Origin of the sequence: Ochrobactrum chromiisoli (assembly GCF_026241335.1) — a bacterium.
Classification (GTDB): Bacteria; Pseudomonadota; Alphaproteobacteria; order Rhizobiales; family Rhizobiaceae; genus Brucella; species Brucella chromiisoli.
In genome coordinates, this window is sequence record NZ_JAPHAV010000001.1 from 746,898 (window position 1) to 860,189 (window position 113,292).

The window sequence follows — 113,292 nt, forward strand, 5'->3', positions numbered from 1 at the left end:
ATAAGGTGTAGCGCCAGCAAGTGCCTCTTCAGTGCGGCCCTCGCTTGCAGCCTTTTGCAGCCAATCGGTTGCTTCGCGCGCTTGCGCGATGGCAGCAGAAAGGCGCGAACCTGTTTCGCCCAGCTCTCGACGGTTCGAGACTTTCGCCTTCTCGGCATCGTCCTGCAACTCGGCAAAGAATCCTTTGATATGTTCACCGTTGCCCAGTGGCAGCTTGCGCAGCACGAGATCAATGGCTTGAATGCCGTTGGTGCCTTCATAGATCGGCGTAATGCGTGCATCGCGCAGCAATTGCGCGGCACCTGTTTCCTCAATAAAGCCCATGCCGCCATGGATCTGAATACCAAGTGATGCGACATCCACGCCTGCATCGGTGGCAAAGCTTTTGGCCATCGGTGTGAGAAGTCCAGCGCGATCCGACCAGAATTGCGCTTCTTCCCCTTCCGTTGCATGGCTCATATCAATAGCATGGGCACACGAATAGGTAATTGCGCGTGCAACCTGTGTCAGTGCTTTCATGGTGAGCAGCATACGCTGCACGTCAGGATGCTCGATGATCGGGCTCATACCAGACTTCGGATCGGCACCAAGGGCGCGCCCCTGTTTGCGGTCTTTGGCATAATGAAGGGCTTGCTGATAGGCCGCTTCTGCAACGCCCACGCCCTGAATTCCAACCAGCAAACGGGCATTGTTCATCATGGTGAACATACAGGCGAGGCCGCGATTTTCTTCGCCGATCAGATAACCGACAGCACCCGTTTCCTCGCCTTTCACAAATCCATCGCCATAGATCATGGTACAGGTGGGGGAAGCGTGAATGCCCATCTTGTGTTCAAGGCCCGAGCAGAAAAGATCATTGCGGCGGCCCAGCGAGCCATCCGCATTGACGAGAAATTTCGGCACAAGAAATAATGAAATCCCCTTGGTTCCGGCGGGAGCATCGGGCAGGCGCGCCAGCACGAGATGCACGATATTATCCGTCAGGTCATGTTCGCCATAGGTGATGAAGATCTTCTGTCCAAAGATGCGGTATGAGCCATCGTCACGGCGTTCAGCACGTGCGCGCAATGCCCCGAGGTCGGAGCCTGCTTGCGGCTCGGTCAGATTCATCGTGCCCATCCATTCGCCGGTGATGAGCTTTTCAAGATAAATGTCTTTCAGCTCTTTCGAGGCGTGCTTTTCTAGCGCTTCAACCGCACCCATGGTGAGCGTGGGCGCGATGGCAAAAGCCAGCGAGCCGGAATTCCACATTTCGCTGACTGCCACCGACATCATGGTCGGCAAGCCCTGACCACCATATTCAGGCGTGCCGGTGAGCGAGTTCCAGCCGCCTGCAATCCAATCGGCATAAAGCTCTTTCCAGCCCGGCGCGGTGGTAACAACGCCATCCTTAACGCGCGCACCGTGCTTGTCGCCTGTGATGCGGAGTGGCTCAACGCGTTCAGCAGCAAACTTTCCTGCCTCTTCGAGAATAGCTTCGGCCAAATCGGCGGAAAACTCTGGAAAATGATTACCTTCTAACGCTTTTTCCAGTCCTGCGACCTTCATCAGCATATGGAAAATTTCAGAAACAGGCGCGCGATACATCTTTCCTCCTAAATCGCATCCCGAAAGTGTGAACCGGTTTTCGGACAAGATGCGCGTCAAAAATAAACAATCAGAGCATGATCGAACGCGTTCCTGCTCTGAACCTTTTCCTCAAAAGGCTCCGAATTACCCGTTCAATTGGTGCAATCCGTTCAGCCCGTCGGCTGTCAATGACTAAGAGCTACCGGCTTATTACGTAAACGTCAATATTTACACAACGAAGTTTTTGGCTGTTTGGTCCTGGCTTTACGTTTTACCAGGCTGCGCGCTGAGCCACCGCAAGCACGTCGCCATATGATTGAAGTTTGGACCAGTTTTTCGATAACGCCGCATCTTCTTCTGCGCTCGTTCCAGATAGTGCTTAAACTGTCCGATTGCATTTTCACCGCGCATCAAGGCTGGAATTGATCGCGATCGAAATTGTTCACCAAAATTGTCGCGACTGAACGGTTGAAACAAAAAAAGGCCGGGAATTACCCGACCTTCGAAGTGCCTCAACAATCAGTGCCAGTACATCCGTGGTCAAAGATTGGAGACAAATTTTAAAGCGCTACCACGCAAACAGAGTTTCGAAAAACTCCGTTCGAATGATTATTAGAGCGCCTGCAGGTTTTCTGCTGCATTCTTGCCCGAACGACGGTCTGCGACCACGTCGAAGCTGACCTTCTGGCCTTCGTTCAGTGAATGCATGCCCGAACGCTCAACAGCCGAAATGTGTACAAACACATCAACGCCGCCGTCATCAGGCTGAATGAAGCCGAAGCCCTTAGTTGAATTGAAGAATTTTACTGTTCCGTTTGCCATATTGAATTCCTTTCAAATCGCACGGTTGAAGTATGATGAGCATAAGCCCATCGCCGAATTTCACGAGTTTGAAAGAAGTACCGGGGGGCGAAATCGCGCCGCAACATTCGAAAACAAAATCGATGTCACATATATATGCGGCATTAAAAGCTTTTACAAGGTGCTTTTCTCAATTTAATAAAAATACTATCGGAACTATAAATTGTTGCGATCAGAATATTGTTGAACAAAATATTGCCGGTTTATTGTTTGATGTCTTATTTATGAAAGACTAAAGCGATGATGCAGGGCGATAATCAAAACAATCTTGAATCTAACAAACGTTTCTCCGGCTTTATCCAGAATATGGGAATGTTCGCCGATGCTGATATAAGTCGCTTCTCCCACATTTTCAAACAGCAATCTGGAAGTTGCGACTGATCGGGCTCGCTAAAGCATTTCCTGTTTTCATTGAAACATGGGAAATGCTCTATCTGTTTGTTTTCACGCATGATCGCGCGCTAATCCGCTTCGCACTTATGCTAAAAATGCGCTGGTTATCGACCTGCAACGGCGCTTATATCTTATGAAAGCAGACATATAGCCTGAATTACTTGCCTGAGCGCTCCCGTTCCACAGCCCGCCAGCCGATGTCGGAGCGGTAAAATCCTTGCGGCCAGTCGATCTGTTTTACAGCGTCATAAGCTTTACTTTGCGCCTCCGCAACGGTTTCAGCAATTGCCGTAATGTTGAGTACACGGCCGCCATTGGCGATAATCTGGCCGTCTTTTTCTGCCGTACCAGCGTGGAAAACCTTGAGGCCTTCAACATCGGTGAGTGTTTCAAGACCACGGATTAGGCTGCCTTTTTGCGGCGAGGCTGGATAGCCTTCCGCGGCCAGAACGATGGTCAGCGCCGGATCATTTTTCCAGTCGAGCGTGACTTCATCGAGCTTGCCATCGACGGCTGCATTGATGATGTCCAGAAGATCGCTTTCAAGGCGCATCATCAGCACCTGACATTCAGGGTCGCCGAAACGGGTATTGTATTCGATAAGCTTTGGGCCATCCTTACCAATCATCAGCCCCGCAAAAAGGATGCCCGAGAACGGCGCACCAATTTCAGCCATGCCGCGCATCGTGGGTTCAATCAATTCCCGCATGGTGCGTTCGACAATTTCCGGCGTCATAACCGGGGCAGGTGCATAAGCCCCCATGCCGCCGGTATTGACGCCCGTATCACCATCGCCGACGCGCTTGTGATCCTGCGCGGAACCAAGCGGCAATGCAGTTTTACCGTCGCAAATGCAGAAGAAACTTGCTTCTTCTCCATCGAGGAATTCTTCGACCACCACTTCGGCACCTGCCGCGCCAAATGCACCCTCAAAGCACATATCGACCGCATCCAGCGCCTCATCAAGCGTCATGGCGACAATGACGCCTTTTCCGGCGGCAAGTCCATCGGCCTTGACCACGATAGGGGCGCCCATTTCACGGATATAGGCTTTGGCTTTCGGCGCATTGTTGAAGCGGCCATAAGCGCCGGTCGGAATATCAAAGCGCGCGCAGAGATCCTTGGTAAAGCCTTTGGAACCTTCAAGCTGCGCTGCATCTTTTGACGGACCAAAGACGCGGATATTTTCAGTGCGAAGATCGTCGGCAAGACCTGCAACAAGCGGTGCTTCCGGGCCAACGACAACCAGATCAATGGCCTTATCCTTGGCAAAAGCAATGACTGCCTTGTGATCAGTCACGTCGAGTGTCACGCATTCTGCAAATTCGGCGATGCCGGGATTGCCGGGCGCACAATAGAGCTTTGTCAGCTTTTTGGAAGCCGCCAGTTTCCATGCCAATGCGTGCTCGCGGCCACCGGAACCGATCAACAGAACTTTCATGCCTTGCTCCCTGCGCGTGAGATAAGTAAGTGTTTATTGATACGGGTCTGTATTGCCCATCGCGCGCGCGGGCAAGGGCAGTGCCGCAATTTTTGAGTAAAAAGCGGACAGAGCCGTGGCAGTTTCTAGAAAGCAGGCAATCATGCAGCAGTCAAAACCCACCAGCGGACCGAGTTCGGATGTCCAGTCGCGTGAAAACCGCGGGCGTGTCAAAGATGCGCCATCGGGCCATTGGGTTTATCGCGTGCTTCCGTCTTCGCTTTGGCCTTATGCGCAGCTTGCACGCTGGGACCGCCCGATTGGCTGGCAGCTTCTGCGTTGGCCATGTTGGTGGTCGGCGGCGTTGGTTGCCGGAGCGGCGGCAAAAGCCGGCGACGATGCTTGGATGATAGTGCCTTCTATATGGCATCTTTTTCTGTTCTTGGTCGGATCTGTCGCCATGCGTGGTGCTGGCTGTACTTACAATGATCTTGCTGATCAGGACATTGACGACAAGGTGGATCGCACCCGCTCGCGTCCTCTGCCGTCAGGTCAGGTAACACGCAGGCAGGCCAAGTTATTTATGGTGATTCAGGCTCTGGTCGGGCTTGTGGTCGTGCTGCAGTTCAATTTGTTTACGATTTTACTCGGCTTTTCTTCGCTTCTGATTGTTGCAGCTTATCCGTTCATGAAACGCTTTACAAACTGGCCGCAGCTGGTGCTGGGGCTGGCATTTTCGTGGGGCGCTCTGATGGGGTGGGCTGCGGTACAAGGCTCGCTCGCACTGCCGCCAGTGCTGCTTTACATTGGCGCAATCCTGTGGACGATCGGTTACGACACGATCTATGCGCATCAGGATAAGGAAGACGATGCACTGGTGGGCGTTGGCTCTACTGCGCGCCTGTTTGGCAAACATACAAAGACGGCACTTATGGTGCTCTATGGTGGCGCAATCGGTTTTTTTGCAGCAGCTTTTGCGGTCGCTCAGGTTCCGATGCCGGCACTCGCGGGTCTGCTTGCCGCGGGCGCGCATTTATATCGGCAGATCATAGTGCTCGATATCGACAACCCAGATCAGTGCAAAAAGCTGTTTCTCTCAAACAACACAGTTGGCTGGTTGATTTTCCTCGGCCTTGTGCTTGGGAGCCTGTGGGTGGCGGTGAAGCCGCTGGTTTAAAACGAAAAAGGCCACCGCTTCGGTGGCCTTTTTCGTGAGATATTTACGGATAAAGCCTGTCTTTGTTCCAGTCATCCCCCGGTGCAGATCGTGTAAACAAAACGCGGTCATGCAGGCGGAATGGCCGGTCATGCCAGAATTCGATGGACTGCGGACGAATACGAAAGCCGGACCAATGTTTCGGACGCGGGATCTCGCCAATGGCAAAACGCGCTGTGTATTCGGCAACTGCCTTTTCGAGCGCGAAGCGGCTTTCGAGCGGACGCGACTGCTTTGATGCCCATGCGCCGATACGGCTGCCACGCGGCCGTGATGCATAATAGGCATCGGCTTCCGCGTCACTGACCTTTTCAACGGGGCCGCGCACCCGCACCTGACGGCGCAACGACTTCCAGTGAAAGCACATCGCGGCTTTTTCAGCAGAGAGAATTTCCTGCCCCTTGGCGCTTTCGTAATTGGTGTAGAAGACAAACCCTTGCTCATCGAAATCCTTGAGCAGAACCATGCGCACATTTGGCAGGCCGTCCGGGTCTACGGTGGCGAGTGCAACGGCGTTGGGGTCGTTCAGTTCGGTTTTGGTGGCGTCATTGAGCCACGCGCCAAAAAGCCGGAACGGTTCGGAGCTGAGGGTGAAATCGTCGCTTGTGTCTGTCATTTTCCGGCCATTTCAGGTGTTTTTAAAATCTCGGAAGCGAACTTCTTCCATAATGCGCATTTTGTCCATGGCTTTGAACCGTTAAAGATATTCTTGGTAAGATTTTGGGCGTTGTCCTTCTATATCGATTTGTTTACCTTGATCGCAAACCGCTTGTTAACTCAACATCCCCCATATTCATCACATCTTTAGGATGTATTTAAGGGAAGACCTTTGGCCGCTCGATCCGTCCGCCGAAAACTACGTGACGATTCTGCTTTTTCTGGCATGGGAATCATTCGCCATGCGGCTCTCGCTATGGTTGTTTTGTCTTTGGCAGGCTGTGCAATGGGTGGCTTCAGCATCGAAAAAGCCGTTCCCGATTCTTCAACGATCACGGGGTCTATAAAAACACCGCACAAAGATGAAACGGATACTGGCAAACTCTCCGACCAGTCGACAATCAAGGGGATTGTTTCGGCCCTTAATTTTTCACAATGGGGCAAAAAGCCTGTGCCTTGGGTAAATCACGATACCGGCAGTCAGGGCATGATTACGACGGTTGGCGAAACCAAGGTGAATGACACGTTGTGTCGTCAATTTGAAACCTCTCGCGAGGCTTTCGATGGAGTCTCTATTTATCGCGGAGAGACCTGTATGGAGCGCGGGGGCCAGTGGACCCTGACATCTTTTGCACCATTATAAGCTTTTTGAGAATCGGTACGCTATAGCTCTGGAACTTTTCCGACTTCGTGCGCATATTAAGTGCAACGAGTCTAACGGCTGAATATTCAGTCACTTTTCCTGAATGAGGATTATATATGCGCGATCCCTATAGCGTGTTGGGCGTCGCCAAAACGGCGAAGCCCGAAGAAATAAAATCGGCCTTCCGCAAGCTGGCCAAGAAATACCATCCTGATCAGAATCAGGATGACCCGAAGGCGCAGGAGCGCTTTGCGGAAATTAATCAGGCTTATGAAATTGTCGGCGACAAGGACAAGCGCGGCCAGTTTGACCGTGGCGAAATTGATGCGGAAGGCAAGCAGGCCTTTCAGGGCTTTAGCGGTCAGGGCGGATTTGGTGCGGGCGGCGATCCGTTCGCCGGTTTCCGCCAGCGCGGTGGTGCTGGCAATTTTGATTTCCGTGGTGCCGGCGGTGGAGCGCAGGGTGGCTTCGGCGGTGCAGAAGATATCTTGAACGATCTGTTCGGCGGTGGTTTTGGTGCCGGTCGCGGTGGTGCGCGCCAGCGCGGGCCAGTTAAGGGCAGTGATCTTTCGGCATCCATCCAGATTTCGCTGTCGCAGGCTGTGGGTGCGGAAAAGGTCGAGGCTGTCTTCCCCAATGGCAAACACCTCAAGATCAAGCTGCCGCAATATGTCGAAGACGGACAGACTATCCGGCTCAAAGGGCAAGGCGAGCCCATTATGGGTGGCACCCCCGGCGACGCTCTGGTGACGATTCACTTCAAGCCCAGTTCGCGCTTCAGGCTTGAAGGCCGTGATGTGCATGTAGACCTGCCGGTGGATCTTGCGGATGCCGCCCTTGGTGGCAAGGCGGAAGTGGAAACGCTAAGCGGTCGTATTGCCGTTAAAGTGCCTGCATGGTCGAGTTCCGATAAGGTTCTGCGTCTCAAAGGCAAAGGCCTGCCGTTAAAAGCTGGCGGTCATGGCGATCTTTACGTTCACGTCCGCATCATGCTGCCGGAAGGCGGCGATGCTGCGCTGGAAGAGTTTCTCAAGAAACGTAAGGGCGACTAAAGAACTGTGCCCTCGCTCAACTGTAACCGGATCGCTGCACTGGGCGGCGATCCGTCGCTTGCATTTTATAATACCCGGCTTTTTATGCGCAATTGCTTGAAGCCTGTGCAATGCTGTGCGATAGGGCATCTAGTTGATTATATTCTATGAGGACCCTTAATGACCGCAAAGTCAGGTTTGTTGCAGGGCAAGCGCGGATTGATTCTGGGCGTAGCCAACAACCGTTCCATCGCCTGGGGGATTGCCAAGGCTGCTCGTGAAGCTGGTGCTGAACTCGCATTCACCTATCAGGGTGATGCGCTGAAGAAGCGCGTCGAGCCGCTGGCCGAAGAACTGGACGCTTTTATTGCGGGTCATTGCGATGTCGCTGACGGTGCAAGCATTGATGCTGTTTTTGAAGCGCTGGAACAGAAGTGGGGCAAGATCGATTTCGTTGTTCACGCGATTGGTTTTTCCGATAAGGATGAACTGACTGGTCGTTACGTCGACACGTCAGAGGCCAATTTCCAGAACACCATGTTGATTTCGGTTTATTCGCTGACTGCGATTTCGCGGCGTGCGGAAAAGCTGATGGCCGATGGCGGTTCGATTTTGACACTGACCTATTATGGCGCAGAAAAAGTTATGCCGAACTACAACGTCATGGGCGTTGCAAAGGCAGCTCTTGAAGCAAGTGTCAAATATCTGGCTGTTGATCTTGGACCGCAGAACATTCGCGTCAACGCGATTTCGGCAGGCCCGATCAAGACGCTGGCTGCATCCGGCATTGGTGACTTCCGCTACATTCTCAAGTGGAATGAATATAACGCGCCGCTGCGCCGCACGGTTACGATTGATGAAGTGGGCGATGTTGGCCTCTACTTCCTCTCCGATCTGTCACGTTCGGTTACGGGTGAAGTTCATCACGCCGACAGCGGCTATCATGTGATTGGCATGAAGGCGGTCGATGCGCCGGACATCTCGGTCGTCAAGGACTGAGGCTGAAAATACAAAATCCCGAAAAGTCGACCGACTTTTCGGGATTTTCTTTGTCTTGCCGGTCGCGGTAAGGTTATGCAGAATAAGCTTATGGGTAATTGAGGTAAGGCTTTGGCTCGGGAGATCATCTACTTTTCGCGGCACGGTGAAACCGACTGGAATGTCTCGCAGCGCATTCAGGGGCAGCTTGATATCGACATCAATGCCCATGGTCGCTCGCAGGCCGATCGGAACGGCGATATGCTGAAATCACTGATCGGTGATGGCGCTGGTTATGATTTCGTTGCAAGCCCATTGCGCCGAACCCGCGAGACCATGGAGCGCATTCGTTCGCGCATGGACCTCGACCCTTATGATTTCCGGACCGATCCGCAGCTTATGGAAGTCAATTTCGGAGACTGGCAGGGCTTCATGATAGAAGACATTGCCAAAGAGCGCGAAGATCTCGTGCAGGCACGCGCGCGCGACAAGTGGAATTTTATCCCGCCCGGTGAAGCCGCTGAAAGCTATATGCGGCTGTCGCAGCGCATTGGTCGCTGGGTTGAAGCGGTTGAATGGCCAACCGTCTGCGTGACGCATGGCGGTTGCATGCGCACACTGTTTTATCTTTATGGCGATATGGATGGTCACGCCGCTGCCAATCTCTCAATTCCGCAGGACAAAATCCTGAAGTTTGAAAGTGGTAAGCTGGCGTGGATATAAAGACTGGCCTTTTCAGGCCAGTCCGGTACGTGATTCGCTGGATTTTTCTTTTCGCTGAATACCCGCCTGTGCCAATGTGCGGTCAAGCAATTGTTCGTAGATCGGTTTCCCGCCAATCCACTGCGCGATCAGATTGGCCGTAAGACAGGTCGCAATCAACGGCATGGTCATGCCATAAGCGCCGGTCAGTTCAAGGGTCAGTGCAACGCCGACGACAGGCGCGCGCACCGATGCAGTGAACAGACCGCCCATGGCGGCGATGGCAAAGGCCAGCGGCACTGTGCCGCCCTGCGGAATTACAAGATCGATCACACCGGCGAATGCCAGCCCGACACAGGTGGCAAGGGTGAGCATAGGCGCAAAAATTCCGCCCGGCACACCGCTTGAATAGCTGCCAACCATGGTAAAATAGCGAATAAACGCCAATGCCAGCAAAAGCATCAGCCCGGTCTTCTGATGCGCAAGCTCCATGATGATGTGTTCACCGCCTGTTACCGAATAGGGCAGGAGAACAAACAATGCCCCCACACTCAGCCCGATGAGCGCCGGATAAAGATAGGGTACGCGTTTGTGCATTGCGGCTGCAAACTCCACAGCCCACATGATGCCGCCATTCAGCGCCACGCCGACAACGGCCAAGATGCAGCCAAGCGCGACGAAAGCCGGCAGCAACTCCAGCGATGCCTGAACATCCGGCATTGACATGTCTGGTGCCGTGCCGCCGATGATCTGTGTCATGACGGTTGCAAGCAAAGCGGCTGCGATGATGCCCATATAGGTGCGGAATGTGTAGGGAAACTGCTTGTGTGTTTCCTCGACAATGAAAAGGATAGCGGCCAGCGGCGCATTGAAAGCGCAGGCAAGACCGGCTGCGGCACCGGCCGCCAGAATGCCACGTTTTTCTGTCTCGCTGACTTTGAAAAAGTCGGTAATCGCCGCACCAAGCGACGCACCGATATGGATGGTTGGTCCTTCGCGACCAAGCACCAGCCCCGATGAAATCGAGGTAACACCCATCAGAAATTTGACCGGCAAAACGCGCCGCCAGCGCACGTCACGCAGCCCCTCCATCGCGCCTTCTATTTCCTGCACGCCGCTGCCACCTGCTTCAGGTGCGAAACGCCGTGTTATGAAGGCAGCAAAAACCGTGCAGCACATCGTTATCAATGCGGCAATGATCACGAGTGGAGCGCCACTGAAATATACACTGACTTTCTGTGGCCATGTCATCAATGTGTCGATGATCAGATGAAAGTAAGATCCGACCGTGCCAGTGAGTATGCCGGTGATGGCAGCAAAGAAAACATATCGCGCTTGCGCGGATCGATTGCCTGGCCTGTCGAGTGACTTTATCGGATCATCCATCAAAAACCGCTCCGTAACGCAATATTCGGGCCGATCAGAATGATTTTTCCCACGCTGCCCCTGTTTGTCGAAACAACCAGACTCGCCTTTGAATGTCTAGCTTGCGGCGACAAGCCTTGCGAACAATTTGCCATTTGGCATGAGTATGTTATATTTTTGCCATAAGGAGATTGCGCGATGGAGCTTCATCCAATCAGCATAACGCCTGCGAGTGGGTTTACGGCGACAATAACCGACGAAGAAGCGAGCGCATTGGCCCGCACAACGGTCAATTTGTTCAAGGCTTGGAAGCTCTCGGATAGCGAAGCCTGCACGCTTTTGGGCGATATGTCGCCGCGCACTTGGGCACGCTGGAAAGAAGGCAGCATAGGTCGCATCGACCGGGATTTGCGGATGCGTATGGCGCATTTGATGGGTATTCATAAGGGCTTGCGCTATCTGTTCCGCGATACTGCGCGCGGTTATGCATGGATCAGAAAATCCAACGCCGCTTTCGGTGGTTTATCGGCGCTTGACTTGATGCTGCGCGGTGAAATTTCTGATTTGGCAACCCTTCGCGAGTGGCTGAATGCGGAGCGTGGCGCATGGTAAGCGGACTGGCTCGGAGACGCCATGTTCACTGGCCGCAAACTTTTCGCATCATCCGCTCCATTCATCCGCCCATTGATTTGTTTGAAGATATCGCTGACCCCCGTGACTGGGAGGCACTTGCCTCCGTTGAGGCAAAAACCAATCCGCGTATTCGTTTTGAGATTGGCGATCTCGGTAAAGTTCCGGCTGACCGGCGCGTTTCGGGTCAGGGTGCAACCTATGTGATGGCACCCTTTGTGCATTGCTCGACAGACCGTCCGGGGCGTTTTAGTGATGGCAGCTACGGAATTTATTATGCTGCTGATCGTGAAGAGGTGGCGGTCGCTGAGACCATTCATCATCATGAAAAATTCATGCGCGCCACCAATGAAGAACCCGGATGGACATCGGATTTTCGGGTGCTGATTGGCAGTGTCGAGCGGGAACTGGACGATGTGAGCAACGTGCCGGGCGTGCTCGATCCTGTTGATTATACGGCTTCACATGTCGAGGGGAGGGAACTGCGCGCACTTGGAAGTCATGGGCTTTTATGGCCAAGCGTGCGGATGCGTGGTGGCCAATGTATCGGCATTTTCTGGCCGAATGTTATAACAATTCCGGTTCAGGGGCGGCATTACAGCTATCACTGGGATGGAACCCGTGTCGATTTTGTTCGCCAATACGACACGGGAAAAGTGCTTGCCGTAAACTGACGTTTACGGGGCTTCCTGAATATCTGTGATGAAGCGCGTATCGTCCGCTTCATCGTAGAGGATGATAACCTTCATGCCTTTGGAAATAACGGAATAATCGAACTCGCCGGGCAATTTATAGATTTTGCCGTCATCGAGCGTGATTGTTTCCTGATCCTTGTTGATGCCGGTGATCTTGCCCTCAACGTCATCCGCCATGGCGACGGTTGAAAAGACCGAGGCAATGATGAAGATCAGTCCCACTAGGTAATGCATGGGTGTCATCCTCCTTAACTGTGTGCCTGCCAGCCGGTGACTGATTCGACACGATTTGCGTTTGCGCGATGGGGAGTTCGCAATGTGTTTCCTGAGGGCAATTTAGCCCATGGAATGTGTCAAAAAGAATGCCTTATAGAGATGATCCGAAGGAAATTTTGCGATCTCGACAGAGGTATTGCGAGCTATAATTTGACGGTGACGGAAAAGGCCAATAAAACCGCCCCATATCTTGCCGGAAAAGGCGCTCCGTAGTCAGGCTCAGCTCATGTCTCATAACAGTTTCGGTCATCTGTTTCGCGTAACAACCTGGGGCGAGAGCCATGGTATCGCACTGGGTTGCGTGGTGGATGGTTGCCCTCCCGGCATTACCTTTACCGAAGCCGAAATTCAGTCCTATCTCGACAAGCGCAAGCCCGGACAGTCAAAATATACGACCCAGCGCCGCGAGCCCGATCAGGTGCGCGTGCTGTCGGGCGTGCTTTTGGGCGATGACGGCGTCACCATGACCACGACCGGTACGCCGATTTCGATGATGATCGAAAACACCGATCAGCGTTCCAAGGATTATGGCGATATTGCTAAACAGTATCGTCCGGGCCACGCCGACTATGCCTATGACGTGAAATATGGCATTCGCGATTATCGCGGTGGTGGCCGTTCTTCGGCACGAGAAACCGCAGCCCGCGTTGCAGCCGGTGCCATTGCGCGCAAAGTCGTTCCGGGCTTGCAGGTGCGTGGTGCTCTGGTCTCGATGGGTGTCCATGACATTGACCGCTCCCGCTGGGACTGGAACGAAGTCGATAACAACCCATTCTTCACGCCTGATGCGGGCTCGGTTGACGTATTCGCAGACTATCTGGATGGCATCCGTAAGAACGGCTCTTCGATCGGCGCGATCATCGAAATCGTCGCAGAAGGCGTTCCAGCGGGTATCGGCGCGCCGATTTACGGCAAACTCGATCAGGATATTGCGAGCTATCTCATGTCGATCAATGCCGTGAAGGGCGTTGAAATTGGCAATGGTTTTGAGGCGGCACGTCTCACCGGCGAAGACAATGCCGACGAAATGCGTATTGGCAATGATGGGCAGCCGGTTTTCCTGTCCAACCATGCCGGTGGTGTACTGGGTGGCATCGCAACGGGTGCGCCTGTCGTTTCGCGCTTCGCAGTCAAACCAACATCGTCGATTCTCACACCGCGCAAGTCCATTGATGCTGAGGGCAAGGAAGTGGACGTTATGACCAAGGGCCGTCATGATCCGTGCGTGGGTATTCGTGCTGTGCCGATTGGCGAAGCGATGGTCGCCTGTGCGATTGCCGATCATTATCTGCGCCATCGTGGACAGACAGGACGCGTATAACATATTGAAAGTTCAGTTTCAGAAACTGAGGGCCGGTTTTCGACTGAAGCTGTGGTACAACCATTGAGGCTGAAATGAGCTATAATCAGAAACAGGTCGTTGATGCGCTGCGCGCTTTCGAGCGTGGTGAAATCGTTGTGGTCATGGATGATGACGGACGTGAGAACGAGGGCGATCTGATCGTCGCTGCCGTTCACTGTACGCCGGAAAAAATGGCGTTCATCGTGCGCTATACGTCGGGGATCGTCTGCACGCCCATGACGCGCGATGAAGCAAAGCGCCTCAATCTGGCGCCAATGGTTGCAGAAAACGAATCCGCCCACACGACCGCTTTCACAGTCACAGTCGATTATCGTCACGGCACCACCACCGGCATTTCTGCCGAAGATCGCACGCTCACTGTGCGCAATCTGGCAAATCCGAATGCCGGTGCTTCCGACTTCGTGCGTCCTGGCCATATTTTCCCGCTGATTGCGCGCGAGGGCGGTGTGTTGATGCGCTCCGGTCATACCGAAGCAGCTGTTGATCTCTGCAAGCTTGCAAACCTGCCGCCAATTGGCGTGATCTGCGAGCTGATCAATGATAATGGCACGGTCATGCGCGGCCCTGACGTGAAGGCTTTTGCCGAACAGCATAATCTGCATCGCGTGACGGTTGCGGACCTTATCGCCTATCGCCAGCGCAAAGAAACGTTGGTGAAGCGTATCGGCGATGCAGCGATCAAAACCTGTGCTGGTCCGGCGCATGCTTATACTTATGAGCTGCCATGGGAGCCGATGCAGCATGTCGCGGTTGTGTTTGGTGATATTCGTGATGGCGAAGAGGTGCCGGTGCGTCTGCACCGCGAAGACGTGCTCAATGACGTGTTTGGCAGCAGCGGTAACAATCTTGATGAGATCATGAAGCGCATGGGCAAGGAAGGCCGCGGCGTTCTGGTCTACCTGCGCGAAGGTTCGGTCGGTGTGCGTGCCGATCACCGCGATGCGCGTGCGCGCGAAGCTTTGCTTGGCGAACACGAGGCGCATGCCGAAGCGGTAGCGCGCGAAGAAGAGTGGCGTCAGATTGGTCTCGGCGCGCAGATTCTCAAGGATCTCGGCATTACATCAATTGTGCTGCTGGCATCGCGTGAGCGTCACTATGTCGGTCTCGAAGGTTTTGGTATCAACATCGCACGAACAGAGATTATCTGACACAGATATGTCGATGAAAGATGCTACAGGGGCGCTATGACAACTCGGCTTTACTGGCATCCGATCTATCTTGAGCATCTTGTGCCGCCCGGACATCCCGAGCGGCCAGACCGTATTCGTGCACTGATGAGCGAGCTGGAGGGCGAAGAATTTTATCGCCTTGATCGTGTGGAAGCGCCAAAAGCACATGAAGATGCCATTCTGCTCGCGCATCCCGAAAGCTATCTGCAAGCCATAAAGTCGCAAATTCCTGAGCCGCTCATTGATGGTGAAGCGGCGGCGCCGATCCATCGTATTGAAGGCGATACCTATGCAAGTCCTCAAAGCTGGGATGCCGCTTTAACTGCAATTGGTGCGGCCACCGCTGCTGTCGATGACGTATTCTTAGGCGACGCCGATAACGTGTTTGTCGCCTCGCGCCCGCCGGGCCATCATGCGGAAACAGCCACCGCGATGGGCTTTTGCCTGTTCAACAATGTGGCAATTGCGGCGCGTCATGCACAGCGTAGACATGGCGCGGAACGGATCGCGATTGTTGACTGGGACGTACATCACGGCAACGGCACGCAGGACATTTTCAAAGACGATCCAAGCGTTTTGTTCTGCTCCACGCATCAATTTCCGCTTTTTCCTGGCACAGGCCGGAAAGATGAAGTGGGTGTGGGCAACATCGTGAATGCGCCACTTTCGCCCAATACCGGCAGTCGCGAGTTTTGCGAGGCATTTAATAGTCGTGTATTGCCTGCTTTGGACAACTTCCGGCCAGATTTGATCCTTATTTCAGCTGGCTTCGACGCGCATTTCCGCGATCCCCTTGCCGAGATCAATCTTGATGAGGCGGATTTCGATTGGGCGACGGGCAAGCTCATGGAACGTGCAGAAAAGTTCTGCAATCACCGACTGGTGAGTGTGCTTGAAGGTGGATATGATCTTGAGGGCTTGTCGCAGTCCGCGTCTTCTCATATTACGCGGCTGTTGAAAGGATAAACCATGGTAATCGAACCGTCCAACACCGACATTGCAGTTATGAGCTTTGAGGATGCCTTGAAGCAGCTAGAGAAGATCGTCGATGCTCTGGAGCGGGGCGATGTGCCGCTGGAAGAGTCTATCCGCATCTACGAGCGCGGTGAGGCGCTGAAAAAGCATTGCGACACGCTGCTCAAATCTGCGGAAGACAAGGTTGAGAAAATTCGCATTGGTCGCGATGGCCAGCCGGCAGGCACCGAGCCGCTCGACGCGGAATAAGATCAACTGCACTTTATCAAAAAAATAGCGGCTCGTTTGAGCCGCTATCTGTTTGTGTCACTACGATCTGACTGGAGGTCTCACGATTGCAGTGACCCCTGTTTTCAAGCCAGTAGGCTTAGAACGAACGCTGGAAGCGAACCATACCCTGAACGGCATCTTTGCCCTTCAGAACGGCGTGATTGTCGTTCCACTTGGTGTACGAGATTTCAGGCGTTACAGTGAAGCCCGGCACGAGCGTGTAGGCGACATTCATAGTACCCGCAAAACGACCAGCTTCTTCGTAAGCCGCCTGAATGTTGAAGGCTGCTTTCTTGTTGATCTTGTACTTTGCGCCACCCCAGACAGCCCAATCGCCGCCCCAAGTGCCGTAGAAGCTGTCGATCTGACGAACGCCTGCAATATAGTGGTCGTCGTTCGACTTGTAAGCGCCCTGTGTCCAGATAGAGAACTGGTCGGTGACGTTGACGTCGAGGCGAACCTTGCCCATCCACTTTTCATTGAGCGCGTCGTAAGCTGCAACACCAGCGATTGAACCCCAATCCTGAGCGAGCTTCAGACCACCAACCACATGTGGCGTGTAGTCGTCGATGGTGACGGAACCATTGGAATCGCCATTGCCGCCCTGTTCAAGCGCAACGATGGCCGAAAAGCCGTTGCCGCCCTTGAAAGTGTAACTGATTGCGTTGGTGCGCGTGCCGCCTGCCAGAATAACGTCGTCGTTGATGACATCGCCAAGATAGCCGGTGAAGGTTACGAATGCCGATTCATCCAGACCCACACGGAGGCCGCCGAGCTGGATGTAGCCGTAACGCAGAGTGCCGGTTGAACCTGCATCAGCGCCATTCTGGTACTGGAAGCGCGTTTCAGCATAGGTCTTCAGTGTTCCCAGTTCGGTTTCCGAAGCGGTCGAGAAGCGGAGCGAGAAACGGCTCAGAATGTCGTAGGTGTCGCGGTCACGACCTGCAATATTCTTGGCATATACGTTGTCGCCGCCCTTGATGTCCATACGCACATAGCCATGGATGCGAAGGCATGTTTCTGTGCCCGGAATGTAGAAGTAGCCCGCGCCGTAAGCGTCGCAAACGCGAACATATTCTACGGCTTCTGGCTCTGGTGCAACAATCGCATCAGCAGCCTGGGCAACGGAAGCGAAAGAAAATACTGCAGCCGAAGCGCAGAGAAAATGCTTAACCCTCATAAGAGTCTCCGTAAGTGAGGTGTGACGGAGCTGCTTATAGAGAGCGTTAAAAAACAAACAATATCAATTAGATGTCAGATCAATGAAGTTTTAATGACGAAGCAACACCTCAATAGAAAAATATAAGTTCTAGGGATATTTTTTAGCTGTTGTATTTGAGTAACAGCTTTATTGACAGCATTTCAGGACGTCTATTTTAAGCGGATCAGATCGGTGCTCTAATTCTTTGTTTTAACGTGCATCTTTGTCCGAAAACCGTTTCACACTTTTCGGGATGCGCTCGAACGTATTTTCGCTTTTTCTAAAAAAATAGTTTCTTGAGGTGATGCGCATAAGGGGCCAGAACCCCACTGAGCAGATACGGGCCAAGCCCCCAGACGAGTGTCCAGCCCGCAGCGCCTACAACATTTGCGGCAATAAAATGCAGTGGCTTCATCTTCATTGAACCTGCAACAACGCCATTAAGCTGTCTTAGCAGCACAACGAAACGGGCGGTCGCGACCACATAGATGCCCTTAGTGTCGAAAAGTTTCTCGAATTGATCAAGCCTCTCAGGCGTTAGCTTCACCAGATATCCATAGCGCAATATCAATGCACGCCCACCATAGCGGCCGATCAGATAGCCGGTGCAATCTCCTAAAACTGCACCAATGAAGACGGCCAGCAAAACATGTTCGATATCCAGCGTGCCATGCAACGCCAGAAGCGAGCAGGCTATCAGGGCACTTTCGCCGGGAAGCGGTGCGCCAAAAGATTCAAAATAGACAATCACGAAGATGGCGAAAGCACCATAGGCGGCAATGTAATGATCGATGTACCCCATAAGGTGCAGGTGCTTTCGTGGATAACGTCATAAAAAGGCTCCGGCACAAACCGGAGCCTTTGCACTATAGCGTGTTTTTTAGCCGATGGAACGCTTGCCGGTAATCTTATGGTAGGCCAACAAAACGATGACAGAGCCGATAATGGCAATGATCAGGCTCATTGGATCGAAGGCACCTGTGACGCCGCGGCCAAACAGAAATGAAGAAATGACACCGCCAACGATGGCCCCGACAATGCCTAATGCAATGTCGAAGAACATACCCTGACCGCTTTTGTTGACGATTTTACTGCCGATGAAGCCGGCAATCAGTCCAAGAATAATCCAGCTTATAACAGACATCTAATATCTCCGATTGCGAAAATAATAATATGCATCAAGAAATTAGAAAATTTTCACAATAGTTTCGATTTGACAAGGTATAATCCTTGTCAAAAGCAAAAACTTATTTCACCTTAACTTAATCGCACGTGATAAAGTCACGGCGTCCAACAGGGAGTATCGCGTGATGGGAAGCTATGATGACAATTCCAACAACTCGCCGATCCCCGGCGGCAGCCTTGCCAAGCCGGTTCTGATTGCATTGGGTGCATTGCTTGTCGGCAAAATGCTCAAAGGGCACAGTGATGAGCCGGAGCAGCCTGCACCTATCCCGGATCAGTCGGCGCAGCAGGCAGATCATGGCGGCGGCTTGCTCGGCGGTATTCTGGGTGGGCTCGGTGGTCTGCTTGGCGGGACGCTTGCCAGTGGCGGAGCAGCCTCGGCACCCGCAGCACCCGGCCCATTGGGTGGCGGCTTAGGTGGTCTGCTTGATCAGCTCAAACAGGCAGGTCTTGGTGACAAGGTGGATTCCTGGGTCGGGCAGGGCAGCAATCATCAGATTGAGCCGGGACAGCTTGGCGATGCGCTTGGCCAGAAGACTTTGAGCGAAATTGCAGCCCATGCCGGTATTGATCAGCAGGAGTTGCTTAATCAGCTCTCTCAGGTGCTGCCGGGATTGGTCGATAAGCTCACTACAAATGGGCAAGTGCCAGACACGAACGAATTGTCGCGCCTGTTGCACAATCGCTGATATAGCCCTATCTTTTTTAAGGTCACGCAACGGCAAACGGCTTGCCGGTGCGCTTTTATTGGTGGCAGCCTGATGAGTTTCTTCCCCTGTCCTGATCCGGTGCTTGGAGACAAGACAACCGTGGATGCAATCGAAACGCTGGTAATCCCACGCACAAGCGATATTGGCGGGCTGGAAGTTCGCCGTGCTTTGCCGACTGTGCGCAGGCGTCTGGTTGGGCCATTTATTTTCTTTGATCGTATGGGACCGGCTGTTTTAAAGGACGGTGACGCGCTGGATGTGCGCCCGCATCCGCATATTGGTCTTTCAACAGTCACGTATCTTTTCGACGGCCATATCCGCCATCGTGATAGCCTTGGCACGGAAATGGTGATCCGTCCGGGTGATGTGAATTTGATGACCGCTGGTCGCGGCATCGTGCATTCTGAGCGCTCGCCGGAAGAAGAGCGGGATGGACCGCTGTCGATCTCCGGTGTGCAGACATGGCTGGCATTGCCGGAGCAATTTGAAGAGAGCGATCCGCATTTTTATCATACCAATTCGCCTGAATTGCCGCTGATGGAAGACCCCGAGTTTAACGGGCGCCTCATCATTGGCTCGATGCACGGCGTTTCATCTCCCGTTATCCAGCATGCTGAAACATTGTATGCAGATATTGACGTGTTGCCCGGCGGACGCTTTCACATTCCGCCAACAACCGAAGAACGCGCGATCTATACGCTGCGCGGCAATGTTGGCATTGGGGGCGAGGTGTTCCCGCCTGATCGGCTGCTGGCGTTTCGTCCGGGCGATGATATTGTTGTACAGGCTGGCCCTGAAGGCGCGCATTTTATGTTGTTCGGTGGTGCAACGCTTGGTTCAAAACGCTATGTCTGGTGGAATTTTGTCTCGTCTTCGAGAGAACGCATTGAGCAGGCCAAGGAAGAATGGCGTAGCGGTCGCTTTGATATTGTGCCGGGCGATGAAGAAGAGTTCATACCTTTGCCGGAATGATGGAGCATTTCCAGCAAAAGTGTGAAGCGGTTTTGCGTTGCATAATGCGATAAAAACAAAAAGCTATCGTATAGGACAACATGTCTCGCCGGGCCCCGGTAAGCTTGATCTGTGCTGACTGCTGCTATACCGACAAATAAAAATCGAACCAGAACAGGTTGTTTTCATGTCCCGACCCATCACCCCATTGCTCGATAAGGCGCCGACCCCGGAAGCCCTTCGCGCATTGCCGGAACAGGATTTGCCAAAGCTTGCGGAAGAATTGCGCGCCGAGCTGGTCGATGCTGTTTCGACCACCGGCGGGCATCTTGGGGCGGGGCTTGGTGTGGTGGAACTCACCATCGCGCTGCATCACGTTTTTGACACGCCGCATGATCGTATCATCTGGGATGTGGGGCATCAGGCCTATCCGCACAAAATTCTGACAGGACGTCGCGACCGCATTCGAACTCTCAGACAGGAAGGCGGCCTCTCTGGTTTTACCAAGCGAACCGAGAGCGAATATGACCCCTTTGGCGCAGCCCATTCCTCGACCTCCATTTCGGCGGGTCTTGGTATGGCTGTGGCAAGCGATCTTTCGGGCGAAAAGCGCAATGTGATTGCAGTGATCGGCGATGGCTCCATGTCGGCTGGTATGGCCTATGAAGCGATGAACAATGCCGGTGCGCTTGATGCGCGCCTGATCGTGATCCTCAACGACAATGATATGTCGATTGCACCACCAACGGGTGCCATGAGCGCTTATCTGGCGCGTCTTGTTTCCGGCAAGACCTATCGCAGCGTGCGTGATGCTGCCAAACAGGTTGCCAAGAAACTGCCGAAGTTTTTGCAGGACAAGGCACGCAAATCGGAAGAATTTACGCGCGCTTTTTTCACTGGTGGCACGCTGTTTGAAGAGTTGGGCTTTTATTATGTCGGCCCGATTGACGGTCACAACCTAGACCATCTGCTGCCCGTTCTCAAAAATGTGCGTGACACGCAGGAAGGTCCGGTGCTGATCCATGTGGTAACGCAGAAGGGTAAGGGCTATGCGCCCGCTGAGGCCGCTGCCGACAAATATCACGGCGTCAACAAGTTTGACGTGATCACTGGCAAGCAGGCAAAGCCGCCAGCAAATGCACCAAGCTATACCAAGATTTTCGCCACCAGCCTGATTGAAGAAGCCCGCCATGACGACAAGATCGTTGCAGTGACGGCTGCGATGCCAACCGGCACCGGCCTTGATCTTTTTGGTGAAGCTTTTCCGAAACGCATTTTCGATGTCGGCATTGCCGAGCAACATGCGGTGACCTTTGCCGCAGGCCTTGCAACGGAAGGCTATAAGCCGTTCTGTGCGATCTACTCGACTTTCCTTCAGCGGGGCTATGATCAGGTCGTGCACGACGTGTCGATCCAGAATCTGCCTGTGCGTTTTCCCATCGACCGTGCCGGTCTGGTGGGGGCCGATGGCCCAACGCATGCCGGTTCGTTCGATACCGGTTTCCTCGCGGCCCTTCCGGGCTTTGTGGTTATGGCTGCATCCGACGAAGCCGAACTACGCCATATGGTGCGCACGGCTGCGGACTATGATGAAGGCCCGATTTCCTTCCGCTATCCGCGTGGCGATGGTGTCGGCGTGGAACTGCCGGAACGTGGTTCGGTGCTTGAAATCGGTAAGGGCCGTATCGTGCGCGAAGGTACCAAAGTGGCACTTCTCTCCTTCGGTACGCGTTTGCAGGAATGCCTGAGCGCTGCTGACGAGCTTGCTGCGGCAGGTCTTTCGACAACGGTTGCCGATGCACGTTTTGCCAAGCCGCTTGATCAGGATCTCATTCGTCGCCTTGCGCGTGAGCATGAAGTGCTGGTGACGATTGAAGAAGGTGCGGCTGGTGGTTTTGCCGCCCATGTGCTGCAATTCCTCGCCACCGACGGGCTGCTTGATCGCGGCCTGAAAGTGCGTGTGCTGACCCTGCCAGACACTTATCAGGATCATGCCAAGCCGGAAGTCATGTATGCCAATGCCGGTCTTGACCGTGCCGGTATTGTCCATAGCGTCTTTGCAGCTTTGGGCCGCGAAGAAGTGACAGCATCCTTCCGTGCCTGATTTCACGCAAGATAAAAGCGTGCGGCTCGATCAGTTGCTGGTCGAGCTTGCCTTGTTTGCAACGCGTTCGCGTGCGCGCGATGCAATTTTGCGCGGCACAGTGAAGGTTGACGGCAAGCCCGTCACCAAGCCGGGGCAGACGGTTGCGCGCACCGTCAAAATCATTGTCGATGATCCGGCAAGCAGCTATGTTTCGCGCGGTGCGTTGAAGCTTATAGCAGCCCTTGATTATTTTGGCCTTGATGTGAAGGGGCGCACCGCGCTTGATATAGGCGCGTCAACTGGCGGCTTCACGCAGGTTTTGCTGGAGCGCGGCGCGACCCATGTGCTTGCCATAGATGTCGGTCATGATCAGTTGCATGAAAGCCTGCGCAATGACCCACGCGTGACAAACAGCGAGGGGGTTAATGCCCGCGCGCTTGAGATTTCCCATCTTGATGGACGCGACGTCGATTGTGTGGTGTCGGACGTCAGTTTCATTTCATTGAAACTCGCATTGCCTCCGGCATTGGCGCAGGCACAAAAAGATGCTATCTGCGCGCTTCTCGTAAAGCCGCAGTTTGAAGCCGGGCGTGAGGCTATCGGCAAAGGCGGCATTCTGCGTGATCCGAAAGACGGCGAACGCATTGCGGAAGAATTGAAATCATGGCTTGAAACGCAGCCCGGCTGGCGCGCTCTTGGCCTCTGTCCGTCGCCTATTGAAGGTGGCGATGGCAATCGTGAATATCTCTTGGCAGGAAAGAAAGACCAATGACGACCCAGGTAACAATCCGCTCGATGGGTGCGGGCGGCGATGGCGTTGCCAATCTTTCAGATGGCCAGCTTTTTGTCCCTTTCACGCTGCCGGGCGAAGTGGCCAATGTTGCGCGTGACAAAAACCGCGCCACGGTAATCGCGTTGCTTGAAACGTCTGCTGAACGCCAAGACCCTGCCTGCCAGCATTTTGAAGATTGCGGTGGCTGCGCTTTGCAACACTGGCAGGACGAGCCTTACCGCGCATGGAAGCGCGAACTTGTGGTCTCAGCCTTGAAGGGCCGTGGCCTTGATGTGCAAGTGGATGCGCTGGTTACTTGCAAGCCGCAATCGCGCCGCCGAGCGACTTTCGCTGCACGCAAGACGGAAAAAGGCGTGCTGCTCGGTTTTAACCGTCACCAGAGCCACGAAATCATCGATATTGTCGAATGCGCGGTTACCGTGCCGGAAATTATTGCGCGCCTTGATGATCTGCGCGAAGTGGGCGCACTGATTGCTCCGGGCTCAAAGCCGTTCAAACTGGCCGCGACTGTTACGGCCTCCGGGCTTGATCTTGCAGCAAGTGGCTGTGGCACGCTCAGCGACGAGCAGCGCCGTGCGCTCACCGCCCTTATGATGAAAAAGGACTTTGCACGCCTTTCGCATGAAGGCGAAATCATCGTCGAGCCCAAAAAGCCGGTCATTCATTTTGGCAAAGTGCCGGTTCCGGTGCCGCCGGGTTGCTTCTTGCAGGCAACGGTTGATGCCGAAGAGGCGATGGTGTCGCTGGTGCAGGCACATCTTGGCAAAGCGAAACGCGTGGCAGATCTCTTCTGCGGTGTTGGTACATTTGCGCTGCGCATTGCCGAAAAGAGTGCCGTGCACGCCGTTGAAAACGATGCGCCAGCACTCGCGGCGCTTGATCGCGGCGTGCGCCACGTGCAGGGCTTGAAGCCCGTAACCGTTGAACGCCGCGATCTGTTCCGCCGCCCGCTGATGCCGAAGGAATTGCTGCCTTACAATGCGGTGGTTTTCGATCCGCCGCGTGCGGGTGCAGAAGAACAGGCGCTTGAGCTGGCAAAGTCGAAGGTGGAAAAGGTTGTCGCGATTTCGTGCAACCCTGTAACACTTGCGCGCGATCTCGCCATTCTGGTGAAAGGCGGTTATCGCATCACGCGTGTCACGCCGATTGACCAGTTTCTGTGGTCGCCCCATGTTGAAGCGGTGGCGACACTGGTGAAGAAATAAACACTGCCGCGGCCTCACATTCGGAGTCACGGTGTCTATAATTGTTACTGACTGGTCGTTGTTTTTCCGGATCAGCTGATCTCGCAATATTGCGGTAAAATTCGACATTGCTAAAAGATAAGGGCCTGAATGAGTGATATTCGCCATTCAGGTTTTTCATTTCATGGCCGTGCATGGGACGTTTCTGTGCGTCGCATTGCCATGTTCATATCGCGTTTTGTGCAGATTTTTGCCGACAGGCTGCAAGACGTATCACCGGCGCGGTTCTTTCCTCCCCTTTGTGAACAGCGCCCTGCGATAGACGATTATAAAATGACTGAACACACTTCATTGCCGGATCTGAACGGCGTTTTTCCTGCTCGTGAAATTAAAATAAAAAAGCACGGGCTAGCGCACCGCTTGCTGTACCCGTTTCTTAGCATCGTCTTCGCCTTTGCGAGTATTGGCGTTGCTTTTGCATGGTTTCCGGGCCTCTACAAAGATCACCTGATTATGAACGATCCGGTCATTTTAGAGGACGCCAACATTATGGATGGTCAGTGCCGGTCAAAAAAAATGACTGTTAACTGCAAAGCTGGCATTGTCTATGACTATGAAGGCGAACGTCGCGTCAAAAAAGTTGAATTCTCATTTGTGAGCTTTTCGAGTGGTGATTACGAAACGGATGTTGTGATGCAGCGTTCCGATCCGGAAAATGTCACGCTGACACTCGCCATTGACGAATTCTGGAACCGTCTGGCTTTTGATCTTGGCCTGTTTGCGATCATGCTCGCGATGGCCATTCTGTTTCTGGTTCGCTTCATCCGTATCACGGGCAGCGCATCGGCGATGAAATCGGCTGCTGCATTGCGCTTTGCCTGGGCGAAAATTACTGCCAGCAAGAAGCACTTGGGCGCAACGAATATCACTTATAATCCGCTTGATCCGGTGCATAAGAAAAAGAACATCGTTTCGCGGTTCTCGAAAAAAGAAGCACCGTTTATGCGTTATGTGGAAGCCGAAGATGAGACCTATGGCATTGTTGCCATACATCCGCAGGCATCCCTGCCGGTTCTGCTGGATGAGAAGTTTGAGTGTCTTGAACTGAGTAGCGATGAGCGTGAATCTGCATTAAAGGCAGTGAATGCATAGGTTGCACGCTGATAAAAAGGGCGGATTGCTCCGCCCTTTTTCATTATGCGTCTCGTGCAGAGCGGCGATTACATCTTTTCGATGATCTTTGGATCGCCTTCATGTGCACGGCCATTGGCAGCCAGGATTGCAGGCACGATGTCCTCAGCCTGATCAATCACCAGCGGTTTCACCTGATGGGCTGTGTGCAGAAAGCCCTCATTCGTCATATGTTCAAGCAAAGTGAGCATCGGCTGCCAGAAATTGTTGATATTGGCAAAAACCATCGGCTTGCGATGCTTGCCAAGCTGCGCCCATGTCATCATTTCCACGATTTCTTCAACCGTGCCGATGCCGCCGGGGAGGGTGACAAACGCGTCTGACTTCTGAAACATCAGATGCTTGCGCTCGTGCATATCGCCAACAACGATCAGCTCGGTCAGCTCCTGTGCCTTTTCAAGGCTCGCTTCCTTGTCGAGCAGGAAGGTCGGAATGATGCCGGTGACTTCGCCGCCAGCCTTCATCACGCCTTCAGCAACCGCGCCCATAATGCCGCGCGTTCCGCCGCCATAAACAAGGCGTATGCCGTTGTCCGCAAGCGAGCGCCCAAGCGTCAGGCCCGCTTCACGATAGATGGGATTCAGGCCCGTTGAAGAGCCGCAATAAACACAAATGGATCGAATCTGAGACATGATTTCTTGTGCGCCTTTGGCGTTTGAGCGTCAAGCTGTGGCTGGACTTTTAACACGATAGCTATACTTCTGGAGAGGTGAAATTTTGACAAGGAGTCGGATGGCATGAAGAAATGGGCTTTGTTGGCGGGGTTTTCGCTCGCGGCATCGGGGGCTATGGCTGGAGAGATTACCATCCCTTTGTCTGATGATGTTGAAGTAACGGAAAACTCCGTTCTTTATAAATGCGGCGATCAAAGCATTTCGGCCACCTATTATAATGCAGGTGAAAACTCTCTTGTGCAGCTCGAAATGGAAGATAATTCAGTTATTGCTGCCAATGTTCTCGCAGGTTCGGGTGCCAAATATGCGGGCGGGGTTTATATCTGGTGGACCAAAGGCGAAACCGCGGATCTCTATAACCTTATGGATGATCCTGATCAGGAAAAACCAATAAGCTGTACAGAAGAATAATATCTGCGGTGGAAAGCACGGTTCGGCTCCACTTCTTGTGAGGCGTTAAAAAAAGCGGTAAACCCTTTAGTTAACTTACTCATATGGGTTTCATGCCGAAATGCAAAATTATAGATATGGAATTATCGGTATTCTTCTCGTCCTTATTCTGGGCGGGGGCGCGTATTATTGGAACTCGCTGAAGGAGCAAGGCGCTGTACCGGGTTCGGATATTGCCGCAAAGGCGCCCGAAACCGGCAGCGCGCAAAAACCTGCGGAAGAGCAGGCCCCTGTTGCTACAGCCGAACCTGAGAAACCGGCGGCAGTTCAGCCACAACAGCTTTCCGAGCCGACAGCGCAAGTTGCAACGCCGGAAACGCCCAACGAGGCAAAAGTACCGGTTTTTGACATCCTGCGTGTCGAATCTGACGGTTCCGTTGTGATTGCAGGACAGGCGGCAGCCAATGCCGATGTTGAAATCCTTTCTGGCTCCAGAGTTGTTGGAACGGCAAAGGCCGGGCCAAATGGCGATTTTGCGATCGTTCTCGATCAGCCGCTCAAACCCGGTGATCATCAGCTTGTGCTGCGCGCTGGCGGATCAGGTGGCACCGTTGCAACCTCTGCACAGACGGCGATCGTTTCTGTACCTGATAACAGCAATGGTCAGGTTCTGGCCCTTGTCGAAGAACCGGGGCAGGCAAGCCGTTTGATCACGAAGCCGGAAGCGCCTGTCGAGCAAAGCGCGTCATCGACGGATGCAGGTGCAGCGCCCTCACAGTCGGTGCCGCAGGCGAAAGCTGACCCCGATGCGCCGCTTGGCATTGAAGCCGTCGAAATTGAAGGCAACAAGGTGTTTGTTGCAGGCAGCGCCAAAGGCTCGCCAGAGGGCAGCCGCGTTGTCGTGAATGCCAATGAGATTCTTCTGGGCTCCAGCTCGATTTCGCCAGAGGGCCGCTTTCTGGTTGAAAGCCAGAAGCCGCTTGCCGTGGGTGATTACATTATCCGCGCCGATCTGCTCAATGCGAACGGGCGGGTGATCGCGACGGCCCGCGTGCCGTTCCGCCGTGAGGCTGGCCAGAATGTTTCGGCTGTTGCACCGGGAACGAGCGGTCAGAATGATGCTGCGCAAAATGCGGCCAGTGGCGCGCCTTTACAAAAGGTGGAAGGCTCGGTGATCATCCGTAAGGGGGATAACCTTTGGACCATTTCCAAACGCACTTACGGCTATGGCACGCGTTATACCACGATTTATCTCGCCAATCGCGACCAGATCCGTAATCCCGACCTGATTTTACCGGGACAGGTTTTTGTCATGCCGCAGCAGCCGCTTGCTGATGATGAGGTGAAGCGCCGCCTGAAGAATTCTTCCGACTGACCGAGAACGGCAAAATCTGTTTTTAAATGCAGCACCCTTTAGAAAAGGGTGCTGCATTACATTGCTTTTTTGAGTATAATCGTATATCGTCGATCTACGATGAAGATTTCCCTAGAAACGATGACCGATGTTTTTCCGGGCGTGGATGACGATCTTGCAGCGCGCATTTATGCAGCGCTCGGTCATCCGGTGCGCATTCACATTCTGCGACAGCTTATTCTTGAGGATGCCTGCTGCTGCAAGGACATTGTCGGTCGGCTTGACCTTGCGCAGTCCACCGTGTCGCAGCATCTCAAAGTTCTCGTACAGGCTGGTCTTGTTAACTACCGGCCTGACCGCCAGACCTCCCGCTACAGCGTCAACTGGCAGCAACTGACCCTTATTCGTTCGCACCTTGCAGCTTTTCGAAATGGCTGCTGCGAAAAAACCGTCTGATTTGAAAGATACACCATGAGTTCCCCTAAAACGGTTTCCGCCGATTCCGGCGAAACGCTCAAGACATTGCGAAATCTCTGGCCCTATATGTGGCCAAACGAGCGGCCGGATCTGCGTATGCGCGTGGTTTGGGCAACGTTCTTTCTGGTGATTTCCAAGATCGTGCTGATCCTCGTTCCCTATTTTTTCAAATGGGTGACGAATGCGCTGAACGGTCAGCTTGATGCACCGGACTATATTCCAGTTGTCCTCATTGGCGCGGTTATGCTGGTTCTGGCCTATAATGCAGCCAAGATCATACAGGCGGGTCTCAATCAGCTACGCGATGCGCTGTTTGCCAGTGTCGGGCAATATGCTGTGCGCCAGCTTGCCTATAAGACCTTTGTGCATATGCACCAGCTTTCGTTGCGCTTCCACTTGGAGCGGCGCACGGGCGGACTTTCGCGCGTTATTGAGCGCGGCACCAAGGGTATTGAAACGATTGTTCGTTTCACAATCCTCAACACGCTGCCGACTATTCTCGAATTTGCACTGACAGCGGTGATTTTCGCCTACGCCTACGGCTTTTCCTATCTGCTGGTCGTGGCCCTGACTGTGGTTGCCTATACGTGGTTCACGATTAAGGCGAGTGACTGGCGCATCAATATTCGCCGCGAAATGAATAATTCCGATACCGATGCCAACACAAAGGCCATCGATTCGCTGCTCAACTTCGAAACCGTTAAATATTTTGGCAATGAGACCATGGAAGCCAAGCGCTTCGATGCGTCCATGGCGCGTTATGAAGATGCGGCGACAAAGACCTGGACGTCACTTGGCTGGCTGAACTTTGGTCAGGCTGTGATCTTTGGTGTTGGTATGGCGATTGTTATGGTCATGTCGGCACGCGAGGTGCAGGCTGGCACGCAGTCGCTGGGTGACTTTGTCTTCATCAACGCAATGCTGATGCAGCTCTCCATTCCACTTAATTTCATTGGTTTCATCTATCGCGAAATCCGTCAGGGCCTCACTGATATCGAGCAGATGTTTGACCTTCTCGATGTGCAGCAGGAAGTGCAGGATAAGCCGACCGCTGCGCCACTCCACGTCGATAAGGGTGCAATCCGGTTCAACGATGTGCATTTTGCCTATGATGCCAACCGCCCGATCCTGAAAGGCGTGAGCTTTGAAGTGCCTGCGGGCAAAACGGTGGCGATTGTCGGCCCATCCGGCGCGGGCAAATCGACGATCTCGCGTCTGCTGTTCCGCTTCTATGACGTGCAGTCGGGTTCTGTCACGATTGACGGGCAAGACGTACGCGACGTGACGCAGGAAAGCCTTCGTAAAGTGATCGGCATGGTCCCGCAGGATACGGTGCTGTTCAACGATACGATTGCCTACAACATTCGTTATGGCCGTACCGATGCAAGCGATCAGGAAGTGGAAAAGGCGGCTGAAATGGCGCAGATTTCCCAGTTCATCAAACATCTGCCGGAAGGCTATCAGGCGATGGTCGGCGAGCGCGGGCTGAAGCTTTCGGGCGGTGAAAAGCAACGCGTAGCCATTGCCCGCACGATCCTGAAAGCGCCCCCGATCCTGATCCTTGATGAGGCGACATCGGCGCTTGATACCGCGACAGAACAGGAAATCCAGTCGGCACTTGATATTGTCAGCCGGGGCCGCACGACGCTGGTGATCGCACACCGCCTTTCCACTGTGATCAGTGCCGACGAAATCATCGTGCTCAAAGATGGCCTGATTGCCGAACGCGGCACGCATCGCGATCTGCTTTTGCAGGATGGTCTCTATGCGTCGATGTGGAGCCGTCAGCGCGAGGCGGATGAAGCAGAAGAACGCCTGCGTCAGGTTCGTGAAAACGATGATATGGGCGTTGTCACACGCGGCGCGCCTGCTGCTGAGTGAGTTGCATTTCGCTTTGCAGAGATCGAAATTTAAGGCATTGTCAGTCCCGGCGGGGGCTGACAATGCAAAAGATTTTTTGGAAAAAGACACTCTGGTGGATATGGAAGGTCTATGAGTTTTTCTGCGTTACGATTGTAACTATCCTCAGCTTGCGCATTTTGTTTTTGCTTTCTGTCTATTTGACCGACAGTTTTATCTTGCCCAATGGCATGATTGTGAAACGTGAATTTTACGGTTCAATACGACAGAGTCAGAGTAACCTCTATGCATCTGACGGTAAAACGCGTCTTGCAACTCGAATTTCAAGCATGTGCTTTAATGACCGCTATATTAAGGTTCGTAGCTCTGGTGGTCTCAAATTGATCGATGGGGAAATGAATAGACTTATTCCGCTTTCTGACCATGAAGCCCGGAGGAAGGTTGACCCCTCGGGACCATTGAACGATGACTGCAATGGTTATTACAAAGACTGGGTGTCTCCAAATTTTCTATATGTGACGAACAGAGATCGCCGGGTGCCACGTTGTGATCGACGCAATTTCGATAATCCCAATTTGAAAAATCTTGCATGGTTTGAAAAGCGCCGTTGTCGTTCACGCTGATGAAATGCAACTTTCCAGCCTGATAAAAACAAATTTTTGAATAAGTTATCCCCTTAGGATCTATCGCCTTTAACCTCTCAGGAATTGTAATTTGAGAGGGCTCATGAATACATATTTATCGAAGATCGATAAGAGCAGACAGCGGTTGAATGAATTAAGCCGTCGGGAAGCTTTCAGTCACTACATCAAACATGGCAGTGTTCCTCGTGTTTGGAACGAAATTATGGATGCTTCACACACCGAAGAAAAGTTTCTTCGGTATCTGACGCGTTATCATCAAGCAGTGTCACACAAAGCGAATGTTGGTGCTGAGGAGCAGAGCACCACACATTATATTTGGCGTACAAAGCGTGATGGCCGCGTGCGAAGCGAACATGCTGCCAATGACGGCAAATTATTCTCATGGAATGAACGGCCTGTGACTGGCCATCCCGGTGAAGAGTATAATTGCGATGTATCGCTGAGCCATATGTCGAAGGGGCAACAGAGTATGCAACGCATAATTTTTCATCGAGTCTTGCAGCATCTTATGGTCGCTGGAGTAATTCGGATTTCGTGAAGCATTATTATTATGGGAATGGCCGCCCGGTAACTTTGTTGGAAATAGGCCATTTGCGAGAGATTGCGGAACATTATGCTTATCACGATGGAAAAGAAGGTGTATTTCGTCGGTTGTCAGGGCAGATTGCAAGCAAAGCTCGAGAACGCGGGGTGGGGGCACTCTGGTATAATTTTTGAATGAAATTATGACTTTAAACCTATTCAATTCTCACATGGAGCAGCCGGCGTATATGGTTATTTTAACGGGGACGTTGAAACGCAAGGTGCCATGTTGCTAATTAGTGGCGAAAGTCAATTCTACTTTACAGATAGGTTCAAGGATCCTTTGACACCCCAAACTGGTTCGAAGAGGACCTGGAGGTGGGTGGAACGCCATACGAAATTATGGGTGAGTGGACAGCAAATTTCGTTGCACACGTTTTTACAGACGAGTCGAGAAGCCAGTATTTGCACAAGGAAGGCAAATGATCAGATTTTCGCTGTGGCTGGTGTGGAGCGTGTATAAAATCGCCTGTGTTTTTGTGATCTCGGCTGTGATCCTCTTTGCGCTCTTTATCATTTTCGCGCGCTATACGAATTACTGGCCATAAGGCGTGATAGGATCACGCGGCCTGACAGCCGTGAATAATTTTCGAAATCAATTTGGATTTTGGGCAGGATGAGGTAAAAACGGCCAAACTTAAAGGAAAAGCGATGAGCCTGTCTGATACAATTCGAAACACTTTCGTGCCGATCCATCGTGAAGGCTACCCGTTTATCGCGGCGTTTTTCGTGGTTTCGCTCATTCTGGGCTGGCTGTGGAATCCGTTGTTCTGGATCGGCCTCGTTCTCACCATCTGGTGTATCTATTTCTACCGCGATCCTGAACGTGTAACGCCGATTGCCGATGATCTTGTGATTAGTCCGGCTGATGGCAAGGTTTCTTTTGTCGGCCCGGCTGTGCCACCCGCAGAACTGGAACTCGGTGCAGAGCCGCTGATGCGTATTTCGGTTTTTATGAATGTGTTTTCCGTTCACATCAACCGTGCACCAGTGCGTGGTAAGATCGAGAAGATTTTCCACCGTCCGGGCAAGTTCCTCAATGCTGAACTCGACAAGGCCAGCACCGATAATGAGCGTAATTCCGTTCTTATCGACAGCGCAAACGGTAAAGTCGGCGTTGTGCAGATCGCAGGTCTGGTTGCACGCCGCATCGTTTGTTGGTCGCGCGAAAGCGATAATCTTAGCGTGGGCGAACGCTTCGGCCTAATCCGTTTTGGCTCGCGCGTTGATGTCTATCTGCCAGCCGGTGCATCTGTTCGTGTGGCTATTGGCCAGACGGCTGTGGCGGGTGAAACCGTTCTTGCGGAATTTGGCAGTGAACGCGCAGAACCTGTGGTGCGGATCGCCTGAGCTGATGGAAACACCATTCCCACCCTTTGAGCCAAATGGCCGCGTGGATTCTTCGCGCGGCCCCAAACTTTCGCAGATCCCGCTGCGTATTGTTGTTCCGAATGTCATCACGGTTCTTGCCATCTGCGCAGGTTTGACGGGTATTCGTCTGGCGTTTGAGCACCGCTTTGAACTTGCCGTGATGATGGTGCTGATTGCGGCATTCCTCGATGGTGTGGATGGCCGTGTTGCACGCATGATGAAAGGCTCGTCTAAGTTCGGCGAGCAGATGGATTCGCTCGCAGATATTGTGAATTTCGGCGTTGCCCCGGCACTTGTTCTCTATGTTTATGTGCTTGATCAGGCGCGCTCTTTCGGCTGGATCGCAGCACTTCTTTATGCGATTGCCTGCTGCCTGCGTCTGGCCCGCTTCAATGTGATGCTGGAGGACCCGAACCGTCCGCCATGGCAGAGCAATTACTTCATCGGTGTGCCTGCGCCTGCGGGTGCTATGCTGGTGTTGCTGCCTGTTTATCTCGGCTTTCTCGGGCTTACGCCAAGCAAGGGGCTGGCTTTTGCCGTTGCGATTTTCACTGTGGCGATTGCCTTCCTGCTGGTCAGCCGATTGCCGGTCTATAATGGCAAATCGGCGGGAAGCCTCATTCGCCGCGATTTCGTTATGCCGTTGATCTTGCTCGTGGTTATCTATGTGGCCTTTCTTATGAGTTTCACATGGCACACGCTGACACTGACGGCATTGGCCTATCTGGCTTTCCTGCCATTCAGCCTCGTTGCGTGGAACAAACGCGAAGCTGCCGACCGCCGTACAGTGCTAGAAAATGAGCCGTCAGCGGAAAGCTGACGGCAAGCTTTGTGCAATGAAATGAACGCGCTCCTGAACCGATGATCTCGGCAGGAGCGCGATTTCATATCCAAGTTTCCTATAGGTGTTTTCAATCGCTTCGAAGGTTTGGGTGGCTTCGGCAAAACTCTGTTTTCGTTCGTTATCTTGTGCGAAAATTTCTTCCCATGGTGGGGCCAAAAACACCGTTCTGTTATATCGAATCATCAGCGCTGCCCGGCGCATGTGTTGCGGAATTGGCAATCCGCAAAGCGTGAGATAGCCAAGAACATCCGGTATACCCCGGTCAAAGAATACCGGCCCTTTTTTCTCGCGCGCGCGATCGTAAGAGCGCATTTCCCATGAAAGCATCAGCTCTGCAAAAAGCACACGGTCAGCCCAAGGCAACGCTTTTCCTCCAATCCTAACCTGATGCTGAATAACCGCGCGGCCAGCTTCGACACTACGGGAAAAACCCTTTTGTTCGAGCGCGTCGATGAGCGTGCTTTTGCCCGAACCTGGGCCGCCGCTTATGATGATAAATTGCTGATAGGCGTGTGTCATCGATCCTCCAGTAACGTTGGGAAAACAGGCGGTCGCATGATTGGTTGAGAAAGTTCGCTCTAAAAACAGGGCCGAAAGATGCGGCTGGAGCGGAAAAGAAAAAAAGAATAATTCCGGCCTTGGTTTTGTGCAAGGCCGGAAACGGTAAATCAGGAAGGCATATGATAATCGAGGAAGCGGTCCTGACGCACATCAAAAAGCTTGCCGCTCACATCCAGCTTCGGATCGGCAAGCTTGACGATTTTCTCGGCCACTGATTGCGGGGTCGGCAGCGTTTCGGGATCTTCTCCCGGCATAGCCTTGGCGCGCATGGCGGTACGGGTTGCACCCGGATTGACCGAATTGATGTTCAGCTTCATCTGCTTGGTTTCTTCGGCCCAACTGCGCCCCATCACCTCGACAGCGGCTTTTGAAGCGGCATAAGGCGCCCAGAAAGCACGGCAGGTGTGGGCAACGCCTGACGAAAGCAGAATGGCGCGTCCTGCATCCGATGCGCGCAGCAGCGGGTCTGTTGTGCGGATCAGGCGCCATACGCTTGTGACATTTACATTCATAACCTGATCGAAAACTTTGGATTCTATATGGCCGATGGGGGAAATCGTGCCGAGAATACCTGCATTGGCGACCAGAATGTCGAGTTTGCCCCAACGCTCATGAATGGAGCCGCCAAGACGATCAATGGCTTCCATATCAGTAATGTCGAGTGGCACCAGCGTTGTGCTGCCGCCGACCTTGCGAATATCATCGTCGAGTTCTTCAAGCCCGCCAACCGTGCGCGCAACCGCAATCACATGTGCGCCACGCTTTGCAAGTTCAAGCGAAAGAAAATAGCCAATACCGCGCGACGCGCCCGTTACCAAAGCCAGTCGGCCAGTAAGGTCGATACTCATTTTACCCCCAGTTTAATGCTAACATATGAAACAGGCGGCCCTTTTAGCCGCCTGCGTGAAGACAATTGATCAGCCGTTTGAGGCGAGCAGTGACAGCGTGTGAACGTTGTCTTCGCCTTCCTGATCAAGGAGACGGGTCGGATATTCACCCGTGAAATAGTGATCTGTAAAGGCAGGGGCCTTTGGATCACGTGCTTCACCACCAACTGCTTTGTACAGTCCGTCAATCGACAGAAACGCCAGCGAATCCGCACCGATATAACGGCACATCGCCTCCAGACTGTCATACTGGTTCGCCAGCAGCTTTTCGCGGTCGGGCGTATCAATCCCGTAGAAATCCGGGTGGAAAATCATCGGGCTTGCGACGCGAATATGCACTTCCTTGGCACCGGCATCGCGGATCATCTGCACGATCTTGACGGAGGTTGTGCCGCGCACGATGGAATCATCCACCAGCACAACGCGCTTGCCTTCAATCATCGCGCGATTGGCCGAATGCTTGAGCTTCACACCAAGGGCACGGATACTCTGCGTTGGTTCGATGAACGTGCGGCCGACATAATGATTGCGAATAATACCATATTCAAACGGAATACCACTGGCCTGCGCAAAGCCAAGCGCCGCAGGCGTTCCGCCATCTGGTACAGGCACCACAACATCGGCTTCGATTGGCGCTTCCTTGGCCAGATTCATGCCCATGTTCTTGCGCGCAACATAAACGCTGCGACCGCCGACAACTGAGTCCGGGCGCGCGAAATAGACATATTCAAACAGGCAGAGGCGTTCTGGTTGCGGGTTTTCCGGCTTGATACAATCGGTGGTGATGGAGCCATCTTTCTGAATTTCACAGATGATGACTTCGCCATTTTCAACGTCGCGGATATATTTCGCGCCGATAATATCAAGCGCACAGGTTTCCGAGCAGAAGATCGGCTTGCCGTCGAGTTCACCCATCACCAGCGGGCGGATACCAATAGAATCACGCGCTGCAATCAGCTTGGTGCGGGTCAATGCCAGCATCGCATAACCACCCTCAACCTGACGGATCGCATCGACAAAGCGATCACTCGACGAGGCTTGACGTGAGCGTGCAATCATGTGCAGCACGACCTCGGTGTCCGATGTTGCCTGAAAGATAGCGCCTGAAGCAATCAGCTGCTTGCGCAGAGTAATGCCATTGGTGAAATTGCCGTTATGGGCAATTGCGATGCCGCCAACTTCCAGCTCTGCGAAAAGCGGCTGCACATTGCGCAGGATCGTTTCGCCGGTCGTGGAATAACGCACATGGCCAATGGCGCGGTCGCCGGGCAGGCGGTTGAGCGTCGAAGCATCCGTGAAGTGGTCGCCCACCAGACCCATATGCCGTTCCGAATGGAAGCGGCGGTTGTGATAGGAAACGATACCGGCAGCTTCCTGTCCGCGATGCTGCAAAGCATGCAGACCAAGAGCCGTTAGCGCTGCGGCGTCCTCATGGCCAAGAATGCCAAATACACCGCACTCTTCATGCAACGTATCATCGTCCAGCATAAAGGAGTTTTCGTCATGCGATTGTTGGAACATTGTCCGCAAGGCCTTTCGATTGCGGTTACTAAAAGCAACATTTACAGGAAAGAGCGCTATTTTAAAAGCGGTCCCTTACATGCTGTGCGTTTCAGCCGCTGATATAATGTAAGACTTTGACTAAAAACAGATGAAACCGACAGCTTTATGCTGCCGGTTTCAAAAAATGGTGTTCAGGATCAGTTTGCAGCCGGTGTGTCGTCCGGTACCGGCTGTTCGGCAGGGGCGCCTGCGGGAGCCTGCGTTTCCTGACCCGGCTTGAACTGCTTGATAGCCGATTCAGGATCTGCCGGAAGCAAATCAATCAGTTGTTGGCCAAAGGAATCGAGCATTGGCTTGGATTTCGCATTATTGACCCATGCTGGCTGGTTTGTCGGAACCAGCCAGTTGAAGAACAGCATTGCAACAACAACGAGCAATACGCCGCGCGCAGCACCGAACAAAAAGCCTAAGGTGCGGTCGAGCGCACCGATGCGGCTGTCGATGATGAAATCGGCAATCTTCATGGTGATCAGCGAGACAACAATCAGAACAACAAGGAAAACTGCGCCAGCGGCTGCAATCTTCGCGATTGTTTCGTTGTTGATGTAAGGCTGCAGGTAAGGCAGCACCGGCTGATAAAAGAGATATGCGGCTGCGGCGGCTGCGGCCCATGAAACCAGCGACAGGACTTCGCGAGAAAAACCGCGTACCATCGCCAGAACGGCGGAAACCAGCGTTATCCCGAGTAAAATTCCATCAAGCAAGGTAATCGGCATTCTGGCCTGTCCTTAATTTATACGCACCGGCTTTGCCGCGTGCGGGGCAGTCAAATTTGCAATAGTTTAACAGCGGAAAGTTGACGAAATCTTCCCATGCTAAAGCTCATTAATTTCAACGATCTACAGCTTGATAGCCTCAGATCAAGTTTTTTTACTCGGTCCCGATGCGGCAATGCGCACCACAAGGTCCGAAAGTGCTGTTGTTTCCATAAGGCCGAAGTTGCGATCTTTCCAGAGTTCGCTGCTTCCACCAGGAACAACGGCTTGTCTGAAGCCAAGCTTTTCGGCTTCTTTCAGTCTCTGTACTGCATGTGAAACCGCACGAACAGCACCTGAAAGGCTGATTTCGCCGAAATGAACACAATCTGCAGGGAGCGCAATGCCTGCAATTGATGAAACAAGCGCTGCAGCCACCGCAATATCGGCTGCCGGTTCGCTGATACGATAGCCGCCTGCCACATTGAGATAAACATCATGCTGACCAAAGCGCACGCCGCAATGTGATTCGAGTACAGCCAGAATCATTGCAAGACGGCTTCCGTCCCAGCCCACAACGGCGCGCCGCGGTGTGCCGAGCGAGGAGGGGGAAACGAGCGCTTGTATTTCGACCAGCACCGGGCGCGTGCCTTCCATGCCTGCAAAAACCGCAGCACCCGGCGATTTTTCGTTGCGCTCGCCAAGAAACAGTTCAGACGGATTGGTCACTTCACGCAAACCACCGTCTGACATTTCAAAGACGCCGATTTCGTCGGTCGGCCCGAAACGGTTTTTGACGGTCCGCAAAATGCGATACTGATGCCCACCTTCGCCTTCAAAATAAAGAACACCATCGACCATATGTTCAACCACGCGCGGACCGGCAATCTGCCCTTCCTTGGTGACGTGGCCGACGAGAACAACGGCAGCACCTGTCTGCTTGGCATAGCGGATCATCGCTTGCGCGGAGGAACGCACTTGTGTCACCGTACCGGGCGCGGAATCTGCCATATCGGTCCAGAGTGTCTGGATCGAATCGATGATCACGAGGTCGGGCCGCTTGCCATCGGAAACAGTTGCAAGAATGTCTTCGACATTGGTTTCGGCAGCCAGTTCAACCGAAGAACTGGCAACGCCCAATCGTTGCGCACGCAGACGAATCTGCGCAACCGCTTCTTCGCCTGACACATAGACGATGCGGTGCCCGCGATTGGCAAGGGCTGCTGCTGCCTGAGTCAGGAGCGTGGATTTACCAATACCGGGATCACCGCCAATCAGGATGGCAGATCCGCGCACAAAGCCACCGCCGGTGACGCGATCAAGCTCGCTGATACCGGAAATGATGCGCGGGGCATCTTCAATTTCACCAGATAGCGAGGTGAGGGCAACCGCACGGCCTTTGCGCTTTGAAAGCATGGAGCCGGGGCCGGAACCAATGCCGCTATTGGTGCCTTCTTCGACGAGCGTATTCCACTCGCCGCAAGAGTCGCACTTACCCGCCCAGCGCGTATGAACCGCGCCACAATTCTGGCAGATGAACTGAACGCGTGCCTTGGCCATCAGGCACGCTCTTTTTTGATGAGAATACTATTCATATTGTTCCGGGATATAAGACCCCTCGGCCAGATCTGCAAATCGCGTAAACTCAGCCTGGAAGGCAAGCTTGACCGTGCCCGTTGGTCCGTGACGCTGCTTTGCGACGATAACGTCGGCAGTGCCGCGCACTTTTTCAAAATGTTGTTTCCACTCTTCATATTTCGGGTCAAACTCATCGCGGGGTTCGAGGTTTTTGACATAATATTCTTCGCGGAACACGAAAAGCACCACGTCCGCATCCTGCTCGATCGAGCCCGATTCACGAAGATCGGAGAGCTGTGGGCGTTTGTCGTCGCGGCTTTCCACCTGACGCGAAAGCTGTGAGAGCGCAATGATCGGAACATTGAGTTCCTTGCCAAGCGCTTTGAGGCCGGTGGTGATTTCGGTAATTTCCTGCACGCGGTTTTGCGCGGAAGCCTTGGATGAGCCAGTCATCAGCTGCACATAGTCGATCACCAGAACATCAAGGCCACGCTGGCGCTTGAGACGTCGCGCGCGGGCTGCAAGCTGCGCAATCGAAATACCACCGGTCTGATCGATATAAAGCGGAATCTTCTGCATGTGCTGCGAACAGGCGACCAGCTTTTCAAAATCTGATTCGGTAATATCGCCGCGGCGGATTTTCGAGGATGAAACTTCCGTTTGCTCGGAAATAATACGCGTTGCAAGCTGTTCCGCAGACATTTCGAGCGAGAAGAAACCGACAACGCCGCCGTTCTTGGCCTTCATTGTGCCATCGGCCTGCTGTTCGGCCTCATAGGCATTGGCGATGTTGAACGCGATATTGGTTGCAAGCGAGGTCTTCCCCATACCCGGACGACCCGCCAGAATGATCAAGTCGGAAGGCTGCAAACCGCCCATCTTGTTATCAAGTGTGTGAATGCCTGTAGACACCCCCGATAGATGACCATCGCGCATGAAAGCGGCATTGGCCATATCGACGGCGGTGGTGACCGCATCTTTAAAGGCCTGAAAACCGCCGTCATATCGACCGGTTTCTGCCAGTTCGAACAACCGGCGTTCGGCATCTTCGATCTGCTCTTGCGGCGCATTATCGACCGGCGCATCATAAGCAACGTTCACCATGTCTTCGCCAATGCCAATCAAAGCGCGGCGCGTCGCAAGATCATAGATCGCGCGGCCATAGTCTTCGGCATTGATGATGGTGACGGCTTCGGTCGCAAGGCGCGCCACATATTGGAATACGGTCAAATCACCGATCTTGCCTTCATTTGGCAGGAAGGTCTTCATCGTGACCGGATTGGCCATTTTGCCAACGCGAATGAGATCGGTCGAAATCTCATAGATGCGACGATGCAAAGGCTCAAAAAAATGGGTCGGCTTCAGAAAGTCGGAAACACGGTAAAACGCATCATTGTTGATCAGAATAGCACCCAACAGTGCCTGTTCTGCTTCAATGTTGTGAGGAGCTTCCCGATAAAGCGCGTCTTTTTGATCGCGCGCATCGTCAAGTTTGCGTACCGCCGCTTCCGCCATGTTCGTCTATCCTGTCTCTGATCTTCCCAGCTAGGCCTGAAGTGAAGCCAAACGCAACGCAGCCTCAAGGTGATTCCTGCTGGAAGTGACAAGCTATACCATGATTCACAGGCTTCCACAGTTCGCTGTTCAATCTTTTGCACGGAGGCTTGACGAGCGTTGTGATCCATAATGGCGGCTGCTACGAAACAAAAAAACAAACCTCAGAGGGATTCTTTGCATGCGTTATCGTCTTTTATCTGCATGGCTGTCAGCCATCGCTTTTTTTTCACTTTTGTCGCTTCCTGTGGCCGCAGCGGAGCCGATCAAGGTTAAGGTTTTTATCGCGGCAATGTTCGAGATTGGCAAAAATAGCGGTGATCGCGCTGGCGAATTTCAGAACTGGTATGAACGCTATTGGAAAGATGCAAAACCCATCAAGGTAAAAGGCGCTTTCAAGCCGGTCTATTGCAATGACGATGGTGTGTGTGGGGCGGTCCTTGGCATGGGAAAAGTCAACTCGTCTGCCAGCATGCAGGCGATTCTGCTCGATCCGGCCTTTGATTTCTCAAAAAGCTATTACGTTTTGTCTGGGGTTGCAGGCACTCCGCCTTCGCGTGGGACGATCGGGGATGTGAGTTGGGCGACATGGCTTGTTGATTATGATCTTGGGCACCGTTGGGCGCCGGAAGAAGGCAAATCGGGTGAACCGGTGTTTATGCCACGCAAAGGCTATGAAGATTATCGCGTTTTCAAGCTCAATCCCGATCTGGTCGCCGCTGCCATGCGTCTTGGCAAAGACGTGAAGCTCGAAGATTCCAAAGAAGCTCAAGCTTACCGCATGCGTTACCCCAATAAAGCCGCACAGTCAGCGCCATCTTTGAAGGAAGGTACCCATATGACGGGTGATACGTTCTTCCACGGTCCGGGCCTGTCTGATGAAGCACAGTATATTGCTAAGCTTTACGGTGCGGATGACTATCTGATCACTGAAATGGAAGCAGCGGCGATTGCGCTTGTTATCAAGCGTCAGTTCGGAACAGACCGCATTCTCAGTTTGCGCGGCGCGGTCAATTTTGATCAGGGCAATCCGAACGAAACAACACTCCAGCACCTTGATCCGGCACCCGGTGAAACCGCAGGTGGTTTCGCTGAAACAGTCAGGAACATCTATCTTGTCGGTGCGCCGGTCGTCGATGACATCACAACCAACTGGGACAAGTGGGAAGCCGGTGTTCCGCAAGAAAAGTAAGGTGAGGTGGTCTGTGTGAGCGATTCACGCAGACCATTTTTCCAGCTTGTCTTTTTATGCTTTCACGCGCTTTTTTGGCATTTGCGTTTCGCTGTTGGCGCCTTTGGGCGCGCTATCGAGCCTTTTTAAGCGCTTTTCCTCTGCCTCAATGTAATTGCGTGTGAGCGGAACAGCTTCCTGCTTGTGCGCAATTTGAATGTGGAACACCATCATATTCTGCCAACGGAACGCACTTTCAGAAGCAGCAAGATAAAACTCCCACATACGGCAGAAGCGCTCGTCATACAGCGCCTTGGCTTCCTCGCGGCGAGCCATAAAAGCATAGCGCCATTCTTTGAGCGTTTCCGCATAATGAAGCCGTAGGATTTCAATGTCAGTCACATAAAGTCCTGCCTTTTCGATATGCGGGAGGACTTCTGAAAGGGCAGGGATATAGCCACCGGGGAAAATATATTTGCGGATGAATGGATTGGTTGCACCGGGACCATCTGCGCGGCCTATAGCGTGGAGCAGAAAAACACCATCCGGTTTCAACAGCCGCGCGGCATGCTGGAAATATTCCGCAAAGTGACCAACACCCACGTGTTCAAACATGCCAACTGATACCAGCCGGTCAAACTGATCATCAATGTTGCGATAGTCGGTAAGCTGAAACTTTGCGCGGTCCGTGAGATCTTCCTCGGCGGCGCGTCTATTGGCAATAGCGTGCTGTTCTTCTGAAAGCGTGACACCGGTCACATTGGCTTTGAGATAACGGGCGAGATAAAGCCCCATACCACCCCAGCCACAACCAATATCCAATATCTTATCGCCTTCATTGGCGAGAAGTTTCGCTGCAATATGGCGTTTCTTCGCGAGTTGGGCTTCAGCCAGTGTCGCAGTTGGCGTTTCGAAATAGGCGCAGGAATATTGCTTGTCCGGATCAAGAAAGAGATCGTAAAGCGCGCCTGAAAGATCATAATGGCTTTTGATATTGCTGGATGAGCGCGCAATGGTATTCATTTGCTGGAAGCGACGCAACAGCACCCGAATTTTGCCGACGGCTTTCATCCATGGCTCGGTCGCAGCCGTAGGACCTGTGTTTTCGAAGACGATCTTGAGCAGATTATAGATGTCGCCATCAATAAAATCGATTTCGCCATCCATGAAACATTCGGCTAGTTTTAACTCTGGATCAAACGCCACCGCGCGTTCGGCACGACGCGTATTAAAACGCATGTGAACCGGTTCCCCGGTCTTGTCCCCATATTGAAAAACATTCCCATCAGAATCGGTGACCGACAGATCACCCACTTTGATCATATGCACTAAAACTGTTCGCAGCATTGCATGCATAGGCCCCATCTCCCTCCTCAGAGCGCCTTGCGTCCACAGGACGCGCAAGAGACGCTCTAATCTTCAGGTTCGCATCGTGTTTTCCAAAATCGATTCCGATTTTGGGTCGATGCATGATTGGAGCAAGTGCAAACATTCGTACGGTTGCATGGCAGAGCGGCGTGTTCCCTGAATTATGCGCCGCGCTGTCATCAGATTTTCAGGCAATTCCCCTTCGGTCAATTGGCCTCTGGCTTATAGCCTGAGCAAGCACGAACGTTTCCGTCAGCACCCTCTCCAATCACAATCTAATATGAAGAATAGGCAAATTTTCTGATCTGAAAAGAGAAAATGCCCGACAGAGACCGCCGGGCATGATCATATAAAGTTTACCATTGTGGGAATGCCTGCAATAAAAGCAGGCACGCACAACTCAATCGATGGCTAAATTAAGCCTGATCTTCTGCTTCTTCGTCTTCGTCGAAGAATTCTTCAGCAAGAGGAGCTTCTTCGATGCCGTAGATGGCTTCGATCGAAGTCAGGTCTTCACCCTTTGCCTGACGTTCAGCTTCTTCAGTTGAACGAGCGATATTTACGGAAACCGTAACTTCGACTTCAGGATGCAGCGAGATGACGATTTCATGCACGCCAATGGCCTTGATTGGATGCTTCAGTTCAACCTGGTTGCGGTGCAGGTTGAAGCCATTTGCAGTGATGATGTCAGCGATGTCACGGGTCGAAACCGAGCCGTAGAGCTGACCGGTTTCACCAGCCGAACGAACAACGATGAAGGATTCGCCATCAAGCTTGGTTGCAACGGCTTCAGCTTCTGTCTTGCGCTCAAGGTTCTGAGCTTCGAGCTGTGCGCGCTGGCCTTCGAACTTCTTGAGGTTGGCTTCGTTGGCACGAAGAGCCTTGCCCTGTGGCAGAAGGAAGTTACGGGCAAAGCCGTCCTTAACCTTGACAGTGTCGCCCATCTGACCGAGGCGAGCGATGCGTTCCAGAAGAATAACGTCCATTTGAGTTTCCTTTCGAGATTTAAATTTGGATTTATTGGTTGTCTGTGTTCGGAATTTTCGAAATTGGTGCGCCGCGCGATGTATCGAAAAGGCCGAAAACCATGAAGACGACAAGCAGGAATGCGAAGAGTATGATCGCGACATAGATGAGCCAGAGCGCGACCGGGCGCCATGGCTTGCCACGCGTGCGCTGATGGAAGGTCGCAAGACCTGCAATCATGAAACCGAAGCTCAGTGCACCCGCAACCACCGTCGCAATGAGACCGGCAGGGCCCGGCAAGAATGCAACAGCAAGTGCGACCGCAAAAACCAAAAGCGCTGGGCGTGGCATCCGCATGGTTGCGGGCCAGTCATCACGCGGACGGCGCAGCCGGCCCGAAAGGGCGGTCAGCCGCAGAGCCAGATAAAGATTGCCGACGAGAATAGCCAGGCACGCTGCAGGCTGAACTGCTGGCAGTGCCACCATCAAAAGCGCACTGACATTCTGGCGCATCTCGTCGCTTGGCGTGAATTGTGGGTCAGCGGCTGCGAGGCTGTCGATCAAGGTGTTGGCGAATTCTCGTGCCAAATCTGGTCCGAAGCCCAGAATAAAACCGATGATGATGAAGCTTGCAGCAACCATCAGCGCGAGACGGAAAACGATGTCCGACAGCGGATACCAGACCATCAAATCCTTCGGGCCGCCGAGTTCGGAGGCAGGGCGGGCAAGACCTGAAAGATAAGCAGCGATCGCCGCTGGCGCATAGCTTGTCAGAGCCATAAGCAGCGCTGCTAAAGGTGCTGCAACGACACCAACAGCAAGGGTGGCGCAAGCAGCAGCGATAATCCCCGCGCTCGAACCCCAGCCCAGTGCAGCAACAAAAATCGGTAGCGGTGTCAGGAAATAGAGAACCACCGCCATACCCGACTGGGCGATGACGCCAGACGACATCAGTGCCGAGGCAAGCCCCGCCAATATGCCGACTCCAATGATGGTTCCATTGAACTTCATAAATTCGCTGTCCTGCTCCGGCTTTCCCGGTTTTGCAGTTAGAGGCGGCGTTTCCACGCGATAGCCCCAACTTGGGATTTTCGTACTCCGGTTACGCCCATCGTATCCGGGAAGAATCGGGAGGCGAAGAATCGCCTCCCCAAAAGTCTTACTTCACTCAGACCTTACTTAACAACGTATGGAAGCAGGCCGAGGAAACGAGCGCGCTTGATCGCCTTGGCGAGTTCACGCTGCTTCTTCTGGCTGACAGCCGTAATACGCGAAGGAACGATTTTGCCGCGTTCCGAAATATAACGCTGCAGGAGCTTGATGTCCTTGTAGTCGATCTTCGGTGCATTTGGACCTGTAAAAGGGCAGGTCTTGCGACGACGATGGAAGGGACGACGGGTTGGGATCTGATTGATATCAACCATGATTATGCTCCTTCGCCAGCTTCATTGTCACGTGGACGACGTGGGCCACGATCACCGCGATCACCACGGTCGAAACCGCCTTCACGTGGACGGCGTGGGCCGCGGTCATCACCATCGCGGTCACGACGTTCGTCGCGGCGCGAAAGCATAGCCGACTGGCCTTCTTCGTGTTCTTCAACGCGGATGGTCATGAAACGAAGAACGTCTTCGTTGATACGCATCTGGCGTTCCATTTCAGCAACGGCTGCTGCCGGTGCATCAATGTTTACGAGCGTGTAATACGCCTTGCGATTCTTTTTGATGCGGTAGGTGAGGGGACGAAGACCCCAGTTTTCAACCTTACCGACCTTGCCGCCATTAGCTTCGAGGACACCCTTGTACTGTTCGACGAGAGCGTCGACCTGCTGCTGGGAAATGTCCTGGCGGGCAAGAAGCACATGTTCATAAAGAGCCATTGGCTTTGCCTTTCTTCTGTTTCATTTCGCTGACACTAACGGCTAAGCCTCTGCGACTTCTCTTTTGCCGGAAAACCGGAGAAGAAAGGACGCTTGGGTAAAGACAATCGAGAGCGGAGACACGGGAGGCAGAAGCGCTTACGACTTCCACGGACAATTCAACAAAGTGTTGAAGAACTGCACGCTCCTCCGTTCAGCCCCCAGCTAATGCCAGCAACGAACGGGCGCTCAATACGTGCTTTTCCCCTGCTTTGCAAGCGTTGGGGGGCGTAAAAAACCACAAATACTTGACTTTTCGCCCTGTGATGGGGCACATCGCGCAAAATTGTTGTATTAAAGTGAGGCATTCATGGCGGTAGCATTCACCTTTCCGGGGCAGGGTAGCCAGGCAGTTGGCATGGGCAAAGCTTTGGCCGAGCAGTTCGCTGAAGCGCGCGCTGTTTTCGAGGAAGTGGACGCGGCTCTGGGTGAAAAGCTTTCCGCCACGATGTTCGAAGGCCCGGAAGATGTGCTCACTCTGACCGCCAATGCGCAGCCGGCCTTGATGGCGGTTTCCATTGCGACGCTGCGCGTCATGGAAGCGCAGGGCTTTTCGTTGAAAGACAAGGTTGCCTATGTTGCCGGCCATTCGCTTGGCGAATATTCAGCCCTTTGTGCTGCCGGTACTTTTTCGCTCGCCGATACCGCGCGTCTGTTGCGCATTCGTGGCAATGCGATGCAGAAGGCTGTTCCGGTTGGTGAAGGCGCAATGGCCGCCATTATCGGTCTTGAGCACAGCGATGTTGAATCCATCTGCGCGGAAGCCAAAGCTTCTGGCCCGGTCCAGATCGCAAATGACAATGGCGGCGGTCAGCTTGTGATTTCAGGCGCCAAGGCTGCTGTAGAACTTGCAGCTTCGCTTGCTTCTCAAAAGGGCGCCAAGCGCGCCATCATGCTGCCTGTCTCTGCACCGTTCCATTCGACACTGATGGCTCCTGCTGCCGATGCCATGCGCGAAGCGCTGGCACAAGTTGAAAAGCACAATCCGGTTGTACCGCTCATTGCCAATCTGCGCGCGGCACCTGTGACGGATGCCAATGAGATTGCCGATTTGCTGGTTGAACAGGTCACAGGCCAGGTGCGCTGGCGCGAAACTGTCGAATGGTTTGCAGGCAATGGCGTCACGACGCTTTATGAAGTAGGTTCAGGCAAAGTCCTGACGGGTCTTGCGCGCCGCATTTCCAAAGATGTGAGCGGCGTAACCGTTGGTTCGGCTGAAGAAATAGCTGCGGCGCTCGCTGCATTGAATAGCTAAAGGATCTGAGATGTTTGATCTGACTGGCCGCAAGGCTCTTGTAACCGGTGCGACCGGGGGCTTAGGTGAGGCGATTGCCCGTGCACTTCATGCACAGGGCGCAATCGTCGGCCTGCATGGCACACGCGAAGAAAAGCTCAAAGAACTGGCTGCCGATCTCGGCGAGCGCACTTTCATTTTTCCTGCCAACCTTTCCGACCGCGAAGCCGTCAAGGCACTTGGTCAGAAGGCTGAGGAAGAAATGGGCGGCATCGACATTCTCGTCAACAATGCCGGCATCACCCGTGATGGCCTTTTTGTGCGTATGAGCGACGAAGACTGGGATGCGGTGCTCAATGTCAATCTGACGTCTGTGTTCAATCTGACGCGCGAATTGACCCATCCGATGATGCGCCGCCGCAATGGCCGTATCATCAATATTACGTCGATTGTCGGTGTGACTGGCAATCCGGGTCAGGCAAATTATTGCGCGTCCAAGGCTGGTTTGATCGGCTTTTCGAAGTCGCTGGCGCAGGAAATCGCAAGCCGTAATGTCACGGTGAACTGCATTGCTCCGGGCTTCATCGAATCGGCGATGACCGACAAGCTGAACGAGAAGCAGAAGGAAGCAATCATGGGCAGTATCCCCATGAAGCGTATGGGCGTTGGTGGTGATATTGCTGCTGCGGTTGTTTATCTGGCAAGCGACGAAGCCGCATACGTGACTGGTCAGACGCTGCATATCAATGGCGGCATGGCTATGATTTGATGGTCTTTTACAGGCTGTTCAATCAATATTTTACGGTATAAAAAGTCTTAAAGTCGGATGGTGAAAACCAAAATGCGCTTTGCCTCGCTCAAGAAGCATGGTAATGCGCCCGACGAGAGTTCCGGTGTTTCGATAGAGAGATGCCGTAATCCTGTTCCGCAAGGAATATCCACAGGATGTCTGTCAAAGGAAGTGTACTCTAAACTTGGCAGGCATCTTATAACTTGATTACAATCATGCATGCCGCTAACCAAGGCAGAGCAAGTAAACAAACAGGTCGAGGTTCCGACATGAGCGATACCGCAGAGCGCGTCAAGAAAATCGTTGTTGAGCATCTGGGTGTAGATGCCGACAAGGTCACCGAAGGTGCAAGCTTCATCGATGATCTTGGTGCAGACAGCCTCGACACCGTCGAGCTGGTCATGGCTTTCGAAGAAGAATTCGGCGTTGAAATTCCTGATGACGCAGCAGAAACGATCCTCACGGTCGGCGACGCTGTAAAGTTCATCGATAAGGCTTCTGCCTAATCTGAGCTTAAGGGCTGGGATTCTTCCGAATCCCGGCCCTGCTTGTCTTCTGGTCAGGCGTTTAAGCCCTGTGCCCGGAAAAAGCGAAGAGCGATTGCTGGAAATGGCCCGATGCGGTCGTTTCATATGCAGTTCGATATTTAAGTGAGCATCGTCCGTATGAGGCATTTTCGCCTGCGGGATGGCTCCAATGAAATTTATCAAATTTAAGGGGTGGATATGAGGCGTGTCGTCATCACCGGTCTTGGTTTGGTGTCGCCGCTGGCAAGCGGTGTCGAAGAGACCTGGAAACGTCTTGTTGCCGGTGAAAGCGGTGCTCGCCGCATCACAGAGTTTGAAGTTGATGACCTGGCCTGCCAGATCGCCTGCCGTATTCCGGTTGGCGATGGCACCAATGGCACCTTCAATCCCGACCTCCATATGGAACAAAAGGAACAGCGCAAGGTTGATCCGTTCATCGTTTATGCGGTCGGCGCTGCCGATCAGGCATTGGACGATGCAAACTGGCATCCGGAAAGCGACGAAGATCAGATTCGCACCGGCGTTCTGATCGGTTCCGGTATTGGTGGTATTGAGGGCATTGTTGAAGCTGGCTATACGCTGCGCGACAAAGGCCCTCGCCGTATTTCGCCTTTCTTCATTCCCGGTCGTCTGATCAATCTGGCTTCCGGCCATGTTTCCATCAAACACGGACTGCGCGGCCCCAACCATTCCGTGGTAACGGCGTGCGCAACCGGAACTCATGCCATTGGCGATGCAGCGCGTCTGATCGCTTTTGGCGATGCAGATGTGATGGTTGCCGGTGGTACGGAATCGCCGGTTAGCCGCATTTCGCTGGCAGGTTTTGCCGCATGCAAGGCGCTGTCCACCAAGCGCAATGACGATCCGACCGCAGCTTCGCGTCCTTATGACAGTGACCGCGATGGTTTCGTCATGGGTGAGGGTGCAGGCGTTGTGGTTCTCGAAGAGCTGGACCATGCTCTTGCACGCGGTGCAAAGATTTACGCCGAAGTGGTTGGCTATGGCCTTTCGGGTGACGCTTATCACATCACGGCTCCAACCGAGAGCGGCGAAGGTGCAGAGCGCTGCATGGTTGCGGCACTGAAGCGTGCAGATATTGCTCCTGATCAGGTTGATTACATCAATGCACATGGCACGTCGACCATGGCCGATACAATCGAACTGGGTGCCGTTGAACGCGTCGTCGGTGATGCGGCTTCGAAGATTTCCATGTCTTCGACAAAATCCGCAATCGGCCATCTGCTTGGTGCTGCTGGCGCTGCAGAAGCGATCTTCTCAACGCTGGCAATTCGCGACAACATTGCGCCACCAACGCTTAATCTGGACAATCCGGCGGTCGAAACCAAAATTGATCTGGTTCCGCACAAAGCGCGCGAACGCAAAATCGATGTGGCTTTGTCGAATTCGTTCGGCTTTGGTGGCACAAACGCTTCGTTGGTTCTGCGCCGTTACTCTTGAGTAGATTACTAAGAAATGACGATTTATTCAAAAACGCGGGGATTTCTCCGCGTTTTTGCCAAAATATAACCCGATGCGATGTTTAAACCTGCTAATTGCGTTAGTGTGATCTGACAGAATTTGTTTGATTTGTATGCCGTTTCATATGAGGTTCAGGACGAGGTGATGGAGTGAGTTCAGAAGAAAAGCCCGGAGCCGGTCCTGCTGAGCAGCAGCCACAGGCTACCGCAACACCTGAACAGGCCGCGGCATCCAAGCCTTTCGTGCCAAAGTCGGCTTCAGAGGCTCTTCGCCCGGAACCGGGTACGCCGCCGCCGCGTAAGCGGTCGCGTCATGCGCGTAGCCAGATCGTCGTCTTCATGAATTTCATGTTGTCGCTGCTGGTGCTTCTTCTGCTTGGCGCCTCGGCGCTGTTCTATTTTGGCAAGCTTCAGTTTGACGCTGCTGGTCCTCTGACCGCGGAAACCACCTTCCTCGTGAAGCGTGGTGCCGGTGTGTCGGAAGTTTCCAACAGCCTCGAAAACCGCGAAATCGTCAGTGATGCCCGTATTTTCCGTTATGGTATGCGCGCTTACGGTCATGAAAATGATCTGAAAGCTGGCGAATATGCCATCCCAGCCGGTGCGACGATGCGCGATGTGATGAATATTCTCATCAGTGGCAAGTCGATCATGTATCCGCTGACAATCCCGGAAGGCCTGACGGTCAAGCAGGTCTTCGATCGTATTTCGGCAGATCCAATATTGGTTGGCGACATGCCAAAAGAAATGCCGCCGGAAGGCGGGCTTTTTACCGATACGCTTAATTTCACACGCGGTACAACGCGCGAAGAAATCATCAACCGCATGATTGCATCGCAGCAGAAGCTGATTGATGAAACGTGGGAGAAGCGTCGCCCTGATCTGCCGATCAAGGACAAGAATGAGTTCGTGACGCTTGCTTCGATTGTTGAAAAAGAAACGGGCATTGCTTCGGAGCGCCCGCATGTGGCTTCGGTCTTTGTCAATCGTTTGAACAAGGGTATGCGCATCCAGTCCGATCCGACGATCATCTATGGATTGTTTGGCGGTGCAGGTAAGCCATCCGATCGCCCGATCTTCAAGTCGGACCTCGAAAAGCCAACGCCATATAATACTTATATTATCAATGGACTTCCGCCGACACCCATTGCCAATCCGGGTCGTGCAGCGCTTGAAGCTGTGGCCAATCCGCTGGATACGGAAGACCTCTATTTCGTGGCGGATGGGACAGGCGGTCATGTCTTTTCCAAGACCTTGGCCGAACATAACGCCAATGTGCGCAAATGGCGTGCGGTTGAACAGGAAAAGAACCAGCTACAGCAGCAAAACACCGCCCAGTAATGGGCGGTTTTATTTCGCATTGAGGGAAAGAGCATATGGCGCTTCAGAGTATGACGGGGTTTGCGCGCCACGCGATGCAATATGGCGCAGCGGATAATGAAGCGCGCATCGTTTGGGAAGTTCGCTCGGTCAATGGCAAGGGACTGGATCTGCGGCTGCGTCTGCCACAGGGGCTGGAAATCGCTGAACACGCCGTGCGCTCGCTTCTGGCGCGCTATTTTTCACGCGGCAACTTTCAGGCCAGTCTCGCGGTTGAACGCGCAGAAGCGCAGGCAGGCTTCACCATCAATAAAGCGATGCTTGATGAGGTGCTGAAACTTGGTGCGGAACTACAGGCCCGCCATGGACTTCAGCCTGCAAGCGTTGATGGCATTCTGTCACTGCGCGGAGTTATCGATCAGGCACAGGTCAGCGATGACGAAAATGCCCGTGCAGGCCTTGAGGCCGCGGTCGTTGCGGCTTTTGAGGGGGCGCTGAAAGCGATTGCCGAAGCGCGCACGCATGAGGGACAGTCGCTTTTCACTATTTTATCCGGGCATGTCGATACGATTGAACGACTGACGCAGGAAGCACGCAATGATCCATCCCGCAGCATAGAAGCCATTCGTACAAAGCTGAACAATCAAGTGGCTTTGCTGATGGAAACCGGACGCGATTTTGATGACGCGCGGCTTTATCAGGAAGCGGCTTTTCTGGCGACAAAGGCAGATATTCAGGAAGAGCTGGACCGGCTTGAAACCCATGTGGCGTCTGCGCGCAAGCTACTTGCTGACGGTGGCCCAATCGGGCGCAAGCTTGACTTTCTTTCACAGGAATTTAATCGCGAAGCCAATACGCTTTGCTCAAAATCGAATGCAGCATCGATCACGGCAATCGGCCTTGAGCTGAAAGCGGTTGTCGATCAGTTTCGCGAACAGGTACAGAATCTGGAGTAACGGAAAATGGCCATCTCTTCGGTCGAATATGGCATTGCACGCAGAGGCTTGATGGTGGTGATTTCGTCGCCATCGGGCGCGGGAAAATCCACAATCGCGCGGCAGCTGCTCAGTGATCCGGATATGAAACTGTCGCTGTCGATCTCCGTCACCACACGTGAGCGTCGCCAGAGCGAAATCAACGGCGTCCATTATCATTTCATCACCAAGCGTGAATTTGAACGGCTGCGTGATAATGACGAGTTGATCGAATGGGCGGAAGTGCACGGCAATTTCTACGGAACATTGCGCCAGACCGCTGAGGAAGCGCTTGCGGACGGCCAGGACATGCTGTTTGACATCGACTGGCAGGGGGCCGAGCAATTGCAGGCCAAAATGCCTGCCGATGTGGTGTCGATCTTCATTCTGCCGCCCACGATGCGCGAATTGCAGAACCGTCTTAACCGCCGGGCGGAAGATGCCGCTGATGTGATCGAAACCCGTTTGCAGAATGCGCGTTTTGAAATCCAGAAATGGGTGAAATACGACTATATCGTCATCAATGAAGACCTTGAGCGCTCCTATTCCGGCATCAAAGGGATTATCGTTGCCGAGCGTCTGCGCCGCGATCGCCGTCCGGGCCTTTTTGATTTTGTCGAAGGGCTTTTGGAGGAAAACCCGGAAATCTGAAAGCAGGCAGAGAGCGGCACCGGAAGGCATACGGGTGAATGCTATTCGGGCTCGCACGACCAATACGCTCAATCGCGCACAGGGCGGCAATCCTGATCGACCTATAGGATTGCCGCCATAACACCTATGGGACGGGCGGAACGACATTGCAAAAACCGCTCTGTGGCTCGCATCCGACAATCAGGATTGGTGAGCAGAACGGTGATCACGGTTACCGATGGGCTGAGTGCTTGATCGCAATAAAAATTGCACGGAATGATAATTTCAATCAAGCAGAATGAGGATCGCATCCACCACGGCCAGCGTGAAAAGCAGGGCGATCATGCTCGCCGCCGCAATCACCATCATGCGCTTCTGGCGTGAGTGCTTCTCAGGCTGTTTTCCGCTCCAGTCATATGGCGTTTCAGGCATCGTCTCCTCCGTCACACAATCCTGAATGAGTTTGCACTTTATACGCTTTGGATTGCAATATGATGGCCTTTATCAAATTGCTGTTTCGCTGGCACGCCTGATTGCGTTGAGAATACGGCTCCGTATCATGCCGCTGACAGGCCGGATCAGATACCAGTAAGGTGTGAAACGCCGGTGGCTGGCGCGGTCCGGGCAAAAAATACGCGTCTCGGTGACAAGGCGCGTTTTGCCGTCTTGTTCGGTTGCGGTGAAGGCCAGTGCAAGCTTTGCAACGCCGGGTACCTTGAAAGCCAGATAATCGTCAGCGCTTTGCATCTGATAGAGGCCGAAATCCGTTTTCCAGAATTGCCCCACGAGTCCGTAAACCAGTGCTTCGCCGGGCCGATGTTCGAGCAGTGTAAATTCATGCAGGCCAAAAGGTGGCGCAACAGCCTTTTCGCGCCCACGCAATTGTGCAAGCGCGCGCATAGGCATTTCACGCAATGCAATCATGCTGCGGAAAAACGCGTCTGTTTCGGGCCGGTAGCTCATGGCTGCCCGCAAGACGACTTCCGGTGAAGCGCTGACATCACAACCATGCACTTCGCTGAAACCATAATCTGGCAGATATTTGTTGATCAGTTGCATGAGCAGGATTTAAACCGCCGTGCCGCCGACCGTCACCTGATCCATGCGAAGGTGCGGCTGACCAACGCCGACCGGAACCCATTGTCCGCCCTTACCGCAATTGCCGGAGCCGGTATCAAGTTTCATGTCATTGCCAATCATCGAAATACGCTGCATCGCATCCGGGCCATTGCCGATCAGCATTGCGCCCTTGATCGGCGCGCCTATCTTGCCGTCTTCGATCATATAGGCTTCCGTGCAGCCGAACACGAACTTCCCGGAGGTGATGTCGACTTGTCCGCCACCAAAAGAGACGGCATAAATCCCCTTCTTCATGGAAGCGATGATCTCTTCCGGTGATTTGTCACCCGACAGCATATAGGTGTTGGTCATGCGCGGCATAGGGGCGTGTGCATAGGATTCACGCCGCCCGTTGCCGGTAGCACTCATCCCCATCAGGCGCGCGTTTTGACGGTCCTGCATATAATTGACGAGCTTACCATCTTCGATCAGCACCGTGCGATTGGTCGGTGTTCCTTCGTCATCAATGGTCAGCGAGCCGCGACGCTCGGAAATCGTGCCATCATCAACGACCGTGACGCCCTTCGATGCAACCTGCTGACCGAGCAGACCTGCAAAGGCAGATGTTTTCTTGCGGTTGAAGTCGCCTTCAAGTCCGTGACCGACCGCTTCATGCAGCATGACGCCCGGCCAGCCGTTGCCAAGCACAATGTCGTAAGTGCCAGCGGGCGCGGGGATGGCTTCCAGATTGACGAGCGCCTGACGCAGTGCTTCATCGGCAACGCCTTGCCAGCTTTCGGTGGTGATGAAATCGCCAAAGCCTTTGCGTCCGCCGAGTGTGTGCGAGCCGGATTCCTGACGGTCACCATTGCCGGCCACAACCGAAACACTCAGGCGCACCATCGGGCGAATATCGCGCACGAAATGGCCATCGGCACGTAGAATTTCCACCTGCTGCCATGATCCGGCGATGGAAACAGAAACCTGCCGCACTTTGGGGTCTTTGGCGCGTAAATAAGCGTCTATCTTTTGCAAAAGCTGAACCTTTGCATCAAAGGTTGGCGAGCCGATCGGGTTTTCGTCGGTATAAAGATGGCGGTTGGTGCCTGCGGGGGCGGCGGCATAGGCGCCGCTGTGGCCCGTTAAAGTGGCTGAAACGGCCTCGGAAGCGCGCTTGAGCGCTGCAAGTGACAAGTCTCCGGCATGGGCATAGCCAATGGCTTCGCCGGAAACTGCGCGCAGACCAAACCCCTGATCCTGATTGAAAGAGCCAGTTTTGAGGCGTCCATTGTCGAAAACAAGTGCTTCCGCCTCCCGATATTCCATGAACAGCTCGCCATCGTCACTGCCCTTCAGGCTTTGCGAAACAAGGCGTTCTATATCGTCGCGGTTGGCATCGAAACTATCGATCAGGCTCTTCATAAAATAAATCCTGCGGCATGTGTTTGCCACAGGATGTAAGCGTTAAATCGGTCGAGAACAACCTTGAGCTTATGGCAAAGCGTCGAAGCCTTCGCCAAATCCCTTTAAATCTACAGGAATGCCCACACCTTCTTCAGGCGTTTGGAAGACGATGAAGGTTGCAGACTTGCCGTTGCGAAACGTCTTGAGCAGCTCATCTTCAAGGATGACCTCTGCATAGCAGCCATCTTCAAAGCAGCGCACAAAATAAGCGCGACCGATATCCTTGCCATCGACATTGAGGCCAAGGCCGTTTGGCAGCAGCACGCCGAGTGGGGCGAGAACGCGCAGGATGCGCGCTTTGTTGTCGGCTGTCTTCAGAACCACAACCGATAGACCAAGTTCTGGGCGTTTAGCCGCAACCACGTTTTGGATAAGCGCGCATTGTTCGGTCTTGGCACCCGCTGGCGTATCGCAGAGAATTGCCCACGCACCATGCTGCGACTTGAGCGTGCCACTCTGCTGCGGTGTTGCTGGCGATTGCGGCTGTGCTGCCGGTGCCTGCGTTGGCGCTGGAAGCTGCGCGGGCTTTTCCTGCGCTAGGGATGGCGTTGTTGCGACTGCCACAGCAAGAGCAGCACCCGTTGCAAGGGTGGCAAAACGAGGGAAAATCGAGCAGCGGGCGGATGGACGGAAAAACATGAAATCTCCAGATCGAATCACCGTGACGTTACCGTGCGAAGCAGGCCGTGAAAAGCTATTGTCGCCTCCGGGCCATAATCGCAAAGGCAATGCCGGTTTTGCACCCAGATGCGTCCCAAGATGCGTTTGGGCAGTTATATCCATTTTCGATCGGCACGGTAACGGAAACCTCTTGCTAAATCATGGCTTCATTATGGGTTTCTGTGGGTTTTCCCAAGTTTTCGTCATGCAAAGAACCTCAAGCAAGCGCGCAGGATGCGGGGCTCTGACGCAGGGCTGCGCGCAAAAATGCCGCACAGGAACATATTCGCCTCGCTTGCGGTGTGCGGTAAGGTGTGGTTTGAACGCTGACGGGGGATACGGCCGTCTTAACGTCCGGCGTCCAAGCCTGCAAGGGCGAAAAGGGAGAGAGTTCTGGTGGATAAATTTGTTGCCACAACGAGGGGCGCCGTCGTTGGTGCTATCGCATTGCTGTGGACAAGCGGTGCCGCTCTGGCGGATCAGCCGCGTCCGTGGGAAATGACATTTCAAGCTGCTGCTACGGGCATTGCCGAGCAGATTCATTGGTTCGAGCGTTATACGCTCTGGTTTATCGTACCCATCACACTGCTTGTGCTGGTTTTGCTGTTCTGGTGCGCTTTCAAGTTTCGCGCGAACGCAAATCCTGAACCATCCAAGACCAGCCACAATACGGCAATTGAGGTCATCTGGACGGTGGGTCCGGTGATTGTACTGCTTTTTCTGGCGGTGCCATCATTCCAGCTCCTGACGGCGCAATATTCGCCCGAAGATCCTTCGCTGACCGTCAAGGCGACGGGGTATCAGTGGTACTGGGGCTATGAGTATCAGACCGAGACGCCGGTCAGTTTTGATTCTCTTATCCTAAAGGATGGAGAGCGGGCTGCGGCTGGCAAAGAAAACCGCGCTATCTATCCGCGTCTTCTGACTGTTGACAATGAAGTTGTCGTGCCGGTTGGAACGACAGTCCGTCTTCTGGTCACCGCCGCCGATGTTATCCATTCATGGACAATTCCGGCTTTTGGCGTGAAGATGGATGCTATTCCGGGTCGCATCAATGAGGCTTGGTTCAAGGCTGACAAAGAAGGCCTTTATTACGGCCAGTGTTCGGAACTATGTGGCAAGGATCACGCTTACATGCCGATTGCCGTGCGTGTTGTCTCGGACGAGCAATATAACACATGGCTCACGGCCGCAGCATCGGACCTTCAGGGTGCGAACAAGGCGCTTCAGGCTGAGCTTGAAGGCGATACAAATGATAAAGTAGCTGCGGCGGGTCTTTAAGACTTCGATACGCAAGACTGTTGAAAAACGGGAGCGAATTCCATGGCTGGCACAGCAGCTCACGAGCATGGAGCCCACGACGACCATAAGCCAAAGGGCTGGGTACGCTGGGTTTACTCGACCAATCATAAAGACATCGGTACTCTTTACCTGATTTTTGCAATCACGGCGGGCATTATTGGCGGCGCATTGTCGATCGCCATGCGTGCCGAGTTGCAGGAGCCGGGCATTCAGATTTTCCATGGCCTTGCGGCGATGGTTTATGGCGTTGAGGGCGATGCTGCTCTGGATGCCGGCAAGCACATGTTCAATGTGTTCACCTCGATGCATGCGCTGATCATGATCTTCTTCATGGTCATGCCTGCATTGATCGGTGGTTATGCCAACTGGATGATCCCGCTGATGATCGGCGCGCCGGATATGGCGTTCCCACGCATGAACAACATTTCCTTCTGGCTGCTGCCACCTGCATTGCTGCTGCTGTTGATCTCGCTGTTTATGCCTGCTTCACCCGGTACATGGGGTGTTGGCGGTGGCTGGACGCTTTATCCGCCGCTTTCAACCAGTGGCCAGCCGGGACCGGCGATCGATTTCGCCATTCTGGCGCTCCATATCGCGGGCGTGTCTTCGATCCTTGGTGCGATCAACTTCATTACCACCATTCTGAATATGCGTGCTCCGGGCATGACGCTGCACAAGATGCCGCTCTTTGCATGGTCTGTCCTCGTGACTGCGTTCCTGCTTCTGTTGTCGCTGCCGGTTCTTGCAGGCGGTATTACGATGCTGCTGACAGACCGCAATTTTGGTACGACCTTCTTCTCACCGGAAGGTGGCGGTGATCCAATTCTCTACCAGCATCTGTTCTGGTTCTTCGGTCACCCGGAAGTTTACATTCTGATCCTGCCGGGATTTGGCATCGTCAGCCACATCATTTCGACCTTCTCGCGCAAGCCGATTTTCGGTTATCTCGGCATGGCCTATGCGATGGTTGCGATTGGTGTGGTCGGCTTCGTGGTCTGGGCGCATCACATGTATACGGTCGGGTTGTCACTCGATACGCAGCGTTACTTCATGTTCGCAACGATGGTGATTGCGGTGCCAACGGGCATCAAGATTTTCTCATGGATCGCGACGATGTGGGGTGGCTCTATAACCTTCCGCGCGCCGATGCTCTGGGCTGTTGGCTTCATCTTCCTGTTTACCATTGGTGGTGTGACGGGTGTGCAGCTTGCCAATGCCGGTCTCGACCGGGCTTTGCATGACACATATTATGTGGTTGCACATTTCCATTACGTGCTGTCGCTGGGTGCTGTGTTCGCAATCTTTGCAGGCTGGTATTACTGGTTCCCGAAGATGAGCGGCTACATGTACGATGAGTTCACTGCGAAGCTGCACTTCTGGGTGACGTTTGTCGGCGTTAATCTGGTGTTTTTCCCGCAGCACTTCCTCGGTCTTGCTGGTATGCCGCGTCGCTATATCGACTATCCGGATGCCTATGCGGGCTGGAACATGGTGTCGTCTTACGGCTCCTACATTTCCGGTTTTGCCGTGCTGATCTTCCTCTACAATGTGTTTGAAGCATTTGCGAAGAAGCGAGAAGCAGGTGCAAACCCATGGGGTCCGGGTGCGACAACGCTTGAATGGCAGCTTTCATCGCCGCCACCATACCATCAGTGGGAACAGTTGCCGCGTATCAAGTAACGTTTAGGACGGGGGCGAATCTGTGAAATGGGTTCGCCCTTTTGTAAAACTATGATATGTGCGAGCGGCATTCAGCTATGTCAGCCCTTGGCTGGCGTTGCGGTTCGGAAAATCCGATAGGGGTGAATGCATTTCCGGGAGGTAGGGTTTGTTGGAATACCGGTGGGCGTTCAGGGCAGGACGCGGCATCGGTCGGTTGAATTCGAGGTTGTAAAGTCAATGTCTCTGGTGGAAAAAAACACGGTTTCCGACGAAGCATTCGCACTCTCTGAGGCGACGGCGCGGGATTATCTTATCCTGCTGAAGCCGCGTGTAATGTCGCTGGTGGTATTTACCGGCCTTGTCGGTCTGGTGCTCGCACCCGGCCATATGAATCCTGTCTTGGCTGCTATCAGCATTCTTTGCATTGCGGTTGGCGCAGGTGCGTCGGGCGCGCTCAATATGTGGTATGATGCCGATATTGATGCCGTGATGAAACGCACGCGCAAACGTCCGGTTCCAGCTGGCATCATCCAGCCCAATCAGGTGCTGGCCTTTGGCCTCACACTATCAGCCTTCTCAGTGGTCACTCTTGGCCTGATGGTCAATTGGCTGGCGGGAGCGCTCCTCGCTTTCACGATTTTCTTTTATGCCGTTGTTTATACCATGTGGCTCAAGCGCTCGACGCCACAGAATATTGTGATCGGCGGTGCCGCTGGGGCCTTCCCGCCAATGATTGGTTGGGCTGCTGCAACGGGTGAAATCACTTGGGACAGCACCGTTCTGTTCTTGATCATCTTTTTGTGGACCCCGCCGCATTTCTGGGCACTGTCGCTCTTCACATCAAATGATTACGAAGCGGCCCGTGTTCCGATGATGCCCAATGTGAAGGGCGAATTGTCGACCCGCAGGCAGGCTCTGTTCTATGCTGTTCTGATGGCGCCGGTTGGTGTGCTGCCATGGATCATGGGCTTTGCGGGCATTTTCTATGGCGTTATTTCTGTTCTGCTCGGACTGGCATTCGTCTATTATGCATGGCGCATGTGGGCGGCTGAAACCGAAACGCAGATGTTGCTTGCAGCGCGTAAGCTTTTCCGCTTTTCGCTGATTTATCTGTCCGTGATTTTTGCGGTGCTGTTGTTTGAAGCTTTGGCGGTCAAGCTTCTGACTGGATTTGGGTTCCTGTGAGGAGCGGGCTGAATTGGAGAGTGTTGTGATTGATAAGCCAGCGCAAGAGCCGGTGAAGGAAGAGCTGGAACTGATTGTGCCGACTGAGCCGCAGAAAAAGGCACAGCGTAATCGTTCTATCGGGCTTGCAATCGCACTTCTGCTTTTTGTGGTGCTTGTCTATATCGGTACGGTCGCAAAACTCGGTGCAAACATGTTTATGCGGCCAATGTAATGACGGCCATTCATGGGATGGGATGATTTAACAACGAACTGACCAGACGTTTTCGGGAGGAGAAGATGGAAGATCAGCAGAACATCGACGAGAAGCAAAAAAAGCTCAACCGTTCCAACCGCACGGTTGCAATCGCTTGTGTTGCCTTTTTCGCCTGCATGGTCGGTGCAGCTTACGCTTCCGTTCCATTGTATCGTCTGTTCTGTCAGGTGACAGGTTACGGTGGTACCACCCAGCGCGTCGAACAATATTCCGACACCATACTCGATAAAACCATGAAGGTCCGCTTTGATGCCAATACGTCAAACGGTCTGCCTTGGGATTTCAAGCCGGTCGAGCGTGAAGTCAGCTTGCGCATTGGGGAAACCTTGATGATCAAGTATGAGGCGCAGAATCTTTTTGATCAGACGACTTACGGTCGTGCGAGCTTCAATGTCGCACCAGCCCGGGCAGGCGCTTATTTCAATAAGGTTGAATGCTTCTGCTTTACCGACACGACCTTGCAGCCCGATGAGAGCATGGAAATGCCGGTGGTGTTCTTCATCGATCCGGAGATCATCAATGATCCTGATCTGAAAGATGTGAAAACAATTACGCTTTCCTATACGTTCTTTCCGATCGAGAAGCCTGCGCCCGTGGCAAATGCGAAGGGCGTCATCGGAAACAGCGGTGGAAGCTGATTGAATACGTGCGGCACATAATGCCGCAAAGACAAACAAGCCGCACAGCTTTATGGTGTGCCGGGAAGGGAACTGCCTGATGCTGCCTTAGGCGCAAGGGCTGAAATGCATGAGAGAGGGCCCTGAGGGGTTGCATGGGGAGAGACATGGCGAACGCTCACGAAAAAAATCACGATTACCACATTATAGCGCCAAGCCCATGGCCATTTCTGAGCTCAGTTGGCGCATTTGTGCTGGCAATCGGCGGTATCGCATGGATGCGCTATATCAATGCGGGTGATCTGCCATTTTTTGGCATCAATCTGGCAACGCCATGGATATTTTTCATTGGCCTCGCGATTGTTCTTTACTGCATGTATGCATGGTGGGCTGATGCGATCAGGGAAGGCCATGAGGGGCATCATACCCGCGTTGTGGCCCTGCATCTGCGCTACGGCATGATCATGTTCATCGCCTCGGAAGTCATGTTCTTTGCTGCATGGTTCTGGGCATTTTTCGATGCAAGCCTGTTTCCGAATGAAGTGCATCAGGTCGCGCGCGCCGAATTCACCGGCGGCCAGTGGCCACCAAAGGGAATTGAGGTTCTCGATCCGCTGCATCTTCCGCTCTACAACACGGTTATCCTTCTGCTTTCAGGCACGACACTGACCTGGGCGCATCATGCGCTGCTGCACAAGGATCGCTCGGGCATGATTATCGGTTTGACGCTGACAGTGGCGCTCGGTGTGCTGTTTTCGTTTGTCCAGTATTACGAATATGTTCATGCACCTTTCGAGTTCAAAGACTCGATTTATGGCGCGACCTTCTTCATGGCGACTGGCTTCCACGGCTTCCACGTCATCATCGGAACGATCTTCCTGCTGGTTATTCTGTTCCGCGCGATGAGCGGTGATTTCACGCCGGAGCGGCATTTCGGTTTTGAAGCGGCTGCATGGTATTGGCACTTCGTGGATGTCGTCTGGCTGTTCCTGTTCTTCACCATCTATGTCTGGGGTGGCTGGGGTGCACCCATGCACGGCGGATAATCCGTGTGCTGATTGAATTGCAGGCGGCCTTGGAAACATGGCCGCCTTTTCCTTTTTTCCACTTTTTGTGGGGTTAACATGTCCGACCATAATCCTTACCCACCCGTCGATCCCATAAAGAGCGGCATTCTTGGTCACTGTCCGCGCTGTGATGAGGGCAAGCTGTTTAACGGGTTTTTGGCGGTTGCGCCGCGCTGTCAGGCATGTGGCCTGGATTATTCTTTTGCGGATTCAGGCGACGGTCCGGCCGCCTTTGTGATCCTTATCATCGGCGTTATTGTGGTGGGTCTGGCTCTGTGGCTGGACGTGAATTACGCGCCACCGCTCTGGGTGCATTTCATTTTGTGGGTGCCTCTGGCAATTATTCTCAGCCTTGTTGCCATGCGCGCTATCAAGGGTATTCTGATCAATATGCAATATCGCAACAAGGCGTCTCAGGGGCGTCTGGATGATGGTCAATGAACCAGATACAAAAGTCGCGCAGGTTTCCGTGGGCTACGCTGATTGCGTCTTTAATCGCATTTTTGATTCTGGTTGCATTGGGAACGTGGCAGGTTGAGCGGCTGCACTGGAAGGAAGCATTGCTTGCGTCCACAGAGCAGCGTGTTCATGAGGCTCCAATCCCTCTGGCTGAAATGGAAAAAATCTATCGCGATGAGGGATCGGTCGAATATCGTCCGGTTACGGTTTCCGGCACTTTCATGCATCAGGGTGAGCGTCATTTTCTGGCGACCTATGACGGCCAGTCTGGCTTTAATGTCTATACGCCGCTGATGCTTGAGGATGACCGTTTTGTGCTGGTCAATCGTGGTTTTGTGCCATACGACAGGAAAGATCCTGAAACGCGGCTCGACGGTCAATTGGATGGACCTGTGACGATCACCGGCCTTGCCCGTGATCCGCTCACGTCGAAACCGGGTTATTTCGTTCCAGACAATGACATTGCAAAGAACATCTTTTATTGGAAGGACTGGGCGGCGATGGCCGAAAGCGCGGATATTCCTTCGCTTGATGATGCCGTGCCGTTCTTTATTGATGCGGACAAGACGCCGAATTTTGGTGGTTTGCCAATCGGCGGCATTACCATCATCGACTTTCCCAACAATCACCTGCAATATGCGTTGACCTGGTATGGGCTTGCATTGGCACTGCTGGGGGTTGTCGGAACGTGGTTCTGGCGATATCGGAAGGGTGTCAGGTCTTGACAAAGACCGTGTTACAGCCCAACTCCGGCCTATGTGATTATCAAGCGAGCATGCTTCATGACCGATAAACGTCCCCCTCTGGAAATTCGCCTCTGCGGCCCGCGCGGCTTTTGCGCAGGTGTTGACCGGGCAATCCAGATCGTCGTGCTGGCCTTGAAGAAATATGGCGCGCCAGTTTATGTGCGCCATGAGATCGTACATAACCGCTATGTTGTTGAAGGCTTGCAATCGCGCGGCGCGATCTTTGTCGAGGAACTAGACGAGATACCGGCAGAGCATCGCGATCAACCGGTGGTTTTTTCCGCTCATGGTGTGCCGAAATCTGTGCCTGCGGATGCTGAAGCCAAGAACTTGTTTTATCTTGATGCGACCTGTCCCTTGGTTTCCAAGGTTCATAAACAGGCGATGCGTCATCAGCGTCTTGGCCGTCATGTGATCTTGATCGGTCATTCCGGGCATCCTGAAGTCATCGGTACGATGGGGCAATTGCCGGAAGGCACTGTCACGCTGATTGAGACAGTGGAAGACGCACGCACAATCGAGTTTGCCGATTCTGATAATCTGGGTTTTGTAACCCAGACAACGCTTTCGGTGGACGATACGGCGGGCATTATCGTTGAGTTGCAGCGGCGGTTTCCAAATCTGACAGCGCCAGCCGCGGAATCGATCTGCTATGCCACCACCAACCGTCAGGATGCGGTGCGTGCGGCCGCACCTGGCTGCGATCTGTTTCTGATCGTGGGCGCCCCCAACTCGTCCAATTCCAAGCGCCTTGTTGAGGTGGCGGAAAAGGCCGGTGCAGGCATGTCGATGCTGGTGCAGCGCGCATCGGATATTCAATGGGATCAGATTGGTGATATTTCGGTGGTGGGACTTTCTGCCGGTGCATCCGCACCTGAAATTATCGTCGATGAAATTATGGATGCTTTCAAGGACCGCTTCACCGTCAAAATTGAACTCGCCGAGACCACGATTGAAACCGAAAATTTCCTCGTCAATCGTGAAATACGCGACGTGGAACTGACTGTGCGGGATATGGCCTTCGTCAACGGCGAAAACCGCGTCGTGGGAATACCAAAGTTCATGCAAGGGAAATAAGCGGCATGGCCGTCTATACAGATATAAACGAAATCGAGCTTGGCGCTTTTCTAGAACAATATGATATCGGTGCGCTGACATCCTATAAGGGCATTGCGGAAGGGGTGGAGAACACCAATTATCTTCTGCATACCACGACAGGCTCTTTCATTCTCACACTTTACGAAAAGCGCGTGAACCGTGATGAGCTTCCGTTTTTCCTGAATTTGATGGAGCATCTTTCAAGGCGCGGTCTGGAATGCCCGCAGCCTGTTGTCCGTCGTGATGGTGTGACGATTGGTGAGCTTGCAGGGCGTCCGGCAGCCATCGTCACCTTCCTTGAAGGCATGTGGATGCGTAAACCCACGGCTGCACATTGTGAAGAGGTTGGTCGCGGACTGGCTGAAATGCATCTGGCGGGGGAAGATTTTCCCATGCGCCGACGCAACGGCCTGACGCTGCAGGACTGGCGTCCGTTGTGGGATCTGTCAAAAGCCCGTGCTGACAGCGTGGAAGAGGGGCTGGTGGCCGAAGCTGAAGGTGATCTCGATTATCTGGAAAAGAACTGGCCACAAGGGCTTCCGCAAGGCGTTATCCATGCAGATCTGTTCCCGGATAATGTGTTCTTTCTTGGCGACAGGCTTTCGGGCTTCATCGATTTCTATTTCGCCTGTACCGATATTCTCGCTTACGATGTGGCCGTTTGTCTGAATGCCTGGTGCTTTGAGAAGGATTTCTCCTTCAATCTCACCAAGGGTGCTGCTTTGCTGCGCGGCTATAACGCAGTTCGTCCACTTTCGACGGCTGAAATCGATGCGCTGCCGGTGTTGGCGCGCGGTGCTGCCGTGCGTTTCATGCTGACCCGTCTTTATGACTGGCTGAATGTGCCCGATGGCAGCTTCGTGATGAAAAAAGATCCGATGGAATACGTGCGCCGTATGCGCTTCCATCGCCAGGTTACATCAGCAACGGAATATGGTCTTGAACTGTCGGGAGCTGCCGCGTGAAGCATATTGAAGCTTTCACCGATGGCGCGTGTTCCGGCAATCCCGGTCCCGGGGGCTGGGGTGCGATTGTGCGTTGGAATGACCATGTGAAAGAATTAAAGGGCGGCGAAGCTGATACCACTAACAATCGCATGGAGCTTATGGCCGCAATTTCAGCGCTATCCGCACTGAAAGAACCCTGTGAAGTCGATCTTTATACCGATAGCGTTTATGTTCGTGATGGTATTTCCGGCTGGATTGAGGGCTGGAAGCGCAATGGCTGGAAGACAGCCGCCAAGAAGCCGGTCAAGAATGCTGAGCTTTGGCATGCGCTGGATGAAGCGCGCAAGCCGCACAAAGTGACGTGGCATTGGGTCAAAGGCCATGCCGGACACCCGGAGAATGAACGTGCCGATGAGCTTGCCCGTGCAGGCATGGAGCCGTTCAAATATAACGGCCATAAGTCTCTTCAGGTCAAATAAGAACGTCATGGAGCCGGACGTGAAAAAGCCGCGCTGAATTTCAGCGCGGCTTTTTGGTTTTGTGCAGATTACTTACCCTGCTGCATTTCGGATGGGTCTTTGAGACGACCAGTCAGCGAGAAGGCGAGCAGCGAAGACGCGAGCATCACCGCACCGACGATAAACATCGGCATTTCGTAAAGACCGGTCCAATCCTTGACGAGTCCCGTGATGTAAGGTGCTGCAAAGCCTGCAATATTGCCGATGGTGTTGATCAATGCGATACCTGCTGCTGCTGCCGGACCGCTCAGGAAGCGCGATGGAATGGCCCAGAAGTTCGGCAATGCGGAGAAGATCGCACAGGCTGTGATGGTGATCATCAGGATCGTGGTTGCAGGCGAGGGCATGAAAAGGGCGGCTGGAATAGCAAAAGCGCCAACCAGTGCCGGAATGCCGATATGCCATGGACGCACACCGCGCTTTGCTGCATCGCGGCTCCAGAAATAGAGAGCGATGGCGGCTGGCAGATAAGGAATTGCAGTGATCAAGCCCTTATCGAACACGTCAAACTTCGTGTTGAACTCCTGCTCGAACCCGTTGATGATCGATGGCAGGAAGAAAGCCAGTGCATAAAGACCATACACAAGGCCGAAATACACAATCGACAGAAGCCATACGCGCTTGTCGAACAGTGCCAGACCACTCATACGGCCATGGGCGCTTTCCTTGACTTTTTCTTCCTGAGCCAGTGCGCCATTCAGCCAGTCGCGTTCTTCCTTGTTCAGCCACTTGGCGTCATTTGGCGTATCCGGCAGGTAGAAAAAGGTGACAATACCAATGATGATTGCCGGAACAGCAACACCGAAGAACATGATGCGCCAGCCTTCAAGGCCGAAAGCGCCATGCATATCGATCAGCATTGCAGCGATTGGCGCACCGATAACAATTGTCAGTGGCTGCGCGATGTAGAACAGCGCAAGAATCTTGTTGCGGTGACGCGAAGGTACCCACATCGACAGGAACAGAATGGCGCCCGGGAAGAAGCCAGCTTCCGCAACACCCAGCAGGAAGCGCAGGATGTAAAGCTCTGTAGAGCTTGAAACCCATGTGAACAGAAGCGCCACAATGCCCCATGTCACCATGATGCGGGCGAGCCATTTGCGCGCGCCAAACTTGTGCAACGCAAGATTGCTTGGAACTTCAAGGATGATATAGCCAACAAAGAAGATACCGGCGGCGAAGCCGAACTGTGCTGCTGTCAGCGCAAGATCGGTTGTCATTCCGTTTGGACCAGCAAACGAAATTGCGGTCCGATCCAGGAAGTTGATGAAGAACATCAGCGCGATGAACGGGACCAGCCGGATCGAAATTTTCGATATGGCCGACTTTTCAGCGGGCGTCATTTCGTGAGATTTTTGCTGCATGGCAGTTCCTCCCTGCTTGCATATTTAACGTAAGCGGAAGAAACAGTATGAAGGCAAATCAAATGAATTGCCTATTCATGCGGCACTTGCGCTTTTAAATAGGCGGATAGCTAATGAATGCGACATGCCGCCGCAAGCGATTTATTCGCGCCAAACTGTGATATTACCTCACAGGTATACTCATACTCGAATGGAGTCTTACATGCGTCCATTGCCATCTTTGAATGCGCTTAAAGCCTTTGAAGCTGTTGCACGCCATCGTTCGATGACGCGTGCTGCCGAAGAGCTCTGCGTGACGCATGGTGCAGTCAGCCGTCAGATCCGTGCACTCGAAGATACGCTTGGTGTTCTTCTTGTCACGCGCACGGCGCGCGTAAGCGATCCGACACCTGAGGGTGTACGGTTAGCGGAAGCGCTCGCCAGCGCATTTTCAATCATTGAAGCGAGCATTGAGCGGGTAAAACCGGGACCTCTGACGCTTTCCTGTTCATCGTCGATTATGATGGAGTGGATCATTCCGCGCATAGGCCGCTTTCATGAGCGCTATCCGCATATCGAACTGCAATTTAACATGAATTATGATCGCATCGATTTCATGCGTGACAAGATTGGTATTGCGATCCGTTCAAGCATCATCGAGCCGCCGGCGGATGCTGTAATTCGCGATATGGGACGCGAGGAGATCGGTTTGGTTTGCGCGCCGTCTTATCTGCAGCATTGCCCGTTAAGCGGCCCAACTGATCTGGTGAATGCGACAGTGCTTGCAACACAGACACGTCTTGAGGCATTCGAGGACTGGCAGAAGGCAGCAAACGTAGATTTCCAGATGCCGGAGTTTAAATCGACATTCCATCATTTCTACCTGCTGATACAGGCCGTCTTGTGTGGATTGGGTGTGGCGGTGGTGCCGCGCATGCTGGTGGCGGAACACATTGCATCGGGCCGTCTTGTTGCGCCATTTGGATTTTGTCCGGGGCCGCGCCGCATGCTGCTATGGATCGCGCCACACAGGGCAGGGCAGCCGGATACGCTGGCGCTTGAAAAATGGCTGACCCGCGAAATGCGCGCCCTGCCTGAAAAGCAGGGCGCGTGATTGGCTTATCTTAAAGCTGTTCGATCAGCGTCGCCGCACTTGAAGTTACAGCCTGTCCAGCCTGTTCTTCGATGTTTAGCGTCTTGACGACGCCGTCTTCAACGATAGCGGAATAACGCTTCGAGCGAATACCAAGACCGCCCGCAGTTGCATCCAGTTCGAGGCCAATGGCCTTTGTAAACAGGGCTGAGCCGTCAGCAAGATACAGGATCTTGCCTTCGCCGCCGGTGCTCTGTGCCCAAGCGCCCATTACGAATGGATCATTGACGGAAACAACAACGATCTGATCTACGCCCTTGGCAAGGATCACGTCACGGTTTTCAAGATAGCCCGGCAGGTGGTTGAGGCTGCAAGTGGGGGTGAATGCACCGGGCACTGCAAAAAGAACGACCTTTTTGCCTGCAAAGACTTCGTCCGTCGTCACTTCCTTCACACCATCCGCAGTCTTTACCTTGAAGGTAGCTGCTGGCAGCTTGTCACCAACTTTGATCGTCATTGTTTTCTCCTGAAAGTGAGCGTTTGCCGTCGGTGCTCACCTGTGTGAATGGCTGTTTTTCAATTTTCCGTATGCAAAGCATCGCAACGCCACTTAAGCCGATAAAGGCGCGTTGGACAATTTCAAATTGCTGATGGTTGAAGTTAGTCGAGCCGGACCTGTCCTGAGACTGCTTTGCCGTTCTGCACCAGTGTATAATCGATCATGGCACCTTCGCTGGCTTTTCCCTGCAATGTTGCAATGAAACGCTTTTGGTCAGAGGCCTCATCGGGTGTTGTTTCAGACAAGTTGAACTGCTCGCTGCCGACAAAAAGCTCTGCGGGTGCTTGGCTATCCGGCACTGAAATATCGAAAATGGCTTTGTTCTCTTCGCGCCTTGCGGCGGCGACACCAAATTCTGGCGTGGCAGGGGATGGCAATCGGTCAAAGGCCGTTTCAACAATCGTGCTCGCAGCGATGGCTTGCGGTGATTGTTCTGCCGCTTTTGTGGAAAGCGGGAAGTCAAACTCTGCCTGCACAGGAATGCAGATGTTATGGCAGACGCCAAGAAAGACATTTCCCTTGAGCTGCTTTTCACCGGGTTTTACGGTGAATGTCAGCGGTAAAGATACAGGATTCTTATAGCCGATACCGCCTTCATCACCAGCGCCAAAGCTCACAGGTGCAGGGAATTCGATGCGCGCGTGCGCATCGCCGTCAACATTGAGCTGCGGCGGCACACCGGCATCGCCCGGATTGCGCCAATAGGTTTTCCAGCCCGGATTAAGATCAATCTGCAAAGCCCCGCGCAGCCCATCTGCTGTGTTGGTTTCGTCGAGGATAACCCGAACCCTGCCGCCCGGCGTTTCCGTCCATGCGGACGTAGCACTGTGCGCTGGTGCGCCTGCGGCCAGAACGACGGCGATGATCAGAAAACGACATAATTTCATATGGTGAGATTGATAGAAAATCGTGTCGTTATCAAGGCTTAAGATGTTGTTCGCAAGAATTGATGTCCGAAATTCAGATTTTGAATATCAGGTTTTTGAAAACAGACAATATGATGAGAACGCCCAGGGCCATATGCAACAGGAGGGCAATATTGGAGATGGATCGAAGTTTATTGTAATCAGCAAATTTTGCATTGATCTCAGCATCCGGCACCGGATTACGCCAAAGATAGAGCGCAAAGCCATAATTGCCGCGTGTCATTGTGACGATATAATAGAGGTCAGATACGTCGCCAATAATCTGCGTCATCGCTGGACTTTGTCTGATGAAGTCGATCAGTCGAGAGAGTTTTATTTGTGCATAAATGGCATAAAGAACGAAGACTATTACCGAGCTTATTATGATGTATGCCAACATGCCAGAATTCTTCTTAATTTCCAGATTGGGCAAATCCGGTTGAAATCGACCCAAGAGGGCTTTTGATAAACTTTGTACGAAATTCGTTGTCATTTCGTATAGTCTTGCTACCTTCTCAGCTATGAACATTCTCAGGAAGCCAAATCAGGAGCAGGGTTTCTTGAATGGGCAATTCCTGCTCGCCATGCCCGGAATGAGCGACGAGCGCTTTGCGCGCTCGGTTGTTTATATCTGTGCGCATTCGGAAGAGGGGGCTATGGGATTGATTATCAATCAGCTTCAGCCCGTTGGTTTTCCTGATCTTCTTCGACAGATTGGTGTGATTGACGATGATGATCTGATCGTGCTGCCTGAGCGCGCGCAAAATATGATCGTCCGCAATGGTGGCCCTGTGGATCAAACACGTGGCTTCGTTTTGCACACCGATGATTTTATGGTGGATTCGACAATGCCGGTCGCCGAAGATGTGTGTCTTACAGCAACCGTTGACATTTTGCGTGCCATTTATGGCGGCAAAGGTCCCGCACAGGCTTTGATGACGCTTGGCTATTCGGGTTGGGCACCGGGGCAACTTGATGCAGAATTTGCGGGGAATGGCTGGCTGGCATGCCCTGCGCCAATGGACATGCTTTTTGACAGCGATATTACCGGCAAATACGACCGGCTGATGACCCATATGGGCATCGACATGACACGGCTCGTTTCCGAAGCCGGTCACGCCTGAACATTCTCCGTACAGATTACGCCGCTGTTGCTTCCTGCTGATCTTTGATCATGCGCGTTGCATCTTCGCGGCTGGATGGTTCTCCGAACATGAAGCTTTGCACATATTCACACCCCATCTGGCGCAGTTGCAACGCGTCACTCTCGCTGTCGACGCCTTCGGTTACGACTGCAAGTCCGAGATCATGCGCCATGCTGACGATAGAGCGCAGCAGCGTGGTCTTTTGCGGCTGATCACCTTTGACGAATGAACGGTCGATCTTGATGATGTCGAACGGGAAGCGGGTGAGATAGGCAAGCGATGAATAGCCGGTGCCAAAATCATCAAGCGAAAGACCGACGCCCATCGTCTTGAGGCGTGCAAGCACATGAGCGGACTGTTCCGGGTTTTCCATCAGCACGGATTCGGTCAGTTCCAGCTTGAGACTGCCCGGTGTGAGGTGAATGCGCGAGAGGACCGAACGCATATCATTGATCAGGTCTTGCCGGATAAGCTGGGTGCTCGACAGGTTCACGGAGACGAACAGATCGAGTTTTGGAAACTGTTCCTGCCAGGCAAACAGATCTTCCGCAGCGCGTTCAATTGCAAACAGGCCAAGCTGCACGATAAGGCCTGAATTTTCGGCAATCGGAATGAATTCCGATGGAGAGATGGAACCGCGGCGCGGGTGTTCCCAGCGCATCAGCGCTTCAAAACCTGCAATTGTACCTTCGTCCAGCCGCACGATTGGCTGGTAGACGATATTGATTTCATCGCGTTCAAGCGCACGGCGCAAATCGGATTCCAGTTGCAGCTTGTCGCTACCGATTGCACGGAATGCCGGGCGGAATGGCTCAATACGGTCGCCGCCAAAACGCTTGGCCTGATGCATCGCCAGTTCGGCGTCTTTTACAAAATCTTCTGCGGAAGCAGCCGTTTTGGTCCATGTGATCAGGCCGACTGAGGCTGTGAGCACGATTTCGCGTTTTGCATAGGCAATGGGTGAGCGCACGGCCTGACGCAATGCTTCTGCAAAGGCAGCAATATGGCCCGGATCGCTTTCAGAGGCCAAAAGCAGACCAAACTGATCGGAAGAAAGACGTGAAAGTGTGTCCTGTGGCTTCATAATGCGCGACAGGCGGCGCGAGATCGTAAGCAGAATCGTGTCGCCGGCCGACATACCGAGGCTGTCATTGACCTGCTTGAAACGGTCTATGTCGATGATGAAGACGGTCGGGTGCAGGTTGCTCTCGCCGCGTGCCATGTTCATCACATTGCTGAGACGATCAAGGAAGAGTTCGCGATTGGGCAGTCCCGTCAGATTGTCATGCACGGCATCATGCAAAAGGCGTTCTTCGGCCTTTTTCTGTTCAGTTACATTGATGAGCGTACCGACACAGCGAACGATTTCGCCGTCTGAACCGATGACGGGGCGTGCGCGCAGCGCATACCAGTGATAGTGGCCGTCATTGGCGCGCAGTCGGAAAATCTGGCCGATGCGGCCGCGCCGGTTTTCAAGAATGGCATCAAGCGTGGAACGGAACCGATCACGATCATCAGCGTGCATGGCTGGCAACCAGTTGCGCACTGGGCCTTGCAGAGAGCTGGCCGTGTTTCCGAGATAGTTGGCAATATCGGGCGTGGTGACAACGCGGTCGCGCGGCACGTCCCAGTCCCAGACGATGTCGCCCGCACCGATGACGGCCAGTGCCTGACGCTCCATATCAGAGAGCAGCCCCTGATGAAGCGCACCACCGGAAAAGGCGTGTTGCATGACGGTAAAGCCAATAAGCAGCACAATCAGCACCAGACCGCCACCAAGCGCGGGCTGAATAATATCATTGTCGAGCTGGCCGGATACCGTCATCCACGCGCCAAGCAGCCATATCAGTATGAGCAGCCATGCCGGAATGAGCATCACCGCTCGATCATAGCCTTTGACCGCAAGATAACCGATGATACAGATGCCCGAGGCCACAGTGAGCGCCAAAGATATGCGTGCAATGCCAGAAGCCACCGGCGGATCGAAGACCGCAACCCCTGCCAGCGCGATCAGGCCAAGCACCCATGTCACAGCGCCATAGCTGAAATGGTCGTGCCATCGGTTAAGATTGAGATAGGTAAACAGGAAGATCACCAAAGAGGCGGCAAGGGCGACTTCCGTACCCGCTCGCCAGACCTGCTCGTTTCCGGGCGAGATCTCCATCAGCTTGTTCCAGAAGCCGAAATCCACGCAGATATAGGCAAGTACAGCCCATGCAAGGGCAGCTGTTGCAGGAAACAGCGATGTTCCTTTGACAACAAACAGGATTGTGAGAAACAGAGCCAGAAGACCGGAAATTCCAAGCAGAATGCCGCGGTAAAGCGTGTAGGAATTAACCGCATCCTTGTAAGCTTCCGGCTCCCACAGATAGAGCTGGGGCAGATTATGGGACGACAATTCGGCAACAAAGGTTACAACAGTGCCGGGATTGAGTGTGATGCGGAAAACATCAGCATCGGCACTGGGTTGCCGGTCAAGCGCAAAGCCTTCGCTGGGCGTAATCGACGCAATACGTGGCGAACCAAGATCCGGCCAGATGACACCCGAACCAACCAGTCGGAAATGCGGCGCAACAATCAGCCGGTCGATCTGTTCATCGGTTGGATTGGCAATCGAAAATGCCGCCCAGTCGCCTGACGCATTGGAATTGGGGTCGGCCTGCACCTCGATGCGGCGAACAATGCCATCAGCACCCGGTGCGGTTGAAACCTGCACGCTCTCACCCTGATTGCGCAGCAGTTCCACAGCGCGCGAAAGGTCAAGGGCGGTATCTTCCTTGGAAATCTTGATCGGTTCAACCGCAAAAGCATGAACCGCAGAACAGGTTACAATGACGATCAGCGCTGCAAAACGTGTGAGAGCTGAAAAAAACCTGTCTGTAAAACCATTCACGAGCGTTCAACCTTGCCATTGATCATGCGTAAATCGCTTTCTATCAGAGCAAATAACAGGTGATCCTGCCAGAAGCCGTTTATCTTGAGATAGGAGCGCAACAGTCCTTCTCTCTGAAATCCGGCTTTTTCGAGAAGCCGTATCGAACGAACATTATGGGGAATACAGGCAGCTTCAATCCGGTGCAACCTTAGTTCCCCGAATGCGAAGGGGATAACCAAAGATAGCGCTTCGGCCATATAGCCTTTACCCGCTGATGAAACGCCGCTCCAATACCCGATCATGCCGCTTTGCCCAACGCCGCGCCGGATATTGCCAAGGGTTATACCGCCAAGCAGCTGGTTGTCTTTGTTATGAAAAATAAAAAATGGAAAGCCGGTGCCATCTGACATTTCTTCCTGGACTCGCCGCAACCGATAGCGAAATGCACCTTTCGTGAGATCATCATCAGCCCAGGTCGGCTCCCATGGCGTGAGAAAAGCACGGCTCTGCTCACGCACACTGGCCCAACTGGCAAAATCGCTCATCAACGGCTCGCGCAGATAAATCCGCGGCCCACGAAGAATTGACGGATTGCTGCGCCGGAATGGCAGGCCGATCATGCGGGTTCCTGTGTTTATAAAGCAGCTGGTGAACAGGGCAAAAGGGCTTTCCGTAGAATGAGTTCACAAAACCCTGCTGCCTTATCGCTTAAACTGCAATCTTTCGCGTATGTGCGCTGGTCGAAAGCGCATCGGTGAGTCCTTCAAAGCTCATCAGACGCCCAACCGGACCAACGCCTGCAATCGTCGGCTTGTTATCAAGGAACAGGCGTCCTGCAAGATCGCTCAGCCGCTCAGGCGTGATGAGCGACAAACGATCCATCAGCTCGCTGTTTGGCACGGGACGGCCATAGAGCAAAAACTGACGAGCGATCTGACCGGCACGGCTCGCCGCACTTTCCTGCGACATCAAAAGGCTTGCGCTGTATTGCGCGCGTGCGCGGTTCACTTCTTCAATGCTTATGGAATCGGCTGCTTTGTGCAGCTCATCAATGATAACCGGAAGCAGTTCAACCAGTTCATCACGGCCCGTCGCGGCATGAATGCCGAACAGGCCTGTGTCGGAGAAGCCCCAATGAAAAGCATAAACAGAATAGCACAGGCCACGCTTTTCGCGCACTTCCTGAAACAGACGTGAGGACATTCCACCGCCAAGGATCATGGAAAGGAGCTGGGAGGCATAAAAATCGCGCACATGATAGGCGCGGCCTTCAAAGCCGATCAAAACCTGCGCATCCATCAATTCGCGATTTTCGCGGAAATCGCCGCCAACATAAGTCGCAAGGTCAAGCGTTGGCGCAGTGTTATGCGCACGAAAACCACCAAGGCGCTTTTCAACTTCTTTTACAAACGCATCATGGTCGACGCCGCCTGCAGCCGTTACCACCATGCGGTCTGCGCTGTATTGCTCATCGATATATTGGCGCAAGTTGTCGGATGTGAATGACATGACCGTTTCCGGTTCGCCCAAAATAGCGCGCCCGATCGGCTGGTGGCGATAAGCGGTTTCAGAAAAGCGGTCGAAGACGATGTCATCAGGTGTATCATGTGCCGCGCCGATCTCCTGCAGGATCACCTGCTTCTCGCGCTCAAGTTCCGCCTCATCAAATTTGGAAGCGGTCAAAATGTCAGCGAGAATATCGATGGCCAAAGGCATGTCTTTGCGAAGAACACGCGCGTAATAGGATGTGGTCTCCACGCTTGTCGCGGCATTGATTTCGCCGCCGACATTTTCAATGTCTGAGGCGATCTGCCAGGCAGAACGCTTTTCTGTGCCTTTGAAGGCCATATGCTCAAGCAAATGGGCGATGCCATGCCGATCCGGAGCTTCGTTTCTTGCGCCCGCCTTAACCCAGATACCCAGTGCAACACTTTCGATATGCGGCATGTTATCCGTTACAATGGTCAGACCATTGGAAAGACGCGTTACTTCAACACCCATTAGCAAAATGCTCCCTAATTCCCGTTCTTATTCTCTTCAAAGAGCCTTCACACTTATGCTCGAGAATGACGGCGAACATATTCTTCCACGATTTTCAAGTCGTTGTGAAGAACTGTGAAGCTTTCTTTTCGATCCATAAGGTCTGAAAGCCACCCAGGCAGTGCTGGTGTAATACCGCTTGCAGCCTTTACAGCATCGGGGAATTTGGCCGGATGCGCGGTGGCCAATACCACCATTGGTGCAGTGCCGGACACTTTTTCGCGAGCGACCTTAACGGCAATCGCCGAATGCGGATCAAGCAGATAGCCATCGTCGTTGAGAACGGACTTGATGATTTTTGCGGTTTCCTCGACGGTTGAACGCCCTGCAGAAAATGCGCCGCGAATTGCGGCAAGTGGCTTTTCAGAGATCGTGAAGCCACCTGATTGCTTCAGACTTTCCATCAGGCCGCGAACAGCACTTGCATCACGATCATGTGCTTCGAACAGCAAACGCTCAAAATTAGACGAAACTTGGATGTCCATTGATGGCGATGTCGTCTGTTCGACGCCGCGCATTTCATATGCGCCGTTTTCCAGCGTACGCGCAAGAATGTCATTATCATTGGTGGCAATGATGAGCTGATCAATGGGCAAACCCATTTTCTTTGCAACAAAGCCTGCGAAAATATCGCCGAAATTGCCGGTTGGCACGGTAAACGAAACGGCACGATCCGGCGCGCCAAGACTCAGTGCTGCGGTGAAGTAATAGACAATCTGGGGCATGATGCGTGCCCAGTTGATTGAATTCACCCCGGAAAGCGAAATGGCATCGCGAAATTGCAAATCATTGAACATGCCCTTGACCAAATTTTGGCAGTCATCGAAGTTGCCTTCGATGGAAAGGGCATGAACATTGGAAAACCCGGAACTCGTCATCTGGCGCTGCTGCACCGGGGATACGCGGCCATTGGGGAAGAGAATGAATATATCGGTGTTGTCACGGCCGCCAAATGCTTCAATGGCGGCACCGCCGGTATCGCCGGAAGTCGCTCCCACGATTGTCGCACGTTCGCCGCGCTGTGCCAGAACATAATCCATCATACGGGCCAGCAGCTGCATGGCGACGTCTTTGAAAGCCAGCGTCGGACCGTGAAACAGTTCAAGAATGAATTCGTTCGACCCTGTCTGAACCAGCGGGCAGACTGCGTCATGACGGAAAGAACCATAGGCCTCGCGCACCATGCGTTCAAAATCGGCCTGCGGAATTTCACCATTGATGAAGGGAGTGAGCACGGCCAGCGCGATATCCACATAGGATTTTCCACGCAGATCACGAATTTGATCGGGCGTGAATTGCTGATAGTTCTGCGGAAGATAGAGACCACCATCACGGGCAAGTCCGGCGAGCAAAGCATCGCTGAACCCCAGAACAGGTGCTTCGCCGCGTGTGCTGATATATTTCATCTTAAGGGCCTTCATTTCGGATCGAGGCGGATTTTAACCGTTGAATGCAATAGAGCCTCCCTAAAAAAGCCGCAAGAATTAAAGTATCCTTTGAAGGGTGGGGTTGCTCTTGACGATAAAAAACGGGAAAACACCCTCACACTGTGCATTGCATAGTGGTATAGAACAGGTCGATCAGTGCAGGGAAGCCCGGTTTATGCAGAAACCAATACAGAATCGTTCATCGTTGTTACCAGTCTTTGCAACGATTTTGCTCGCAGCACTTGCAGGCTGCACAACGAGCGGCACGCAGAAAACAGCCGACGGATCGCTTACCGAAGCTGGTCAGCCGCGCATCAAGGAATCGGAGCTGCGCGCTTTTTGCCCCACCGTTTCGCTGCGTGAAGGCACGGCCTATTTCAATACCTATGAAAAGGGTGGCGACAAGGATGCAAGCCGCGTCATCTATCAGGCAGCTTTGACTGACACCACGCGCGCCTGCCAATATGCTGACGGAACCATCAATCTTGATGTTGCCGCTGCCGGCAAGGTCGTCCCCGGCCCGAAATACAAGAGCGGCAATATCACTATGCCGATTCGTGTTGCCGTGGTTGAGGGTGGCAAGGTTATCTATTCCAAGCTGCACAAGCAGACTGTGAATGTTTCGAGTGGCGGTGCGACGCAATTCGTCTTCAACGACAAGGCGATTTCGATCCCAACGGCAAGCGCACAAAGCGTGCAGATTTTTGTCGGCTTCGATGAAGGGCCTTACAATACGAAGTAAGCCGGATTGGAATTTAATAGATTGAATTTTGACAAACGGCTTATGATTTTACCATAAGCCGTTTGTATTATAGAAGCAGCTTTTAGACGTTGTTCTATTCTTAAGCATGTTTCACTTTTCTTTTTGTATTTTCGGCGTTTAGTCGATTTATTAATTTTGATGAACGGTAATACAATCATTCTGTATTGCTTCCGGCGTCAGGTAATATGAGCTGGAACTATGAAAGTGCATTACAGAACGATGGTAATATTTTACGGCTTGTTCATTTTTTAAGTTTGGTAAGGCGGTTTTAATGAGGTTTCCGCGCAGTTCATTTCTTTCGCCGGTCCCATTCGTTATCTGCATCATGTTGCTGCTTGGTGCTTTTGCGGGCAAGTGGGCAGGTGAGAGGTTCAGCCTGCTTGATGAAGAAGGCGACATGAACACCTATATGACGGTGCTTATGACGCAGGCGAACCGCATTGTCGGTTCTGCCCGTGATGTGCTGGATAAAATGAACCGTTCAACCAACCCGATATGTGGCGCTGATGATAAGCAGTATATGCGCGAGCTTCTTTTCTCCGGTTATCATATCAAGGATATTGGTCGGCTTGAAAATGAAAAACTGCAATGTTCGACACTTCTGAATGAACTCAAGGATTCACGTCCGAGAAGCAAGGAGGATGTTCTTCTCAAGGATCACACATACATTTATCGTGACGAGCAGCTGATTACACCGGGTAGCCACGGACCCATTATAGGCCGAGATAAAGCAAATGTGGTGCTAAGCGCTGTTGCCTTTGATGCGCTCCATATTCCTCAATATCATTTTGCTGTTTTCATGGTGAACGAGGACCGGACACAATTCGCCCGGTTATTTAGCAATCCAATTGATTTTCCGGGAGATGTCGTAAGCGGTCTCTTTCCCGTCAGTGGGGGACGGGTTTTCGAGATAACGGATGGTATCCTGCAGCAGAAATCCTGCGACGAAACGACGGGCATCTGTATTTTTATTGCAACGTCTCCAGGCTGGAGCGGCAATTCTGGTGGGCTGTTGAAGCTGGTCTTTATCAGCCTTGGAATGCTTGTGGGAGGCGGGCTGGCAATTGGCTGGAGCAATTACCGCAACCGTGATCGTTCGTTGATGTCACTTTTGAGAAAAGCGCTTGCAGCAAAACAGTTAACCCTTGTTTATCAGCCGGTCGTGAATATTAGCAGCCGCAAAATCGTTGGTTTTGAAGCGCTGATCCGCTGGGAAATAACCAAGGATGATTTTGTTCCGCCTGACCTGTTCATCGCTAAAGCAGAAGCTCATGGTATTGCGGATAAAGTCACGCTTTACGTTCTTGACCGCGTTATCCTTGAAATGGGAGGATTGCTTAAAAAGCAACGCGCGCTGCATATTAATATCAATATTACGGCCAGCGATCTGCAGAGCGTTGAATTTATGAAGGCCATTGATGAGCGCTTGACCACAGCCGACATCAGGCCGGAACAGATCGGGCTGGAGCTAACAGAGCGCACACCGGTCGATTTTGCAAAGGCCAGCGAGGGCATCAAATTGCTGCGCGAAAGAGGCCATAAGGTCTATATTGACGATTTTGGAACGGGCTATTCCAGCCTTGCATATCTGGATGAGTTGAAGGTCGACGCCATCAAGATCGACAAGGCTTTTACGCGCACGGTCGGCAATGAGGTTGATACGGTTTCTATCGTTCCGCAGATCATTTCGATGGCGCATCAGCATGGCTTGGGCATCGTGGTCGAAGGTGTCGAAACGGAGTCTCAGGCCGAATATTTCCGCGGCATTTGCTCTGAACTTTTTGGACAAGGCTGGTTCTTTGGAAAACCTGTCGACGCAGCTGCGGTGCAGGTGCTTGTCGGGAATGTTTCCTCTGTGAAGAAACGTGGCCGACCCAAGTCTGCATCCGGTTCGTAATTTTAGCGGATCCCACAGGAGACCGTTGCCTTAGAGCGCGCCTTTTTGATTTGAGCCAATCAGATCAGCGCTTTTGTCAATGTGCCATTACGAAACAAAAATTAACTATAGAAGTAATATTCTGGGCTTTTGTTAAATTCGACTGCTTCTGTGAAATGAATCGCAAGATGTTTGGTGTAAAACAGTAACGAATGAGACAGCTCTGCCTTAGAATGGGCAGCGGCCGCTTCTTATGAAAAACTGTAACGAAACATTAGGGGCAGGGCGGCAATGAACGTTCTGAGCTTAGACCCATGAAACCGAAATATGAACGTGTTCTTGAGCCGACAGATACTTGGGCAATTTTCGACGCTGCGACCGACGAGCCTGCCTCTATTGGTGACAGGCTGATGATTGGTCTAAGTGAAAGCGAGTCGAAGGAATTGCTTGCCGCGCTCAATGCCGCAGCGAAAAACAAAAGCAAGCGTAGCGCTGCTTAATCAACTTTGCGCGCCCAACATGGCGCGCAACGAAATTTTCCGGGATGTGTCTGAATAAGATCAGGCGTCAGTCCAGATCGACAAAGCATCGATCACGCTTGCTAAATCCTTGTGGCGATGGATGACGGTTTCGGCGCCTGCATCTGTCAATTTGTCAGCGTGCCCCGGATAGGTATGCGCACCGCCGGTGAAGCCGATGACGCGCATTCCCGCCGCGCGTGCTGCATGAATGCCGTGCGCTGAATCTTCAATTACAATTATATCAGCCGGATCGGCACCAAAATGCTTGGCGGCATGAAGGAAGACATCGGGTGCAGGCTTTGGCTTTTTCGAGCCAATTTCCCGCGCCGAGAAAATATTTGGCGCAAAAAGATCGTAAAGCTCGACCCGCTTGAGCATAAGCTCAAGGCGTTTACTGGTCGAATTTGAGCAGATGCATTTTGGCAGATCAAGCGCAGAAACAACCTCGACAATGTCATCAATCGCCTGAACTTCGTTTTTCAGACGCTCATCCAGCAGCTTTTCTGCCTTGTCGAGAAGGGAAGCGGAAATGGGAATGCCTGCCTCGCGCTCAACCGTCAGAAGAATGTCCTGCCAGGTGAGGCCAGCGAAGCGTTCGCCAACTTCTGTAGCCTCAATCGGGTAGCCTGCTTCTGTCAGAAGTGCTGCGTCGACTTCCGCTGCGATGATTTCGGAATCCACCAATACACCGTCACAATCAAAAATAATCAGGGCCGGAGCTGCCATGTCAAAAGCCTTTACTTGGGAGATGATGGGGTAAGATCACCCACAAAACATTGTCGATGAGCTACATCTTTATGCTCACCAGGTCAAACTTCGGCGTATCGGCTGCCGGAATTTTAGGGAACGATGTCGGTGTGAAGCCGTTTCTTTCTTCAGTGAAGGAGAAATTGATGCGAAAATCCGTTGTGCTGTTCATTCTCGCAATTGCAGTTGTGTTGGCGTTCGTTCTTGCAACGCCATATTATTACAGCGCTACACCGGAAAATCGCGGAGTGGAGCCCGTCACCGATACTTCTCAGTAACTTAAACCTCGCCTGAAATTTCCCGTCTGCGCCGGTCGAGTTCTTCGCTATAGCGGCGCAGCGTATGTGCTTCGCTCAAAAGCCCGAGAACTTTACGCTCCTGCGCATTGTTAATAACTGCGAGCGCTTCGGCCTCCGCCCTGTCAAAGCGCACCACAGCTTCTTTCGCGTTCATCTGCGGCAGCAGGAATTCATCCTGATAGCGAAGCAGATCAATGATGCCCTTCTGGGTGTCTGTGCTGTCAAAACTTTCCGAATAAGCCTCAGGCACAGGTATCATTCCGACATAACGGCCTTCGCCATCCACTGCAATGACGCGCTGCGTTGAGCCAAGCGGGAAGTCGTTGCGGAAGGTTTCAATATCTGTGTCGATGGAAACGGTACGAACATCATGGCGCATCATGCGAAGGACTGTGAGGTTGCGCACCCAGCCAATATCATGCGCAGAGCGGATTGCTTCGCCGCGCAGGTGGAAACGCCACGTTGCAAACGAGTAACCGAAGGTCTTTCTGACCATGAGCGATGAAGAAACGACAGCCCCCAGGACAAGCATCGCTATTGGAAAATCCCCGGTAAGTTCCAACGCCAGAAATGTCATCGTCAATGGACCGCCGATGATTGCGACCGCCATTGAGCTCATGCCGATGACCGCATAAACTTCCGGTTCAAGGGTGAGTGGCAGGACGTAGCCCGTGAGCGCAGCAAAAAGCTTACCGGTCAATGCGCCGAGAAAGAGCGAGGCGAAAAACAGACCGCCGCGAAAGCCTGAGCCAATGGAGACGGCGGATGCCAGAGATTTGGCGAAAATCAGAAGCAGCAGCACCGGAATTGTCAGATTTGCATTGAGATCGAGATGCAATGCACCGTGACCTGAAGCCAGAACCTGAGGGGCGACGAAAGCGATCATGCCGATAATCGCGCCACCAAATGCCGGAGCCAGCACCGTGGGAACAACGCTTTTGCGGGCAACCCGTTCGACTGTCGTCACGCCGCGCATGATCAAAATGGCAATACCTGCCGCAATTAAACCCAGCACAAGTGCTGGCACATAATCTCGTGCAGCAATGCCATCAAGCTGACCGACGTGAATAACCAGGGGTGCTCCGCCGATGGCTTGCGTGACCAGCATGCCGACAATTGCTGCGACCACCACAGGCGCCAGTGTCGCGATGGAATAAACACCGATAATCAGCTCGAAAGCGTAAAATGCGCCTGTAAGTGGCGCGTTGAAAGCACTTGCAATGGCTGCTGCGGCTCCGCAACCCACAAGGGTGCGCAGGTCGGCCCGGCGCAGCTTGAGCGCGCGGCCAATGCGCGATGCAAATCCGCTTGAAAGCTGCGTATAGGCTGCTTCAAGCCCAACTGAAGCACCAAAGCCGTTGGAAACAAGGTTTTGCCCGACAAGAATAAAACTGTCTGTCAGCGACAAACGCCCGCCATGCAACGCATTGGCTTCGATAGGGTCGACAATCGGCTTTTTTCGCCAGCGTGCCAGCACCCAGATCAGGACGCCCATCAAAATACCGCCTGCAAGCGGGGCGAAGTAGGCTGTCCACTCAAGCTGCGAGGCGGAGCTTAGTCGTTCGCCGTCAGCAAGCCCGAAGAGCGCCTGATGCATCCTCTGGGAAATGCCCGCAATGGCTGCAACTGCCAGCGCGGAGATGATACCAACCAGCGCGCCTGCGATCACAAGCCCTATTTCGCTGCCGCGCACAACTGCGCGCATGCGAAAGGGTACGAAAAGAATACGTAAATATCGGTTGTGACGCAGTTCATTAATATTCATGAAGACACATGGAACAGTTACGCAAATCAGTTTTAATCCCAGGCGCAATTATAGGGGGAAACGAATAATCAAGCCTTATTGAATGAGCCATTTTTCCTGACTGCACTGCAATTGGTTGACGGCTTTAATATGGCTGGAACAAAACTGTCAAAGACAGATGGTTGTGCGAAGCCCAGCAAATGCGGGCCTTTGCAGAGAAGTTAAGAAAAGATTTACAATTTCAATCACTTGGCGTTAACCCCATATTTACCCTGTTCAGTAACCATAGGGACAAGTTTTTCGCGTTCACAAGTAATTGAGTATCCCATGTCCCTAGTACGTCTTGCACATGAGTTGCCTGTAGAGGCCCCACGTACCGCTTGGCTCGACTCTATCATTAAGGGTGATTGCGTTTCCGCTCTGGAGCGCCTTCCGGATCACTCGGTGGACGTCATTTTCGCCGATCCTCCCTACAATCTTCAGCTTGGCGGTGATCTTCATCGCCCGGATCAGTCGATGGTCAGTGCCGTTGACGATCATTGGGACCAGTTTGAAAGCTTTCAGGCTTATGATGCTTTCACGCGTGCATGGTTGATGGCTTGCCGCCGCGTGCTAAAGCCAAATGGCACAATCTGGGTTATCGGCTCCTATCACAATATTTTCCGCGTTGGCACGCAGCTTCAGGATATTGGTTTCTGGCTGCTCAATGATGTCATCTGGCGCAAGACCAATCCGATGCCGAACTTCCGTGGCCGCCGCTTTCAGAACGCGCATGAAACGCTGATCTGGGCATCGCGAGATTCGAAAGGGAAGGGCTACACCTTCAATTATGACGCCATGAAAGCGGCGAATGACGATGTGCAGATGCGCTCTGACTGGCTGTTCCCGATTTGCACAGGCTCGGAGCGTCTGAAAGACGAAAACGGTGATAAGGTGCATCCGACGCAAAAACCGGAAGCACTGCTTGCACGCATTCTGATGTCTTCGAGCAAGCCGGGCGATGTGATCCTTGACCCGTTCTTTGGTTCGGGCACTACCGGTGCTGTTGCCAAGCGCCTTGGTCGCCATTTCGTCGGTATTGAGCGCGAGCAGGACTATATCGATGCTGCAACGGCACGGATTAATGCGGTTGAGCCACTGGGCAAGGCTGAGCTGAAAGTGATGACTGGCAAGCGTGCTGAACCACGCGTCGCTTTTACGTCGATCATGGAAGCAGGTCTTTTGCGTCCGGGCACCGTGCTTTCCGATGCACGCCGCCGTCACGCTGCGATCATCCGTGCGGACGGAACACTCACCGCCAATGGCGAAGCTGGCTCCATTCACCGCATCGGTGCCAAAGTGCAGGGTTTTGATGCCTGTAATGGCTGGACTTTCTGGCATTATGAAGAAGCAGGCGTGCTGAAACCTATTGATGATCTGCGCAAAATTATCCGCGATCAGATGGCGGCAGCAGGCGCATAACTGAAATCAGAGTTTACTATCGGACGACCTCCAACAAAGTCTGATAAAAAGACACCCGAAGCAATTTGCTTCGGGTGTCTTTTTGTTATCAGAAGGAGAGACCATAGCCTCTGAGATCATCGGCAAGCTTGGGTGCGCTGGTAAAATGTACGGCCTGCCATCCGGCGGCTTTGGCGCCTTCAACATTGGCCGGACTATCATCGATGAAAAGCGTTGCCACCGGATCAAGATTAAAGCTTGTAACGTGGTGTTCGTAAATTTCGCGGTTTGGTTTCAATGTGCGGATGTCGCCTGAAACTGTGATGCCACGGCTTTCGTTGAGAAACGGAAAGCGCCCCTGTGCTTCGCGCAGCGTGTCGGAAGCGAAGTTCGTCAGCATCGTCACATCATGGCCCTGAGCAATCAGCCCGCGCAGGATCGCAACACTGTCGTCATAAGAGTGCGGAACCATAAGGTTCCAGTTCCGACGAAACATCCGTATATTGTCGGTATGCTCAGGATGCTCTTCAATGAGAAGTGCTTCGGCGTCCTGCCAGCTTCGACCACGATCCTGTTCAATATTCCATTCACCGGTGCAGATATTGTCCAGAAACCAGCGACGCTCCGTTGGATCAGGAATCGCTTCGAGATAAGCGAGTTCCGGATCATAATGCAGCAGCACTTTGCCAATATCGAAAACAACGTGTTTAACCTGAGTGGTCAACGGTTTTTCCTCCCCCGTTTAAATGCCGTCGGAATTGCAGCACTGATCGCTTTTTTCATGACGGTTGGCAGTGCTTCGTCTTCAAGGTCTGAAGGAGCAGACCACCAGCCGTCCGTATCATTGCGTTTGAGTATATCGCTGACCGCATAGACGGAAAGGCGCAGCTCAAAATGTGTGAAAACATGGGTAATGCTGCCCGAGGACACCCAATCAGCTTCAAACGGTGCGGCATTGATCGTGACATCGCCATCAATGCGTGCGGTCCAATCACTGCCGGGGACTTCGGTCATCCCGGCAAGCAGGCTTTGGCCCTTGCGTTTGCGCAGCAAAATGGAGCCATCTCCCGCAATGGCAATGAATGCAGCTCCCACACGGATTGGTTTTTGAGCTTTTGGTGCTTTGACCGGAAATGTTTCAGGGTCGTGGGCCGCCAAGGCCTCGCAACCATCATTAACCGGGCAAATTGCGCAAGCTGGGCGACGTGGGGTGCAGATTGTTGCGCCCAAATCCATCACGGCCTGCGCGAAATCCCCGGGCCTGTCGTCTGGTGTCAGTTCTCCCATCAGCGCACGAATTTGGGTTTTTGCCGCGGGCAACGGCGTGTCGATGGCAAAGAGTCGAGAGACAACGCGCTCAACATTGCCATCAACCACGGCTGCCTGCTCTCCAAAGGCGATAGCCGCAATTGCTGCTGATGTGTATTCGCCTATACCTGGAAGTTCTTTCAATCCGGCTGCGGTCGACGGAAATTTCCCATTATATTTTGTTGCGATAATATCTGCGCATTTTTTGAGATTGCGTGCGCGCGAATAGTAACCCAGGCCCGCCCATGCGCGAAGAATATCGTCTTCGCTGGCATTGGCCATTGCCATAATATCCGGCCAACGCTCCACAAATTTCGTGAAATAAGATTTCACTGCTTCAACGGTTGTTTGTTGCAGCATGATTTCGGACAGCCAGACACGGTAAGGATCTGCTGTCATGCCCCGTGCGTTCTGCACTGGTGTTACGCGCCATGGCAGAATACGGTGATGGCGATCATACCAGTTGAGAATTGCCTTGGTACGGTCAGATTTGAGTGTTTTTAGCATAAATCCTGTTTGATCGTGTCTTAAAGTTAGCTCTGTGATTTATGATTAACGTTGAATTTGGGGAATTGATATAAAATTGAAGTGCATAGGATGCGGTGCTTTATAATCAACACGCCCATAGTGGTACAGGGCAGATGAATGTCAAAGAAAGATAACGCGTGAGCAGTTCAGTCCCGGTCTACGTCATTAATCTTGCGCGCTCTTCACAGCGCTGGGATGACGTGAAGCAAAGTGCCGATCAGTTTGGAATTGAACTGCGCCGGGTAGAGGCCGTAGAAGGCAAGCAGTTGAAAGCTGATGAACTCGGTAATTTTGATGAAGCTGGTTTCCGCCGCCGCCACGGAAAAATTGCTCTGCCGGCAGAAATCGGTTGTTATTTTAGCCATATCAAGGCTTTGGAAACAATTGCCGCAGCCCCGGAAGCCTACGCAGTCATTGCCGAAGACGATGTTCTTTTTACGCCGGATTTTTTACCTTTCATCTCCAGCGTATCAAAATTGCAAGGCTGGGATGTGATTAAACTCGTCAATCATCGCACAGCTGCCTATCGCCGTTTCAATCAGGTTGAAGGTGGTAATTCGATTGGGCGCTGCTTGCACGGCCCGTTGGGCAGTTCTGCCGCTTATCTTGTAACGCGAAACGGAGCAATTAAATTGCTGGAAGCGATTAAACCAATGTCGCTGCCATATGATGTTGCCCTGGAGCGCGGCTGGGCAGGAGATTATGAGTTCTTTTTAACGGAGCAGCCTTTGGTTGCGCTTCGTCAAGTGGGGCTGTCAACGATTGCGGACGGCCGGAATACTTACGCCAAAGCGCGCTTGCCGGCCTATAAAAGGCTGAGCACACTCCTCTTTAGAACAACTGACTATATCAGGCGAATCGCCTACGCTTTGCGCATTAAGCGATTGGGAGTAGTGGATAGTTGAAGTTTTTTAAAAAGTCATTTCTGGTGAGGCGAAGAGTGGATGGCTGGGTTTTAGCGCTTGCGTCTGCGGCAATGCCGGTCCGTCTGGGCCTTGGGCCAATTCTCCTTTTTGTTTTTTCATGTCTGGGCATTTATCTGGCTGCCGCCCGCCATAATACGACGCGGTTATTTGCGAAAAAATTCTATATTTTCATTCTTCTATACGCGGCTTGGTCGCTCGGACTTATTCTTTATAGGGGTGAGCCTTTTTCTGGCAATCGGCAGATTGGATACACGCTGCTTATAACCGTTTTTGCCTTTGCAGGCGCGGGCATGGTGCTGGTCAGAAACCCTTTGCGATCCTACGTGCTTGGTTCACGCGCCGGTATTATTCTGGCGGTGTTGGCGGTTATTTACCTTGTTCTGACCAAAGGCGGACGGATTGGCGTCGGAGGCAATGAAGCCGTATTTGCTTTTGTTGCAGGTGTTGCGGCGATTTCTGCCGCCATTCCGATTTCGCGGGCGCCACGCTATCTGCCAAATGGACCGCATTGGCTGGTACTTGGGCTTGCAGCGGTCCTCACATCGGAAACGCGCGCTGTCATTGTTGTTTTGCCGATATGCGCATTGGTCGAAATCGTGCTTTTCTTAAGAAAATACAGTCTCAGGCAGCAAGGTGCGGTCTATGTTGCACTGGCTGCGGCACTCGCAGCACTTATTGTTGTCGGGCCGGTTGGAGACACGCTTTCCAAGCGTTTTGCCGGAATGGTCGAATATTACGACAGCGGTGACAGCTCAAAATGGGAAGACAAACTCTCCGCCGATATTCGTGAAGTCATGTGGAAAAGTGCAGCCACAATAATCGGGCAACATCCGATAGCAGGCGTCGGCTCTTATTCCAAAATGGATATTGTCAGGCAGCAGGCTGGCGAACAAGCCCCGCTGCTTGCCGGCTTCCGTCATGTGCATAACACCGTGCTTGATGAGCTGCTGAATGACGGCATTGTTGGCCTGTTTTTTATGTTTTCAGCCTTTATCGCGATTTTTGTCTTTCTCTGGAAAACCGCGGACAGCTGGGCGATGCGGCGCGCGCTCATTTATTTCAGTTTCGTGTGCGCGAGTTATGGGATGTTGCATAATCCATTGTTGCATGAGGTTACGATCTCATCGGTCATGTTCTTCATTGCAGCTCTGAATGCGGCTGCGTCTCGCCGTGTCATGGCACTCCGCCGGGCAGGCCTCACAGATTATATTTGCGGGAAATGAAAACCATGAAAGCGATTGTGACGGGGGCGGCTGGCTTCATCGGCTATCATACCGCAGCGCGGCTTCTTAATGAAGGCTGGCAAGTTATTGGTATCGATAATCTCAATGATTATTATCAGGTCGATCTCAAGGAAACCCGTCTTACCAAGCTGCGTGCGCTTAGTGGCTTCCGCTTTGCGCAAGCTGATATTTCCGATGCAGAAGCTTTCAATGCTGCTATCGGAGCTGATCGTGATGTCGATGCGATCGTGCATCTCGCAGCACAGGCTGGTGTGCGTTATTCCATTGAAAACCCTGCTGCTTATGTTTCCGCCAATGTCATGGGACAGGTGACAGTATTTGAAGCAGCCCTCAAGCTCGATAAGCGTCCGCCGATTGTTTATGCCAGTTCGTCCTCGGTCTATGGCGCGAATGAAAAAATCCCATTTTCAGAAAGTGATGCTGTCGATCACCCGGTTTCGGTCTATGCAGCAACCAAGCGTTCGGGTGAGCTTCTGGCCTTTTCCTATAAGCATGTACATGGACTTGCCTCGACGGGCTTACGCTTTTTTACGGTTTATGGTCCATTTGGGCGCCCGGACATGGCGCCATGGCTGTTTACATCGGCGATCCTTAAAGGCGAACCGATCCGTGTTTTTAACAACGGCGAAATGCAGCGCGACTTCACTTTCGTCGATGATATCGTCAGTGGTGTATTGGGCGCTGTAAAGCGGATCATCACGCAACCTGAACAAACCGCACCGGTCTATAATCTCGGCAATAACCGGCCTGTTATGCTTAGCAATTTCATTGCAGCGATTGAAAAAGCATGCGGCAGAGAAGCGATCCGCAAGTTTGAACCAATGCCTGCAGCCGACGTTCCGCGCACCTATGCAGATATTACGCTTGCGGCGCGGGATCTTGGTTTCAACCCGCAAACCACGCTCGAGGAAGGCATTCCTCTGTTTGTCGATTGGTTTCGCGGCTATAATGGATTGCGATGAGAGAACCGAAATCAAAACGGGGCTTTCGCCCATTGGCTGATATGACGTCTGGTCTGATGGACCCGATGTTGCAGAAGCGTGCGGGGATTAATCTTTCACTGCTGCAATCCTGGGAAGATATTGTTGGGCCTGCAATCGGTGCTTCCTCCCGGCCTTTGCGAATTCTCTGGCCGCGCCGTCTGCATGATGACGATCCGTTTAGTCCTGCAACGCTGGTTATTGCTTGCGAAGGCTTTTCTGCGTTGCAGATCCAGCATGAGACAGGCGAAATCATCAGCCGCGTAAATGGTTTCCTTGGCTTCTCAGCCGTTGGCCGCATCAAGATCGAGCAGAAGCCGCCTGCGCTTGATTTCAGGCGCAAGCCAAGGCTGCTGGTGCCTCTGGCACCTTCGGAAGAGCGCCGTATCGACAAGGCAACAGACGGGATTGAAGACGATGCCCTGCGCGCAGCATTGGCGCGTCTAGGCAAGAATATCCTCGCCGAAAAGCGCGCTACAAAGAAATGAGCGCCCTGCCATAAAATTGATGCATGGCTGGCGCTGAATTTCATTTGATTGCAACGGGGCTGGTGATTAATCGTTGGCCACCTTAAATTGTTCTCGAATATTAACATTGAAACAGGAATGGATGATTCGTATGCCTGCAACGCTTAATCGCAGACATGTTATTTCCCTTGCGGGGGCCGCTGCCGCGGGTATTGCTTTTGCTGGCAATGCGAGCGCGCAGTCACGCAGCGCTGATGCAAGTGTTGATGCTGCCAAGGTCGCTGAAGCCGGCAAGTTGAAGGACATGGTCTATGGCAAGGCCGATGCGCCTGTTACGATTGTTGAATATGCCTCGCTGACCTGCTCACATTGCGCAGATTTTGCTATCAACACCTTTCCCAAGATCAAAGAAAAATACATTGATACGGGCAAAGTGCGTTTGATTTTCCGCGAATTCCCGTTCGATCCGCGCGCAACAGCTGCTTTTATGCTTGCTCGCTGCGCGCCTGAAGATCGTTATTTCCCGATGATCGAAGTCTTCTTCAAGCAGCAGCAACAATGGGCTGGTGCGGCTGATGGAGAAGCTGCACTGCTTCAGATCGCGAAACTTGCAGGTTTTACACAGGAGTCGTTCAAGGCTTGCTTGACGAACCAGCAACTTCTCGATGATGTGAGAGCAACCATGGAACGCGGATCGCAGGAATTTGGTGTGAATGCCACTCCAACTTTCTTCATCAACGGACAAAAATACGCTGGAGCCCTTTCGGTTGACGAGATGTCGGCAATCATTGACAAGCTGCTCTAAGCCGCCTTTCGGCATGAAAAGCGGACGCTTTATTGCGTCCGCTTTTTGCGTTTTTAAGCGGGGAGGATGCTGATGCGCTTCTCCAAGCTGCGTCTTGTCGGATTTAAATCCTTTGTCGAGCCGATGGAATTCGTCATTGAAGGCGGACTGACGGGCGTTGTCGGGCCCAATGGCTGCGGCAAATCCAATCTTGTTGAAGCGCTGCGCTGGGTGATGGGTGAAAACTCGTACAAGAATATGCGCGCTTCGGGCATGGACGACGTAATTTTTTCAGGCTCTGGCACGCGACCTGCGCGTAACACGGCGGAAGTCACCCTTTTCCTCGATAATTCCGACCGCACAGCGCCCGCAGCCTATAATGATCAGGATGAATTGCAGGTTTCACGCCGTATCGAGCGGGAGGCTGGTTCTGTTTATCGTATTAATGGCAAAGAAGCCCGCGCCAAGGATGTGCAGCTGCTCTTCGCTGATCAATCGACCGGCGCACGTTCGCCCTCTATGGTCGGCCAGGGCCGTATCGGTGAACTTATCCAAGCCAAGCCACAGGCGCGTCGCGCATTGCTGGAAGAGGCGGCGGGCATTTCCGGCCTCCATACCCGCCGTCACGAGGCTGAGTTGCGCCTTCGTGCAGCCGAAACCAATCTTGAGCGTCTCGAAGATGTGGTTGGTGAACTTGGCAGCCAGATTGAAAGCCTGAAACGCCAGGCGCGTCAGGCCAATCGCTTCAAAGCTTTGTCTGCTGATATTCGCCGCGCAGAGGCATCGTTGCTTCATTTGCGTTGGTCGCACGCCAAAACGCAGGAAGGTGAAGCACAAAGCGCGCTTGCACAGGCAACTTCGATTGTTGGCGATATGGCGCAGGCACAGATGAACGCTGCGCGTGATCAGGCCGTTGGCGCGCATAAATTGCCCGAACTGCGTGAGGCGGAAGCCAAAGCCGCGGCTGCTGTGCAGCGACTTTCCATTGCCCGTACACAGCTCGACGAAGAAGATGCTCGTATTCGCGCCCGCCGTGCCGAGCTTATGAAGCGGCTTGAACAATTGACCGCCGATATTGCGCGCGAAGAACAATTGGTGCGCGAGAATGCTGATATACTGGCGCGTCTTGACGAGGAAGAGCAGGAGCTGACCGCCTCCAACGAGGCATCTGGTGAGCGTGATGAAGAATTGCGCGCGATCTTTGAAGAAGCAGAAATCCGCCTGCAGGACAGCGAAAACGCCTTGGCGCGGGTAACCTCGGAACGTGCGGAAGCTGCTGCCGAACGTAGCCAAATTGAGCGCGCGTTGCAGGAAACACAAAGCCGCCGTGACCGCCTGATCAGCCAGATTGATAATATTGAGCGTGATATTGCAGCGGTCGTCGAGCAGATCGGTGGATTGTTTGATCCTGCTGAAAAACGTCTTGCCGTTGAGACCGCCGTTGAAGCACTGGCGGCTTCAGAGGAGGCGGTGATTGCCGCCGAAGAATGTGTTGGCAGTGCGCGCGAACAGGAGATGACGAGCCGTCAGCCTTTGCATGAGGCGCGCACCGAGTTGAGCCGGATAGAGACCGAAGCGCAGACACTGGCGCGTATTCTCAATGCCGGTGAGACTGGCCAGTTTCCGCCCGTTGTTGAAGAATTGCAGGTTGAGAAAGGCTATGAAATAGCCCTTGGTGCGGCATTGGGTGAAGACCTTGATGCAGCAAGCGATAATGCTGCACCCGTCTATTGGGCCTATAATCCGGCACAGGAAGCCGATCCGTCTTTACCTTCCGGTTCAACGCCGCTTGATCAGATCGTAAAAGGGCCGCAGCAATTGCGCCGAAGACTGGCACAGGTTGGGGTCGTTTCCGAGAATGATGGACCGCGTTTGCAGGCATCGTTGCGCCCCGGTCAGCGGCTTGTCAGCAAGGCTGGTGCTCTTTGGCGCTGGGATGGCTATACGGCGAGCGCCGATGCGCCGACACCTGCCGCGCAACGGCTTGCACAAAAGAACCGTCTCGCTGAACTTGAGCAGGAAGCAATTCGCGCCGCCAGTCGCTTGTCTGATGCGGAGCAAGTGTTGCAGCGTTTTGAAACGGCCGTTCGTGAAGCCGTGGAGCATGAACGTGTTGCGCGCGATGCATGGCGCGCAAACCAGCGCAAGCTTGATGATGCACGCGAAGCGCTTTCTGCGGTTGAGCGGGCTGCGGGGCAACTGGCAACCAAGCGTGCCGGTTTGGAAGATACCAAAGCCCGTCTTGAGGAAAGCCTTGAGGAAGCACAGGTTCTGGTGGTTGAGGCCGAAGATCGGCTGAATGAAATGCCGGATATTGGCGTCATCAGCGAACGGCATTCTGTTTTTGCAGCACAGGTGCAGTCGGATCGTGCGAGGCTTGCGGAAGCCCGCGCTGCTTATGAAGGTCAGCGCCGTGAGGCGGATAATCGTTTGCGGCGTCTCTCCATGATCGGGCTTGAGCGCCGCAACTGGGCCGCGCGCGCGCAGAGTGCGCAGAGCCAAATTTCGGCCTTAAATGATCGCCGTGCGGAAACTGCGGACGAAGCGGAAGTCTTGGCTGAAGCGCCGGAAGAGATCGAAAGCCGACGCCGTGCCTTGCTTAATGAGCTTTCGGAAGCTGATGAGCGCCGCAAGCGGGCTGCGGATATTCTCATTGAAGCTGAGGCCGCCCAGGCAGAACTTGACAAGGCTGCGACCCTTGCCATCCAGCAGCTTGCAACCAGTCGCGAACAGCGTGCGCGTGCGGAAGAGCGACTGACGGCAGCCGAGGAACGCCGCAGGGATGCAGAAGCGCGTATTGCGGAGGCGCTCAACTGTGCGCCCCATGAGGCCATCAAACAGACCGGCCTCAAGCCAGAAGATCGCATGCCCGACCCCGATCAGATCGAACGCCAGCTTGAGCGACTGCGTATCGAACGCGAACGCCTTGGTGCGGTGAACTTGCGCGCGGAAGAGGAGAGCCAAGAACTCTCCGGGCGTCTTGATGCGATTGTTTCAGAACGTGAAGATGTGATCGAAGCGATCAAAAAACTGCGCCAGGCGATTCAGAGCCTCAACCGAGAAGGGCGTGAGCGGCTTCTGGCGGCTTTTGATGTTGTGAATGCGCAGTTCCAGCGCCTGTTCACCCATCTTTTTGGCGGCGGCACTGCGGAATTACAGCTCATTGAAAGTGATGATCCGCTGGATGCGGGGCTGGAAATTCTTGCACGTCCTCCCGGAAAGAAGCCACAAACGATGACGCTGCTTTCAGGTGGTGAACAGGCATTGACGGCCATGGCATTGATCTTTGCTGTCTTCCTGACCAATCCGGCTCCGATCTGCGTGCTGGACGAAGTGGACGCGCCGCTCGACGACCATAATGTCGAGCGCTACTGCAACTTGATGGACGAAATGGCGTCATCGACCGAAACACGGTTTGTCATCATTACGCATAATCCGATCACCATGGCGCGTATGAATCGCCTCTTCGGCGTGACAATGGGCGAGCAGGGCGTGAGCCAGCTTGTTTCGGTTGATCTGCAAACCGCAGAGCAATTGCGTGAAGCAAGCTGATATTACGTCATTTTAAGATCAGCGAGCCTTGTAGGTTACGCTGATTTTTGCACCTGTCAGCGCGTGTTGCGCAAGTGTGTCCGGTTCCAGATCGTTGAGACTGATCGGCAAAGGCTTGTCGAAATCCACATCCATCGTGAAGAAGCCGGTTGGATGGGGCATGTCCGCAACAAAGCGCAGCAGCGCTTTTCGGGAATCCGCATTGATTTGACTGTCGGGCAACATTTCAATGCCTTTGCTTGCCACATCGCGCAGACGCGCAATATCGGCTTCCGGGTCGCTTTCACCCGTTTCGGAGGGCAATGCAGCGTAATTGGCAAGAACAGGCAGAGCGATGCTCTCCCATAGTCCTTGATTATCAAGGCGCAAGCGCAGATGAGAGAGCGTTGCGGTTGGATTAACGGTGAGCGAAGCAACCGACGAATCAACCGGCAGATTGATTTGCGCAGAAACTGAAGCCTTGCCAATCTTTAAACTGCTGATTTCCGCATTCTGAATGTGCAGATAACCACTCTGTGGGTTGAAGCGGTAAGACGCCGTAAAGTCCATCGGCCACTGCTGAATTGAGGTGATATAATCGGAAACCTTGTTGCCGCTTTGCAGCGTCATGCGCACACCGTCCACTGCGATGCGTCCCCATTGTGGTGCGGCTTTGCTCAAGTCAGGTGCTTCTGACAGATAATCCTGCAAGCGATCAGCTTCGAGGATTGCCCTGTCGATCGTCCAGCCCATAATGCGCATCGTGTGATAAACGCTGTTCGATACAATGCAGCCATCGGGGATATCTCTGACGGCATAATCCTTGCCAGGTGTGAGAAGGCTCATACCATTGAGGAATTCTTCACACCGGTTAAGCGGTGCATTCTCGGGTGCAGGCGCCGCTTTTTGCGCAAATGCTGATGTGGATGCAAGGGAGAGCAGAACGGCAGGGAGAATGAAGCGCATATCACCGAATTCTAATTTGAACGAAATAAGATGCGCTGCATCATTTCCATATGGGCGCCGCTGTCAACCAGCGACCATGATGTTGTTATGTCTCGCTCCAAACAGCAAGTTCATTACCCGCAGGGTCGGTGAAATGAAAACGACGACCGCCCGGAAATGCAAAAATCGGCTTCACAACTGTGCCACCAGCTTCTGTCACAGCCTTCAAAGTTTCTTCGAGTTGCGCTGAATAAAGGACAGGCAGGGGTTTGGGGGTTGCTTCCGGGTCGGCATCAAAACCACCATCCAATCCCTCCGCAAAAGCAGAATAGGTCGGGCCATAATCAACAAAGGACCAACCAAAAGCACGCGCATAAAAACTCTTTGCACTATCCAGTGATCCCTTGGCCGCAGGCATTTCAAGATAATCAAGTTTACCGGTGATACGCATAGTCAACTCCAAATGTTCTATTTTTGTTCTTATTTCTGATCTAATCCGCCATCAGAGTCAAGCTGATGAGCTGGCTTTATCGTTGTCTAATCGATTCTATTACGATGCTTTGTCTTTTTTGATTGGCAGACAACGACTTGATCGCATAAGCACGAAGGTAATTTCTGCAGTTCTGTGGAAAAACACAGACATTGCGGACCGTTACCTGCGCAAGGGAGGCCAGCATGGCAAAGTGGGTGTACGCATTCGGTGATGGCAAGGCAGAGGGTGCTGCGAGTGATCGCAACCTTCTCGGCGGCAAGGGGGCGAACTTGGCTGAAATGAGCAGCCTTGGTTTGCCTGTGCCGCCCGGCTTTACGATTACAACCGAAGTCTGCACCTCCTATTATGACAATGAGCGCTCCTATCCTGAGGAACTTGATCAGCAGGTGCAAAACGCGCTTGATCAGGTGGCTGCCTTGACCGGGCGCGTGTTCGGTGGCTCGGAAAAACCTTTGCTTGTATCGGTGCGTTCGGGTGCGCGAGCATCCATGCCGGGCATGATGGATACGGTTCTCAACCTCGGTCTCAATGATGAGACGGTGCAGGCGATTGCACGCGAAGCTGATGATGAGCGTTTCGCCTATGACAGCTATCGCCGTTTTATCCAGATGTATTCGGATGTCGTGCTTGGTGTTGATCACGGTTTCTTCGAAGAAATTCTTGAAGACAAAAAGGCAGATCTCGGTGTTGAAGTCGATACAGCTTTAAGCGCTGCCGACTGGAAAGACGTGATTGCGCTTTATAAGGCGAAAGTTGAGGAAGAACTCGGCGCGCCTTTTCCGCAAGACCCCCGTGAACAGCTTTGGGGCGCGATCAGTGCCGTTTTCTCAAGCTGGATGAATGCACGCGCCATCACCTATCGTCGCCTGCATAGCATCTCGGCCCAATGGGGTACGGCGGTGAATGTTCAGGCCATGGTGTTTGGCAATATGGGTGAAACCTCTGCAACGGGTGTTGCCTTCACACGTAACCCTTCGACCGGCGAAAAGAAGCTCTATGGCGAGTTTCTGGTCAATGCGCAGGGCGAAGATGTTGTTGCAGGCATTCGCACGCCGCAGAACATCACTGAAGAAGCGCGCATTGCTGCCGGTTCCGACAAGCCTTCGCTTGAAAAAGTTATGCCGGAAGCCTTTGGCGAATTTTTGAAAGTCGCAGATCGGCTTGAACAGCATTATCGCGATATGCAGGACCTGGAATTCACCATCGAGCGCGGCAAGCTCTGGATGTTGCAAACCCGCTCCGGCAAGCGCACGGCAAAAGCAGCACTCAAAATGGCTGTTGAAATGGTCGCAGAAGGGCTGATTACCGAAGAAGAAGCTGTGTTGCGTATTGATCCGGCGGCACTTGATCAGCTTTTGCATCCGACCATTGACCCGCGTGCCGAGCGCATCGTCATAGGCCAGGGCTTGCCCGCTTCTCCCGGGGCTGCCACGGGCGAAATTGTGTTCTCGTCCGAAGATGCGGAGCAGGCAAAAGCTGAAGGCCGCAATGTCATTCTGGTGCGTGTTGAGACAAGCCCGGAAGACATTCACGGAATGCACGCTGCTGAAGGTATTCTCACCACACGCGGTGGTATGACCAGCCACGCGGCTGTGGTCGCGCGCGGCATGGGCAAGCCATGTGTCTCGGGCGCGGGTTCGTTGCGAGTTGATTATCGCAACGGCACGATGCTTGCTGCCGGGCAAATCTTTAAAAAAGGTGACATCATCACTGTCGATGGTGGTAGTGGTCAGGTGCTGAAAGGCGCTGTTGCCATGTTGCAGCCCGAGCTGTCTGGTGATTTTGGCAAGCTCATGGAATGGGCCGACAAGACTCGCCGCATGAAGGTGCGCGCCAATGCGGAAACGCCTGCCGATGCCCGCACAGCACGCTCGTTTGGCGCCGAAGGCATCGGGCTTTGCCGCACCGAACACATGTTCTTTGAGGGCGAACGCATTATCGCGATGCGCGAAATGATTCTTGCTGACAAAGAGGATGGCCGCCGCACTGCTTTGGCCAAACTTCTGCCAATGCAGCGCTCGGATTTTGTTGAACTGTTTGAGATCATGAAGGGGTTGCCTGTCACAATCCGCTTGCTCGATCCGCCATTGCATGAGTTTCTTCCGCGCACCGATGAGGAAGTTGCGGAAGTGGCAAGCGCCATGGGTGTTGACGCGGATAAACTGCGTGAACGTGCCGATAGTCTTCACGAGTTTAATCCGATGCTTGGCCATCGCGGTTGCCGTCTGGCTATCTCCTATCCGGAAATCGCTGAAATGCAGGCGCGTGCAATCTTTGAAGCCGCCGTTGAAGCGGGCAAGAAAACCGGCGAGCCGGTGGTGCCGGAGATCATGGTGCCGCTGGTCGGTCTCAAGGCGGAGCTCGATTTTGTCAAGGCCCGCATCGATGCGGTGGCAAAAGAAGTGATTGGCGAGTCCGGCGTGCAGATCGACTATATGGTCGGCACGATGATCGAATTGCCGCGCGCAGCCCTTCGGGCAGCTGAAATTGCCGAAACCGCAGAGTTCTTTTCTTTTGGCACCAACGATCTCACGCAGACCACTTTTGGCATTTCACGTGATGATGCAGCGCCGTTCCTTTCGACCTATCAGAGCCGAGGCGTGATCGAACAGGACCCGTTTGTTTCATTGGATTTCGATGGTGTGGGCGAGCTGATTCAGATTGCAGCCGAGCGTGGTCGCAAAACACGCGACAAACTCAAGCTGGGGATTTGTGGCGAACATGGCGGCGATCCGGCATCAATCAGTTTCTGCGAGCAAACAGGCCTTGATTACGTGTCCTGTTCGCCATTCCGCGTGCCGATTGCACGGCTTGCAGCCGCCCAAGCCGCAATTCGCAATAAATAGTTACCACACTTCGGCTATGATTCTGGCATTTAAGCGGGCAGCTTATTGCCAGAATTCTATGTGCCGGGGTGGCTATGTTTCGTTTTTTGTCAGCGGCGGGGGCCGCGCTCGTTTTTTCTTGCTCTGTGGCCAACGCTTCTGATGCATCGTCAAAGACGGATAAACATGAGAAAATCAGCATCGTTGAGCCGCAATTGCATATCGCAAAAGGCGGTTCGGCTGCGCCGCAGGTTGCATTGACCCTTGATGCTTGCATGGGGAAGACGGATCACCGTATTCTTGATGTGCTGGTGCGGAACCGCATTCCGGCAACAATTTTTGTAACCGCGCGCTGGTTGAAACAAAATGCGGAAGCTTTTGCGGTGATGAAAGCCCATCCTGATCTTTTCGATATTGAGAACCACGGCAACATGCATGTGCCAGCCATCACCAATGTGCCGACCATGTACAATATTAAAACGGCAGGCTCACTGGATGCCGTTCGCTCTGAAATTGACGGTGGTGCCGATGCGATCGTGCAATCAGGTGCATCGAAACCGCTCTGGTATCGCGATGCAACGGCCCGTTATTCGACAGATGCGATTAAATTTGCACAAAGCAGGGGCTATAAAATCGGTGGTTACTCGCTCAATGGCGATCAGGGCGCATCGCTGCTTGCACCCGTCGTTGCCCGGCGCATTTCAGCCGCACGCGATGGTGATGTGATTATTTCACATATCAATCAGCCCACGCGTTCGGCAGGCGAAGGCGTTGCCAAAGGCATTCTTGCACTTCAAGCCAAAGGCATGAAGTTTGTAAAGCTAAGAGATGTCGAGACAACCATGACACTCAATCCGGTGCCCGCACATCATCTTCATGTGGACGCAGTTCCGCAACCGGACAATTGATAGACAAGGTTCATTCGCCGTTGATCGGACCTTGAGGCGTCAGGCTTTTCATGACCTCTGCATAATTGCGGCCAAGACTGACGAAAAGAGCATTTTCGCCGGTGGGCGGCGCAACGGAAAGCGTTGTCCCATCATTTCCCAAAGTCACAAAAACAACCTGATCCTGTGGCTGGCCGGCAATCGCGATGGCACCGATGCGCTGAGCCGTACTCGTATCGAGCGCAGGCATGTTGAAAAGCACTTCGCCACCCACCCGCTCTGCGGCTTTGGCAAGAGCTGTGTCAAATCCTTCAATCAAAACGTCGATGGCTCCGAGCGCAAATTCCAGCTCGACGGCCTCCAGGGTCATGACTTCCTGCTCGGAGGCAGCAATGCTGGATGTGGCTGATGAATGCCCATTATGAAGGTTTCGATCCATGTCGTCCTTTCCGACGAATCCGATAAACGCCCCATATACGCGATCATGCCCTCCATTAGGAGTTGCTACAATGATTTTTATATTGATTTAGCTATATTTTTTAAGCGCATTTTTTATAACTGGACGAATTGCCAGTGTGACGCCCGCCTTTTTCTTTTGCGCCAAGGCAGTCTCTGTTATGCATGAGACCGCGGTTTTCAAATCATTCTGGGGCGTTGCATGAGGAAACTTCGTTATCAACGCAGGCAGTCACGTTCCGCAATATGGGCATTGCGGTTCGGTATATTTGCCTTTGTGCTCTCCGTGCTTGGCCTCATACTGCACAGGTTTGGCAAGCTTGAAACACCACACTTCGTTCTCATTGCTGCTCTTGGTGCAGTGATTGCAATATTGGCTTTGCTATGCGCAGCCAAAGGACTGCGTAATCTCTGGGTCAATGGAGATAAAGGCGGCGCGCGCTCCTTTTGGGCGGGGTTTCTGGCGTTTTCAGTTCTTTTGCCGGTCTGCTTTGTGGGTAATCTTTGGTATGGCTCGGCACGCATTTTTGATGTGACAACCGATTTTGAGATGCCGCCACAATTTCCATCAACGATGCCGCAGCGTTTGGCCGGGATGAACCCGCTCTCAGAGGCCGTTCAGGGGGACATGCTGGGACAGATGGCGGCTTATCCCGATGTGATCGGACGCCGCTATGAAGCTGCGCCTGATCGTGTGGCGCAAGCTGTTGTCAATACGCTCAAAGCTTTTAGCTGGACGCAAATTGGCCGTGATATTCCCTTGTCACAACAAAACGCGATCCGTTTTGCTGTGATTGCGCATAGTCCAATTCTTGGCCTGAAAAGCGATGTGGTGATCCGGCTGCTTGACGAAGGCGAAATCACCTATGTTGATATGCGGTCTTTATCACATTATGGCGATCGCGACATGGGGCTGAACGCAGCTTTCATTACGCAGTTTTTGAGCGCACTTGAGGGAGAGGTCAACAAAGCGCCTGCTGATGCTGAATAATTACTTTGGCTGATAAATACCGTTAAGCGAGGGATTGCCGTCGGTGGTGATTTCATCGCGCCCCACAAGGTCTTCAAGGTGTGCGAGCACCGACAAGGCGGCCGCACCATGCAGACGCGGATCGGTGTCGCGATAAATGGCCTTGACCATATCGGGAATGGTGCGGTCGCCTTGCACGATCCGCTCCAGTATTGCGCGCTCCCGCATTTTGCGATGTGTGCGAAGACCACGCACAAAAGCTGCGGGTTTGGTAACAGCTCCACCATGACCGGGCAGATAGATACGATCATCACGCTCCAGCAGCTTTTCAAGTGACGCCATATAGTCGCTCATGGAGCCATCCGGCGGTGCTACAATCGAGGTCGCCCACGCCATGACATGATCGGCAGAAAACAGAACATCCGAGTCCTCAAGGGCAAAGGCCATGTGATTGGCGGCATGGCCGGGCGTGTGTATGCCACGCAAAACCCAGCCGTCGCCATCGACTTTTTCGCCATCCGCCAAGGCCAGATCAGGAGCAAAATCAGTATCCGCACTGGCTTCGAGCAGATTCACTTCGCCGTTGTGATAAGGTCGGGCCGGGCGATGCGGACCTTCAGCAACGATAAGCGCGCCGGTCTGCTCTTTTAAGCGCTTTGCGAGCGGCGAGTGGTCGCGATGTGTGTGGCTCACAAAAATATGGCTCACCGGACGGTTACCAATTGCTGCCAGAAGGGCCTGAAAATGCGCCTCATCTTTCGGGCCCGGATCGATGATGGCAAGGGTATCCGTTCCGATGAGGTAGCTGTTGGTGCCATGAAATGTGAAAGCGCTCGGATTATTTGCGGTCAGGCGTAAAATATCTTTACTCAAGGCAATCGGAGTTCCATATTCAGGAGAGAAACGACCGTCGAAATCCAGCGCCATTGAATGGTCCAATGCTTCTTTGGTTTTATTGCCTGAATTGATTAGAATTTATAATGTCAGGTTTCAAATGGATTATCTGGTTTTGCAAACCGGAACGCCCAGTCTAAGGAGTGAGATAAAAATGCAGAACAGATCTCGGGCCAAAGCCGCCACCGCATCACTCGCCGCCAGCTATCTGCCCACAGGGCAATTGGCACGGGCTTTCTATTTTGTCTCGCTTGCCCTGATCGGCACCGCTGTGCTGACCATATCGGCAAATATCAAGGTCGATCTTCTTTATGTGAATGTGACGATGCAGACCTTTGCGCTTTTTGCGCTTTCGGCGGTCTATGGATCGCGTCTTGCTGTCGCAACGGTAGCGCTTTATCTGCTTGAAGGCGCACTCGGTATGCCGGTTTTCACCGGAACGCCTGAAAAGGGTATTGGCCTTGCCTATATGGTCGGCCCGACTGGCGGCTATCTTCTTTCCTATCTTGTTGCTGCATGGATGATCGGTCGCGCTGCCGACAAGGGATTGGCCCGTAATCCTTTGGCGCTGGGTGGTGTGATGCTGCTTGCCGAACTCGTTGTGCTTGTCATGGGTGCCGGTTGGATGGCTTATCTCTTTGGTCTTGAAAAAGGCATTGCCTTTGGCTTCGGCGTTTTCATTGTCGGTGATCTGATCAAGCTCGCACTTGCGGCCTGTGGCGTTCCAGCTGTGAGCGCCTTGTTCAAGCGCTGACAGATCCAGACCGCTGTAAATTTGAAAGGCCGGGTGACGATCCCGGCCTTTTTCATCTGTATGTTGAAACTGCTTCGCGATTGACAATACTTTGGATGCGACGCTTTGCTATGCAAGATGCGTTCAGTGACTGGGGGAGGGCTGAGTGAAGTTTGAAGTGCTTGAGGTTGAGCGGCTGACAAAGGCCGCTTTCGCGCCTTTTGGGGATGTGATTGAAGTGGAGGAGGCCGAGCGCCGTCTCATCAACAATGGCACAACGGAGCGCTTTCACGATCTGGCCCGCGTTGAGGCGGCGGGCACCAATGCGCGTGTTCTGATCAATATATTTCGCGGTCAGTTTTTTAAGCTACCAATCGATATTGTCATGCTGGAGCGGCATCCATTTGGTTCGCAGGCTTTTGTTCCGCTCAATAGCAGGCCGTTTCTCGTGGTTGTCGCCGAAGATAATGATGGCAAGCCTGACCGACCACGCGCATTTCTGGCGCGGGGTGATCAGGGTGTCAATTACTGGCGCAATGTCTGGCATCATCCGTTGGTGTCTCTCGAAGAGACATCGGATTTTCTTATTGTTGACCGCGCGGGCAGTGAAGATAATCTGGAGGAATATTTCCTGTCGGATGTTACCTACCGCATAGAGACAATTCCGGCTCCTGAAAAGCAAATCTGAGGTGAACCATGGGCAAGCTATCCACACATGTTCTAGATACGGCCCATGGCAGCCCGGCGGCGGCAATGCGTTTAGAGCTTTACAGGCTTGGTGCTTTGGGAAGCACTGAGCTGATTAAGCGCACGGTCACCAATCTGGATGGTCGTACGGATGAGCCATTACTCAGTGGCAGTGAGATGCAGGAAGGCACTTACGAATTGCAGTTTCACGTCGCTGAATATTTCGAGGGGCGTGGCGCCGATGTTGCCAATCCTCCTTTTCTCGATCTGATCCCGATCCGCTTCGCAATCGCAGATGAAGACGGCAATTATCACGTGCCTCTGCTGGTGAGCCCCTGGTCTTATTCCACATATCGTGGGAGCTGACTTATCCCCATCATCAGGCAAGCGATTAAGCTCCTCGCATTGTTACCGCGAGGAGTTTTTCATGGATCAGACACCCAATCTCAAACTTCCCTATATTGCGTCCAGCCAGGCACAGAAACACGTGACCCATAATGAGGCGCTGCGATTGCTGGATGCAGTTGTACATCTGAGCGTGAAATCACGCACGCAAACCGATGCGCCTGCAACACCTTTATCCGGTGAACGATATATCGTTGCAGCACCTGCCGCAGGGCTGTGGGCAGGCAAGGCCGGTATGATCGCCGTCTTCGTTGATGGCAGCTGGTCTTTTATTGCTGTGGCAAAAGGCTGGCTGGCTTATGTTGAAGATGAAAGCAACCTGCTGGTGTTTAACGGCACGCAGTGGGAAGGCGCAAGTTCCATCCCGGAACGTCTTTCTCTGTCCATGCTGGGCATTCAAGCGACGGCTGATGCGACCAACCGTTTTGCACTCTCTTCAGAGGCAAGTCTGTTTAACAATGCCGGCGCAGGGCATCAGGTAAAAGTTAATAAAAACACCTCCGCTGACACCGCAAGCCTGTTGTTCCAGTCAGGCTGGACTGGACATGCCGAGATGGGCCTGAGTGGTGACGATAATTTCAGCATCAAGGTTGGCAATGATGCCGGCAATTGGCGCGTCGCGGTGAAGGTTGACGGGGAAACCGGCAATGTTGCAGTGGGGGCAATGTTGCCGACAACCCGCCTGCATGTTGATGGGCCCGTTCGCCCGGCGTCCTATCCGGTGTTCGGATTGCCATCTGCCTCTCAACACGGTGCCGGAGCCATTGTTTTTGTGAACAACGCGAGCGGCGGTGCGCAAATGGCTTATTCAGATGGAACAGTCTGGCGCAGTATTCGTACCGGCAATATGATCATATAAGTTTCTGCTTCATAGGCGGCGCGGTGGTTTTACCGCCCCCTTTTTCCTCTTCGATATTGTATTGGTCATTCTGTGCAATCAAATGCTTTTGAAATATGGAAATATCACTGTATTCACTTATCAGCGAGTTGGTTTTTCGGGCCTCTTTGGGTGAGATGCTGTAAAGGCTCTTAAATGCTTTGGTAAACTGGCTTGTATTCTGAAAACCACAACGATAGGCGATTTCTTTAAACGAAAGCTGCTTGCCCTGTATTTCAATCAATAGTTGATAAGCAAGATCAAGCCGTTTGTCTCGAATGATTTTTGCCACGCCGCCATCTGCCTCGAAAGCTCGATAAAGATGTGAGCGCGAGACGTGAAAATGCTGCTGGATAGACCTTGGCTTTAGGGCAGAATTGGTAAGGTTATCATCAATATATGCCAGAATCCGATGTCGCATGGTCAGTTTCATGGCTACGCTGTTTGTTAATTCTTGTTGCGTGCCGTTAATGCAGGAAGCCAAAAGTGTTAGCATTGCCTCTCTGGCAGCCGTTGCTTCGGTTGCATTGAGCTGTGAACTGATATTGATCATATCCTTCACATAGTTAAACAGTAAAATCGTTGTTGGGGATTGCGCTTTAAGGACGGAACCATCCAACTTTCTCCATCCGGTGCGCTTTTCCAGCTCATGTTTTGGGATGAGAACTGTGATCCGCCCATCTGTTTCAGTGCTGCTTGATACCACCTGCGATAAATTGAGAAGAATAATATCACCCGGATGAGCGAAAACCTCTATGCCGTTAAAATTTCCGTGCAGCGTTCCCGCCAGAATGATGTGAAGAATATAATGGTCAAGTCCATTATTCGTGATCAGTCTTTCGGCGCATTGATCGCTTTGCTTGTTAAAATTTGTGCTGCCCAACAGCAGCGATTCCATCGTTTTTTCGCGTAAAACTCCGCGAAAGCCTTTCAAATGAGGGCCGGTGTTTTTAGGCGCCTCATAATTGGCTTTAAATGCATCATCCCCAAACTTATCTCGGCCTTGGGAATACTCCATGTTCATCGATAAAAAGAGTTCAATATCCATCTCAATCCCATCTAAACTTAATTAGAACATGTGGATAAGCAAAAATTTAAGATTTCGAAGCAAGTATATGGATGCTGATTTGAGTATATATAAAAAAGTAAAAGATTCGCTAGTGTGAATAAAATATTTTATATGAAGTATTCGTTCATTCTAAATAATAATATTTTAATTAACTTATATTTACGCGCTTAAAATTAAGGTTTATTGATCGTTTTAAATAAAAAATGATCGCATCAAATCAAGCGCCTGCATTTCGGGCTGGGTTTTGTTCTGATGCGATCAAGAAAAGCGACGAAAATATAGAATGCGTCACGTCAGATTTAATAAGGGCTTTCGACCTTGCCCATTTCCACATAGACGGTCTTGATCTGGCTATAATGGGTCAATGCTGCAATGCCGTTTTCACGGCCAAAACCCGATTGTTTATAGCCGCCAAAAGGTACTTCGACCGGCGTAAGATTATAGGCATTGATCCAGCAGGTGCCTGCCTTGATCTGGCCAATCACGCGATGACCGCGGGCGATGTCAGCGGTGAAAACACCTGCCGCCAGGCCAAATTCGCTATTATTGGCACGCGCGATCACCTCTTCTTCGTCAGAGAATTCCAGAATACTCATGACTGGACCAAAAATTTCCTCACGCGCAATGGTCATCATGTCGGTAACACCCGTGAAGACCGTTGGCTCAATAAAATAGCCTTTATCAAAGCCCTGAATTTTTGGAATGCCGCCGCCACAGGCGAGCGTGGCACCTTCGGCTTTGCCCTTTTCAATGTAGGACAGAACCTTGTCGCGTTGCGCGCCATTGACGAGCGGACCCATCTGGGTTGCTTCATTCAGAGGGTCGCCAATGCGGATTTTGCGGGTGCGCTCAACAAGACGTTCGATAAAGACGTCCTGAATGTTTTTATGTACGAAAACACGTGTGCCGTTGGAGCAGACCTGTCCTGTCGAATAGAAATTACCCAGCATCGCGCCGCCAATGGCACTCTCAATATCGGCGTCATCAAAAACGATGATCGGCGATTTCCCGCCAAGCTCCATCGTGACATGTTTGAGCTGTTCGCCAGCCTGCGACATGATTTTTTTGCCGGTCGGAACCGAACCAGTCAGCGAAACCTTTGCTGTCAGACGGTGATTGACAAGTGCGGCACCGACATCGCCAAAACCTTGCACCACATTGAACAGGCCGTCGGGGAGGCCAGCCTCCTTATAGGCTTCCGCCAGCGCGAGGGCAGAAAGAGGGGTGTTTTCCGATGGCTTGAAGATGAAGGCATTGCCCATGGCGAGTGCTGGCGCGGATTTCCATGCGGCGATCTGGATTGGATAATTCCATGCGCCGATCCCAACGCAGATACCGAGCGCTTCGCGACGTGTATAGGCAAACGAGCCACCAAGCTCCACGAATTCACCATTGAACCCGGAAATGACACCGCCAAAAAACTCCAGTGCATCGGCGGCTGACGCAGCATCCGCTACCAGTGTTTCCTGTAGCGCTTTGCCGGTATCAAGTGTCTCAAGCTTGGAGAGTTTTTTGTTTTTTTCGCGCAGAATTTCAGCCGTGCGGCGCAAAATGCGGCCTCGCTCTACGGGCTTGAGTGCCGCCCATTCGCCCTGCGCTTTCAATGCTGCTGCATAGGCGCTCTCGATGACGTCCGGTGTTGCTGAATAAAGCTTTGCAATTTCTTCGCCCGTTGCCGGATATATGACTGAAAGCGGCTTGCCAGCTTTATCGTCCACGAATGCACCACCGATGAAATGCGAGGCTTTGGGTTGAACTTTCATACTATTCTCCTCGAAGTTCATTAGCGATCAGATATTTCCCAGCGCGGGTTAATCCATGGCTCTTGGTTGGACCTTGCCAAAGGCGTGCGACCCAGAATGTGATCTGCCGCTTTTTCGCCGGTCATGATCGACGGGCCGTTGAGATTGCCGTTGGTTATACGCGGGAAAATGGACGAATCCGCGACCCGTAATCCCTCAACGCCAATAACCCGGCATTCAGGATCAACCACGGCCATTGGATCGTCAACTGATCCCATTTTGCAGGTTCCGCAAGGGTGAAATGCACTTTCCACATGCTCGCGAATGAAATTGTCGATCTCATCATCCGATTGAACATGCGCGCCGGGTTGGATTTCTGCACCACGATAGGATGCAAACGCATCCTGCCCAAAAATCTCTCGGGTTAACCGCACGCAATGACGGAAATCGGCCCAGTCATCCTCGTGCGACATATAATTGAACTGAATGCGTGGCTTTTCGCGTGGATTGGCAGAGCGAAGCGTCACACTACCACGCGATTTTGAGCGCATTGGTCCGACATGTGCCTGAAAGCCATGGGATTCTGCTGCTGCCTTGCCGTCATAGCGGATAGCGACCGGCAGGAAGTGATATTGAATATCCGGATATTCGACACCCGCTTTCGAACGCACAAAGGCGGCAGATTCAAAGTGGTTTGTCGCGCCGTCACCAGTTTTGAAGAACAGCCATTGTGCCCCGATCATGGCTTTGGAAAACAGGTTGAGTTTCGAGTAGAGCGTGATCGGCTGCGTGCATTCCTGCTGGATATAGACTTCCAGATGATCCTGCAGGTTTTGGCCAACACCGGGCCGGTCAGCCAGCACTTCAATGCCGTGTTCTTTAAGCTGCGCAGCTGGGCCAATGCCCGAAAGCATCAGCAGCTTAGGCGAATTAATAGACGATGCGGCGATGATGACTTCGCGCCGCGCGCGGATGGTCGAGAAGCTTCGGCCTGCTTCGATCTCAACACCCACGGCGCGCTTGCCTTCCATCACGATTTTGCGCGCCAGTCCTTTGACGAGCTTTACATTAGGGCGTTTGAGCGCAGGTTTGAGATAGGCATTTGCAGCAGACCAGCGACGTCCATTATGAATCGTCTGCTCCATCGGACCGAAGCCTTCTTGCTTCTCGCCATTATAATCGTCTGTGACTTCAAAGCCTGCCTGTTTTCCTGCATCAACAAAGGCCTTAAACAGCGGGTTGTCGCGACGTCCACGCTGAATATGCAACGGGCCATGGGTGCCGCGCCAGCCTTCCTGCCCACCGTGGGAGTTTTCCATCCGTTTGAAGTAAGGCAGTACGTCCGCAAAGGACCAGCCGCGTGCGCCGCTTTCCGACCAATGATCATAATCGCGTGCATGGCCGCGCACATAGACCATACCGTTGATGGATGATGAGCCGCCGACCACCTTACCACGTGGTGTCACCAGACGACGCCCACCGATATGTGGCTCAGCTTCTGTTGAAAAGCCCCAGTCATAGGTTTCCATATTCATGGGGAAGGAGAGGGCGGCAGGCATCTGGATCAGCGGACCAATGTCCGGGCCACCGAACTCGATGACGATGACCGAATGCTGGCCGTCTTCCGACAGGCGATAGGCAAGGGCCGAGCCAGCGGAACCTGAGCCGATGATAACGAAATCCGCTTCCATTTTTATTTCTCCGCCGCAAGCTGAACAGCGATGTAATCTTCGACAAGCGCAATCGCTGAATCTGCATTGGGCGCATCGGCGCCGAGGGCGTGGCGGATATAAAGCCCATCGATCAGTGCACCGGCACCTTCCGCAATACGGTTTGCACGCTCGCGGCTGGTGAGTTGCTCCAGCGCGAAGACAAAATTGGAATGCAGGCGGCGCGCATAGATGCGCAAAAGCCGTCTTGTGTCTTCGGACTGCTGCGCATGGACGTAGAAAGTCAGCCAGGCTGCAATGGTCTCCTGCGCAAACTGTGACGCCGAAAAATTGACGGCAATGATTGCTGCTAAACGCTGATGCGGGGTTTCCGCAAGTTTCACAGCCGCATTCAGATCGCTACCCAGCTCACGCAGCAAATGGCGCATGGTGGCGAGAATAAGCTTGTCCTTGCCGCCAAAATAATGATGCGCGAGCGCAGGCGAAACGCCGGCTTCATGCGCAATCTGCGCAACCGTCACGTCCAGCGAACCACGCTGGCCGATTGTACGAATGGCAGCGTCGATCAGTTCGCGCCGCCGTAAAGGCTCCATCCCGATTTTGGGCATAATCGTCATCCGGGTTGAGGGTGAGTTTGAATGCATTTTATATTTGATTGACTGATCAATCAATAAAAACTCTTGATGCAGAAAAATGCGAATTAATTTCGCCGCGTATGAGGCCAAATCTGTGGGCTTGCGGGAAATAGTGGCTCTGGATACATTCAGACGATGAGCAGAGCTTTCACCAAAGAACAGGATGACGCGCCGACGGATCTCGGCGAACGTCCCATTAGTCCGCATCGCAATCTCGTCACGGCCAATGGCCTGAAGATGATTGAAGACGAGCTTGCGCGTCTTCATCGCGAACTGGCAGAGGCGAATATTGCAGGAGAGCGTTCGGCAATTGCCCGTCTTTCGCGTGATCTCCGCTACTGGACGTCACGTCGCGAAACAGCAGAACTATCCGTGCCCGAGCCGGATAGCGATGTTGTGCGCTTTGGCATGACGGTGGAGCTGGAAAACCTCGATGATGGTGGCACGCGGGTATGGACCATTGTTGGCGAAGACGAGGCCGACCCAGCCAGCGGCAAAATTTCCCACGTTTCGCCTGTGGCCATCATGCTTTTTGGCAAGCCGGTGGGCGATGTTTTGAAGATCAATGGCAAGGACTGGGAGATTCTGGCTTTCAAGATATGATTTACAGCCACCCTTTTCGGCGGAAATAGAACAGCGGCAGAAGCGCTGAGGCCACCATCAGGCCCAGCGCTATCGGATAGCCCCATTGCGAATGCAGCTCCGGCATGAACGAGAAGTTCATACCGTAGATGGATGCGACAAGTGTCGGCGGCATGAAGCCCACGGCTGCAACTGAGAAAATCTTGATGATTGCGTTTTGCTCGACAGAGATTAGACCGACAATCGTATCAAGCAGGAACGTAACTTTATTGGATAGAAAATCCACGTAAGCGACGAGCGACTGTGTATCGCGCTCCAGCGATTTGATCCAGGAACGTGTGTCTTTTTTGGTCGCAACAGGGCTGTTGATCGCAGACAGATAGACAAGCATGCGACTGACGCCAGCAAGACTTTCCCGCATTCGCGATAGAAACGTACCCTGTCCGCCGATCTGCGTGAGAATATTCCGGAAATCCTCTGTCGTCATTGGCCGCGCCTTTGGTTGGCGGCGATAGATCGAATGTGAGGCTGCATCAATTTTGCCAGCAACACTTTCCAGTATATCCGCCAGACGGTTAGTGGTTGCCTCAATAATGCCAAGCATGATCGAAAGACCGGAGCATTTGGCGTTCGGGATCAGACCATTTCCGGGTTTGGTCGCGCGGTTGATATAAATGCTGACTGATTTGGGATCGGCATAGCGCACAGTGACCAGTCTTTGCCCGTAAAGGACGAATGTAACGGGTGCGAGCTCACGGTGATCCAGATCGACCGCATGAAGGATCGGCACCGTCAGATACTGCGCGCCATTTTCCATGTAGAATCGGCTCGATTCTTCAATTTCCGTCATGTCTTCGCGGGTAGGAATCGAGATGCCGGTCCATGCTTCAACGACGTGATCTTCATTGACGCCCGGTGCGAGCAGATCAATCCAGATAATATTATCAGGCAAAGGCGTGCCGGGCTCTACCTCGACACGTTCAAGATGATCTCCATTAAGGCAGTAAAGATTGATCATGCGGCACCCGATTGCGAAGTCTGAAATTTTACCCGCCACATTGCGTTAAAAATGTTAACGGAATGCGGCAAGCAGCTTCATAGCGGTATTTATCACAATGTTTAAGCTATTGCTCCAGGTGTACGATGTAGTACACCGCTGTCTTGTGATGAGATTGAAATGAAAGGTGCTGGCGATATGAGCCACACAAACCCTGCGGCTGAGGCCTCACTGGTTGATGCTGAAACAGACAGCGTGCCGCAACCGCCTGAGCCGGAAAAGCAAAGCAAAGCGCTGCGTATCCTTCTTGGCCTGAGCCTTGTTCTGATCGCGGCAAACCTGCGGCCTGTTTTCTCCAGCGTGTCCGTGCTGTTGCCTGAAATCATCGACGCAACTGGTATGTCGGGTGTGGCGGCAGGTGTTTTGACGACCTTGCCGGTGGTTTGTCTCGGGGTTTTCGCGCCTTTTGCGCCGCGCCTTGCGCAGCGCTTCGGTGCTGAAAAAGTTCTGTTGTTTGTGCTTGTCGCTTTGACGATTGGTACGGCGATACGCGGCATCGGAAATTCAGCATCACTTTACATAGGCGCGACACTTGCAGGCGCCGCAATTGCTACGGGCAATGTGTTGCTGCCGGGCGTGGTGAAACGCGATTTCCCAAAAACCGCAGCTATCATGACCGGGCTTTATACAATGGCGCTTTGTGGCGGCGCGGCAGCAGCGGCCGGTTTCACCATTCCGATTGAGCATATGCTGGGTGGTTCTTGGAACCTGGCTCTGGCCTTCTGGGCTTTGCCGGCAGCGCTTGTTTTGGCACTTTGGTTGCCACAAGCCTTGCGCGCAAAACACAATGTCGCACATTCTGGCTTTAAGGTTATGGGCTTGTGGAAAGACAAGCTTGCATGGCAAGTCACGCTGTTCATGGGGCTTCAGTCTTCTATGGCCTATGTGGTTTTTGGCTGGCTCGCACCGATTTTGCGTGAACAGGGACTGAGCGCAACCGCAGCCGGAGGGCTGGTTTCATTCTCCATTATGGTGCAGGTCATCACCTGTCTGGCAATCCCGTCGATTGCGGTGAGGCAGAAAAGCCAAAGCCTGCTCAATGTTGTGCTTTGCATGAGCGCAGCACTCCCGCTGATTGGCTTTCTTTATCTGCCGCAATGGAGTTTCTGGTTGCTTGCGATCATTCAGGGCTTCGGGCAGGGCGGTCTTATCGCTGCGGCCATGATGGTGATTGTCTTGCGTTCGCCGGATTCGCATACGGCGGCGCATCTTTCCGGTATGGCGCAATGCATTGGTTATACACTGGCTTCCGTCGGACCGCTGGTGGTTGGACTGATTCACAGTGCGACGGGTAGTTTTGCGGCCTGCGGCCTCTTTTTTGCTTTGATTGGCCTTGGCGCTGCGATTAATGGCTGGGGCGCAGGCCGGTCAAAACATGTCGGCGTAAAAGTCATACAAAAAAAATAAAAAAGTCCCGGAAGACCGGGACCTTTGTTTTACAATAAGAGCTTATATGAACTGTCCGAGACCCGGAATTGCACCGATCACGGCGTCTACAGGTTCATCGCCAGCCTTTTCTTTTGCAAAGCGAATGGTTTCTTTGGCAACGCCAGAGATTTCACCCATGCCGAGGCCAGCACCCATGAGTTGCGAGCCGAGGCCCATAACACCACCCATCAGGCCGGACAGGAGTCCGCCGCCCTTAACCTGCGAAATGGCTTCTTCCGCGCCGGGGAAAGCTGCGATCAGCTGCTGAACCTTGTCGGCTGGACCTTCCTTTTGCAGAAATGCCAAAATCATACCAACGGCTTTCTCCGCCGTTGCCGCATCAATGCCAACATTGGAGGTGATGCGTGCAATCAGTTCATCCATAGAAAGTCTCCCAAAATCTTACGTTTACGTAATATGCATTGTCA

Annotated in this window: 114 protein-coding genes (1 of these 114 cut by a window edge); 67 read left to right on the top strand and 47 right to left on the bottom strand. The window is 53.0% G+C overall.

Going from position 1 to position 113,292, the window contains the following annotated elements; translation table 11 throughout:
• From OPR82_RS03535 to purD, 3 genes are all read right to left on the bottom strand, one after another.
• A protein-coding gene (locus OPR82_RS03535; protein WP_265983054.1) for an acyl-CoA dehydrogenase crosses the window boundary here: on the bottom strand, positions 1-1,587 show its 5' portion. It extends 192 nt beyond the left edge of the window; only the first 1,587 of its 1,779 coding nucleotides appear in the window; it begins with the start codon at positions 1,585-1,587; its stop codon lies beyond the left edge, outside the window.
• Between the two features lie 594 nt (positions 1,588-2,181).
• The gene (locus tag OPR82_RS03540) at positions 2,182-2,391 is read right to left on the bottom strand and encodes a cold-shock protein (protein ID WP_024896137.1); all 210 of its coding nucleotides are present in this window, start codon (positions 2,389-2,391) and stop codon (positions 2,182-2,184) included.
• 589 nt (positions 2,392-2,980) lie between these two features.
• Positions 2,981-4,264, bottom strand: a complete 1,284-nt coding sequence (purD, locus tag OPR82_RS03545; protein ID WP_265983055.1) for a phosphoribosylamine--glycine ligase — start codon at positions 4,262-4,264, stop codon at positions 2,981-2,983.
• Between the two features lie 142 nt (positions 4,265-4,406).
• Between purD and ubiA the strand changes: the two genes are divergently transcribed.
• The gene (gene ubiA, locus OPR82_RS03550) at positions 4,407-5,420 is read left to right on the top strand and encodes a 4-hydroxybenzoate octaprenyltransferase (protein WP_265983846.1); all 1,014 of its coding nucleotides are present in this window, start codon (positions 4,407-4,409) and stop codon (positions 5,418-5,420) included.
• 43 nt (positions 5,421-5,463) lie between these two features.
• On the opposite strand, the gene pdxH is transcribed toward ubiA, so the two are convergent.
• Complete coding sequence (gene pdxH, locus OPR82_RS03555) at positions 5,464-6,075, bottom strand: pyridoxamine 5'-phosphate oxidase (protein WP_265983056.1); 612 nt, start codon at positions 6,073-6,075, stop codon at positions 5,464-5,466.
• A 213-nt stretch (positions 6,076-6,288) separates the two neighbouring features.
• Here pdxH and OPR82_RS03560 point away from each other — a divergent pair, with 213 nt between their 5' ends.
• The 4 genes from OPR82_RS03560 to OPR82_RS03575 all read left to right on the top strand — a co-directional run bounded on the left by OPR82_RS03560 (position 6,289) and on the right by OPR82_RS03575 (position 9,491).
• Entirely contained in the window at positions 6,289-6,759 is a 471-nt protein-coding gene (locus tag OPR82_RS03560; protein WP_396996526.1) for an RT0821/Lpp0805 family surface protein, read from the top strand.
• Positions 6,760-6,875: 116 nt separating this feature from the next.
• Positions 6,876-7,811 (top strand): DnaJ C-terminal domain-containing protein, encoded by a 936-nt coding sequence (locus OPR82_RS03565; RefSeq protein WP_265983057.1) that lies wholly within the window; start codon positions 6,876-6,878, stop codon positions 7,809-7,811.
• A gap of 159 nt (positions 7,812-7,970) precedes the next feature.
• On the top strand, positions 7,971-8,789 hold the full coding sequence (gene fabI / locus OPR82_RS03570) for an enoyl-ACP reductase FabI (RefSeq protein WP_265983058.1): 819 nt from the start codon (positions 7,971-7,973) through the stop codon (positions 8,787-8,789).
• A gap of 111 nt (positions 8,790-8,900) precedes the next feature.
• Positions 8,901-9,491 carry a histidine phosphatase family protein gene (locus OPR82_RS03575; RefSeq protein WP_265983059.1) on the top strand — a complete coding sequence of 197 codons (591 nt, stop codon included), beginning with the start codon at positions 8,901-8,903 and terminating at the stop codon, positions 9,489-9,491.
• 12 nt (positions 9,492-9,503) lie between these two features.
• Here the strand turns inward: OPR82_RS03575 and clcA are convergent, their stop codons facing one another.
• The gene (gene clcA / locus OPR82_RS03580) at positions 9,504-10,856 is read right to left on the bottom strand and encodes a H(+)/Cl(-) exchange transporter ClcA (RefSeq protein WP_265983060.1); all 1,353 of its coding nucleotides are present in this window, start codon (positions 10,854-10,856) and stop codon (positions 9,504-9,506) included.
• 177 nt (positions 10,857-11,033) lie between these two features.
• On the opposite strand from clcA, the gene OPR82_RS03585 reads away from it, so the two are divergent.
• Together OPR82_RS03585 and OPR82_RS03590 are read left to right on the top strand one after the other, a co-directional pair.
• A complete protein-coding gene (locus OPR82_RS03585) occupies positions 11,034-11,447 on the top strand; it encodes an MbcA/ParS/Xre antitoxin family protein (protein WP_265983061.1) in 414 nt (137 codons plus the stop codon).
• Positions 11,441-12,139 (top strand): RES family NAD+ phosphorylase, encoded by a 699-nt coding sequence (locus tag OPR82_RS03590; RefSeq protein ID WP_265983062.1) that lies wholly within the window; start codon positions 11,441-11,443, stop codon positions 12,137-12,139. Before OPR82_RS03585 ends, OPR82_RS03590 begins: the two co-directional genes overlap by 7 nt.
• Before the next feature lie 3 nt (positions 12,140-12,142).
• Here OPR82_RS03590 and OPR82_RS03595 read toward each other — a convergent pair whose 3' ends face one another.
• On the bottom strand, positions 12,143-12,394 hold the full coding sequence (locus OPR82_RS03595) for a DUF1344 domain-containing protein (RefSeq protein WP_265983063.1): 252 nt from the start codon (positions 12,392-12,394) through the stop codon (positions 12,143-12,145).
• A 268-nt stretch (positions 12,395-12,662) separates the two neighbouring features.
• On the opposite strand from OPR82_RS03595, the gene aroC reads away from it, so the two are divergent.
• From aroC to OPR82_RS03615, 4 genes are all read left to right on the top strand, one after another.
• Positions 12,663-13,757, top strand: a complete 1,095-nt coding sequence (aroC, locus tag OPR82_RS03600) for a chorismate synthase (protein ID WP_265983064.1) — start codon at positions 12,663-12,665, stop codon at positions 13,755-13,757.
• Between the two features lie 74 nt (positions 13,758-13,831).
• Positions 13,832-14,947, top strand: a complete 1,116-nt coding sequence (gene ribB / locus OPR82_RS03605) for a 3,4-dihydroxy-2-butanone-4-phosphate synthase (RefSeq protein WP_265983065.1) — start codon at positions 13,832-13,834, stop codon at positions 14,945-14,947.
• 36 nt (positions 14,948-14,983) lie between these two features.
• Positions 14,984-15,934, top strand: coding sequence for a histone deacetylase family protein (locus OPR82_RS03610; RefSeq protein WP_265983066.1), 951 nt, complete (start codon positions 14,984-14,986; stop codon positions 15,932-15,934).
• 3 nt (positions 15,935-15,937) lie between these two features.
• On the top strand, positions 15,938-16,192 hold the full coding sequence (locus OPR82_RS03615) for an exodeoxyribonuclease VII small subunit (protein ID WP_265983067.1): 255 nt from the start codon (positions 15,938-15,940) through the stop codon (positions 16,190-16,192).
• 118 nt (positions 16,193-16,310) lie between these two features.
• Here the strand turns inward: OPR82_RS03615 and OPR82_RS03620 are convergent, their stop codons facing one another.
• The 3 genes from OPR82_RS03620 to OPR82_RS03630 form a co-directional block, all read right to left on the bottom strand.
• Positions 16,311-17,393, bottom strand: a complete 1,083-nt coding sequence (locus tag OPR82_RS03620) for a porin (RefSeq protein WP_265983068.1) — start codon at positions 17,391-17,393, stop codon at positions 16,311-16,313.
• 301 nt (positions 17,394-17,694) lie between these two features.
• Positions 17,695-18,216, bottom strand: a complete 522-nt coding sequence (locus tag OPR82_RS03625; RefSeq protein ID WP_265983069.1) for a DedA family protein — start codon at positions 18,214-18,216, stop codon at positions 17,695-17,697.
• Between the two features lie 78 nt (positions 18,217-18,294).
• A complete protein-coding gene (locus OPR82_RS03630) occupies positions 18,295-18,558 on the bottom strand; it encodes a GlsB/YeaQ/YmgE family stress response membrane protein (protein WP_265983070.1) in 264 nt (87 codons plus the stop codon).
• Between the two features lie 166 nt (positions 18,559-18,724).
• Between OPR82_RS03630 and OPR82_RS03635 the strand changes: the two genes are divergently transcribed.
• From OPR82_RS03635 to OPR82_RS03660, 6 genes are all read left to right on the top strand, one after another.
• Positions 18,725-19,288 carry a YidB family protein gene (locus tag OPR82_RS03635; protein ID WP_265983071.1) on the top strand — a complete coding sequence of 188 codons (564 nt, stop codon included), beginning with the start codon at positions 18,725-18,727 and terminating at the stop codon, positions 19,286-19,288.
• Positions 19,289-19,360: 72 nt separating this feature from the next.
• Positions 19,361-20,281, top strand: coding sequence for a pirin family protein (locus OPR82_RS03640; RefSeq protein WP_265983072.1), 921 nt, complete (start codon positions 19,361-19,363; stop codon positions 20,279-20,281).
• Between the two features lie 166 nt (positions 20,282-20,447).
• Positions 20,448-22,364: a 1-deoxy-D-xylulose-5-phosphate synthase gene (gene dxs, locus OPR82_RS03645; protein WP_265983073.1), complete on the top strand. Its 1,917-nt coding sequence runs from the start codon at positions 20,448-20,450 to the stop codon at positions 22,362-22,364.
• Positions 22,357-23,118 carry a TlyA family RNA methyltransferase gene (locus OPR82_RS03650; protein ID WP_265983074.1) on the top strand — a complete coding sequence of 254 codons (762 nt, stop codon included), beginning with the start codon at positions 22,357-22,359 and terminating at the stop codon, positions 23,116-23,118. Before dxs ends, OPR82_RS03650 begins: the two co-directional genes overlap by 8 nt.
• Positions 23,115-24,344 carry a class I SAM-dependent RNA methyltransferase gene (locus OPR82_RS03655; RefSeq protein ID WP_265983075.1) on the top strand — a complete coding sequence of 410 codons (1,230 nt, stop codon included), beginning with the start codon at positions 23,115-23,117 and terminating at the stop codon, positions 24,342-24,344. Before OPR82_RS03650 ends, OPR82_RS03655 begins: the two co-directional genes overlap by 4 nt.
• Positions 24,345-24,473: 129 nt before the next feature.
• Entirely contained in the window at positions 24,474-25,475 is a 1,002-nt protein-coding gene (locus OPR82_RS03660) for a hypothetical protein (protein ID WP_265983076.1), read from the top strand.
• 68 nt (positions 25,476-25,543) lie between these two features.
• Here the strand turns inward: OPR82_RS03660 and OPR82_RS03665 are convergent, their stop codons facing one another.
• On the bottom strand, positions 25,544-26,146 hold the full coding sequence (locus OPR82_RS03665) for an LOG family protein (RefSeq protein ID WP_265983077.1): 603 nt from the start codon (positions 26,144-26,146) through the stop codon (positions 25,544-25,546).
• Positions 26,147-26,251: 105 nt separating this feature from the next.
• Between OPR82_RS03665 and OPR82_RS03670 the strand changes: the two genes are divergently transcribed.
• From OPR82_RS03670 to pssA, 9 genes are all read left to right on the top strand, one after another.
• Complete coding sequence (locus OPR82_RS03670) at positions 26,252-26,599, top strand: MliC family protein (protein ID WP_265983078.1); 348 nt, start codon at positions 26,252-26,254, stop codon at positions 26,597-26,599.
• Between the two features lie 100 nt (positions 26,600-26,699).
• Positions 26,700-27,953, top strand: coding sequence for a LysM peptidoglycan-binding domain-containing protein (locus OPR82_RS03675; protein WP_265983079.1), 1,254 nt, complete (start codon positions 26,700-26,702; stop codon positions 27,951-27,953).
• A gap of 99 nt (positions 27,954-28,052) precedes the next feature.
• Complete coding sequence (locus tag OPR82_RS03680) at positions 28,053-28,388, top strand: ArsR/SmtB family transcription factor (RefSeq protein WP_265983080.1); 336 nt, start codon at positions 28,053-28,055, stop codon at positions 28,386-28,388.
• A gap of 15 nt (positions 28,389-28,403) precedes the next feature.
• Positions 28,404-30,290, top strand: a complete 1,887-nt coding sequence (locus OPR82_RS03685) for an ABCB family ABC transporter ATP-binding protein/permease (RefSeq protein WP_265983081.1) — start codon at positions 28,404-28,406, stop codon at positions 30,288-30,290.
• Between the two features lie 62 nt (positions 30,291-30,352).
• On the top strand, positions 30,353-30,892 hold the full coding sequence (locus OPR82_RS03690) for a hypothetical protein (protein ID WP_265983082.1): 540 nt from the start codon (positions 30,353-30,355) through the stop codon (positions 30,890-30,892).
• A gap of 103 nt (positions 30,893-30,995) precedes the next feature.
• Complete coding sequence (locus OPR82_RS03695; protein ID WP_265983083.1) at positions 30,996-31,451, top strand: phage minor head protein; 456 nt, start codon at positions 30,996-30,998, stop codon at positions 31,449-31,451.
• A gap of 466 nt (positions 31,452-31,917) precedes the next feature.
• Complete coding sequence (locus OPR82_RS03700) at positions 31,918-32,043, top strand: hypothetical protein (RefSeq protein WP_265983084.1); 126 nt, start codon at positions 31,918-31,920, stop codon at positions 32,041-32,043.
• Positions 32,044-32,095: 52 nt separating this feature from the next.
• Positions 32,096-32,845 (top strand): phosphatidylserine decarboxylase, encoded by a 750-nt coding sequence (locus tag OPR82_RS03705; RefSeq protein ID WP_265983085.1) that lies wholly within the window; start codon positions 32,096-32,098, stop codon positions 32,843-32,845.
• Positions 32,846-32,849: 4 nt separating this feature from the next.
• Positions 32,850-33,686, top strand: coding sequence for a CDP-diacylglycerol--serine O-phosphatidyltransferase (gene pssA, locus OPR82_RS03710; protein WP_265983848.1), 837 nt, complete (start codon positions 32,850-32,852; stop codon positions 33,684-33,686).
• On the opposite strand, the gene OPR82_RS03715 is transcribed toward pssA, so the two are convergent.
• From OPR82_RS03715 to OPR82_RS03740, 6 genes are all read right to left on the bottom strand, one after another.
• Positions 33,672-34,229: an AAA family ATPase gene (locus tag OPR82_RS03715; protein ID WP_265983086.1), complete on the bottom strand. Its 558-nt coding sequence runs from the start codon at positions 34,227-34,229 to the stop codon at positions 33,672-33,674. The two genes, pssA and OPR82_RS03715, sit on opposite strands and share 15 nt — an antisense overlap.
• A 149-nt stretch (positions 34,230-34,378) precedes the next feature.
• Positions 34,379-35,119, bottom strand: coding sequence for an SDR family NAD(P)-dependent oxidoreductase (locus OPR82_RS03720; protein WP_265983087.1), 741 nt, complete (start codon positions 35,117-35,119; stop codon positions 34,379-34,381).
• A 69-nt stretch (positions 35,120-35,188) separates the two neighbouring features.
• Complete coding sequence (gene purF, locus OPR82_RS03725) at positions 35,189-36,646, bottom strand: amidophosphoribosyltransferase (RefSeq protein WP_323054536.1); 1,458 nt, start codon at positions 36,644-36,646, stop codon at positions 35,189-35,191.
• Between the two features lie 212 nt (positions 36,647-36,858).
• A complete protein-coding gene (locus OPR82_RS03730) occupies positions 36,859-37,437 on the bottom strand; it encodes a CvpA family protein (protein WP_265983089.1) in 579 nt (192 codons plus the stop codon).
• A gap of 144 nt (positions 37,438-37,581) precedes the next feature.
• Positions 37,582-38,976 (bottom strand): DNA repair protein RadA, encoded by a 1,395-nt coding sequence (gene radA / locus OPR82_RS03735; RefSeq protein WP_265983090.1) that lies wholly within the window; start codon positions 38,974-38,976, stop codon positions 37,582-37,584.
• A gap of 27 nt (positions 38,977-39,003) precedes the next feature.
• A complete protein-coding gene (locus OPR82_RS03740; RefSeq protein ID WP_265983091.1) occupies positions 39,004-40,509 on the bottom strand; it encodes a replicative DNA helicase in 1,506 nt (501 codons plus the stop codon).
• A gap of 220 nt (positions 40,510-40,729) precedes the next feature.
• On the opposite strand from OPR82_RS03740, the gene OPR82_RS03745 reads away from it, so the two are divergent.
• Entirely contained in the window at positions 40,730-41,740 is a 1,011-nt protein-coding gene (locus OPR82_RS03745) for a purine-nucleoside phosphorylase (RefSeq protein WP_265983092.1), read from the top strand.
• Between the two features lie 54 nt (positions 41,741-41,794).
• Here OPR82_RS03745 and OPR82_RS03750 read toward each other — a convergent pair whose 3' ends face one another.
• The 5 genes from OPR82_RS03750 to rpsF all read right to left on the bottom strand — a co-directional run bounded on the left by OPR82_RS03750 (position 41,795) and on the right by rpsF (position 45,932).
• On the bottom strand, positions 41,795-43,075 hold the full coding sequence (locus OPR82_RS03750) for an SAM-dependent methyltransferase (RefSeq protein WP_265983093.1): 1,281 nt from the start codon (positions 43,073-43,075) through the stop codon (positions 41,795-41,797).
• A gap of 428 nt (positions 43,076-43,503) precedes the next feature.
• On the bottom strand, positions 43,504-44,073 hold the full coding sequence (rplI, locus tag OPR82_RS03755) for a 50S ribosomal protein L9 (RefSeq protein ID WP_265983094.1): 570 nt from the start codon (positions 44,071-44,073) through the stop codon (positions 43,504-43,506).
• A 31-nt stretch (positions 44,074-44,104) separates the two neighbouring features.
• Entirely contained in the window at positions 44,105-45,064 is a 960-nt protein-coding gene (locus OPR82_RS03760) for a DUF2232 domain-containing protein (RefSeq protein ID WP_265983849.1), read from the bottom strand.
• A gap of 164 nt (positions 45,065-45,228) precedes the next feature.
• A complete protein-coding gene (gene rpsR / locus OPR82_RS03765) occupies positions 45,229-45,477 on the bottom strand; it encodes a 30S ribosomal protein S18 (protein ID WP_022712184.1) in 249 nt (82 codons plus the stop codon).
• A gap of 2 nt (positions 45,478-45,479) precedes the next feature.
• A complete protein-coding gene (rpsF, locus tag OPR82_RS03770) occupies positions 45,480-45,932 on the bottom strand; it encodes a 30S ribosomal protein S6 (protein ID WP_265983095.1) in 453 nt (150 codons plus the stop codon).
• A gap of 349 nt (positions 45,933-46,281) precedes the next feature.
• Between rpsF and fabD the strand changes: the two genes are divergently transcribed.
• From fabD to gmk, 7 genes are all read left to right on the top strand, one after another.
• On the top strand, positions 46,282-47,226 hold the full coding sequence (gene fabD / locus OPR82_RS03775) for an ACP S-malonyltransferase (protein ID WP_265983096.1): 945 nt from the start codon (positions 46,282-46,284) through the stop codon (positions 47,224-47,226).
• A gap of 10 nt (positions 47,227-47,236) precedes the next feature.
• On the top strand, positions 47,237-47,974 hold the full coding sequence (gene fabG / locus OPR82_RS03780; RefSeq protein ID WP_265983097.1) for a 3-oxoacyl-[acyl-carrier-protein] reductase: 738 nt from the start codon (positions 47,237-47,239) through the stop codon (positions 47,972-47,974).
• Positions 47,975-48,264: 290 nt separating this feature from the next.
• Positions 48,265-48,501, top strand: coding sequence for an acyl carrier protein (locus OPR82_RS03785; protein WP_002963616.1), 237 nt, complete (start codon positions 48,265-48,267; stop codon positions 48,499-48,501).
• Between the two features lie 219 nt (positions 48,502-48,720).
• The gene (gene fabF / locus OPR82_RS03790) at positions 48,721-49,980 is read left to right on the top strand and encodes a beta-ketoacyl-ACP synthase II (RefSeq protein ID WP_265983098.1); all 1,260 of its coding nucleotides are present in this window, start codon (positions 48,721-48,723) and stop codon (positions 49,978-49,980) included.
• Positions 49,981-50,150: 170 nt separating this feature from the next.
• Positions 50,151-51,341: an endolytic transglycosylase MltG gene (gene mltG / locus OPR82_RS03795; RefSeq protein ID WP_265983099.1), complete on the top strand. Its 1,191-nt coding sequence runs from the start codon at positions 50,151-50,153 to the stop codon at positions 51,339-51,341.
• A 35-nt stretch (positions 51,342-51,376) separates the two neighbouring features.
• Positions 51,377-52,276, top strand: coding sequence for a YicC/YloC family endoribonuclease (locus OPR82_RS03800; protein WP_265983100.1), 900 nt, complete (start codon positions 51,377-51,379; stop codon positions 52,274-52,276).
• A 6-nt stretch (positions 52,277-52,282) separates the two neighbouring features.
• Positions 52,283-52,945 (top strand): guanylate kinase, encoded by a 663-nt coding sequence (gene gmk, locus OPR82_RS03805; protein WP_265983101.1) that lies wholly within the window; start codon positions 52,283-52,285, stop codon positions 52,943-52,945.
• Positions 52,946-53,209: 264 nt separating this feature from the next.
• Here the strand turns inward: gmk and OPR82_RS03810 are convergent, their stop codons facing one another.
• The 4 genes from OPR82_RS03810 to OPR82_RS03825 form a co-directional block, all read right to left on the bottom strand.
• Complete coding sequence (locus OPR82_RS03810; protein WP_265983102.1) at positions 53,210-53,356, bottom strand: hypothetical protein; 147 nt, start codon at positions 53,354-53,356, stop codon at positions 53,210-53,212.
• Between the two features lie 72 nt (positions 53,357-53,428).
• Positions 53,429-53,983 carry a hypothetical protein gene (locus OPR82_RS03815; protein ID WP_265983103.1) on the bottom strand — a complete coding sequence of 185 codons (555 nt, stop codon included), beginning with the start codon at positions 53,981-53,983 and terminating at the stop codon, positions 53,429-53,431.
• Positions 53,984-53,992: 9 nt separating this feature from the next.
• Entirely contained in the window at positions 53,993-55,405 is a 1,413-nt protein-coding gene (gene tldD, locus OPR82_RS03820; protein WP_265983104.1) for a metalloprotease TldD, read from the bottom strand.
• A gap of 69 nt (positions 55,406-55,474) precedes the next feature.
• The gene (locus tag OPR82_RS03825) at positions 55,475-56,086 is read right to left on the bottom strand and encodes an invasion associated locus B family protein (RefSeq protein ID WP_265983105.1); all 612 of its coding nucleotides are present in this window, start codon (positions 56,084-56,086) and stop codon (positions 55,475-55,477) included.
• A gap of 417 nt (positions 56,087-56,503) precedes the next feature.
• On the opposite strand from OPR82_RS03825, the gene coxB reads away from it, so the two are divergent.
• The 11 genes from coxB (at position 56,504) to rnhA (ending at position 65,925) form a co-directional block, all read left to right on the top strand.
• A complete protein-coding gene (gene coxB / locus OPR82_RS03830; RefSeq protein WP_265983106.1) occupies positions 56,504-57,388 on the top strand; it encodes a cytochrome c oxidase subunit II in 885 nt (294 codons plus the stop codon).
• A 42-nt stretch (positions 57,389-57,430) separates the two neighbouring features.
• Positions 57,431-59,089 carry a cytochrome c oxidase subunit I gene (gene ctaD / locus OPR82_RS03835; protein WP_265983107.1) on the top strand — a complete coding sequence of 553 codons (1,659 nt, stop codon included), beginning with the start codon at positions 57,431-57,433 and terminating at the stop codon, positions 59,087-59,089.
• A 219-nt stretch (positions 59,090-59,308) separates the two neighbouring features.
• A complete protein-coding gene (locus tag OPR82_RS03840; protein WP_265983108.1) occupies positions 59,309-60,256 on the top strand; it encodes a heme o synthase in 948 nt (315 codons plus the stop codon).
• Between the two features lie 28 nt (positions 60,257-60,284).
• Positions 60,285-60,470 carry a hypothetical protein gene (locus tag OPR82_RS03845; RefSeq protein ID WP_265983851.1) on the top strand — a complete coding sequence of 62 codons (186 nt, stop codon included), beginning with the start codon at positions 60,285-60,287 and terminating at the stop codon, positions 60,468-60,470.
• 65 nt (positions 60,471-60,535) lie between these two features.
• Positions 60,536-61,150, top strand: a complete 615-nt coding sequence (locus OPR82_RS03850) for a cytochrome c oxidase assembly protein (protein ID WP_265983109.1) — start codon at positions 60,536-60,538, stop codon at positions 61,148-61,150.
• 146 nt (positions 61,151-61,296) lie between these two features.
• Complete coding sequence (locus tag OPR82_RS03855; protein ID WP_265983110.1) at positions 61,297-62,175, top strand: cytochrome c oxidase subunit 3; 879 nt, start codon at positions 61,297-61,299, stop codon at positions 62,173-62,175.
• Between the two features lie 78 nt (positions 62,176-62,253).
• On the top strand, positions 62,254-62,637 hold the full coding sequence (locus OPR82_RS03860; protein WP_265983111.1) for a DUF983 domain-containing protein: 384 nt from the start codon (positions 62,254-62,256) through the stop codon (positions 62,635-62,637).
• A complete protein-coding gene (locus OPR82_RS03865; RefSeq protein ID WP_265983112.1) occupies positions 62,634-63,380 on the top strand; it encodes an SURF1 family protein in 747 nt (248 codons plus the stop codon). Before OPR82_RS03860 ends, OPR82_RS03865 begins: the two co-directional genes overlap by 4 nt.
• A gap of 57 nt (positions 63,381-63,437) precedes the next feature.
• Positions 63,438-64,478: a 4-hydroxy-3-methylbut-2-enyl diphosphate reductase gene (gene ispH, locus OPR82_RS03870; protein WP_265983113.1), complete on the top strand. Its 1,041-nt coding sequence runs from the start codon at positions 63,438-63,440 to the stop codon at positions 64,476-64,478.
• A 5-nt stretch (positions 64,479-64,483) separates the two neighbouring features.
• Positions 64,484-65,464 carry a homoserine kinase gene (locus OPR82_RS03875; protein ID WP_265983114.1) on the top strand — a complete coding sequence of 327 codons (981 nt, stop codon included), beginning with the start codon at positions 64,484-64,486 and terminating at the stop codon, positions 65,462-65,464.
• Positions 65,461-65,925: a ribonuclease HI gene (gene rnhA / locus OPR82_RS03880; RefSeq protein ID WP_265983115.1), complete on the top strand. Its 465-nt coding sequence runs from the start codon at positions 65,461-65,463 to the stop codon at positions 65,923-65,925. Before OPR82_RS03875 ends, rnhA begins: the two co-directional genes overlap by 4 nt.
• A 68-nt stretch (positions 65,926-65,993) precedes the next feature.
• Here the strand turns inward: rnhA and OPR82_RS03885 are convergent, their stop codons facing one another.
• A complete protein-coding gene (locus OPR82_RS03885; protein ID WP_265983116.1) occupies positions 65,994-67,328 on the bottom strand; it encodes an MFS transporter in 1,335 nt (444 codons plus the stop codon).
• A gap of 202 nt (positions 67,329-67,530) precedes the next feature.
• Here OPR82_RS03885 and OPR82_RS03890 point away from each other — a divergent pair, with 202 nt between their 5' ends.
• Positions 67,531-68,421 carry a LysR substrate-binding domain-containing protein gene (locus tag OPR82_RS03890; RefSeq protein ID WP_265983117.1) on the top strand — a complete coding sequence of 297 codons (891 nt, stop codon included), beginning with the start codon at positions 67,531-67,533 and terminating at the stop codon, positions 68,419-68,421.
• 10 nt (positions 68,422-68,431) lie between these two features.
• Here the strand turns inward: OPR82_RS03890 and OPR82_RS03895 are convergent, their stop codons facing one another.
• The 3 genes from OPR82_RS03895 to OPR82_RS03905 all read right to left on the bottom strand — a co-directional run bounded on the left by OPR82_RS03895 (position 68,432) and on the right by OPR82_RS03905 (position 70,357).
• Positions 68,432-68,917 carry a peroxiredoxin gene (locus tag OPR82_RS03895; protein WP_265983118.1) on the bottom strand — a complete coding sequence of 162 codons (486 nt, stop codon included), beginning with the start codon at positions 68,915-68,917 and terminating at the stop codon, positions 68,432-68,434.
• A gap of 143 nt (positions 68,918-69,060) precedes the next feature.
• Complete coding sequence (locus OPR82_RS03900) at positions 69,061-69,846, bottom strand: protein-disulfide reductase DsbD domain-containing protein (RefSeq protein WP_265983119.1); 786 nt, start codon at positions 69,844-69,846, stop codon at positions 69,061-69,063.
• A 73-nt stretch (positions 69,847-69,919) separates the two neighbouring features.
• Complete coding sequence (locus tag OPR82_RS03905) at positions 69,920-70,357, bottom strand: hypothetical protein (protein WP_265983120.1); 438 nt, start codon at positions 70,355-70,357, stop codon at positions 69,920-69,922.
• A gap of 28 nt (positions 70,358-70,385) precedes the next feature.
• On the opposite strand from OPR82_RS03905, the gene OPR82_RS03910 reads away from it, so the two are divergent.
• Positions 70,386-70,988 carry a YqgE/AlgH family protein gene (locus OPR82_RS03910; protein ID WP_265983121.1) on the top strand — a complete coding sequence of 201 codons (603 nt, stop codon included), beginning with the start codon at positions 70,386-70,388 and terminating at the stop codon, positions 70,986-70,988.
• Positions 70,989-71,004: 16 nt separating this feature from the next.
• On the opposite strand, the gene OPR82_RS03915 is transcribed toward OPR82_RS03910, so the two are convergent.
• The 4 genes from OPR82_RS03915 to thrC form a co-directional block, all read right to left on the bottom strand.
• Positions 71,005-73,902 carry an EAL domain-containing protein gene (locus OPR82_RS03915; RefSeq protein WP_265983122.1) on the bottom strand — a complete coding sequence of 966 codons (2,898 nt, stop codon included), beginning with the start codon at positions 73,900-73,902 and terminating at the stop codon, positions 71,005-71,007.
• Entirely contained in the window at positions 73,899-74,504 is a 606-nt protein-coding gene (locus tag OPR82_RS03920; RefSeq protein WP_265983123.1) for a GNAT family N-acetyltransferase, read from the bottom strand. Before OPR82_RS03920 ends, OPR82_RS03915 begins: the two co-directional genes overlap by 4 nt.
• A gap of 88 nt (positions 74,505-74,592) precedes the next feature.
• Positions 74,593-75,885: a M16 family metallopeptidase gene (locus tag OPR82_RS03925; protein WP_265983124.1), complete on the bottom strand. Its 1,293-nt coding sequence runs from the start codon at positions 75,883-75,885 to the stop codon at positions 74,593-74,595.
• 53 nt (positions 75,886-75,938) lie between these two features.
• Complete coding sequence (thrC, locus tag OPR82_RS03930) at positions 75,939-77,330, bottom strand: threonine synthase (protein ID WP_265983125.1); 1,392 nt, start codon at positions 77,328-77,330, stop codon at positions 75,939-75,941.
• 196 nt (positions 77,331-77,526) lie between these two features.
• Here thrC and OPR82_RS03935 point away from each other — a divergent pair, with 196 nt between their 5' ends.
• The 3 genes from OPR82_RS03935 (at position 77,527) to OPR82_RS03945 (ending at position 80,490) form a co-directional block, all read left to right on the top strand.
• On the top strand, positions 77,527-78,093 hold the full coding sequence (locus OPR82_RS03935; protein ID WP_265983126.1) for a hypothetical protein: 567 nt from the start codon (positions 77,527-77,529) through the stop codon (positions 78,091-78,093).
• A gap of 292 nt (positions 78,094-78,385) precedes the next feature.
• Positions 78,386-80,011 (top strand): EAL domain-containing protein, encoded by a 1,626-nt coding sequence (locus OPR82_RS03940; RefSeq protein WP_265983127.1) that lies wholly within the window; start codon positions 78,386-78,388, stop codon positions 80,009-80,011.
• A gap of 293 nt (positions 80,012-80,304) precedes the next feature.
• A complete protein-coding gene (locus OPR82_RS03945) occupies positions 80,305-80,490 on the top strand; it encodes a hypothetical protein (protein ID WP_265983128.1) in 186 nt (61 codons plus the stop codon).
• 60 nt (positions 80,491-80,550) lie between these two features.
• Here OPR82_RS03945 and OPR82_RS03950 read toward each other — a convergent pair whose 3' ends face one another.
• Positions 80,551-81,237 carry an HAD family hydrolase gene (locus OPR82_RS03950; RefSeq protein ID WP_265983129.1) on the bottom strand — a complete coding sequence of 229 codons (687 nt, stop codon included), beginning with the start codon at positions 81,235-81,237 and terminating at the stop codon, positions 80,551-80,553.
• 167 nt (positions 81,238-81,404) lie between these two features.
• Between OPR82_RS03950 and OPR82_RS03955 the strand changes: the two genes are divergently transcribed.
• Complete coding sequence (locus OPR82_RS03955) at positions 81,405-81,536, top strand: hypothetical protein (protein WP_265983130.1); 132 nt, start codon at positions 81,405-81,407, stop codon at positions 81,534-81,536.
• A gap of 1 nt (position 81,537) precedes the next feature.
• On the opposite strand, the gene OPR82_RS03960 is transcribed toward OPR82_RS03955, so the two are convergent.
• Positions 81,538-83,322, bottom strand: coding sequence for a chloride channel protein (locus OPR82_RS03960; protein ID WP_265983131.1), 1,785 nt, complete (start codon positions 83,320-83,322; stop codon positions 81,538-81,540).
• A 306-nt stretch (positions 83,323-83,628) separates the two neighbouring features.
• Between OPR82_RS03960 and OPR82_RS03965 the strand changes: the two genes are divergently transcribed.
• Positions 83,629-84,762 (top strand): site-specific DNA-methyltransferase, encoded by a 1,134-nt coding sequence (locus OPR82_RS03965; protein WP_265983132.1) that lies wholly within the window; start codon positions 83,629-83,631, stop codon positions 84,760-84,762.
• An 88-nt stretch (positions 84,763-84,850) separates the two neighbouring features.
• Here OPR82_RS03965 and OPR82_RS03970 read toward each other — a convergent pair whose 3' ends face one another.
• Positions 84,851-85,465 (bottom strand): HAD family hydrolase, encoded by a 615-nt coding sequence (locus tag OPR82_RS03970; RefSeq protein ID WP_265983133.1) that lies wholly within the window; start codon positions 85,463-85,465, stop codon positions 84,851-84,853.
• Positions 85,462-86,556, bottom strand: coding sequence for an A/G-specific adenine glycosylase (gene mutY / locus OPR82_RS03975; RefSeq protein ID WP_265983134.1), 1,095 nt, complete (start codon positions 86,554-86,556; stop codon positions 85,462-85,464). The genes OPR82_RS03970 and mutY overlap by 4 nt, the downstream gene beginning before the upstream one ends.
• A gap of 158 nt (positions 86,557-86,714) precedes the next feature.
• Here mutY and OPR82_RS03980 point away from each other — a divergent pair, with 158 nt between their 5' ends.
• The 6 genes from OPR82_RS03980 (at position 86,715) to smc (ending at position 94,530) form a co-directional block, all read left to right on the top strand.
• Positions 86,715-87,482, top strand: a complete 768-nt coding sequence (locus OPR82_RS03980; protein WP_265983135.1) for a glycosyltransferase family 25 protein — start codon at positions 86,715-86,717, stop codon at positions 87,480-87,482.
• Positions 87,479-88,726 carry an O-antigen ligase family protein gene (locus OPR82_RS03985; protein WP_265983136.1) on the top strand — a complete coding sequence of 416 codons (1,248 nt, stop codon included), beginning with the start codon at positions 87,479-87,481 and terminating at the stop codon, positions 88,724-88,726. The genes OPR82_RS03980 and OPR82_RS03985 overlap by 4 nt, the downstream gene beginning before the upstream one ends.
• Before the next feature lie 5 nt (positions 88,727-88,731).
• Complete coding sequence (locus OPR82_RS03990; protein ID WP_265983137.1) at positions 88,732-89,709, top strand: SDR family NAD(P)-dependent oxidoreductase; 978 nt, start codon at positions 88,732-88,734, stop codon at positions 89,707-89,709.
• Positions 89,706-90,215 carry a DUF721 domain-containing protein gene (locus OPR82_RS03995; protein WP_265983138.1) on the top strand — a complete coding sequence of 170 codons (510 nt, stop codon included), beginning with the start codon at positions 89,706-89,708 and terminating at the stop codon, positions 90,213-90,215. Before OPR82_RS03990 ends, OPR82_RS03995 begins: the two co-directional genes overlap by 4 nt.
• Positions 90,216-90,345: 130 nt before the next feature.
• Entirely contained in the window at positions 90,346-90,999 is a 654-nt protein-coding gene (locus OPR82_RS04000) for a DsbA family protein (protein WP_265983139.1), read from the top strand.
• A 72-nt stretch (positions 91,000-91,071) separates the two neighbouring features.
• Positions 91,072-94,530, top strand: a complete 3,459-nt coding sequence (smc, locus tag OPR82_RS04005) for a chromosome segregation protein SMC (RefSeq protein ID WP_265983140.1) — start codon at positions 91,072-91,074, stop codon at positions 94,528-94,530.
• 18 nt (positions 94,531-94,548) lie between these two features.
• Here the strand turns inward: smc and OPR82_RS04010 are convergent, their stop codons facing one another.
• Together OPR82_RS04010 and OPR82_RS04015 are read right to left on the bottom strand one after the other, a co-directional pair.
• Positions 94,549-95,475, bottom strand: a complete 927-nt coding sequence (locus OPR82_RS04010) for a hypothetical protein (RefSeq protein WP_265983141.1) — start codon at positions 95,473-95,475, stop codon at positions 94,549-94,551.
• 85 nt (positions 95,476-95,560) lie between these two features.
• Complete coding sequence (locus OPR82_RS04015; RefSeq protein WP_265983142.1) at positions 95,561-95,905, bottom strand: VOC family protein; 345 nt, start codon at positions 95,903-95,905, stop codon at positions 95,561-95,563.
• 224 nt (positions 95,906-96,129) lie between these two features.
• Here OPR82_RS04015 and ppdK point away from each other — a divergent pair, with 224 nt between their 5' ends.
• Positions 96,130-98,793, top strand: a complete 2,664-nt coding sequence (gene ppdK / locus OPR82_RS04020; protein WP_265983143.1) for a pyruvate, phosphate dikinase — start codon at positions 96,130-96,132, stop codon at positions 98,791-98,793.
• A gap of 74 nt (positions 98,794-98,867) precedes the next feature.
• The gene (locus OPR82_RS04025; protein ID WP_265983144.1) at positions 98,868-99,680 is read left to right on the top strand and encodes a polysaccharide deacetylase family protein; all 813 of its coding nucleotides are present in this window, start codon (positions 98,868-98,870) and stop codon (positions 99,678-99,680) included.
• A 10-nt stretch (positions 99,681-99,690) separates the two neighbouring features.
• Here OPR82_RS04025 and OPR82_RS04030 read toward each other — a convergent pair whose 3' ends face one another.
• The gene (locus OPR82_RS04030) at positions 99,691-100,098 is read right to left on the bottom strand and encodes a hypothetical protein (protein WP_265983145.1); all 408 of its coding nucleotides are present in this window, start codon (positions 100,096-100,098) and stop codon (positions 99,691-99,693) included.
• Positions 100,099-100,317: 219 nt separating this feature from the next.
• Here OPR82_RS04030 and OPR82_RS04035 point away from each other — a divergent pair, with 219 nt between their 5' ends.
• Entirely contained in the window at positions 100,318-101,106 is a 789-nt protein-coding gene (locus OPR82_RS04035) for a DUF1499 domain-containing protein (protein WP_265983146.1), read from the top strand.
• On the opposite strand, the gene OPR82_RS04040 is transcribed toward OPR82_RS04035, so the two are convergent.
• Positions 101,107-102,012, bottom strand: a complete 906-nt coding sequence (locus tag OPR82_RS04040; RefSeq protein ID WP_265983147.1) for an MBL fold metallo-hydrolase — start codon at positions 102,010-102,012, stop codon at positions 101,107-101,109.
• Between the two features lie 121 nt (positions 102,013-102,133).
• On the opposite strand from OPR82_RS04040, the gene OPR82_RS04045 reads away from it, so the two are divergent.
• The 4 genes from OPR82_RS04045 to OPR82_RS04060 all read left to right on the top strand — a co-directional run bounded on the left by OPR82_RS04045 (position 102,134) and on the right by OPR82_RS04060 (position 104,663).
• Positions 102,134-102,733 carry a biotin transporter BioY gene (locus OPR82_RS04045; RefSeq protein WP_265983148.1) on the top strand — a complete coding sequence of 200 codons (600 nt, stop codon included), beginning with the start codon at positions 102,134-102,136 and terminating at the stop codon, positions 102,731-102,733.
• A 145-nt stretch (positions 102,734-102,878) separates the two neighbouring features.
• Complete coding sequence (locus OPR82_RS04050) at positions 102,879-103,400, top strand: ureidoglycolate lyase (RefSeq protein WP_265983149.1); 522 nt, start codon at positions 102,879-102,881, stop codon at positions 103,398-103,400.
• Positions 103,401-103,408: 8 nt separating this feature from the next.
• The gene (gene uraH / locus OPR82_RS04055) at positions 103,409-103,765 is read left to right on the top strand and encodes a hydroxyisourate hydrolase (protein WP_265983150.1); all 357 of its coding nucleotides are present in this window, start codon (positions 103,409-103,411) and stop codon (positions 103,763-103,765) included.
• Positions 103,766-103,826: 61 nt separating this feature from the next.
• Complete coding sequence (locus tag OPR82_RS04060; protein WP_265983151.1) at positions 103,827-104,663, top strand: DUF2793 domain-containing protein; 837 nt, start codon at positions 103,827-103,829, stop codon at positions 104,661-104,663.
• Here the strand turns inward: OPR82_RS04060 and OPR82_RS04065 are convergent.
• The 4 genes from OPR82_RS04065 to betI form a co-directional block, all read right to left on the bottom strand.
• The gene (locus OPR82_RS04065; RefSeq protein WP_265983152.1) at positions 104,656-105,729 is read right to left on the bottom strand and encodes a helix-turn-helix domain-containing protein; all 1,074 of its coding nucleotides are present in this window, start codon (positions 105,727-105,729) and stop codon (positions 104,656-104,658) included. The genes OPR82_RS04060 and OPR82_RS04065 overlap by 8 nt on opposite strands.
• 320 nt (positions 105,730-106,049) lie before the next feature.
• Positions 106,050-107,513, bottom strand: coding sequence for a betaine-aldehyde dehydrogenase (betB, locus tag OPR82_RS04070; protein WP_265983153.1), 1,464 nt, complete (start codon positions 107,511-107,513; stop codon positions 106,050-106,052).
• A 20-nt stretch (positions 107,514-107,533) separates the two neighbouring features.
• Positions 107,534-109,183, bottom strand: coding sequence for a choline dehydrogenase (betA, locus tag OPR82_RS04075; protein ID WP_265983154.1), 1,650 nt, complete (start codon positions 109,181-109,183; stop codon positions 107,534-107,536).
• A gap of 2 nt (positions 109,184-109,185) precedes the next feature.
• The gene (gene betI / locus OPR82_RS04080) at positions 109,186-109,770 is read right to left on the bottom strand and encodes a transcriptional regulator BetI (RefSeq protein WP_265983155.1); all 585 of its coding nucleotides are present in this window, start codon (positions 109,768-109,770) and stop codon (positions 109,186-109,188) included.
• Positions 109,771-109,932: 162 nt separating this feature from the next.
• Between betI and OPR82_RS04085 the strand changes: the two genes are divergently transcribed.
• Complete coding sequence (locus OPR82_RS04085) at positions 109,933-110,400, top strand: GreA/GreB family elongation factor (protein ID WP_265983156.1); 468 nt, start codon at positions 109,933-109,935, stop codon at positions 110,398-110,400.
• Between the two features lies 1 nt (position 110,401).
• Here OPR82_RS04085 and OPR82_RS04090 read toward each other — a convergent pair whose 3' ends face one another.
• Positions 110,402-111,397, bottom strand: a complete 996-nt coding sequence (locus OPR82_RS04090) for a magnesium transporter CorA family protein (protein WP_265983157.1) — start codon at positions 111,395-111,397, stop codon at positions 110,402-110,404.
• Between the two features lie 177 nt (positions 111,398-111,574).
• Here OPR82_RS04090 and OPR82_RS04095 point away from each other — a divergent pair, with 177 nt between their 5' ends.
• Positions 111,575-112,843: a CynX/NimT family MFS transporter gene (locus tag OPR82_RS04095; RefSeq protein ID WP_265983853.1), complete on the top strand. Its 1,269-nt coding sequence runs from the start codon at positions 111,575-111,577 to the stop codon at positions 112,841-112,843.
• A gap of 42 nt (positions 112,844-112,885) precedes the next feature.
• Here OPR82_RS04095 and OPR82_RS04100 read toward each other — a convergent pair whose 3' ends face one another.
• Positions 112,886-113,248 carry a DUF2267 domain-containing protein gene (locus OPR82_RS04100; protein ID WP_265983158.1) on the bottom strand — a complete coding sequence of 121 codons (363 nt, stop codon included), beginning with the start codon at positions 113,246-113,248 and terminating at the stop codon, positions 112,886-112,888.
• Positions 113,249-113,292 lie beyond the last annotated feature (44 nt).

Excerpts from the sequence above, each read along its gene's own strand:
- OPR82_RS03540 (WP_024896137.1), bottom strand. The coding sequence starts at position 2,391 with ATGGCAAACGGAACAGTAAAATTCTTCAATTCAACTAAGGGCTTCGGC.
- purD (WP_265983055.1), bottom strand. The coding sequence starts at position 4,264 with ATGAAAGTTCTGTTGATCGGTTCCGGTGGCCGCGAGCACGCATTGGCA.
- ubiA (WP_265983846.1), top strand. The coding sequence starts at position 4,407 with ATGCAGCAGTCAAAACCCACCAGCGGACCGAGTTCGGATGTCCAGTCG.
- pdxH (WP_265983056.1), bottom strand. The coding sequence starts at position 6,075 with ATGACAGACACAAGCGACGATTTCACCCTCAGCTCCGAACCGTTCCGG.
- OPR82_RS03565 (WP_265983057.1), top strand. The coding sequence starts at position 6,876 with ATGCGCGATCCCTATAGCGTGTTGGGCGTCGCCAAAACGGCGAAGCCC.
- fabI (WP_265983058.1), top strand. The coding sequence starts at position 7,971 with ATGACCGCAAAGTCAGGTTTGTTGCAGGGCAAGCGCGGATTGATTCTG.
- clcA (WP_265983060.1), bottom strand. The coding sequence starts at position 10,856 with ATGGATGATCCGATAAAGTCACTCGACAGGCCAGGCAATCGATCCGCG.
- OPR82_RS03585 (WP_265983061.1), top strand. The coding sequence starts at position 11,034 with ATGGAGCTTCATCCAATCAGCATAACGCCTGCGAGTGGGTTTACGGCG.
- OPR82_RS03590 (WP_265983062.1), top strand. The coding sequence starts at position 11,441 with ATGGTAAGCGGACTGGCTCGGAGACGCCATGTTCACTGGCCGCAAACT.
- OPR82_RS03595 (WP_265983063.1), bottom strand. The coding sequence starts at position 12,394 with ATGCATTACCTAGTGGGACTGATCTTCATCATTGCCTCGGTCTTTTCA.
- aroC (WP_265983064.1), top strand. The coding sequence starts at position 12,663 with ATGTCTCATAACAGTTTCGGTCATCTGTTTCGCGTAACAACCTGGGGC.
- ribB (WP_265983065.1), top strand. The coding sequence starts at position 13,832 with ATGAGCTATAATCAGAAACAGGTCGTTGATGCGCTGCGCGCTTTCGAG.
- OPR82_RS03610 (WP_265983066.1), top strand. The coding sequence starts at position 14,984 with ATGACAACTCGGCTTTACTGGCATCCGATCTATCTTGAGCATCTTGTG.
- OPR82_RS03615 (WP_265983067.1), top strand. The coding sequence starts at position 15,938 with ATGGTAATCGAACCGTCCAACACCGACATTGCAGTTATGAGCTTTGAG.
- OPR82_RS03620 (WP_265983068.1), bottom strand. The coding sequence starts at position 17,393 with ATGAGGGTTAAGCATTTTCTCTGCGCTTCGGCTGCAGTATTTTCTTTC.
- OPR82_RS03625 (WP_265983069.1), bottom strand. The coding sequence starts at position 18,216 with ATGGGGTACATCGATCATTACATTGCCGCCTATGGTGCTTTCGCCATC.
- OPR82_RS03630 (WP_265983070.1), bottom strand. The coding sequence starts at position 18,558 with ATGTCTGTTATAAGCTGGATTATTCTTGGACTGATTGCCGGCTTCATC.
- OPR82_RS03635 (WP_265983071.1), top strand. The coding sequence starts at position 18,725 with ATGGGAAGCTATGATGACAATTCCAACAACTCGCCGATCCCCGGCGGC.
- OPR82_RS03640 (WP_265983072.1), top strand. The coding sequence starts at position 19,361 with ATGAGTTTCTTCCCCTGTCCTGATCCGGTGCTTGGAGACAAGACAACC.
- dxs (WP_265983073.1), top strand. The coding sequence starts at position 20,448 with ATGTCCCGACCCATCACCCCATTGCTCGATAAGGCGCCGACCCCGGAA.
- OPR82_RS03655 (WP_265983075.1), top strand. The coding sequence starts at position 23,115 with ATGACGACCCAGGTAACAATCCGCTCGATGGGTGCGGGCGGCGATGGC.
- OPR82_RS03660 (WP_265983076.1), top strand. The coding sequence starts at position 24,474 with ATGAGTGATATTCGCCATTCAGGTTTTTCATTTCATGGCCGTGCATGG.
- OPR82_RS03665 (WP_265983077.1), bottom strand. The coding sequence starts at position 26,146 with ATGTCTCAGATTCGATCCATTTGTGTTTATTGCGGCTCTTCAACGGGC.
- OPR82_RS03670 (WP_265983078.1), top strand. The coding sequence starts at position 26,252 with ATGAAGAAATGGGCTTTGTTGGCGGGGTTTTCGCTCGCGGCATCGGGG.
- OPR82_RS03675 (WP_265983079.1), top strand. The coding sequence starts at position 26,700 with ATGCAAAATTATAGATATGGAATTATCGGTATTCTTCTCGTCCTTATT.
- OPR82_RS03680 (WP_265983080.1), top strand. The coding sequence starts at position 28,053 with ATGAAGATTTCCCTAGAAACGATGACCGATGTTTTTCCGGGCGTGGAT.
- OPR82_RS03685 (WP_265983081.1), top strand. The coding sequence starts at position 28,404 with ATGAGTTCCCCTAAAACGGTTTCCGCCGATTCCGGCGAAACGCTCAAG.
- OPR82_RS03690 (WP_265983082.1), top strand. The coding sequence starts at position 30,353 with ATGCAAAAGATTTTTTGGAAAAAGACACTCTGGTGGATATGGAAGGTC.
- OPR82_RS03695 (WP_265983083.1), top strand. The coding sequence starts at position 30,996 with ATGAATACATATTTATCGAAGATCGATAAGAGCAGACAGCGGTTGAAT.
- OPR82_RS03700 (WP_265983084.1), top strand. The coding sequence starts at position 31,918 with ATGATCAGATTTTCGCTGTGGCTGGTGTGGAGCGTGTATAAAATCGCC.
- pssA (WP_265983848.1), top strand. The coding sequence starts at position 32,850 with ATGGAAACACCATTCCCACCCTTTGAGCCAAATGGCCGCGTGGATTCT.
- OPR82_RS03715 (WP_265983086.1), bottom strand. The coding sequence starts at position 34,229 with ATGACACACGCCTATCAGCAATTTATCATCATAAGCGGCGGCCCAGGT.
- OPR82_RS03720 (WP_265983087.1), bottom strand. The coding sequence starts at position 35,119 with ATGAGTATCGACCTTACTGGCCGACTGGCTTTGGTAACGGGCGCGTCG.
- purF (WP_323054536.1), bottom strand. The coding sequence starts at position 36,646 with ATGCTGGACGATGATACGTTGCATGAAGAGTGCGGTGTATTTGGCATT.
- OPR82_RS03730 (WP_265983089.1), bottom strand. The coding sequence starts at position 37,437 with ATGCCGATTACCTTGCTTGATGGAATTTTACTCGGGATAACGCTGGTT.
- radA (WP_265983090.1), bottom strand. The coding sequence starts at position 38,976 with ATGGCCAAGGCACGCGTTCAGTTCATCTGCCAGAATTGTGGCGCGGTT.
- OPR82_RS03740 (WP_265983091.1), bottom strand. The coding sequence starts at position 40,509 with ATGGCGGAAGCGGCGGTACGCAAACTTGACGATGCGCGCGATCAAAAA.
- OPR82_RS03745 (WP_265983092.1), top strand. The coding sequence starts at position 40,730 with ATGCGTTATCGTCTTTTATCTGCATGGCTGTCAGCCATCGCTTTTTTT.
- OPR82_RS03750 (WP_265983093.1), bottom strand. The coding sequence starts at position 43,075 with ATGCATGCAATGCTGCGAACAGTTTTAGTGCATATGATCAAAGTGGGT.
- rplI (WP_265983094.1), bottom strand. The coding sequence starts at position 44,073 with ATGGACGTTATTCTTCTGGAACGCATCGCTCGCCTCGGTCAGATGGGC.
- OPR82_RS03760 (WP_265983849.1), bottom strand. The coding sequence starts at position 45,064 with ATGAAGTTCAATGGAACCATCATTGGAGTCGGCATATTGGCGGGGCTT.
- rpsR (WP_022712184.1), bottom strand. The coding sequence starts at position 45,477 with ATGGTTGATATCAATCAGATCCCAACCCGTCGTCCCTTCCATCGTCGT.
- rpsF (WP_265983095.1), bottom strand. The coding sequence starts at position 45,932 with ATGGCTCTTTATGAACATGTGCTTCTTGCCCGCCAGGACATTTCCCAG.
- fabD (WP_265983096.1), top strand. The coding sequence starts at position 46,282 with ATGGCGGTAGCATTCACCTTTCCGGGGCAGGGTAGCCAGGCAGTTGGC.
- fabG (WP_265983097.1), top strand. The coding sequence starts at position 47,237 with ATGTTTGATCTGACTGGCCGCAAGGCTCTTGTAACCGGTGCGACCGGG.
- OPR82_RS03785 (WP_002963616.1), top strand. The coding sequence starts at position 48,265 with ATGAGCGATACCGCAGAGCGCGTCAAGAAAATCGTTGTTGAGCATCTG.
- fabF (WP_265983098.1), top strand. The coding sequence starts at position 48,721 with ATGAGGCGTGTCGTCATCACCGGTCTTGGTTTGGTGTCGCCGCTGGCA.
- OPR82_RS03800 (WP_265983100.1), top strand. The coding sequence starts at position 51,377 with ATGGCGCTTCAGAGTATGACGGGGTTTGCGCGCCACGCGATGCAATAT.
- gmk (WP_265983101.1), top strand. The coding sequence starts at position 52,283 with ATGGCCATCTCTTCGGTCGAATATGGCATTGCACGCAGAGGCTTGATG.
- OPR82_RS03810 (WP_265983102.1), bottom strand. The coding sequence starts at position 53,356 with ATGCCTGAAACGCCATATGACTGGAGCGGAAAACAGCCTGAGAAGCAC.
- OPR82_RS03815 (WP_265983103.1), bottom strand. The coding sequence starts at position 53,983 with ATGCAACTGATCAACAAATATCTGCCAGATTATGGTTTCAGCGAAGTG.
- tldD (WP_265983104.1), bottom strand. The coding sequence starts at position 55,405 with ATGAAGAGCCTGATCGATAGTTTCGATGCCAACCGCGACGATATAGAA.
- OPR82_RS03825 (WP_265983105.1), bottom strand. The coding sequence starts at position 56,086 with ATGTTTTTCCGTCCATCCGCCCGCTGCTCGATTTTCCCTCGTTTTGCC.
- ctaD (WP_265983107.1), top strand. The coding sequence starts at position 57,431 with ATGGCTGGCACAGCAGCTCACGAGCATGGAGCCCACGACGACCATAAG.
- OPR82_RS03840 (WP_265983108.1), top strand. The coding sequence starts at position 59,309 with ATGTCTCTGGTGGAAAAAAACACGGTTTCCGACGAAGCATTCGCACTC.
- OPR82_RS03850 (WP_265983109.1), top strand. The coding sequence starts at position 60,536 with ATGGAAGATCAGCAGAACATCGACGAGAAGCAAAAAAAGCTCAACCGT.
- OPR82_RS03855 (WP_265983110.1), top strand. The coding sequence starts at position 61,297 with ATGGCGAACGCTCACGAAAAAAATCACGATTACCACATTATAGCGCCA.
- OPR82_RS03860 (WP_265983111.1), top strand. The coding sequence starts at position 62,254 with ATGTCCGACCATAATCCTTACCCACCCGTCGATCCCATAAAGAGCGGC.
- OPR82_RS03865 (WP_265983112.1), top strand. The coding sequence starts at position 62,634 with ATGAACCAGATACAAAAGTCGCGCAGGTTTCCGTGGGCTACGCTGATT.
- ispH (WP_265983113.1), top strand. The coding sequence starts at position 63,438 with ATGACCGATAAACGTCCCCCTCTGGAAATTCGCCTCTGCGGCCCGCGC.
- OPR82_RS03875 (WP_265983114.1), top strand. The coding sequence starts at position 64,484 with ATGGCCGTCTATACAGATATAAACGAAATCGAGCTTGGCGCTTTTCTA.
- OPR82_RS03885 (WP_265983116.1), bottom strand. The coding sequence starts at position 67,328 with ATGCAGCAAAAATCTCACGAAATGACGCCCGCTGAAAAGTCGGCCATA.
- OPR82_RS03890 (WP_265983117.1), top strand. The coding sequence starts at position 67,531 with ATGCGTCCATTGCCATCTTTGAATGCGCTTAAAGCCTTTGAAGCTGTT.
- OPR82_RS03895 (WP_265983118.1), bottom strand. The coding sequence starts at position 68,917 with ATGACGATCAAAGTTGGTGACAAGCTGCCAGCAGCTACCTTCAAGGTA.
- OPR82_RS03900 (WP_265983119.1), bottom strand. The coding sequence starts at position 69,846 with ATGAAATTATGTCGTTTTCTGATCATCGCCGTCGTTCTGGCCGCAGGC.
- OPR82_RS03905 (WP_265983120.1), bottom strand. The coding sequence starts at position 70,357 with ATGACAACGAATTTCGTACAAAGTTTATCAAAAGCCCTCTTGGGTCGA.
- OPR82_RS03910 (WP_265983121.1), top strand. The coding sequence starts at position 70,386 with ATGAACATTCTCAGGAAGCCAAATCAGGAGCAGGGTTTCTTGAATGGG.
- OPR82_RS03920 (WP_265983123.1), bottom strand. The coding sequence starts at position 74,504 with ATGATCGGCCTGCCATTCCGGCGCAGCAATCCGTCAATTCTTCGTGGG.
- OPR82_RS03925 (WP_265983124.1), bottom strand. The coding sequence starts at position 75,885 with ATGGGTGTTGAAGTAACGCGTCTTTCCAATGGTCTGACCATTGTAACG.
- thrC (WP_265983125.1), bottom strand. The coding sequence starts at position 77,330 with ATGAAATATATCAGCACACGCGGCGAAGCACCTGTTCTGGGGTTCAGC.
- OPR82_RS03935 (WP_265983126.1), top strand. The coding sequence starts at position 77,527 with ATGCAGAAACCAATACAGAATCGTTCATCGTTGTTACCAGTCTTTGCA.
- OPR82_RS03940 (WP_265983127.1), top strand. The coding sequence starts at position 78,386 with ATGAGGTTTCCGCGCAGTTCATTTCTTTCGCCGGTCCCATTCGTTATC.
- OPR82_RS03945 (WP_265983128.1), top strand. The coding sequence starts at position 80,305 with ATGAAACCGAAATATGAACGTGTTCTTGAGCCGACAGATACTTGGGCA.
- OPR82_RS03950 (WP_265983129.1), bottom strand. The coding sequence starts at position 81,237 with ATGGCAGCTCCGGCCCTGATTATTTTTGATTGTGACGGTGTATTGGTG.
- OPR82_RS03955 (WP_265983130.1), top strand. The coding sequence starts at position 81,405 with ATGCGAAAATCCGTTGTGCTGTTCATTCTCGCAATTGCAGTTGTGTTG.
- OPR82_RS03960 (WP_265983131.1), bottom strand. The coding sequence starts at position 83,322 with ATGAATATTAATGAACTGCGTCACAACCGATATTTACGTATTCTTTTC.
- OPR82_RS03965 (WP_265983132.1), top strand. The coding sequence starts at position 83,629 with ATGTCCCTAGTACGTCTTGCACATGAGTTGCCTGTAGAGGCCCCACGT.
- mutY (WP_265983134.1), bottom strand. The coding sequence starts at position 86,556 with ATGCTAAAAACACTCAAATCTGACCGTACCAAGGCAATTCTCAACTGG.
- OPR82_RS03990 (WP_265983137.1), top strand. The coding sequence starts at position 88,732 with ATGAAAGCGATTGTGACGGGGGCGGCTGGCTTCATCGGCTATCATACC.
- OPR82_RS03995 (WP_265983138.1), top strand. The coding sequence starts at position 89,706 with ATGAGAGAACCGAAATCAAAACGGGGCTTTCGCCCATTGGCTGATATG.
- OPR82_RS04000 (WP_265983139.1), top strand. The coding sequence starts at position 90,346 with ATGCCTGCAACGCTTAATCGCAGACATGTTATTTCCCTTGCGGGGGCC.
- smc (WP_265983140.1), top strand. The coding sequence starts at position 91,072 with ATGCGCTTCTCCAAGCTGCGTCTTGTCGGATTTAAATCCTTTGTCGAG.
- OPR82_RS04010 (WP_265983141.1), bottom strand. The coding sequence starts at position 95,475 with ATGCGCTTCATTCTCCCTGCCGTTCTGCTCTCCCTTGCATCCACATCA.
- OPR82_RS04015 (WP_265983142.1), bottom strand. The coding sequence starts at position 95,905 with ATGCGTATCACCGGTAAACTTGATTATCTTGAAATGCCTGCGGCCAAG.
- ppdK (WP_265983143.1), top strand. The coding sequence starts at position 96,130 with ATGGCAAAGTGGGTGTACGCATTCGGTGATGGCAAGGCAGAGGGTGCT.
- OPR82_RS04025 (WP_265983144.1), top strand. The coding sequence starts at position 98,868 with ATGTTTCGTTTTTTGTCAGCGGCGGGGGCCGCGCTCGTTTTTTCTTGC.
- OPR82_RS04030 (WP_265983145.1), bottom strand. The coding sequence starts at position 100,098 with ATGGATCGAAACCTTCATAATGGGCATTCATCAGCCACATCCAGCATT.
- OPR82_RS04035 (WP_265983146.1), top strand. The coding sequence starts at position 100,318 with ATGAGGAAACTTCGTTATCAACGCAGGCAGTCACGTTCCGCAATATGG.
- OPR82_RS04040 (WP_265983147.1), bottom strand. The coding sequence starts at position 102,012 with ATGGCGCTGGATTTCGACGGTCGTTTCTCTCCTGAATATGGAACTCCG.
- OPR82_RS04045 (WP_265983148.1), top strand. The coding sequence starts at position 102,134 with ATGCAGAACAGATCTCGGGCCAAAGCCGCCACCGCATCACTCGCCGCC.
- uraH (WP_265983150.1), top strand. The coding sequence starts at position 103,409 with ATGGGCAAGCTATCCACACATGTTCTAGATACGGCCCATGGCAGCCCG.
- OPR82_RS04060 (WP_265983151.1), top strand. The coding sequence starts at position 103,827 with ATGGATCAGACACCCAATCTCAAACTTCCCTATATTGCGTCCAGCCAG.
- OPR82_RS04065 (WP_265983152.1), bottom strand. The coding sequence starts at position 105,729 with ATGGATATTGAACTCTTTTTATCGATGAACATGGAGTATTCCCAAGGC.
- betB (WP_265983153.1), bottom strand. The coding sequence starts at position 107,513 with ATGAAAGTTCAACCCAAAGCCTCGCATTTCATCGGTGGTGCATTCGTG.
- betA (WP_265983154.1), bottom strand. The coding sequence starts at position 109,183 with ATGGAAGCGGATTTCGTTATCATCGGCTCAGGTTCCGCTGGCTCGGCC.
- betI (WP_265983155.1), bottom strand. The coding sequence starts at position 109,770 with ATGCCCAAAATCGGGATGGAGCCTTTACGGCGGCGCGAACTGATCGAC.
- OPR82_RS04085 (WP_265983156.1), top strand. The coding sequence starts at position 109,933 with ATGAGCAGAGCTTTCACCAAAGAACAGGATGACGCGCCGACGGATCTC.
- OPR82_RS04090 (WP_265983157.1), bottom strand. The coding sequence starts at position 111,397 with ATGATCAATCTTTACTGCCTTAATGGAGATCATCTTGAACGTGTCGAG.
- OPR82_RS04095 (WP_265983853.1), top strand. The coding sequence starts at position 111,575 with ATGAGCCACACAAACCCTGCGGCTGAGGCCTCACTGGTTGATGCTGAA.
- OPR82_RS04100 (WP_265983158.1), bottom strand. The coding sequence starts at position 113,248 with ATGGATGAACTGATTGCACGCATCACCTCCAATGTTGGCATTGATGCG.